This is a genomic window from Nonomuraea sp. NPDC050404 (genome assembly GCF_040655495.1).
Lineage (GTDB): Bacteria > Actinomycetota > Actinomycetes > Streptosporangiales > Streptosporangiaceae > Nonomuraea.
Genome location: NZ_JBFAKB010000040.1, coordinates 1 through 109,370, shown reverse-complemented (window position 1 = coordinate 109,370; position 109,370 = coordinate 1). Strand labels below are relative to the sequence as shown.

The following is a 109,370-nucleotide window of genomic DNA, read 5'->3' as shown; positions in this document are numbered from 1 at the left end:
ATCAAGCGGCGGCGCGGCGCGCCGCCGTACCCCCGGCCCTCCGCCCGCCCGCCGTCCGGGCGTGCGGCCTGGGGGCCGGTCCCGGACGGCGGCGGGACACCCGGGCCGGGCACCGCACGCTGGCCCCGCCGCACTTCCCGAACGCGCCGATCGAGGTTGCCACGCCGCCGCACAGATACAGCCCTACGATCGCCACTGCATGGCGGGTCGCCGTACTTGGTTGGGGGCGATCGAAGGTTCGGGACTTCGTTCCTCAGCCCCGACCCGCCGATTGACGTGGCTGAAGGTCTCTGTGTGTATTGGTATGCCCCTGGATGGCAGATCGACCGGACCAGCCAATAATGCCCGAGTCGATTGCGTTGGCTAGCGCAGCGAACTATCTGTTCTGCGCCTTAGGGAGGCAGTGAAAATTTTCGGTTACTAGTTTTCGGCGACTGCCGAAGTTTCCTCTCCGGCCGAGGATCACGGACGCATCTTGTGCATCAAATCCCGCATTGTGCAGCCAAGCCGATTCCAGCATATGTAGTGCAAGCTCGGTGCCCACCTGAAGCGCCCTGGAGTCGAAGACATAGTCACGAGCTTCTGGCAGGCCATGAGCAATTATATTGCGCAGCTTGGCTACGCGGCTCGGCCAATCGGCTTCGGAGCATAGATTGCCCATGGACGGTTCGAGAAGCTGCGTAAGGCGTCTCAATCTCGCTTCTAGAGAGGGGTCTGCTAGTCTCTGCAATCGAGAGCTGACCTTACTGCGCTTTTTGTTATTGAATCCCGCATCTCGCAATGCTCGAAGAACGCTATGCACGAAATCAATGCCCAGCTTGCCGCCGTCATACACATTGGGAGATAGCAGGCGATCGAGGGCCTCAACAGCTTGAATTGCGCTCATGAAACGAGCAAGCGGCCACTTGTTATCGGGATCTAGAAGTGTTGCCCAGAGTTCTACAGTGTATTCCCATTTGGCGACCGTCTGATAGATGAGTGGACACTGCGTCTCCCAATTCATCTCCCGGAGCGTGAAGAGCACCTCATGGCCGTGAAGAGGTCTGCGAGGCCCAGAACCTGCCTTTGAACCCGATCGAACCTTCAGCCAGCGCTCGCTAGGATGCCTGACGACTCCAAGGTCCCACTCGCGGTTGGTGATGGATAAGGACTTTATACCTCCAGGCCTCCCGGTGGCCATTGTTATCAATACTTCGAGGGGGAGTATCCAGTCCTTCATGAAGTTTTCGAAGGAGGCTGGCGTATGCAGGGCAATGTCAAAATAGCATCCAGAGTGAAGAATTATCTCACCTCCGTAACCATCTGACACGCCAGAGCGATCATTCACGCTAACCGTGCCGCCCGGCATGCTGGCCGATACCACTTCGCCCGGTGTATGGACGTAGTTCGTTGGAGGGTACGTCGGCTGAGACGGGTCCGGTGCGAAGCTAGTCCACCCTGACCAATCCTGTTGGCCATGAAATTCAACACGGGCATCACTGATCGAAAGCTGATCGCGAGACAGCCAGGCTCCTTCGATGGCTAGCCAAGTCGATAGCTCTGTAATCGATAGTGGGCCTATGCCATACCGTCCTTGCGAGCGCCGACTGCTATACAAAGTGATCCTGCTGCAATTGAATGCTCTACCATGCAGCAGTTCGAAGGACCGGTCTTCTTCCAAAAATGGTGTAGCAATAGCATTCAGGCTCTTGAACAAGGTTGCACGGCCAGCTCCAGAATCTAAAATCTCGTAGAGTCCTGGAACTTCGCGGGTGCCCGCCATCTCGGGTAGCCACCACTCTGCAGGTCGGCGATCACCAGGCTTGAGCTCTGACACGACTCACTCCATGTCGTTTGTACTGGTTAGTTTGGGGGTGGCGCTCACGTCGAGTAGTCCGAGAGAAGCACACACACTGTCTCGATCAATGCAGAGCGACACTCTACGATGCCCGGGGCCACTGGCGGTACGGGTCGGACCGGTGGACCAACCAGCCAAGACCAGCTATCTGGAGGCGGTCGATCTTGGCTGTATGGCCAAGACGGTCGATGACATACGGGATGATCAGCTACGGCGTGTGCGCGTCGCGCGAGAACACTGCGTCGTAGGCTGATCGCCGGGCCATTAGCGGGCCATTAAGAGGGGAGACAAGGGGTCAACCACGGTCACTGAGGACCGACCTTCCACCCAGCTCAGCGCCCCAGTGGGCCGTGATCGATGCAGTTCCCAAGCTGACAGCGCGGGTTCGATTCCCGTCACCCGCTCTCGAACGAACAGGCCAAGTCAGGGATGGTTCCCGACCGGATCTTGATCTTTCTAGGTCTGGTGTCGGTCTTCCGCGCAATTAGCCCACGGGGCCAGCACGCCCGCAGTGCCGTCGTCGCCCTTGTCGCGCTACTTGATTTGCTAATTAATGGCGTCTGCGATCGCCTTGTCGGCGCCGCTGACGGCGTGTTGCTAGACTGTCGCGGCTCTGACGTTAACCATTCCCCGTCCGCTTGAGGTGCCGGCACTTCGGCGTTGAGCCACGACGCAGCTACTGCATCCTCAAAGGTCCCCGAGGGAGCGTCTGGTGTTGTCGACGAGCTCCTTGTACGTGATGACCTCAACTCAGTTCACATGCATGTTGAACGTCCGAAGCGCTTCATTGATCTCCCGTTCCGGGTCGGCCGTCATGTGGCGGATGGACTTATACGGAGCCGACGGCACCCCCGCCCAAGCGCAGACTTGCCTCCAAGTGGGAGGCACTCCAGCACCGGGGTGATCACCGCGCGCCCGCGAGGTCTCCACCTCGTCCCATGGCCTCGGCCCGCTTCCCCTTCGGGCGGGACGACGGCGGACTGGTGATCAGATGGGAGAGAGTGCGCCACAAAACCCCAGCCCAAGGGCTGATCGTCGTGCAACTAGGCAGGGTAACGAGGGATTGATCACGGTTACTCGCGACCGGGTTTCCGCCCAGCTCACAGCCCTCACGTACGGTGCTCCGTGCAGTTCCCCAGATGACAGCGCGGGTTCGATTCCCGTAATCCGCTCCACCTTCGTCTGCCGCGACAGACTCAGCGTCTCAACTTTGCGTGAAGGATGTCGTCCTCCCTCTGTAGTCTCTGTGAGACAGGGAAGGGAGCTGGGCATGACCGCACAGCCGCAGGACTTCATCTCCGTTAGCACGCCTCTGCCCGAGAGGAACCTGCGCGCCATCCGTGCGGCGCTGATGGTTCCGGAAGATCGCGAAGCTTTTGACGCTGGTCTGAAGGCGGTGCTCGACGAGGTGCGAGTGAGCCTTGATCTTGGAGCGCTGAACACCTTCGTGCACCGCTGGTGGATCTCCGCATGCGACACCGCAAAGGATCCTGAGGGGCGCAGGCAGATGCACGTTCGGGCGGAGCAGGCTCTGGCCGGTGAGCCGACTCCACAGGGCAGGCCGTGGCGGGAAATCCTTGCGGCTCGTGGGATCGATGTCTAGGTGTTCAAGCTCATCATCGATCCCGTGGCCGAGGATCAAATCGCTGCGCTACCTGATCACGCGTTGCGTCCGCTCGCGGAGCTGTTCGCGCTCCTGGAAACCGCTCCTTGGAGCGGTGATCCGTACAACTCTGCCAATCCCAGAGCAAACATGCTTACGCATCCGTTCGGAGAGCGTGGTCTTGCCACGTATGTCGTCCTGGACCGGCAGCAAGAGATCTACCTTGTCCGCATTGAATGGCCGTAGGTCCGTGCCCGTTGAGTGCACGTTCTCGTGCTGGCCGGCGGGGAAGTTCGGGGACTCACGGTCACTCGACCAGCATATCCCCAGGTCAGTGTTTCCCCTGTGCGGAGGCCTTCACGCTGTCGAAGTTGCGGCTGAGCACCCAGTCGGCGTCCATTGGCATCCGGTGGACCAAGGCCAGGTAGGTGAGGTAAGAGCCCGCGTCGTAGGCGGGCCCGGTCCGCTTGCCTCCCGGGGAGAGGGACTGCGCGCCGTCCTGGCTGAGGTCGAGTCGAGCCAACAGCGGTGCCTCAAACCACTCCTCCAGGTCGGGCCAGTGCTTCACGAACCGGTCGTAGAAGTAGCGGCGCATCCGGAACGCGCCGCGCGAGCCCCCGAGAGCCTCTTGCAACCAGGCGAAGTACTCCTCTCGGGAGGCGTGCTGCCGCCGCGGCGAAGGCCCGGCAACGAGGCGCACCGCGCTCGCCGCTTGTTCTCCAGGGCCTGGGTGTACTCCGCCAGCACCGCCTCATCAGAGACCCGGGTGTAGACCTTCACCGACTCCGGCGAGGCGTGGCCGAGACGTTCTGCAGCGACAGCTCCCGCATGCCGCCTTCCCACATGGCCGTCGCATGCGTGTGACGTAGGGCATGCAGGGTCGTCTCGGGAGTACGTAGGCCCAGCGCGCTCATCTTCCGGGAGAACAATTTGACCAGCGCGTCGTAACTGAGCGGCTCGCACCTCTGCCGACCCCGACCGACCAGGAACACGAACGGGCTGGTCGCCTCCAGCGGCCGTCGATCTCGATCACGAGCCGCACACTGTCGAGTGCCACGGGACACCGCAACGGGAATGAGGTGCCCAGCAGATTTCCGGGGGCGTTCTCGACCTTCCGTGCACTTAGCGATGCAGCGTCGGCAGCCGGGAAGTGACTGCCGGCACTACTTTCGAACGAGATCAGCCGGCCTCGCGTAGCGGTTGGAACTCGACGCTGAGCCGCATTTCCAGAGCCTCTGCCAGGCGCTCCAACATGGGGATGGTCGGCATGGTGCCTCCTGCTTCGAACCGTGCAACCGCTGGCTGCTGCAGTCCAGTGCGCTCCGCTAGTTCAGCCTGTGTCAGTCCAAGTTGCTCACGCCGCAGTCGCACGTCCTCGCCCAGTTCGAACCGGATCTTGGCCGCCTCGTAGGCCGCTCCGGCACTGGGACGACTCATTATTTCGGACTTCCTGTCGGCCCAAGTCCTGCGCTCACTCCGCTCACTCCTCATCAGTGGTGTGCGCCTCAGTGATACACCGCTGTATGGCCCGCCACGCACGATCGATCTCAGTGGTCTCGCGCATCCGCTGCTTGCGGAACACCGTCAGCATGACGATCCGTCTCCCCGGAGCGATTTAATAGGTGATCCGCACAGCCTCTCGGTGGAGGTGAAACCGCAACTCCCGTAGCTTGCCACGGAGTTGTCGGGTGTAGGGCTCGTCGAGCAGGACACCACGCGCGGCCAGTAGGGTCGATGTAGAACGCCGCCGTTTCCTGGCCTTCCTGATCAAGAGTGTCGAACCATTGATCAACCTCTGGCTCTAGCTCCACCTTTCCCCAGCTCATAACACAAACGTTATAGTGCAAGCAAGAGTCGGGTCTTGGAGAAGTGAAATTGCCCTGTTACGTGCCTCGGCGCTCAGGCTGTGCCAGGTCGAAGGCTGGTCGTCGGGCCATTGGCGGGCCATTGAGAAGGGTGACGAGGGGTAATCACGGTCGCTCAGGACAGGCTCGCGGCCCAGCTCGGCGCCTTATCAGGCCATGATCGATGTAGTTCGCAAGGTGACAGCGCGGGTTCGATTCCGTCGCCAGCTCTCGATGTGAAAGCCCAGGTGGGCCCATGGATTTGGTGCCTGGGCTTTGATGTTTCCCGATGTCGTTGTTATACGCGTGCCATTGGGCCGTGATCATCCTGTCGGAACCAGTGGGTGAGGGCTTTGGCTCAAACCTTGATGACAGTGACGCTCGCACCGCACAGTGCGGCAAGGTCCTCGGGGTCGGAGGTAAGGACCGTGACGGGATCGGGGGCAGCGAGGGCGGTGGCGCTGAGCATGGCATCAATGGCGTACTTGTGCCCGTGCAGACCGGCATTGGACAAGAGTGCGGAGGCGTGGCGGGCGATTGGTTCGGTTACCGGCTCGATGACAAGGCGGGACAACGTCCACTCCAGAGCCGGCCGGTTGACGCGGGGGTGGACCACCTCGACGAGGGTGGCGGCAGAAGTGATGACGCGGAGATCGTCCGCACGGGCGAGAGCGAGCCACGCGGTGACCGTACGGTCGCGCAGGACGGCCTTGGCTAGTCCCTCACTGTCGAGGACAAGGGTCCCGCCGGGACGGGCGGGAGAACGGGTCACGTGGCCGCTCCACCATTGGCCTGTTCCCGTCGGGCCTGGTGGAGTTGGTCGCGCAGCGCCTGGATCTCGTCGTCGGTGACGGGGCCGTGTTCGGCCTCGGCGACCTGGATGAGTTCGCTGAGATTGTCACGCTCAATCTGGCGGGCGACGGCGGCGGCGACGTAGGCGGACAGGCCGGAAGGTCCGCTCCGGGACCGGGCAGCCTCGGCGACGTCGCGCGGCATGGTGATTGAATACTTGCCGGTAGGCTCGCTCATGCTCTCTATCCTACCTTTCATCCTCCTGGCTTGTCGGGCGGTGAGTTGTGTATTGGCGAGAGCTGATTGGTTTCCTTGCGTCCCGTTGGGGGTCACCTGGCAGGCGTGCCCGCTGCGTGCGCGATGGAACGCTGCACCAGGATGCCACCACAGGGGAAGGGATTCCCGGCAGTGTTGAGTTTCGCCGTCCGAGGGCTGTTCCAGCACGACGGCAGAGGCTTTCTCTGGCTGACCTCCGGCGAGCCCAGCGAGAGTGGCGACGGCGGCAACCGCTACAGCTACCTGAAGGGCCATTGGTACAGCTATAGGTGGGAGCCGGACTGGTAAGCGGCCAACCTCGCCGACTATGTCCGGCCGCCCTTTCCCTCGTGCGGGTGAACTGTTCGGGGTCATCTCTGCCCCGTGCCGCCGTACCGGGTGGCATGAGGGAGGCTTGTGGCGTAAAGGGGTGGCAGGTCCGCCTCGATGCTTGAGAGCATCCGACCATGTCGGATGACGGCACTTCAGGGCACTACCGAGTAGGCGAGACGGCCTTGCTGGCCGTGGTGAAGGAAGCTGAGCCGGTGGTCGGGCGGTGGCGGTGGAGGTTTGATTCGTCCGCCTCGGCTGGGGTTCCCGCGCACGTGACGGTGCTTGTGCCGTTTCTGGACATCGATCGCATCGACGCTGCGGTGATCGACGAACTCAGGGTGATGTTCGGCGGGCACAGCCCAGTGACCGTGCGGTTTGAGGAGTGCGGGCGGTTTCCCGATGTGCTCTACCTCGCGCCGACACCCGATCAGCCGTTTCGTGCCCTGACCGAGGCCGTCGCGGCACGGTGGCCCGAGGCGCCGCCCTACGGTGGACAGTTCGCGGAGGTCGTCCCGCACCTGACTGTCGCGCACCGTCAGCCGGCGCACGTGCTCGACGAGACGGAAGCCGCGCTGACCGTACGGTTGCCCATCATCGCTGATGTCGGGTCGGTCAGTCTCTACGTCAGCGACGGTTGCGGTTGGCGATCACGCGCCGAGTTCCCACTTGTCGGGTGAATTCTCCATCCGCCAAGCCAGCCGGGGAACGACTTTGGTCCAGGGCGTTATGCGTTCAGGAGGTTTCGTGGCAGAGAAGATCATCAGTGACAAAGTTCTCTGTTATATCGTTCGGGACGAGCGGCTTCTCGTCTTTCGTCATGTGGACTACAGCTACGAAGAGGTCGGTATACAAGTCCCTGCCGGCACGGTGAAGCAGGGAGAAGACCCCGCGAGCGCCGCGCTGCGGGAGGCTCGGGAGGAAACCGGCCTCAGCCAGTTCGCCATCGTTCGCGAGCTCGGCACAGTCGACTACGACACCACTCCCTACCGGCCCGAGATTCAACGCCGTCACGTTTTCCAGCTCTCGCTTGGTGAGGACACCCCTGACCGGTGGGCAAGCCAGGAAGACAATGACGGGACTGGGCAGCCGATCCGCTTTGAATGTTTCTGGATTCCGCTGGAGCACGGGCACGTGCTGCAGTCCGGCCAGGGCGCTCTGCTTTGGCGTCTCTTCGAGAAATAGCTGGTCAGCTTGATCGGGTTGCGGTGAGTACGGCGAGGTCGCGGTCGAAGCAGATGATGATGTGGCCTTGTGGGGTGGCGGCGACGGCGTTGACCGGGTCGGGGAATTCGAGGTCGGGGATGATTTTGTCGAAGGTGGTGAGGCTCCAGGTTGTCACCGTGCGGTAGCTGGCGGCGACGGCGATGGGGTGGCCGTTGATCGTGGTGGCGGCGAGGGCGGTTACGTTCAGGGTGGGGAGGCGGCCGAGTTGTTGAGCGGTGGCGACGTCCCATACCTCTAGCGGTGGCTCGCGCCAGTCGTCGTTTGTGGTGATGGCGATGGGTCGTTCGTCCGCGTTGGTGGTGGCCACGAGGCGGACCGGTTTGCCGTTTCGGCCGGTGGTTTGGAGTGTGGTGTCGCGGTTGGTGGCGAGGTCGCGGATTCGGAAGCCGCCGCCCCACCGTCCGAGTACGGCGACGGGCCGGCCGCTGAGGGTGGTGGTGGCGAGGGCGTGAATCCAGCGATGGTCGCTTTTGCGCGGGTTGCCGGTTTCTTCGCCGGTGCGGAGATCCCATACGCGGATGGTTTTGTCGTCGCCGGCGGTGATGGCCCGGGGTAGGCCACCTGTGTTGTCGGTCGCGATCGCGGTGATCGGGCGATGGTGGGTGGTCAGTGGTGGTCCGGCCGGCTTGCCCAGGGTGAGGTCCCAGAGGTGGACGGTGCCGTCCTCGCTGCCGGTGATCGCCAGCGTGCGGTCGTCCCCGTGGGTCGTGGCCACGGCGGTGACGGGGCCGGTGTGGTCGGTGAAGGGCGGGCACGTCTGGTCGCCGGTGTCCAGGTTCCATACTCGTACGGTCTTGTCGTCGCTGCCGGTGACCACCATCGGCTGGCCGGTGACTGAGGTGGTGGCGGTCACTGCCCTGATGGTGGCGTCGTGGCGGATCGGCTTGTTGGTCGGTTCGCCGACGACCAGGTCGGATACCCGGACCGAACCGCCGTCGCAACTCGACACCACCACCTGCCGGCCGTCCACCACTGCCGTCGCCACCGCGTGCAGCGTGCGGGGGTGTTGGGGGAACAGCTCACCGAGCGGCTCGGCCGTCTTCAGGTCCCACAGCTGGATGGTCGGTTCGTTGGAGTCGCAGGTGATCGCCACCGTTCGGCCGTTCACGATCGCGGTCGTCACGGCCTCCAGGTTCGCGGAGCGGGGGAGGGCGCCGACCGGCAGGCCGGTGGCCAGGTCCGACACGTGGGTGGTCGACTGGTAGCCGCCGGAGATGACCACCTGGTGGCCGGCGGTCAGCTCCGTGACCGCGAGCGCGCCCACATATCCGCTGTGGCCGGTGAACGGCTTGCCCACAGGGTCACCCGTGTCCAGGTCCCACACCCGGACCGTTCGGTCGCCGCCCGTGACGGCCACCCAGCGGCCGTCCAGCATCGTGGTCGCCACCGCGTACACCGGGCCGGTGTGGCCGTGGATCGGTGACATCACCTCTTGCCGTGTTTGCAGATCCCATACCCGTACGGTTGTGTCGTAGCAACCGGTGACCGCTACCGTGCGGCCGTGGCGTTCGCCGATCGCGAGGGCCTCGACGCTGTCCGCCTGGAGGTTGAATGGCTCGCCCATCGGCTTGCCGGAGGCGAGGTCCCACACCCGTATCGTGTTGTCGTCGCCGCCGCTGATCACAACAGGGCGATCGTCCAGTACGGACGTCGCCAGTGCCCGCACCGCGTTCGTGTGAGCGGCCCAAGGGGTGCCGACCCGCTCGCCGGTCAGCAGGTCCCATACCCGTACGGTGTTGTCGCCGCTTCCGGTGACCGCCACGGGACGGCCGTCGAAGACGGCGGTCGTCACCGACGCCACCCAGTTGTTGTGGCCGTCGGTGCTGCCCAACGGCGGGCATGACATCACGCCCTTCGGCAGGAGGCTGGTCCACCTCCGCCGCACACGCCAGGCGGTGGGAGGGACAACCGGGACCTCGGGGGAGGAAGGGGATGACATGCCGCGCATGGTAGCGGCCGGGGTCGGGGCGCGTCTCCAAGATCTCGTGTGACGGCAGGCTGTTCCGCCGGCACATGCTCTCTAAGATTCCGCACGATGGCAGGCCGTTCTGCCAGCACATGCGCTTGTCTGCAAGATCCCGCGCGACGGCAGGCCGTTCCGTAGGTGAATGCGTAGGTCCTCTTACAGGTTGTACGCGGCGGTGGCGATCCGTACGAACGACCGGATGAGTGGGTTGGTGTCGCCCTCTTTCCACGCTGCCACCGCCCGGCTCGGCGGCATGTCGATCACGGGCACCACGGCGAGCCCGGCCGGCGGCTCGTGGTCCAGGAGCGTCATGCCGACCGTGCCGTTCCAGAGGACGGCCTGCCGGCATTCCTGGACGGCGCGTACCACGGGGCCCTCGCGGGGTTCGCCGCCGTTCCAGTACGACTGCCAGAGGGGGTCGGTCCCCTCCGGGAAGACGAACCAGCGGCGGTCTGCCAGGTCGGCCAGCTTCAGGCTGTCGCGGCCGGCCAGCGGATCGTCGGCGCGCAGCAGTGCTCCCACCGGGTCGGCACGCAGCTCGTACACGGTCAGGCCGGTTTCGTCGAACGGTCTGCGGGTCAGGGCGACGTCGACCAGCCCGGCGTGCAGTCCGCAGGTGGGATCGGTCAGGTCGGTCTCGCGGATCCGGACCTCGACGTTCGGGTGCCGCCGGCGGTGGAGGTCGGCCAGCCGCCGGATGCCCGGGTCGGTGCTGTCGCCCAGGACGCCGATGGTGAGGGTCGCGGCGCCGGCCGCCGTGGCCACGCGCAGGCGTACCAGGTCGGCGTGGTCGAGGAGGCCGCGTGCCTCCTGGAGTAGTACGGTCCCGACCGGGGTGAGGGAGACGCCGGCGGGCGATCGGTCGAACAGCGTGGCGCCGAGTTCGGTCTCCAGTTGCTTGATCGCCCGGCTCAGTGGAGGCTGGCTCATGTGCAGCCGGGTGGCGGCCCGGCCGAAGTGGAGTTCCTCGGCGACCGTCACGAAATAGCGCAGCGTCCGTAGCTCCATGCTGCAACGATACCCGTACGGTATCGGCTTCGGAGGATGGGTCTTGGACAGGCGCGGTTCCCGGGCAGTGCAATCGGAGCATGACTGACGAGAACGGGATCGTCCCTGACCCCACCGTATCCGTGGTCGGTCCGGACGGCGGCGAGACGATCGTCCTGGGCACCACGCGCATGCGCATCCTGGAGGACGGCAGCAACACCGGGCACCGCCTCGGGATGGCCGAGTCCGTCCTCGCCCCGCACACCCCGGGGCCGCCGCAACACCGCCACGCCCGGCATGACGAGGGCTTTTACGTCATCTCCGGCTCGGTGCGGTTCACCGTGGGTGAGACCGAGCATGACGCGACGGCGGGCACGCTCGTGATGGTCCCGCCCGGGGTCCCGCACACGTTCGCCAATGTGACCGACCAACCGGCCGTGATGCTCAGCACTTTCACCCCTGACCTGTACGTGCAGTACTTCCGGGACCTGCAGGACCTGATCGCCGACGGCCGGGGCGGCCTGACCCCGCAGGCGAACATCCAAGCGATGAGCCGTTACGCCACGGAGCCCGCCACGGAGCCCGCCACCGACTTCGCCCCGAAGGCGGCCCGGTGAACGTCGTCCTCTATTGGATCGTCGCCGGCCTGCTCGCCCTCTTCTACCTCTACGGGGGTGGGTTGAAGCTGGTGCGGAGCCGTGATCGGCTTCGGCCGATGATGGCGTGGGTGGACAGTATGCCCATGGCGGCCGTCCGGGCCATCGGCGTGGTCGAGGTGCTCGGCGCCATCGGGCTGATCCTTCCGCCGCTGACCGGGATCGCGCCGTGGCTGGCCCTGGCGGCGGCCACCGGGTTCGTGGTGCTGCAGATCGCCGCGACCACGGTTCATCTGCGCCTCGGAGACCGGCGGATCGCCCTCAACCTCGTGCTCATCGCCGCTGCGGCCGTGACCGTCTGGCAGGCGATTGTCTGGCTGTGATCGGCAAGGGCAGGGCGATCGTGAGACGGGCTCGGAGGCCGGCGTCGCCGCGGTTGCCGGAAGACGAGAACGCACAGAGATCATGAGGTTTCTGCGAAGATCATGGACATGCGAGAGGAATGGCCGCCGAACCTTTGCGCAGAAAGGATTCGGCGGCCATTCAGCGGCCGGCGGTTTCTGCCGCGTACGCGAGAGGACGCGGACCGCCGCGACTACGGAAAACCGTAATCTTTAGTACGTGTTCCAGTACGCGTAGCACGTGTAGGCCCAGCCCCCGGTCACCCCAGCGGACGCCCACTTACCCTTGCCCGCGTAGTCCTTGGAGTGGACATCGGCCATGATCGCCGTCGCCGAGTGCTTCTTCTTCGGATGGGTGTACTTCGAGTAGCAGTGCTTCAGTCCGCCGGTGCCCACGCGAGTGCCGTACGACCAGGTCCCCCCGCCGACGTTCACGGTCTTCCTGGTGGTCGCCTTGCTCGACGGGTCGGCCGGGATGGCGACCCGCCCGCCGTCCTTGGGCTGATCGGCCGTGACCGCCGACACCGACGCCGACGCCGCTGTGTAGGCCGGACCTGCTGTCGCGGAAGCGGAGGTCGCGCTTATGGCGGTGAGGCCGGCGACAATCCCCGTGGCTGCCGCGACGCGACGGTTGATACGCATTCCGAATTTCCCCCTTGATTTGTGGAACAAAGAGCTCGTGAGTTGCTCTTGCGAAAGAGGTTAGGAAGCTGCGTTATAGAAACGGTATTGATCGCTTATATGCGAAAAATCGTTTGCGTCGGGATGTCTCGCCGATTAGGCTCGCGCCGTGATCACGGTAGTCGAGTACGACCCCGCGTGGCCCGACCGGTTCGAGGCGCTGCGCACGGAATATGCCAGGGCCCTGCACCTCGCCGGCGTGCCGGTGGTTTCCATCGAGCATGTCGGCAGCACGTCCGTTCCCGGACTGGCCGCCAAGCCCGTCATCGACTGCGACATCGTGGTGGCCGAGCCTGATGTCGAGGCCGCCGCGAACGTACTGGTCGGCCTCGGTTTCTCGCCGTTGGGTGAGTTGGGGATCCCGCAGCGGTGGGCGTTCAAGGAGCCCGCACGACTCACCGGGACCAACACCTACGTCATTGTCGAAGGATCGTTGTCGCTCCGGAATCACCTCGGCGTCAGGGACATCCTGCGAGCCGACCCGGAACTGCGTGAACGGTACGCCGAGGTGAAAAGGCGGGTGGGTGCGACGGCCGCCAACCGCGAGGACTACGGGCGCGGGAAGAACGCGATGGTGCAGGCCATTCTCGCCGCGGCCGGTCTGACCGAGGCCGAACGGGCGTCGATCGACGGCAACCAGGTGCCGTCACAGGACGAGGTCCCCAGGTGAACGATCACCGCCGGGTAGGGTGAGAGGCATGCTTTGACGCCTGCCCGGTAATCGGGCACCTCCATTGTCTCCTTCGTTTGTCGCAGTCACAGCAAGGACTCACACGAAGGAGATTTCCGCATGAACACGTCGCGTATCGACGTACCTGATCCGTTCGCCGCGTCTTATGGCGGGAACGGCCCCGAGGCGCGTGCCTGGCTCGCTGATCTGCCCCGTCTCGGGGGCGAGTTCCTGGACCGCTGGGAGCTGCGGCCCGACGGGCCGGCCGCGTACGGCATGGCCTCGCTGGTCCTGCCCGTGGTCCGGGGCGGCACGACCCCTGCCGTGCTCAAGCTTCAGCAGCTCAGGGAGGAGACCGCCGGGACCGCCACCGGCCTGCGGGCGTGGCGGGGCGAGGGTGTCGTGCGGCTGCTCGACTATGACGAGGAGAGCGGCACACAGTTGCTGGAACGGCTGGACGCGGCCCGGCCGCTGTCCTCGGTGGCCGACGATGACGCGGCGGTGCAAATCCTGGCCGAGTTGCTGGCCCGGCTGACCTCCGTACCCGCGCCGGGGGAGGTTCGGCGGTTGTCAGACATCGCCACGGCCATGCTCGATCAGGTTCCGCAGGCCGTGCCGGCGCTGCGGGACCCGGACGAGCGGCGGTTGGTGCGCACCTGCGCGGGTGCGGTGGCCGAGTTGGTCGGCGAGTCCGGTGACAGTCTGTTGCACTGGGACCTGCACTACGACAACGTGCTGGCGGGGGAGCGGGAGCCGTGGCTGGCCATCGACCCCGAGCCGCTGGCGGGCGACCCGGGGTTCGAGTTGTTGCCGGCGATGGACAACCGGTGGGCGCAGGTGGAGGCCGGCGGTGACGTGGCTCGCGCGGTGTTGCGCCGCTTCGACCTGCTGACCGAGGTGCTCGGCCTGGAGCGGGAGCGGGCCGTCGGATGGACTCTCGGCCGGGTGTTGCAGAACGCGCTGTGGGACGTCGAGGACGGCAAGGCCACGCTCGAACCCGCCCAGGTCGCCATCGCCACGACGCTGCTGAGCAGTCGGCGGTAATATCCCGTTCGTGGTGAAATGGGGGCTTCGGTCGGCCTCGGCGGTGGACGTCGAGGCGGTGGCGGAGTTGCGGGCCGTGGTGATGAGGCCGGATCTCCAGCGGCTCGGCCGCTACGACGAGCACCGGGTACGGCAGCGGCTGCGGGACGGCTTCATGCCCGCGCACACCTGGGTGATCGAGGTGGGCGGCGTCCTGGCCGGTTGTGTGGCGTTGCGACCGGCGGAGGAGGCGTACTGGCTGGAGCACTTCTACCTGGATCCGGGAACGCAGGGCAGGGGCGTCGGTTCCGCCGTGCTGGGCAGCTTGCTCGAACGGTGTGACCGCGAAGAGGCCGTGGTACGGCTCAACGTGTTGCAGGGCAGTGCGGCCCGGCGGCTGTACGAGCGGCACGGGTTCACCCTTGAGACCGAGGACGAAGTGGACGTCTACATGGTGCGCCACCCGGCCCAGGGCTGAAACTGAGCGCCCGGCTCAGGACTGGACGACCAGTAGGGCCGCCTGGACCCGGTTTGTGCAGTTCAGCTTGGCGAGGATGCGGCTGACGTAGGTCTTGACGCTGGCCTCGGTCATGTGCAGCCGCCTGGCGACCTCGGCGTTGGACAACCCCTGCGCCACCAGGGCGAGGATGTCGTTCTCGCGTGCGGTGAGGGTGGCCAGCCGCCGGGCGGCGTCGCGCCCGCGTTCGTCGTCGCCGGGCGGCGCCGCCATGTCGAGCACCTGCCGGGTCACGGCCGGTGAGAGGTACGCCTGCCCGGCGTGCGCGGCACGGACCGCGCCGATCAACTCGTCGGGGGTGCAGGTCTTCAGCACGAAACCGGACACCCCTCGCCGTACGGCGCCACGTACGTTGTCCTCGTCGCCGAAGGCGGTGAGCAGCACCACCCGCGGCCCCGTCAGCTCGGCCGCCGCGGCCAGGCCGTCCATGACCGGCATCGAGATGTCCAGCAGCGCGACGTCGACCCGGTGCCGTTGGGCGGCCCGCACCGCCTCGCGGCCGTCGCGCGCGACGGCCACCACCTCGATGTCCCCGGCCGACTCCAGGACGGTGCGGATGCCGGTGGTGATGAGCGGCTCGTCGTCGGCGATCAGGACCTTGATCACGTCGCCGCCCCGGCCAGAACGGGTACGAGCGGGAGCATCGCGACCAGCCGGAACTCCCTGGGGCCCGGGTGGATGCGCAGCAGGCCGCCGGCCTCGGCGACGCGTTCCGTGAGCCCCTGCAGGCCGCTGCCGCCGGGGGAGGAGGGCCGATGGCGGGGCAACGCGTTGGCCACCGAGACCAGAAGCGCGTCGGGCTGCCAGTCGAGCGACACGGCGACGGGTAGCCCGGAGGCGTGCTTGACCGCGTTCGTCAGCCCTTCCTGGACGACCCGATAGGCGGCGTGGGACGCGCGAGGGTCGGTGAGCGGCACGGCCTCGCCGGACGACTCGATCGTCACCGTGGCCCCCGCCGCCCGGGAGCGGGCGATCAGGTCGTCGATGTCGTCAAGCCCGGGGGCGTCGTGGCTGCGCAGCGCGTTGACGACGCTGTGCAGTTCGGCCGCGGCGGCGCGGGCGTTGCCCGCCAGACCGCCCACCGCCCGCTGCTGGGCGGGCGGCAGAGAGCCCACTTCCAGCGCGGCGGCCTGCACGGAGACCAGGCTGAGCAGGTGGCCGAGCGAGTCGTGCATGTCCTGGGCGATGCGCAGCCGCTCGCGCAGCCGCTCCTGCTCGGCGATGAGGGCCCGCTCCCTGCGCAGGTGCTCGCGCTCCTGGGCGAGGTACCGGCCGGCGAGCAGCGGCAGCGCGGTCAGTACGACGACGCGGGCCAGGGAGATCCACGGTTCGGCTTCGTCGGGGGAGCGCTGTATGGCCAGCAGGAGCACGCACACGTACACGCACAACGCGCCTGCCGTCAGCACGACGTCCCTGCGTGCGGAGATGCGGTGGCCGGCCTGGAAGCCGGTGCAGATCAGCAGGGCCAGCGAGCCGCCGGTGAACAGGGCGAGCGCCAGCGCCGCGAGGAAGGCCACGAACGGCAGGCGGTTCATCGCCGTCATGGTGATCGCCACGATCAGGGCGTACGCGGCGAGTGTCCAGCCCCTCGTCCCGTCCAACCACCACAGCGTCGTGTCGGCGGCCACGACCGCGACGACGAGCGCAAACCACCTGGGCATGCGCTCACCCTACTTCTGACCTCCCACGGCATTGGTAGTCAACTTTGGTGAACAGTCATCAATGACTTTCGGGGGCAGATCCGGGCCACACGCGGCTCCTAGGGTGCTGCGCATGCTCAACACCTTCCTCGCGCTGGCCGTCGTCGCGACACCGGTCAGCGTTCTGACGCCGGAGCCGTCCCTGCGGTGGAGCGCCTGCCCCATCGCGGACGCGCCCGAGTTGCAGTGCGCGGACCTGGCCGTCGCCCTGTCGCCCAAGGGTGACCGCAAGATCACACTCAAGGTGGCCCGGCTGCCCGCCACCGGTGCCAAGAAGGGCTCCGTGCTGGTCAACTTCGGCGGGCCGCAGGGGTACCAGATCGCGACGATGGGCTCGCGTACCAAGATCTTCGACAGGATCCGTACCTCGATGGACGTCGTGACCTGGGACCCGCGCGGCTACCCCGGACTCAGCGACGCGGTCCTGAAGTGCGACTTCGGCTACCTGCGCACCCCGGCGTTCCCCGCGGACCAGGCCGGCTTCGACCGGCTCGTCGCGGCGAACAAGGCCAGGGGCGACAAGTGCCGCGCCACCGACACCGAACTGTTCGACCACATGGACTCGGCCGCCGACGCCCGGGACGCCGACGCCGTGCGCGAAGCGCTCGGCGAGGACAAGATGAACTTCCTCGGCCTGTCGTACGGGGGAACGATCGCGCAGTCCTACGCCCGGCTGTTCCCGCACCGCGTGCGTACGATGTACATCGACGGCTCCAAGAGCCACAGCCTGCGCGACTGGGAACGGGAACTCGACATCATGGCCCGCGAGAACGAGGAGTTCGTCGGCCGGTTCTTCGCCTGGGCGCCCGCCGGGACGGAGAAGCGCTGGCGGGCGCTGATCGCCAAGGCCGCCCGCGAGCCCATCCCCGCCCCCAAGACCGGCGCCCGCTACGACGACACCCACCTGCGTACTCTCGGGTTCTACAAGATCCGCAGCGGCCCCGCGAGCTGGGACGGCTTCATGACGGCCCTGGCGGCGGCCGAGCGCGGCGACGCCTCCGGCTTCGTGCAGACGAGTCAGCCCTACCCCGGCCTGCCCGGCGGCGGGTACAAGGAATGCCTGGACTTCCCGCGCCCCACCGACCAGCGCTCAATCGCGCGTACGGTCAAGCGGCTGCGCGCCATCGCCCCCAACACCGGCGCCTTCTTCCCCCTCGCCGGGCACCTGCCGCTCACCTGCGCCGGCTGGCCGGCCCCGGTGAGCAACCCGCCCAAGCCGATGCCCCGCAAGCAACTGCCGCCGATGCTGGGCGCGGGCACCTGGCTGGACTACGACTCCAGCCGCCGGGTGGTCGAGCAGACCCCCGGCAGCCGCACGATCGAACACGACGGCCCGGGACACAACCTGTTCGGCGGCATGGCCAACGCCTGCGTCATCGACCACGTCAGCCGGTACGTCACCGAGCGCCGGCTGCCGCCCAAGGGAACCACGTGCCCCTGAGGCGCCGGTGGATCGCGGGCGCCGTCGCCGTGATCCTCCTGGCCGCCGTCGTGACGCTGACGGCGGTCGTGTTCCCGTCCGTCGCGGCCACCACCTGCCCCGGCTGCTACGGCCTGGAGCGGCTCGGGCCCGGCCTCTACGCCGAACCGGGGCTGCCGGCGTCCCAGCGGCGGCGCGTGACCGAGGTCGCCCGGCAGGCAGGCGAGCGGGTACGCGCCTTCTTCGCGGGACGCCGGAGCTCGCCGGACCTCCTCGTGTGCCTGACCGAGGACTGCTACCGCGGGATCGGCGGCGGCAGGGAACGCGGCGTCGCCGTACTGAACCGGTCGGTGATGTTGTCCCCGCGCGGCGTCGACGTCGTGATCGCCTCGCACGAGATGACCCACGTGGAACTGCACGCCCGCCTCGACGGCGCCGAGGTCCCGCAGTGGTTCGACGAAGGTCTGGCCGTCCTGGTCAGCGACGATCCCCGCTACCTCGCCCCGGCGGGCGAGGACCGTTGTCTCGCCGAACCCCGCCGGGACCTGCCCGTCACCCTCGACGACTGGCTGCGCGCGGCGTCGGCGGATGCCCGGGTGTACGCCGAAGCCGCCTGCCAGGTGAGTCGCTGGGCGGCGGCGAACGGTGGGGAACCGGCCGTACGGGGCCTCGTCGAACGGCTGGCGTCAGGACAGGACTTCCCCGCGGCGGTAGCGACCGGCCCCGTCAGGGATTGAGCGGCCGGCGCGGACGCTTACGGACGTTTTTCGGTTTCACCGGCTGTTCCTGGGGCGGTGTCCCGCCGGTCAAGGCCGTCAGCCGCTCCCAGACCTCCAGGCCGTGGGTGAGATCGGCCATGGGGTTCCTGAGCCGGTGGAACGCCTGGACGGGAGTGAACCGCAGGTAGTCTCCGTCGCCCCACACGACGGAGAGACCGTAGTCCTCCCAGAGGAAGCTCTCCAGTCTTTCGGTGGGAATCCGAATGGTCTCGAACGCGTTGACGATCACCACTGCTTCGGGATCGATGGTGATGCCCATCAAGGCGTTGCGCACGGCTACGGCACCGGCCAGGACGAACCCCAGTGCGATCACGAAGTACAGCAGCTCGCCGCTCAGGTCGATTTGCAATGAGCCCACCATGCCAAAAGCCAACGGCATGACGACGAAGGGGCCGACGCTTTGGACTATCCGCCGCCACAGCCGGGGCCGGAAGGCCACCCGCCGGCGTTCCGGGTCGTTGTTCATGCGCGTTCCGCACTCCCGTCATTATGGGTTTCAGTTCCGTGAACAAGACCTCTCAGATTGCGCTTTCATTGTGGTTGCAAAGCGCTGTCTTTTCGATTTTCGTCGAATTTATCGGTCCATCCCGGCCCGGTTCGCTAGCCTCATCGCCGTCGCTGGGGATTCATAGGAGAGGACATCGATATGACGATTCGCAGGGCGGCCGTTTCCGTCGTGGCCGGGTGCGCGGCTGGCATCGCGCTGGTCGCGGGCGGGGCGGGCGCGGCCCAGGCCGGGGCCGCGACGGAGGCGGCAGCCGCGCCGGGGATGCTCACGCTGACCAGGTACTACAACGGCGCCAAGCACTGGAGCACCACGGGTGAGGAGCCCGGCGGGGCGTACGAGAGTGAGCTCAAGGTGGCGATCCTGGCGGAGAAGGAGGCGGGCAGCGTCCCGCTTTACGCCTGCCTGGCCGGGCATGCGCCGATGGACCAGTTCCTGAGCCTGAACGCGGGTTGCGAGGGCGTCAAGAACGCCTCCCTGGGACTGCAGGGCTATGTTTACAGCAGCCCCGCTCCCGGCTTCACCCGCCCGATCTACCGCTGCCACTGGGCCAAGTCGCAGAGCCACTTCTTCTCTCTCAAGGCCGACTGCGAGAGCACCGGCGCCAACCCGGTCAAGAGCGACTTCAAGCTCGGATACGTCAAGGGCTAGCACGTTTCGATGAATTGCGAACTATTTAGCCGGCAGTGACGGGCCGGGTGCAGAACTCGACTGGCTACGATCGGTTTGAGTTCGAGGGAAGCTGCACCCGTTCGCGGGTGGCGGGGAGGTGATGTGATGCGCGGCAGGGACTACTGATTAACGCATGTGGATGATTGACCCACGCCGGCCTCGGATGAATTTCTGGGGCCGGCGCGTTGTTTCCCGGCTTGGATATGAAAGGTGAACGCGTGGGCGCAGAGCGGTCCGCCGTCCGGCGCGTGTTCGCCGTCAGGGAGTTCCGGGCGTTGTGGTTCGCCCACTCCCTCTCCCTGATCGGGGATCAGCTCGCGCGGGTCGCGCTGGCCATCCTGGTGTTCGACAGGACCGGTTCCGCCGGGGCCACCGCGGTGACGTACTCGCTGACGTACGTCCCGGCCGTGGTCGGCGGTCCGCTGCTCTCCGGGCTGGCCGACCGGTTTCCGCGCCGGACGGTCATGGTCGTGGCCGACGTGGTCAGGGCCGTCCTGGTCGCGGCCATGGCGTTGCCCGGCGTGCCGTTCCCCGTGTTGTGCGTGCTGCTGGTGCTGGTCGTGCTGGCCAACGCCCCGTTCAACGCCGCCCGGCTGGCGACGTTGCCGGACACCCTCGAAGGCGACGCCTACGAGGCGGGGCTGGCCGTCACGAGCATGACTCAGCAGAGCGTCCAACTGCTGGGCTTCGGCCTGGGCGGTGTGCTGGTCGCGGCCACCTCGGCGCAGGCGGCGCTGGCGATCAACGCGGGAACATTCGTGGTCTCGGCGCTGGTGATCGGGCTGGGGATGCGGCTGCGTCCCGTGCCGGCCGCGCCGGAGACGGGCTCCTCGCGCGGGTCCACATTCGCCACCATGCGGCTGGTCTGGGCCGATCGCAGGCTCAGGGCGTTGTTCGTGCTCGGCAGCGCGTGGGGGTTCTACGTCGTTCCCGAGGCGCTGGCGGCGCCGTACGCGGCGCAGATCGGGCAGGGGCCCGCGGTGGTGGGACTGCTCATGGCGGCCGACCCGTTGAGCGGCGCGGTCGGCGCGTGGCTGCTCGTCCGCTGGGTGCCCGCGTCCGTGCAGGCCCGGCTGATCGGGGTGTTGCCGGCGTTGTGCGGCCTGCCTCTCGTGGTCTTCGCGCTGAACCCGTCCATCGTCCCCGCGCTGGGGATGCTTCTGCTTTCCGGGCTGCTGTCCGCCTATCTGGTCAGTGTCCACGCCACTTACGTGCGGGCGGTGCCGGACGGTGCGCGTGGCGCGGCGGTGGGCCTGGCGTCCGCGGGACTGGTCGCCGCACAGGGGCTGGCGATCCTGCTCGCCGGGGGCGTCGCGGAGCTGCTGGATCCGGGCCCGACCATCGCGGTCTTCGCGGCCGCCGGTGTCACGGTCTCCGCCTTGATGGGGATGAGCTGGAGGGGTACGGCGGCCTAGATATTTGGACGATCGTACTAGTTGTACTATCGTCCAAGTATGGATGACAGAATCGCACAGACGCGCGCAGGGGCACGGGAGTGGCTCGGGCTGGGGCTGCTGGCGCTGCCGACCGTGCTGCTGGGGCTCGATGTGACCGTGTTGTACCTGGTGCTGCCGAGCATGGCCGCCGAGCTCGGCCCCACGGCCGCGCAGACGCTGTGGATCATGGACGCCTACGGCTTCTTCATCGCCGGGTTCCTCATCACGATGGGCACCCTGGGGGACCGGATCGGCCGGCGGCGCCTGCTGATGATCGGCGTCGCGGCGTTCGCGGTCGTCTCGGTCCTCGCCGCGTTCGCCCCGAGCGCGGGCCTGCTGATCCTGGCCCGGGCGCTGCTCGGCGTCGCGGGCGCCACGCTCATGCCCTCGACACTGTCCCTGATCAGCAACATGTTCACCGACGTGCGGCAGCGTGCCGTGGCCATCGGCGTGTGGGCGACCATGTTCGCCCTCGGCATGGCCGCCGGTCCCGTGCTGGGCGGCGCCCTGGTCGACCGGTTCTGGTGGGGGGCGGCGTTCCTGGTCGCGGTGCCGGTGGCGGTGGTCGTGCTGGCGGGCGCTCGTACGCTGCTGCCCGAGTACGCGGCGCCCGGGGAGGGCCGGTTCGATCTGACCAGCGTCGCCCTGTCACTGGTGGCCATCCTGCCGGTGGTCTACGCCGTGAAGCACCTGGCCACGTACGGGCCCGACGCGCTGACGTTGCTCCTCGTGCTGGTCGCGGCGGTCGCGGGGTACGTCTTCGTCCGCCGGCAACTTCGCCTCCCCGCCCCGCTGCTGGACGTGACGCTGTTCGCCGACCGGGCCTTCTCCGCCGCCCTGGCCGTCCTGCTGGTCGGACTCGTCGGCGTGGGCGGCGTGATGTACCTGGTCACCCAGTTCCTGCAACTGGTCGAAGGGCTCTCGCCCGCCGAGGCGGGACTGTGGATGGGCCCGCCGGCGCTGGCGATGTTCGCCGCCGCGATCGGCGCCCCGATCGTGGCGAGCCGCATCCGGCCGGGCGCGGTCATGACGGCGACCCTGGGGCTCTCCCTGATCGGGTACGCGCTCCTGGCCACGGCGGACACCGGCGGCAAGGTGAGCGTGGTGGCCGGATTCGCCTTCGTCTACCTCGGCCTCGGCGCCATCGCGGCGCTGGGCACCGACATGGTGGTGGGGGCCGCGCCGGCGGCGAAGTCCGGCTCGGCGGCGGCGATGTCGGAGACCGTACAGGAACTCGGCACCGCCGTGGGGGTCGCCCTGCTCGGCAGCCTCACCACGGTCGTCTACCGCTCCCAGGTCCAGGCGCCGGGCGTGGCGCCCGAGGTCGCCGGCCGCGTCACCGACAGCCTGAGCGGCGCCATGGCCGTCTCCGACCGGGTCCCGCCGGGGACGATGCGGGCGGCTCGGGAAGCGTTCACCGTCGGGCTGAACGTCGCCTCGCTCACCGCGGGCGTCGCGATCGTGGCGGTGACCGTGTTGTGCCTGATCGTGCTCAGGCACATCCGCCCCATCGGGGAGAGCCGGCCCTCCTGACCGTCTAACCTGATGGTCAGGAGGGGGCATGGGCGACGAGGACACGAGCACGGACGGGCGCAGGGCCAGGGGCCAGAAGCGCCGGGCCGAGATCATCGAGGCCACCTTGACGGTCGTGCAGCGTGACGGGGCGGCAGGCGTGACGCACCGTACCGTCGCCAAGGAGGCCGGCATCCCCGTCAGCCTCAGCACCTACTACTTCGCCACCCTGGACGACCTGCTCGTCGCGGCCCTGTCCAGCGTCGCCGAGGGCTACTCGGAGCGCGTCCGCCACATCATCGACCACCATGACGACAAGCTGCGCGGCCTGGCCGAGCTCATCGCCGAATCCGCCGGGCCGGGACGCGATCGTGCCCTGGCCGAGCGCGAACTGTCCACCATGGCCGCCCGGCGGCCGGCCCTGCGTCCCATCGCCCGCCGCTGGCGTGAGGACATCGCCGAACTCGCCCGGCACTGCACCGACTCTCCCGAGGCCGTGGTGGCCCTCGTCGCGGCATCCGACGGGCTCTGCGCCGCCCTCCTGATCGACAACGCGCCCGCCGACATCGCCTACGTGCACACCATCCTGCGGCAGGCCCTGGGTTTGCGGTCCGGCACCGTCAAGCGGTGACCGCCTCGTCCGGTGCCGGCCAGGTCCGCGCCACTGTGAAGTGGGTGACGGTCCGCTCGAAGTCCGTCAGGGCGGCCCGGGCGGCCGGCTCCACGACCGCGTGGCCGAGGTCGTCGCCCGCGAAGGCGCGGATCGTCTCCAGTGACTCCCAGTACGTGATGACCTCTATCGCCACCTGATCCCCCGACTCCCGTGTGAGGAGATGCGCCGCGCGGCAGCCGGGCAAGTCGCGCAGTTCCGGCAGTACGGCTCCGTCGAAGTGTTCGGCGTAGCGCCGGGCGCCGTCCGGAGTGGCGGTGGCCTTCCATACCCTGGCGATCATCGAATCCCCTTCAACGGTGAGTTCATTGGCGGCGCGCTTTCACGATCGCCATGACCGCGAAGAGCAGCAGGAAGGCGCCGCCCAGGAGGAGGAGGGCGAACCCGGCCAGCAGGTTCCAGTTACCCAACCCGCTGAGGACCGGGAGGGTTGGGTCCAGGTAGAACAGGACGATCCAGACAATGCCCAGGATCCACGAAGCGATCATCGCGCCGATCGGCCATCGCGGTGTGGCCCTGCGAGGTTGGGTAGATGACATCGGTCACTCTCCTCAACGGCCGTCAAGCCTCGGCGTGAACGGCGCCGGCGGGGGGAACGCGGAAAACGGTCGTGGCGGAACTCGACGGGCTCCGCCTCGACCGCTTTCCGCTGCCGTTTCTACCAGTTGTTCTCGTTCGGCGTCGCGCCGGTTACGCGGGTGCCGCCACCGATCGGGTCCGCGCCGGTGACGCGGGTGCCGCCACCGATCGGGTCCGCGACGGTGACGCGGGTGCCGTCACCAAGGGGGTCGGCGGCGGCGGGAAGACTCCACAGGGTGACAGACATCGCGCCCAGCAGAACCCCTGCGGCAATACGCTTGAGTTTCACCTTCTCGGCCTTTCCTTGTCGCCGTGCTATGTGAGGACCGGAAAAATGTTCGTGGCCCCGATTTCAAGTCTATGGCGGCGAGTTTCGGCGGGCGAATATTTCGGCGTAATTCGAAATGTTCAAACCAGGGTATCGGCATAGCTGAGCATCACCACGGTCAGCAGGCCGCCGAGCATGTACAGGACGAAGGAGAGTTTCCCGTGCACATGGCCCTCCTCCGCGAGCGACTGGGCGAGCAGGCCCAGGAGCAGGACGGCAGGACCGGCCAGCAACATGGCCAGCGCCCCCGGCGGGCCGTGCTGCTCGGCGAGGTCGTAGAACGTCCGCACGACTGCCCAGGCCGTCAACAGGGTGCCCCCGACGAACCACGGGACGATCGCGGCGGGGTTGTCGATGGGCTCGGCCTCCAGGGAGCCGACGGCCAGGAAGCCCAGGGCGTACGTGATCAGGGGACCGGCGATGAGCAGCGTGTCCTGGTTGAAGGTGACGACGCCGAAGAGGTCGAACGGCAACTCGTCGGCCGCCACGTAGAGCGAGGCCGCCAGGACGGTCACGAACAGGCCCGCGCCGGCGACGGCCCGCACGGCCCAGGACTCGACCTCGCGGAGCCGCATGACGGCCGCCGCGACCATCAGCGCCGGCCCCGCCAGGCCCAGCGCCGAGGCGAGCGCGAACCCGAACAGGTCCGCCATCGCCGGTAACCGTCCCCAATAGGCCGTGATCGAGACGATGGCTGCCGCGGCCGTCCCGGTCCCATAGATGATGGTGAGTATGCGGTCACGATCCATTGATCCCCCGGTGGCGCGATATGGGGCAGCGGGATGGCATCGCTTCGCAAATGCCCAAGAATTTGCGAAGCGACTTCCTTTTGCGCTGCAACCCTACGCCGCGGAATGCGCCTTTTTACGGCAGGTGTGTATTGTCTTTCTTCTCAGCGCGGCATCTCGTAGACGGCGGCCGTCAACAAGCCTGGGCGGTGGCGATAGTCGGAGACCTCCGTCACGAGCCGTACCTTGACGGTCGTCGTCGCCTTCCGGTCGCCGTCCAGCGTGGCGTACCCGTTCCGCGGACCGTCGTCCTGGATGATCCCCGGTTTCACGCAGCCGACCCTGTGGTTGGACAGGCGGCCGTTCACTCTGGTCTCCAGCATGAGGCGGCGGTTGATGTCGCCGCCGCAGTAGGTGACGAGAGCCATCGGGCGGCCGGTGTTCGGGACGGTGATGGTCACCTCACGGGTGGCCGGCCACGTGCCCTTCGCCTTGCCCAGCAGCCGCCACGTCCCGATGGTGGCGGGCGGCTCCGGCAATGGCCGCGGGCGCTTCGCCGTCGCGGGAGGCGTCCACTCGTAGACCCCGAAGCGCCAGCGCTCAGGACCCGCCTTGTTGTGCGCCTCGATCGTGACGGCGGCCCGGCGGGTGCCCTGGGGCAACGGCATCAGATCCACCGCGCGGTTCTCGTGGCAGTCCAGGAACGGAGTCGGCGTCAGCCGGTACTTTTTCGAAGACTCCGGCACCCGCACGGTGATCTGCGGCGGCCAGCGCTCGGCCGGGCACTCGGCGCGGATGGCCAGCGGCTTGCCCCGCACCGCCACGTCCAACGTCACCTCTCTGGTCGCGGCGTCGAGCGTCGCCTCGGCGACCAGGCGGTAGACCGTTCCATCCGATTCCGTGTACTCGGCGGGAAACGCGGCGGCCACGGTCACGCTCGTCTGGTCGCTCCCGCCGGGCCCGCGCAGGCCGAGCACTGTCCCCGAGGCAACGAGAGAGACGATGACGGCGCCCGCCCAGGCGGCGCGCCTGCGGCGGCGCGCCCGGTCGATCCGCCCGCGCAGTGACGTCAAGGGCGCCGGCCGCTCGATCGCGGGCCGGCTCCGCTCGTCCATCAGGTCCTGCAGGTCCAGCCGATCGATGGGCATCGCTCTAGCTCCTTCTCGCGATCATCGGGTCGAACGAGTCATCGACGCGCAGCTTGGCCAGCGCCCTGCTGGTCTGGCTCTTGACCGTGCCCACGCTGCACCCGAGGGTCTCGGCCGTCTGGGCCTCGGTCAGGTCCTCGAAGTACCGCAGCACCACGACGGCGCGCTGACGGGCGGGCAGCCGTCCCAGCGCCTGCCAGACCAGCTCGCGCTCGTCGGCCTGCCCCATGTGGTCGGCCACCTGCGACCGGTCGGGGAGTGATCCGCTGGTGACCTCGGCCCGCCGCCAGCGCCGCCGCCACCACGACACGTGCACGTTGACGATGATCTTGCGGACGTACGCTTCCCGCTCGTCCCCAAGGCGGGGCCAGGCCAGCCAGGCCTTCAACAGCGCGGTCTGCACAAGATCCTCGGCCGCGTCCCATTCCCTGGTGAGCAGGTAGGCGGTGCGGAGTAAGCGCGGCCACGCCCGCGTGACGAACGCGTCGTACTCCGATCGATCCGCCATCAAAATGGGCCTCCCCTCAAACGTTGGTCAACCCTTCTACGCCGCGAGAAGCGCGGAAGGTTGGCTTACGGTGGGGGCATGTTCTTCGAGCCCCTCCCGGAGCAGGACGATGCACCTGGCGCAGCGGAGCCGGAGCTTCCTGCCTGGACGGCGCCACCCACGGACGAGACGGGCGTCGTGGTGCCGACGGGTCTGATGCTGGCCCGTACCCCGCATGTCGCCATCGCCTTACCGATGGTCCGGTCGTTCCGTACCGGCTGTCTCATGGAGGTGGAGGTGATTCTCCGGCAGGGTGAGCTGTCCTCCGACGCCTTCTCCGATCTTCAGGCGGGCGTCTATCCCACCCCGTTCTCCCGCCGGTTCCCGCCGAACAGGATGTTGCGCATCGGCGTGCGTTACGCCGATGGCGGCAAGGCCGGCACTCTCATCCGCAACGGTGAGCGGGTGCGTATCGGGCCCGAGGGCCGGCCGGTGGGCCCGCTGCTCAGCTGGCAGCCCACCGGTGACCAACTGCACGGCGCCGCCCCCTACCTGGGCCACAACAGGTTGAAGTTGTGGTTGTGGCCGCTGCCGCCGGCGGAGACCTTTGAACTCGGCGTGGAGTGGCCCATCGGCGGCGTCGAGCCGAGCGTCGTCGAACTCGACGGGGCCGCCTTCGTGGCCGCCGCCCAGCGATCGGACCCCTACTGGCCCGCGCCCGGATAGCCGGGCTCAGGTCAGGGTGACGGGATTGGTGAGGGCGGCCATGTGGCCCGAGGGGTGGCGTACTTCGACGCGCACGAACGCCGACTCCCCCGCGCTGGTCACCCATTCGAGCACGCCGCCGGCGGGTAACGGCTCTCGTCGTGCCCTTCCCCGGTCGGTGTGGAAGGTGACGGTGCCGGCGGGCACACCTTGCACGGCCACCCGTACGGAGACCGGCTCGCCGCAGGTGTCCAGACGTTCCCCGATGCCGGCGCGGCGGGGGCCGGCGCACACCTCCAGCGACAGGTCGATCGCGGCCGACTCGGCGATCCAGGTGCGGCCGGCGCGGATGCCGGACAGGATCGCCTCGGTGCTCAGCTCGTCGGCCAGTACGACGGTGTGCGGGGTGCCGAGTTGCCCCTCCAGGTGGGCGTCGCTGTTGCCCATCGCCGGCCGCCACTGCCCGTCGTCGAGGCCGGTGGCCAGACTGCGGCCCCATTCGGCCAGGGCGGATTCGTTGTCCGCGTTCCAGGGCAGGTCGGAGCTCCACCGCCCGTTCCAGACCTCCACCACGTCGAAGTCCCGGTAGGGGTACATGAAGACGCCGGAGGGGTAGGGCGCGTGCGGGTGCGCCGCCACGCACAGCCCACCGGCCCGGCGGACCTGGGCCAGGTGGTCGCCGATGACGTTGTCGCGTACCCGGTAACGCCAGTCCACCACCTGCCCGGGGTCGATGCCGAGCGCCAGCCAGTGACCGGTCCCGGTGGTCACCTCCTGGCCGAGGATCACCAGCAGGTCGTCGCCGGCCTGCGGGCCCCAGGCGGCGTGCGTCTCGGCGGTGTTGTGCTCGGTGGTGGCGATGAAGTCCAGGCCCGTCGCGCGGGCGGCGGCTGCGAGTTGCTCCGGCGTCAGCTCGCCGCCGCTTGAGACGAGCGAGTGCACGTGGCAGTCACCCCGGTACCAGTCCCGCCCCCGCCCGGCCGCCCGCCTGGGTGGATATTTCGGCATACGGCCTTCTCTCCAGCGGTCAGGGGAGTTTCGAGTACACGTACGGCCCGGCCGGTGACGGTGTCCGCGATCGCGAAGGAGTATCCGGTCCTGTCCGTGCTCCTGCTCCACTGCCTGTGGATGAAGGCCACGCCCTCCTCTTCCGTGTACACCGGCGGCACGGTGGTGATCAACGGGATGTACGGGTCCGTGGACGCCTCTTTCACCACCACGACGTCCTCCAGCCGCCACGGGCGGAGCAGGAACCGGTCGCCTGCGGGGAGCTCGGGAACCAACAAGGGCTCGGTCATCTGCGCATCATCCCAGCCGAATCGCCATCGACGCGGCTGCGGGCGCTACGCCGGCGGCGGAAACAGCGGCGGTCAGGAGGGGCGGTCAGGAGGGGCGGTCCGCCTCGTCGGTGGTGATGCGGGTGCCGATGTCCTCGCCCAGGCAGATCGCCCGCATGACGCCCCTGGCCGCGACGTCGAACACGTGCATGAGCAGGTTCTGCTCGTTGGCCAGCACGAACGCGCTCTCGTCCATGACCCGTACGCCGGCCGCCAGCGCCTCCCGGTAGGTCAGGTTGGTGTAGCGCTTGGCGTCGGGGTTGAGGTTGGGGTCGTTGTCGTACACGCCGTCCACGCCGCGCTTGGCCACCAGCAGCGCGTCGGCGTCGAGCTCCAGGGACCGCTGGACGGCGGGGTAGTCGGTGGTGACGTAGGGCTGGCCGATGCCGCCGGCCAGGAGCACGATCAGGTTGCGGCGCAGGTGCCGGTCGGCGCGGAGCCGGATGAAGGGCTCGGCCACGCTCTGGATCGGGACCGCGGTCATCACCCGCACGTCGGTGTCGGAGCGGGCGGTCAGCACGCCACGCAACATCAGCGCGTTCATGACCGTGCCCAGCATGCCGATGTTGTCGGCCTCGGCCCGGCCGATGCCCCAGCCCTGCGCCATCTTCCCGCGGAAGTAGTTGCCGCCGCCGATGACCACGGCGATCTGCACGCCGAGTTCGTGCACCGAGAGGATCTCGTCCGCCAGTTGCGCCAGGGCGGCCGGTTCTGTGCCCCATCCGGTGTCGCCCGCGAGAGCCTCGCCGCTGAGCTTCACCACGACGCGTGAGTAACGACGCATGCCCGTTCCCTCCACGGCCGCGCCCTCGGCGACCCGACCAAGACTATGGGGAGGGTACGACAGAAGGAGCGGTGTCAGGCAGGCGTGCCGGAGTTTGTCAGATCCGGCACGCCGACCGTCTGGCCGCCGCCCGTCTCACCGGTGAGCCGGAAGCCGAACTCGCGGCCGGTCACGATCAGGGCAGCCACTGTATCCAGCCGCCGTGCATCGCGGAGAAGGCGAGCGGCCGGCCGTCCTGCGCGAGAACGTAGGTGATGGTGTCCGCCGGAGGCTGCCGGCGCAGGCGGGCGGCGATGCCGGGGAAGAACTCCGGCCCCTCCTGCGAGATCCAGCGGCAGTCGAGCCGCCCGACCTGATCTACGAACGCGGCCCGCTCCTCGTCCGGCACGTAACAGAGCACCGCGGTGTGGAAGACGACGAGCGTGGCGTGCGCGGGAGCCTGGGCGGCCAGCTCTCCGAGGCGGGCGTTCAGGTCGCCGCGCAGGAGGTGCGGCGGGTCGGCCTGAGCCAGGGCGATCGCGGTGTCCAGGCGTCGCAGCCGCTCGTCCTGCTCCGGCCAGACCAGCGTGCGCAGCCAGCGGACGTCGTCGGCGTTCCTGACGTCGAGGGGGTTGAGGTCGATGCCCGCCCGCCAGGCGACGGTCACCGGACCCGGTTCCGCGAGGTGCGGCGGCGGGCTGCCCTCGGTACGGCAGCTCAGCCGCAGCGGGCTGTCCACGGCACCAGCCGCCCGGCCGTCGTAGTCGTAGGCATAGCGGTCGGGGTACAGGCACAACCCGGCCGACGCGCCGACCTCCAGCAGTGCCACCGGTTGGGGGAGCGAGGCGAGCAGTGGGTACAGGGCGGCGCACCGGCCCGGCTCGTTGGTCTGCGTGTAACGGGCGAGCATCGTCGCCACGACGGCGTCACGGTTGTCGAGTACGGACCGGCGGAAGTCGTCGTAGCCGGACGCGGTGCCGGTGAGGTACCGGGTGGCGGCCAGGAGCAGGTTGGGCTGGCGCTTGGCGGGCGGCAGGGCGGTCAGCAGGTCGAGCAGTTCGCCGTCGGCCGCCACGCCGAGCGTGAGCTGCTCGTACAGGGGGGAGGCGCCGCGGGCCTGCCGGGCGGCGAAGTCCCGGTACTGCTCTGCCGTGGCGTCCATCTCCGTGAGGGTCATGGGTCCATATTTGAACAGAATGATCAGAGTCGGCAGTGTTCAAGACGTCCGGAGCAGCCCCCGGCAACACCAACCGCAGCGCCGACGGCTCGGTGCACGTGGAGGGCATAAAATGGGCGCCGCGCTTCCTTCCGGGGGCGCCGCGCAATCTCGCCGGCTGCTGCGCGCTCGCCGAGGTTCCGCTGGACGGACATCACGACGCGCTCGTCGACGCCAGGGCCGCCGCCGGCCTGCTCCGCCACTACCTCACGCTCGCGCGGGCGAGCGTCCCGTGGCAGGACCGGCTGGAGGCTTCCCGCACGGCCCGCTGGCCCGATCTCGCCGATCCGGCGCTGCCGGCGGTACGGCGCGGCGTCTCCGCGGAACGCGACACTCATCTGCCGGCCGGGCGCCGGAGCCAGGTGGCCCAGCGCCAGAGCCATTCGAGGGGGCCCTGGCGGTGGTGGCGCAACCAGAGCGTGGACAACAGCCACTGGGCCCCGAGTATGACGCCGGCGGTGGTGAACGCCGCCGCCGGGGATTGGCCGATCGGCAGGCCGAGCAGGTGCGTGGCCGCCAGGACGAGGACGGTGGCGGACAGGTAGTTGGTCAGCGCCATCCGGCCCAATGGCGCGAAGACGAACCGCAGCACCGGTCGCAGCGGCGTCCTGAGCAGGAGCAGCAGGGCGCAGACGTACACGCCTACCAGCAGCAGGTCGGCCAGGGCGGAGGCGACGGACGGCTGCGCCCCGGTCCGTGCCGACAGGGCGGCGGCCGTTCCCGCCGCGAAGAGCAGGCCCAGCAGGAGCGGGCCCCGGGTGGACCGCTCGATGCGCTCGACCACTCCGTAGCGGACCAGCGCCGAGCCCAGCAGGAACAGCCCGGCGATCATCAGCGGCCCGCCGCCCAGGCCGGTGATCAGCGCCGCCGCCAGGAACGCGGGGGCGAGGGCGGCCACGGCCCACCGTGGCAGCCAGGTCGAGGGGAGCAGCACCAGCAGGCCGACGATGGCGTACATGGTCAGGATCTCGCCCGGCCACAGCAGCGCGTGCACCAGGCCGAACGCCAGCAGGGCCAGCAGGCGGCGCAGCAGGGCGAGCCGTGGGCGGGGGGCGCGGTCCGCGGCGGAGTCCAGCAGCAGCGAGAAGCCGATGCCGAACAGCAGGGAGAAGGTCGGCAGGCCGAGCCAGGGGTCCCACTCGCCCATGGGCTGCGTGGTGACGGCTCTGCCGTGGGTGGCGATGAGCTGGATGTTGGCGAGGAGGATCTCGCACAGGGTGAGTCCGCGCAGGACGTCGAGCGCGGCGACCCGGGGGCGGCCGGGGCGGGGGGAGTCGGTGGTCGGTGCCGGGGCGGGGTCTGCGTAAGGCATGCGCCTCATCCTGCGGATGCGGCCCGTCGCGGACCTCGGCCACAAGTCGTGTCTCGCGGCCCGCAACGGTACTTTCGGCCAGGCCGTCAGGCGCTTTCGGCCGGGCCGTCAGGCGCTTCGGCCAGGCCGTCAGGCGCCTTCGGTCGGGCTGTCAGGCGCTTCGGCCGGGCTGTCAGGCGCTTTCGGCTGGGTCGTCAGGCGTACGGCGCGGTGATGCGGCTGCGTTCCTGCGCGATGATCGGCTCGATGGCCAGGTCGTAGTTGCACAGGACGACGGCGACCCAGTCGATGTCCAGGTAGAAGGTCCAGTTCGTGGAGCCGCCCGCGATGCCGCCGCCGTGGGAGATGTAGTGCTGGTTGTTGTAGATGGAGGAGGTCGGCCCGTAGGCGTGGAAGCCCTCGGTGCGGGCGGGGTCGTCGGGCCCTGACGTGCGCATGGGCGGCCCGGAGACCTTGGAGTTCACGTAGAGGCGGGTGAAGGCCGGGTTGAGCAGGTCGTTCTTCCGCAGGGCGGTGGCGAAGCGGACCAGGTCGGGGGCGGTGGAGAAGCCGTTGCCGCCGCCGGATCCGATGAAGCCGCGCGCCGAGTTGGTGCCGGGCACGTCACCGGCGGTGCCGTCCGCGTCCAGGTTGCGCACGCCGTCGATGCGGGAGCCGTCCTTCTGCAGCATGTACGGATGCGCGATGCGCTCGTTCGCCAGCCACTCGTCCCTGGTGTAGTAGGCCGAGTCGGCCATCTTGGCCGGGGTGAAGACGTGCTCCTTGACGTAGGTGTGGAAGTCCTGCCCGGAGACCTTCGCGACCAGTTCGCCGAGCACCTCGTACCCCATGCTCGAATACTCCTTCTTCGTGCCAGGGACGAAGCGGAGCGTCTGGGTCCGCGCCCGCCGCGCGATGTCCTCGTTGCGCTCGGCGATGCCGGTGAAGATGTGCGAGTCGGGCTGGGTGTTCCTCGGGTCGGTCATCCCGGCGGTGTGGGTGAGCATCTGGTGCACGGTGACGTGGTCCGCGATCGCCTCCGGGAAGCCGTCCAGGTAGGTGCCGACCGTCTCGTAGAACTTGATCTTCTTCTGCTGGGCGAGCTGGACGACAGCCAGCCCGGTGAACGGCTTCGACGCCGAGGCCAGGGCGTAGATGGTGTTGATCTGGTTGCGGATGCCCTTTTCCTTGTCGGCCATGCCGTAGGCGCGGGCCAGCACCTGCCTGCCCCGGTGGGCCAGCAGCACCGTGCCGGAGAACTGGTCCTTGTCGGCCATGTCCTTGATGTACAGGTCGAAGGCGCCGCCGGGACGCAGGTCACCGGGAATCCGCCCGGTGCGGGAGGATTCGGCGGCGGCCTCGGTGAAGCCGGAACTCGCCAGCACGCTGCCGGCCGCGAGCGGGACGGCACCAAGCATGCTTCGCCGGGACAGGCGCTGGGTCACGTGGGTCTCCTGGTCGTCGCCGATGCGGGCTCCCATGCAACGCCGCCGCCTGTTTCCTCAGCGTTTCCGCGGGGGGATGCCCTACCTCCAGGCCACCGGCCCGCGTGACTGACCTGGGCGGCCGCGTCCCGAAGAATCGGGGACAACCACTGAAGAACAGGAATCCCCAGGTGTTGAAGCGAACCCTTGCCGCCACTGCCGCCGCCGCCGTGATCATCTTTGGTACGGCCCCCGCGCTGGCCGCGGAGCAGACGGCCAAGCCGAAGATCGCCGTGATCGGCACCGGCGGCACGATCGCCGGCGCGGCCGGCAGCCGCGTGAGCTTCGAGGGCTACGAGCCCGGCCGGTTGCCCACCGCCGACCTGGTGAAGTTCCTGCAGCCCGAGGTGGGCAAGGTCGCCGAGGTGTCGGTACGTGAGTTCGGCGGCAAGGGCTCGACCGACTACACCCTGGCCGAGTACCACGACCTGTCCCGCCTGGTCGATCGGGAACTGGCCACCGCGGACGCCGTGGTGGTGGCCACCGGCACCCAGACGATGGAAGAGCTGGCCTACTGGCTCGACCTCACCGTACGCAGCCCCAAGCCGGTCGTGCTCACCGGAGCCATGCGCCCGTGGACCGCGATCGGCAGCGACGGCCCGCCCAACCTCTACAACGCGATCCGCCTGGCGGCGAGCGGCCGTACGCGCTGCTTCGGCACCGTGGTCTCGCTGAACGAGGAGATCTTCGCCGCCAGGGAGGTCACCAAGACCAGCACCCAGCGCCAGGACACCTTCGCCGCCCCCGAGACCGGCCGGCTGGGCACCATCGGCGACCGGGGCGTCACGCTGCTCCGCGCACCCGCCAGGACCTGCGTGAAGACCCCGTTCGACCTGTCGAGGATCGCGCGTGACAAGCTGCCGAAGACCGAGATCGTCTACACCTACGCGCAGGCCGGCGGGGAGCCGGTGAAGGCGTTCGCCGACGCGGGGGCCAAGGGGCTGGTGTTCGCGGGCACTCCCTCGCCGCAGCAGTTCGAGCAGGCGCAGGCCGCGGTCAAGCAGGGCGTGGTCCTGGTCGCCGCCAACCGCAACACCGCCGGCGCCGTCCACGCCGACGTGCCCGGCGTGATCTCCGCCCAGGACCTGCTCCCGCAGAAGGCGCGCCTCCTGCTGACCCTGTCGCTCGCCACCGCCGCCGACCCCCGCCAGGTGGGGGAACTGTTCGCGAAGTACGGCAGGCCCGAGGCGGCCTGACTCCGGCGGGTGAAGGCCCGGGGCGGCCTGACGTTGGCGGGTGAAGGTCCGAGGCGGCCTGACCGCCGAAGCGTGCAGGCCGCCGTCCGGCCCCGGCTATCCCTCGCGGCTCATGAACTCGTTCAGCAGCGCGAAGAAGGTGTCTCCCCGGACGATCTCGAAGGGCTCGCCGAGCAGCTCACCCAGCTCGGCGATGTCCGCGGGCGTCCAGTTCCAGGCGTTGACCGCCCCGGCGATGAACAGCGGCTTCCCGCCGTCCCACCCTTCGATGCTCTTGACCAGCGTGTCCCGGTACTCCTGCGCCTTGCCCTGCGGCGAGAAGTTCCCGATGATCGGCAGCCCGGCCAGCCGGACCTGAAGGTCGCCGCTCTCCCACGACTGGATGATGCCGCGCAACGGGGTGTTCTTCCTGTACGAGGCCGCGATCCGCTCGTCGAAGGCCACCCAGCCGTCACCCTCCGGCTTGCGATGGTTGTAGGCGTAGACCAGGTCCAGGCCCGTGCGGCGCAGGAACCGTCCGGTCAGCTTGGTGTAGGCGTCCACGTCCTGCTCCGGCCAGGAGCCCGGGTAGGTGTAGCCCGCGCCGGACGGGCCCGCGATCAGCAGGTCGTTGTCGGTGGCCGTGCGCTGGTAGTACGCCAGCAGCGCCGGGCCGATGTCGGCGAGCAGCGGGCTGACCGTCCAGTTCGTGGGCACCTTGCCCCGGGCGGGGTTGTCCCAGAGCTCGCGCATCTTGCGCTGGCAGTACTGGATGTTGTCGCCCTCGCCGACCGTCAGCGTCAGGTAGACCCGGTTCCGCAGGGTGGCGGGCGGCCTCGGGCGTACCCGGTCGGAGATCCTGGCGGGGACGCCCGCGTGCACGGTGCCGTTCATGTAGTAGTCGGCGGGCACCACCTCGACCGCGTGTTGCGAGGCCCGGTCCACCCCGCCCCACTCGCCGGCCACGTCGTTGGAGAACCAGCCCGCGTACGGCGTCGTGGGCTTGACCTTGTCCAAGATCTCGTCCAGCAACTCGCCCGTCTGGCCGGAGGGCGGCAGCCAGAACACCATGGCCTTCATGGCCACCGTGTAGTCGCGGAAGTAGGGGAACGGCTCGACCCGGGTGGGTGCGGTGGTGGTGGCGGTGACCAGGAACTGGTTCCACAGGTCCACCTCGGCGGTCAGCTGCTTGGCGCTCGCCGGTGCGGTGAAGCGGTAGATGAAGTAGTTGCCGCCGTCGGCGAAGCGGTTGGACTCCGCGCCGATGGCGGAGTTGAGGCCGTCGAAGAGGTACGGGGCCTCGGCGTCCGTGCCGGGGGTGAAGGAGGCGATCTGCGTCCCGTCGGCCTTGACCACGACCGAGCCGACCGAGGCGCCCCAGCCGTCGTCGCCGAAGGAGTCCTGGAAGCGCAGGTATACGCCGTCCTGGCCGGTCAGCTCCTGGCTGAGGTCGAAGGTGCGTACCTGCCGGTTGGAGGTGTCCCTGATGCGCTCGCTCTCCTTGGCCACCTCGCGCCACTGAACGCCGTCGACCTTGACCGTCCTGGTCGTCGGCAGGCCGCTGAGCAGGGCCTTCGTGCAGCGCGGGAACAGGTTGTCGAGCTGCCATCGGTAGGTGGCCAGCACGTCGTCGGCCTTGAAGCGGCCGCGCAGGTCGGTGATGACCTTGAGGCCGTGCTCGGCGGCCTGCTCGGCGGTGGCGGCGACGGCGTTCTCCAGGCCGGCCAGCGTGGTGGCGACGTTGATCGAGTCGGGGACGGCCGGGTCGTGCAGGATCGCGCCGCGGACCTCGCCCCGGTAGCGGGCGATCAGGCTGAGCGGGTCGTCGTGGCGGGTGACGCGGGCGCCGGTGCTCGATAACCAGGTGGTGTCGTAGTTCTCGGCGGTGTAGTTGAAGTACAGGCGCGGGTTACGCCGGTTGACGACGCCCTGGAGGGTGGTCAGGAGTAGCTGGTCGTTGCCGTGCACGGCGCTGAGGTCGGCGAAGTCCAGGCGGGTGGGGCGGCCGAAGCCGGGCAGGAGGGGGGTCGCGGCGGTCGCGGCGGTGGCGGCATTCGGCAGGCTGAGCCCGAGCCCGCCGGCCGCGAGAACCACGCCGTTCGCCCATAGGAAGGTACGTCGAGACACCATCAACGTTCACTGCTCCAGTTGGGGGAGACCGGAATGACAGCGTTGTCATCTCTCTCAGGAGTGAACGTAACAATGTGAAGGTTTGTTGTCTATGGTGTAAAACGAGCGATTTGTTAGGGCAGATCCTCTGTGTCGCCGACCCTGGCGGCCACGCTCGCCTCGCCGGCCTCCAGACCGGGGACCGCCTTGGCGATCAGGTCGTCGAGGTGCATGTACGCGATCAGGTTGCTCACCGCGTGCGCCGGATCCGCCTTGATCTTGTCGATCTCCTCCTGCTTCTGGGCCGGGGTCGCGCCGGGGCCGATGTGCCAGACGCCTTCCCGCTCGATCATCTCCACGGCCGTGTCCGTCAGGGCCCGGACGTCGGTGACCGACATGAGCATCTTCATCTCGACGCGGACGTCACGCTGATCTTCTGCCATGGCCCCAGCCTACGAACCCCGCCCGCGTGCTCGCCTCGTCCGAAAGCCGGACCCGGGACCGTACTTTCGGCCGGTGCCGCACCCGGGGCGCGCCTTCTAACGTGTCCGGTGTGCGTGTGTGGTGGCAGAGCGCCGCGCTCTGCGCCGCGGCCGTCGTGGTGCTCGCCTTCTGGGCCCAGGCGGTCGCGGCCAGCTGGGGCGGGAGCTACTGGGTCTTCGGCGGTGCGGCGGGTGCGGTGGTGTGCGCGCTGGCCCTGGTACGCCGCGTCGCCCGGTTCTGGACGGCCGTCGCGGGCCTGGTCGTCGCGGTGGCGGCGATCGTGGTCGCGCGGCTGGCCGGGCTGCCCGCGGAGCCGGGGCCCGGCATCGCCCTGGGCCTGGCGGTGCTGATCGGCTCCGCAGTCAGGTCGTTGCCGGTCGTCCCCGCCGCGGGCGTCGCGACCGCGGGGCTCGCGGTGGCCTTCGGCAGCTCCCTGTCCGGATCCACGCACAACTCCGTCGTGCTGCTGAACGGCGGCGCCTGGTTCGCCGCCGTCGCGGCCGGCCTGGGGCCCCGGCTGCTGGCCGCCCGCCGGCACGCCGCCGCCGAGCGCGTACGCCGCCACGAACGCCTGGAACTGGCCAGGGAGCTCCACGACGTCGTCGCACACCACGTCACCTGCGTCGTGCTCCAGGCCCAGGCCGCCCGGCTCGTCTCCGGCAAACATCCGGACAGGGTGCCGGGCTCGCTCGCCGACATCGAGGCGGCCGGCGCCGACGCCCTGGCCGCGACCCGCCGAGTCGTCGGCCTGCTGCGCGAACGCGGCGGCGCACCTCCCGGCATCGAACGGCTCGACGAACTGGTCGGCCGGTTCAACGGGCCTCCGGTGACGCTGCTGCTGCCCGACGGCGAGCCGGTGTGGCCGTCCGAGGTGGCCGGCACCGTCTACCGGATCGTCCAGGAGTCGCTGACCAACGTCGCCCGCCACGCCCCGCACGCCGGATCGGTCACCGTACGCGTCACCCAGGGGAACCGGGAGCTGTCGGTGGAGGTCACGGACGACGCCCGGCCGCTCCCCTCCGCGCCGCGCCGCCGCGCGCGGAAGGCTCGCGGATACGGCCTGGTCGGGATGCGGGAACGCGTCGAAGCCCTCGGCGGCACGCTGTCCGCCGGCCCGCGCGGGGAAGGCGGCTGGACCGTGCTCGCCGGCCTGCCCCTCATATGAGCATCACGGTGTTGCTGGCCGACGACCAGCCCATGATCCGCCAGTGCCTGCGCGTCATCCTGGAGGACCAGCCCGACCTCCGCGTGGTGGCCGAGGCCGCCGACGGGGAGGAGGCGGTCGCCCTGGCCCGCAGGCTGCGCCCGGACGTGTGCCTGGTGGACATCCAGATGCCCCGCATGGACGGCATCGAGGTCACCGCCGCCCTGGCGGGCCCCGCCGTCCGCGACCCGCTGCGGGTGATCGTGGTCACCACCTTCGACCTCGACGAGTACGTCTACGGCGCGCTGCGCGGCGGCGCGTCCGGCTTCGTGCTCAAGGACGTGGGCCCCGACCTGCTCCTGGAGGCGGTCAGGGCGGCACACGCCGGAGACGCGCTGATCTCCCCGTCGATCACCCTGCGCCTGCTGCGCCACGTGACGACCCGGAGGTCCGTCCGCGCCGCCAATCCGCTGTCGGACCGCGAGACCGAGATCGTCCGCGCGGTGGCCAGGGGCCGCACCAACCAGGAGATCGCCGCCGGGCTGTGCATCTCGGTGAGCACGGTCAAGGGCCACGTGTCGGCCGCCATGGTCAAACTCGGCATGCGCAACCGGGTCGAACTCGCGGCATGGGCATGGGAGAACCGCCTGGTGAGCGGCTGACCCGGGCTACGCCACGGGGAACGTGCGCAGCTCCTTGCGCGAAGGCAGGCCCAGTTTGCGCAGCACGCTCGCGACGTGACTCTCCACCGTGCGCCTGGACAGGAACAGCGCGTCGGCGATCTCCTGGTTCGTCTTCCCCGCCGCCGCCAGCAGCGCCACCTCGCGTTCCCGCGACGACAGCGTCTGCCCGTGTGAGGGACGGCCGCCCCGCCACGGGTACGGGATGGGCACGCCGCCGCGCCGCATGACCCGGCAGATCCGGGCGATGTCCCGATCCGCCCCCATCGCTCCGTACGCGCGCAGCGCCTCCTCCAGCGGCGGACCCCCGTCGGCCGCGCCGCGCTCGCACCGCCACCGGCCCAGCCGTTCGCCGGCCAGCGCCTCCTCGTACCGCAGCCCGGCCTCGCGCGACACCGCCCGCGCCCGGTCCAGCAGTAGCTCCGCCCGTACGGGATCGGCCGCCCGCGCCAGCACGGCCTCGGCGGTCAGCAACGCGGCCAGGGCGAGCGGCGCGTCGGCCCCTTCCACCCCGGCCCGCAACTCCGCCACCAGCTCTTCGTTCCCATCGCCACCTTCAAGCGCGTCCACCAGGCACAACACACTCTCGGCCGCCCACACCCAGTTCCCCTTGGCGCGGGCCCGGCCGAGTGCGGCCATGGCGTGTTCGGCGGCGCCCGCGGGGTCGTCCAGGGTCAGCAGCAGCCGGGACAACGTCATCCGGGCCGGGATGAGCGGCCAGACCGCCCCCACCCGCTCGGCGATCGCGATCACCTCGCGCAGGCACTCGACGGCCTGCTCGGCGGGCCCGGTCGCGGTCAGCAGGGCCCCGCGCAGCAGCCGCGAGTCCAGCGACGCGGCGGCGAAGGCGGCCGAGTCCGCGCCCAGCCGCCGTACGCGCGCCGCCAGCCCGTCCCACCGCCCGGCCGCCCGGTCCACGGAGGCGGAGACAAGCTCGACGACCTCCGCCACCCGCAGGTAACCGGCCTCGCCGGCCACCCGGCGGCCCTCCGCCAGCAGGGATTCGGCCCGGTCCAGCCGGCCGAGGTGCAGGGCGGCCTGCGCCCAGTTGAGGCAGGCGCGGGCGTGCTCCCTGGGTGCGGCGCGCAGCCGGTCGTCGGCCAGCAACCCGTCGATCAGCCGCCAGCTGTCCGGGTCGCCCTGCTCCAGCAGCAGGCAGGCGCGCGCGATGCGTACCGCGATGTCCACACCGGGGTCGCCGCTGCGGCGCGCGGCCCGCTCGGCCTCGTCGCAGCGGGCGGCGTGCTCGCTCATGTGCCGGTCCACCACGGTCTCCGGCGCGGCCAGCACCGCCAGCGCGCGGCCGAGCAGCTCCGGCCGCTCGCCGAGGTCGTCGATCGCGCGCTCGATCTGCAGGTAACCCGCCCGCGCCTGCCCCTGCTGGCGCAGCAGCCGGCCGAGCGCGAAGCGCAGTTCGCCGCGCAGCGGTGCGGGCAGGGGCTCGGTGGCCAGCAGGCGTTCGAGCAGCGGCACGGCCTCCGCGTGCGCCAGGCCGTCCACCGCCGCCCTGCCGAGCTTGACCGCCAGCCGTACGCGCACCTCAAGTGGCAATTCGCCGATCTCCAGCGCCTGGAGCAGGAACCGGGCGGCCGTGGCCTCGTTGCCGTGGGACAGGGCCGTGTCGGCGGCGGCCTCCGCGTTGCCCACGAAGTCGGCCGTGCGGCCCGCGTGCCGGAAGTGGTGCGCCAGCCGCGCCACGGGCCTGGGCTCCGCGCCGGACTCCAGGGCCCGCGCGGTACGCAGGTGCAGCCAGCGCCGCCCCGACACGGCCACGGACTCGTACACGATCTGCCTGGCCAGCGCGTGCCGGAACCTGCTGCGGCCGTCCTCCTCGTGCAGCAGCCCGACGGCCTGCGCCTTGGCCAGCGCCCTGGCGACCTCCGGCGGGCTGTGGTCGCTGACCTCCGCCAGCACCCGGTCGTCGGGGGTCATGCCGATGACGGCCGCGGCGCCGAGGATCTCCTGCGACGGGTCGTCGAGCGCGGACAGGCGCTGGAGCACCACGTCCCGCAGCACGGTCGGCACGGCCAGGTCGGCCAGCACGTCGGGGCGGCCGGGGATGTCGCCGGCGGGCAGCCGTTCCAGCAGCGTGCGCAGCACCTCCTCCACGACGAACGGGATGCCGCCGGTCTTCTCATACAGGGGAGCGGCGAAGGTTCTGGGGAGTTCGGCCCGCAGGATGCTCCGCGCGAGCTCCTCCACCTCGGGCAGGCTCAGCGGGGCCAGGGTGAGCGTGCGCGCGGGGCCCGAGGGGGACCTGGCGAACGCCTCGCGGATGGGCAGCAGGCCGGATCCGGTCCGTACGGTGCAGATCACCGCCACGTCGCGCGGCTGGTGCGCGGCCAGGAAGGCGAGGAAGTCGTGCGTGCCGCCGTCGGCCCAGTGCACGTCCTCCAGCACGAGCACCAGCGGGCTCAGGTGGTCGAGCAGGGCGAGCGCGGCGCGGAACACCCGGTGCCGCTCTGCCCGCTGGTCGGGCAGCGGTGGAAGGGGCGGCGGCAGGTACGCGGCGATCTCGGGCAGCAGCGGGGCCAGCGCCCCCACCACGGGGTTGTCCGGCCTGGAGGGGGTCAGTTCGTCGGCGGCCTGGCGGAAGGCGTCGAGCAGGGGTGAGAGCGGCAGCGGTTCCTGGAGTTGCTCGCACTGTCCGACGAGCCGGCGCGTCCCGGCCTGTTCCGGGGCCGCGAGCAGCTCCGCGACCAGGCGGCTCTTGCCGATGCCCGCCTCGCCTTCGACCAGGGCGAGCGAGGGCCGGTCCGCGATGACCGCGCGCAGCAGCGCCAGCTCGGAACGGCGGCCGATGAGCACGTCGGAGAGCGAGCCCGAGGGGGCCGGTCCCAGAGGCAAGCGGCCACCTCCTACCGGATATCAGCGGCAAACAGGCTATCGGATCACAAATTTCGGCTTATAGCCGCCATAAATCCGTATGCGGTACGGATGCCGGCCCGGCCCGTCCGTAATTAGCCTCGGCGATCATCCGCGTGACCCGCGGGACGCATGAAGGGGCGACGATGCAGCTGTCCACATCCCCCAGACGACTGGTGACGACCGCCGCGCTGACCGGGCTGACGATGGCCGGGCTCGCCTGGCCGAACGTACCGCCCGCGCAGGCGGCGGAGGAGCAGAAGACCTATATCGTGCGGCTGGCCGACGAGCCCGTGGCGACGTACGAGGGCGACCGGGCCGGTCTGTCGAAGACCAAGCCCGCCGAGGGCGAGAAGATCGAGACCCGCTCGGCCGAGGTGGGCGAGTACGTCGATCACCTGAAGGGCCGGCACGACGCCGCGCTGAAGAAGGCCGGCGGCAGCAAGGTCTACGAGTACCTCTACGCCTACGGCGGTTTCGCCGCCCGCCTGACCGCCGGCGAGGCGGCGAAGATGCGCGCGTTACCCGAGGTCGTCTCCGTGACCGAGGACAGGAAGGTATCGGTGGCGACGTCCTCCACGCCGGCCTTCCTCGGTCTCGACGAGCGCGGCGGCCTGTGGGACAAGCTCGGCGGCCCGACCGGCGGCTGGAGGGGCAAGGGCGCGGGCGACGGCCTGGTCATCGGCGTGATCGACAGTGGCATCTGGGCGGACAGCAAGAGCTTCGCCAGCCCCGACGGAAGCGGCAGGAAGTACGGCCCCCTGCGCGGCTTCAACGGCGCCTGCACGCAGAGCAGCCCGGACGCCTCCTGGACCGCGGCCCTGTGCAACGGCAAGATCATCTCGGCCAAGCACTTCAACGCGGGCTGGGGCGGCGACGCGGGCGTCAAGGAGCAACTCCCCTGGGAGTTCCAGTCGCCGCGCGACTACAACGGGCACGGCACGCACACGGCCTCCACGGCGGCGGGCAACCACGACGTGGCCGTGACGGGCCCGGCGGCGGCGTTCGGCAAGGTCAGCGGTATCGCGCCGCGCGCCAGGGTGGCCGCGTACAAGGCGTTGTGGTCCACCCAGGACGCCGCCACGGCCAACGGCTACTACTCCGACCTCGTCGCCGCGATCGACCAGGCGGTGGCAGACGGCGTGGACGTCATCAACTACTCGGTCTCCGGCACGAGCACGGACTTCTTGGACCCGGCCGAGGTGGCGTTCCTGGCCGCGGCGGAGGCGGGCGTGTTCGTGGCCGCCTCCGCCGGCAACAGCGGGCCCGCCGCCAGTACGGTGGCGCACCCGTCCCCGTGGGTGACCACGGTCGCGGCCGGCACGCACGACCGCGGCACGCGGGGGTCGGCGACGCTGGGCAACGGGACGGCCCTCAGCGGGGTCTCGGTGGCCGCCGCCAAGGCGGGTCCGGCGCCGCTCATCGACGCGGCGGCGGCCGGGGTGTCCGGCGCCGATCCGGCGAAGGCGGCGCAGTGCTGGGCCGCCAGGGACAACGGCGGCACGGCGGTGCTCGACCCGGCCAAGGTCAAGGGCAAGATCGTGCTCTGCGACCGGGGGGTGACGGCGCGGGTCAACAAGAGCGTCGCGGTCGCCGAGGCCGGCGGTCTGGGCGTGATCCTGGCCAACACCGACGAGAACTCGCTCAACGCCGACCTGCACACCATCCCGACCGTGCATCTGGCGGTCAAGGACCGGCAGGCCGTCAAGGACTACGCGGCCTCCGACGGCGCCACGGCGACGGTCGAGCAGGCGAAGATCACCAGCGACGCGCCGGCACCGTACCTGGCCGCGTTCTCCTCGCGCGGGCCGCTCGCCGCGGGCGGCGGCGACCTGCTCAAGCCCGACCTGATCGCCCCCGGGCAGGACATCCTGGCCGCGTACGCGCCGCCGGGCGCGGGCGGGCTCGACTTCAACTTCTCCAGCGGCACCTCCATGTCCGCCCCGCACGTCGCCGGGCTGGCCGCGCTGCTGAAGGACCTCAACCCGCGCTGGTCGCCGATGGCCATCAAGTCGGCGCTCATGACCAGCGGCTCCGACGTCAAGGACGGCCCGGCCGCCGACCCTTCGGTGATCTTCGGCCAGGGCGCGGGGCACGTCACCCCGAACAGCGCCGCCGATCCCGGCCTGGTCTACGACAGCGGGATCAAGGACTGGCTGGCGTTCCTGTGCGGCAGCACCAAGGGCGTCGAGCAGAAGGTCTGCGACGCGCTGGCCAAGAAGGGCCACTCCTTCGACGTCAGCGACCTGAACGTGCCCTCGATCGCGATCGGCAGGCTGCCCGGCACGCAGACGGTGACCAGGAAGGTGACCAACGTCGGTCGTTCGATCGCCACGTACACCGCCTCGGTCACCGGCCTGGACGGGATCAAGGCCAAGGTCTCGCCGAGCCGGCTGACGCTGCTGCCCGGGCAGACGAGGTCGTTCAAGGTCACCTTCACCAGGACCACCGCCGCGATGAACGCCTACGTGGGCGGGCACCTCACCTGGAAGGACCGCAGGCACTCCGTGCGCGTCCCCGTCATCCTGCGCCCGGCGGCCGAGAAGTGGACGGCCACGTACGGCGTCGCGGGCGGCGAGGACTCGGCCGAGTTCGTCGTCACCGACCCCAAGGGGCAGCGGGTCTACGTGACGGGCGCCAGCTACGGCAACAAGCCCGGCGTGCTGGCCCCGAGCATCGCCACCGTCGCCTACGACGCGGCCAGCGGCGCCGAGTTGTGGAGCAAGACCTACACCGGCCCGGCCGCCCGGTTCGACGAGCCGCACGCCATGCGGGTGAGCCCCGACGGCGGCAAGGTGTTCGTGGTCGGCCTGAGCGCGGGCACGGAGACCGGCAACGACGCCGTCACGCTCGCCTACGACCCCGCCACGGGCGAGCAACTCTGGGAGGCCCGGTACGCGGCGCCCGGAGCCGGCTCCGACTTCGCCAACGCGATCACGGTCTCGCCCGACGGGAAGAGCGTCTACGTCACGGGCATGACCACGGACGGCGGCTCCGACTACTTCACGGCCGCCTACGACACCGCCGACGGCAGCCAGAAGTGGGCGGCCCGCCACGACGGGCCGGGCAAGGGCACCGACGATGCCCGGGTGATCGAGTTGTCCCCGGACGGCTCCAAGATCATCATCAGCGGCCAGAGCAAGGGCGGGCCCGGCGCGGGCCTGTCCGACTGGGGCACGGTCGCCTACGACGCCGCCACCGGACAGCAGCTCTGGACGACACTCCACAACGGCCCCGCGAACGGCATCGATGTCCCCTCGGGCAGCGCCATCGACGACAAGGCCGTCTACCTCACCGGCACCAGCGCCACCCGCGACACGCAGAGCGACGTGATGACGATCGCCTACGACCTCGCGACAGGAAAGGAGTTGTGGGCCGACCGCTACGACGGCCCCGGGCACAAGAGCGACACCCCGCACGACATGACGCTCGCCCAGGGCAGGTTGTTCGTCACCGGCAACACCACAGGCGAGGGCACCGGCTCCGACTTCACCACGATCGCCTACGACCCGGCCACGGGGCAGCGCTCCTGGGCGCAGCGCCACGACGGCCAGGCCAAGAACGAGGACTACGCCTGGGCCGTCAAGACGACCCCCGACGGCACCAAGGTGGTCATCGTCGGCCAGAGCGCCGACAACCAGGCCCTGGGCACGGACTACGTGACCATCGCCTACGACGCCGCGACCGGCGAGCAGGTCTGGACGGGCCGCTACGACGGCGCGGTCGGCGCCGGCGACAACGCCCACGGCCTGGCCGTGGACGCCACGGACGCCGGGGTCCGCATCTTCGTGACGGGCGCCAGCGCGACCGGCGGCACCCCGCCGAACGCCCTGGAGATCGACTTCGCCACGGTGGCGTACTTCGAGCCGTGGAAGCAGTGACCCTCTGACAGCGACGCCCCCTGGAACTCCAGGGGGCGTTCGTGTTTTCCGGGCCCACTTGGGCTCGCGTAACGGCGGGTCACCACTGAAGGGTTCAGAGGGCGTTTCCTGGAGGGCCGTCAGCCGGAGTGCGGTGGGTGGGGAGCCACGGGTGACCGTAATGCAGCAAGCGCTTGTGTTTCGGCCTTGATCACGCCGGGTAAGGCAGATATAAATTTTCTGAGCTGCCTGTTCGTCAGGAGCCACAGATGCCCATCACGCTCACGCCCGCCGCCCGTGAAGCCCTGTCGCCCGATGAAGTGATCTTCTTCGACTGGCACGTCACCGGCCTGTGCTGCGCCGACGCGGGCGAGTTCTCGGTCAGGGCCCTGCGGCGCTCCCGGCTGCCTCGAAGGGCGCGCCAACTCGGGCCGGCCGTGTACGCGCATCCGACCGCCTGGGTGCATCTCGCCGAGCTTCCCGTCACGATCGACTGCCGCCCGCTCTGGCGCTGGCGGCGCTTCGTCTCCGATCTGCCGCCGGACGCCGGCCTGCGCTGCTGCCTGGGGCGCCCCATATATCACCAGGGAGGTTAGCGGTGAAGCTGCGTTCCATCATCATCTGGACGGCGGTGGCCGTCGTCGGCGCCGTGGGGTGGGCGGTGCTCGCCCTGTCCCGTGGCGAGAACGTCAACGCGGTGTGGCTCCTGTGCGCCGCGGTCGGTTCGTACGCCATCGCCTACCGCTTCTATGCCCGCTTCATCGTGCGCAAGGTGCTGCGCGCCGACGACCGCAGGGCCACGCCGGCCGAGCGGCTCGACAACGGCATCGACTACCAGCCGACCGACCGGCGCATCCTGTTCGGCCACCACTTCGCCGCCATCGCCGGGGCGGGGCCGCTGGTCGGCCCGGTGCTGGCCGCCCAGATGGGCTATCTGCCCGGCACCATCTGGATCGTCGCGGGGGTGATCTTCGCCGGCGCCGTGCAGGACATGGTGATCCTGTTCTTCTCCATGCGGCGCAACGGCAGGAGCCTCGGGCAGATGGCCCGCGAGGAGATCGGCCCGTTCGGCGGGGTGGCGGCGCTCGTCGCGGTCTTCGCCATCATGATCATCCTGCTCGCCGTGCTGGCGCTGGTCGTGGTCAATGCCCTGGCGCAGTCCCCGTGGGGTGTCTTCTCCATCGCGATGACCATCCCGATCGCCCTGTTCATGGGCTTCTACCTGCGGGTGATCCGGCCCGGCAAGGTCGTCGAGACCACGGTCATCGGGGTCGCGCTGCTGATGTTGTCGATCGTGGCCGGCGGCTGGGTGCAGGAGTCGAGCTGGGCGCCGTTCTTCACGCTCAGCCCGTCCGCGCTGTCGCTCTGGCTGATCGCGTACGGGTTCGTCGCCGCCGTGCTGCCGGTGTGGATGTTGCTCGCGCCGCGCGACTACCTGTCCACGTTCATGAAGATCGGCACCATCGTGCTGATCGCCATCGGCATCGCGGTCACCGCCCCGCCCCTGCAGACCACGGCCTTCACCGACTTCGCCTTCAACGGCGAGGGCCCGGTCTTCGCCGGGTCGTTGTTCCCGTTCGTGTTCATCATCATCGCCTGCGGGGCGCTGTCGGGCTTCCACTCGCTCATCTCCTCCGGCACGACGCCCAAGATGATCCAGAAGGAGTCCCAGGTACGGATGATCGGCTACGGCTCCATGCTCATGGAGTCGTTCGTGGCCGTCATGGCGATCACGGCGGCCTGCGTGCTGACCCCCGGCCTCTACTTCGCGATGAACTCCCCGGCCGGCGTCGTCGGGGCCACCGTGCAGACCGCCGCGGAGGCGGTCACCAACATGGGCTTCGTCATCACGCCCGAGCAACTGCAGGCCGCGGCGGCGGCCGTACAGGAGGAGACGCTGATCGCCAGGACGGGCGGCGCGCCCACGCTGGCCGTCGGCATCTCGCAGATCTTCTCCGGATTCCTCGGGGGTGCGGGGCTGCAGGCGTTCTGGTACCACTTCGCGATCATGTTCGAGGCGCTGTTCATCCTCACGACCGTGGACGCCGGAACCCGGGTCGGCCGGTTCATGCTCCAGGACACGCTCGGCAACCTGTGGAAGCCGATCTCCCGGGTGAGCTGGTGGCCGGGGCTGGTCATCACCAGCGGCGTGGTCGTCGCGGCCTGGGGATACTTCCTCTACCAGGGCGTCAACGACCCGCTCGGCGGCATCAACCAGCTCTTCCCGCTGTTCGGCATCGCCAACCAGCTCCTGGCGGCCGTGGCGCTCACCGTCGCCACGACCCTGCTGATCAAGAGCGGCCGGCTCAAGTGGGCCTGGGTGACCGGGGTGCCGCTGGCCTGGGACGCGGCGGTCACGCTGACCGCCAGCTACCAGAAGGTGTTCTCGCCCGACCCCACGCTCGGCTTCTTCGCCCAGCGCGACCGCTACCAGACGGCGCTGGACCAGGGACAACTGCTCGCGCCGGCCAAGACGACCGGCGCGATGCAGCAGATCGTGGTCAACTCCACCGTGGACGGCATCCTGGCGGCGCTGTTCGCGATCCTGATCATCGTGGTCATCCTCGACGCTGCCCGCGTGTGGATCAAGGCGATCAGGTCGCCGGAGCCGCTGCCCAGCACCGAGGCGCCGTTCGAGGAGTCCAAGATCTACGCGCCGGCCGGCCTCATCGCCACCCGCGAGGAGAAGGAGATGATGGCCTCCAAAGCCCCCTGACTCAGGGCGCGAGCCACTGCGCCGTGGGCCAGGTCTCGCGCCGCCACGCGCTGTCCCAGAACATCCACTCGTACGCCGCCGCCCTGCCGTACGCCCGGTCCATCGCCTCGCGGGTGTCCGGATCGGCGGTGGCGGCGAGCCGGTCGGCGATCGCCCTGGCCTGCTCGGCGGAGGCCGCGAAGGCCGGGTCGGAGTAGGTGGAGATCCACCTGCCGTAGGGGTGGTCGGACGTGTCCCCGGCCCGCTTGAGCAGCGCCGTACCGACGTCCTGGTAGATCCAGAAGCACGGCAGCACAGCCGCCGCGATCACCGGATAGGGCGCGGTGAGCGCCGTGGCCTGCAGGAACGACGAGTACGCCAGGCACGTCGGTGACGTGGCGAGGTCCGGGTCCTCGATGTAGGCGGCGTGCAGCAGGCGCTCGGCGGCCAGCGCGGTGTGCGCGCTCTGCGCCCAGAACGCGGCGTCGGCCGGGTCGGTGGCGCGGGCCGAGGCCGTGGCCAGCGCCTTGCTGTACGCCTCCAGGTAGCGGGCGTCCTGCACCATGTAGAACCCGAACCGGTCGCGGTCGAGGGTGCCGTCGCCCAGGGCGCGGATGAACGGGTGCTCGTGGATGGCGGTCATCAGGTCGGCTGTGCGCAGCCACATGTCTTCGCAGAACATCGTGCTCATTTCCAGATCGCGTGGAAGTGGTGGACGGGCCCGTGACCATGCCCGACGTCCAGGTCGTCGGCGGCGAGCAGCGCCCCCGTGAGGTACTGCTTGGCCGCCCGCACCGCGCCCGGCCAGTCGTCGTGACGCGGGCGCAGCGCCGCGATCGCCGAGGACAACGTGCAGCCGGTGCCGTGGGTGTTGCGGGTATCCACGCGCGGCGCGGCCAGCTCGACCGTGCCCTCGGGCGTCGCCAGCACGTCCACGCACGTGTCGCCGTCCAGATGACCACCCTTGAGCAGCACCTGCCGCGCCCCCAGCGCACGCAGCCGCCCGGCCTGCGCGCGCATCTCCGCCAGGCTCCCGGCCGGCGCCTCCCCGAGCAGGTCCGCCGCCTCGGGCAGGTTCGGGGTGATCAGGTCGGCGCGGGGCAACAACGTCTCACGCAACGCGGTCACGGCATCGGCGGGCAGCAGCCGGTCACCGCTCTTGGCCACCATGACGGGATCGAGCACCACGTACGCGGGCCCGTACACGTCCAGCGCCCCGGCCACCGCCTTGATCAGCTCGGCGTTGCCCAGCATGCCGATCTTCACGGCGTCCGCCGGCACGTCGGTCAGCAACGTGTCGAGCTGCTGGGCGACGAACTCGGCGGGCACCTCGTGGATGCCGGTCACGCCCGTGGTGGTCTGCGCCACCAGCGCGGTGACCACCGTCATGCCGTACGCGCCGAGCGCGGAGAAGGTCTTCAGGTCGGCCTGGATGCCGGCGCCGCCGCTGGGATCGGTGCCCGCGATGGACAGAACTCTGGGAACAGCGCTCAAGGCTGCGACGTCCCTTCGCTAGTGCGAACTAGATCAGGTTCGACGGGTGTGATCTCAGCCCGGCCGTCCGGGCACCCCGCGTCAGCGGCCCACTGTAACAGCCGCCGGTAGTTGACCACACGTTCGAGTGTCGGCATTGTGGGGCGGGTGGCCGCTGATGAGACGCGTGACGGTGTCGCCCTGAGCAATCTCGACCAGCCGCTGTTCGACGGTGCCGAGGCCACCAAGCGTGACCTGGTCGACTACCTCGACGCCGTGCACGATCGCATCATCCCCGCGCTGCGCGAGCGCCCGCTGTCGGTCATCCGGGTGCGGCCCGGGCAGCAGCCGTTCATGCAGAAGAACCTGCCCAAGTACGCCCCCGACTGGGTGAAGTCGGTGTCCCTGTGGGCGGAGGCGTCGCGCAGGCAGGTGACGTACGCGCTCTGCGAGGACAGGAAGACGCTGCTGTGGTTCGCCAACCAGCGGGCCGTCGAATACCACCCGGCGCTGTACGCCGGCGACAAGCCCACCCACCTCATCCTCGACCTTGACCCGCCCGAGCACGACGACTCCTTCTTGCTGGCGGTGCGCGGCGCGTTCCTGGTCAGGCAGGCGCTGGAGGAGGCCGGGCTGGCGGGCGCGGTGAAGACGAGCGGGGCCAAGGGCGTGCACGTGTTCGTGCCCGTCACCGGGGACACGGGCATGGAGGACCTGGCGGCGGCCACCCGCGCGGTGGCCGCGCGCGCCGAGCGCATCGATCCGGCGCTGGCCACCACGGCGTTCATCCGCGAGGACCGCGAGGGCAAGGTGTTCCTCGACTCCACCCGCGCCGGCGGCGCGACCGTGGTGGCCGCCTACAGTCCCCGCATCCGACCTGGGGTTCCCGTCTCCTTCCCGGTGGCCTGGGCGGACCTGGACCGGGTGGCGCCGAGGGACTTCACGTTGCGTACGGCGCCGGGGTTGCTGGGCGGGGCCGATCCCTGGGGTGAGCACATGCCCGCGCCGCAGCGGCTGCCCGCCGATCTGGTCGAGGAGGGGCACACGATTCCGGTCGCCCGCGTACAGGCGATGCATGAGGGGAAGAGGCGCGCCCGCGCTCGCCGCGAGAAGTGATCTATCCCCGGATGATGTCCGGAATTTGCCACAATAGTGGGTCTTCCCGCTGATTCCTTGGCGGGTTACTTTCGGGCAATCGGCGACTCGGGGGGTTGCACGCCGCGATTCCCATCGTCCTGGGGGGACCCGTATGCGAAGAATCGTCATCGCGCTGATCACAGCACTCGCCTTAGCAGTGGCCATGGCCGCGCCGGCCAACGCGGGCGGTCTCGACGACGTGTTCGCCAAGTTGCTCGTCAAGCAGGTCAAGGGAGCCAACGCCAAGAAGCACCTCGATGCCTTACAGGCCATAGCCACCGCCAACGGCGGCAACCGCGCGGCCGGCAGCCCCGGCTACGACGCCTCCGTCGACTACGTGGCCGGCAAACTGCGCAAGGCCGGATTCAAGGTCACGCTGAACCCGATCAACTTCGTCGAGAGCTGGTCGGAGAACTCTCCGCCGGTCCTCCAAATCACCGCACCCACCCCGAAGACGTACGTGCCGGGCACGGACTTCGTCACCTTCGAGCCCTCACCGGCCGGCGACGTGACCGCGCAGGTCCAGGGCGTGGACCTGACGCTGCCGCCCGCTCCGGTACCCAGCTCCACCAGCGGCTGTGAGGCGTCGGACTTCGCCGGCTTCGTGCCCGGCCGGATCGCGCTCATCCAGCGTGGCACCTGCCCCTTCGTACAGAAGGTGGACAATGCGGCCGCCGCCGGAGCCTCCGGGCTGATCGTCTTCAACGAGGGCCAGCCGGGACGCACCGACCCCTTCCCGCTGAACATCGGCGAGTGGCGGGCCGGCATCCCCATGGTGTTCGCCAGCTTCGCGGCGGGCAACGAACTGGCCACCGGCAGCCCCACCGTGCGCATCAAGGTGGACGCCAACCTGGTGCTCGGGACCAACAACAACGTGATCGCGGAGAGCCGCTTCGGCGACCCGCGCAACGTCGTCATGGTCGGCGCGCACCTCGACAGCGTCACCGCCGGGCCCGGCATCAACGACAACGGCTCGGGCACCGGGGCCATCCTGGAGGTGGCCGAGGAGATGGGCGGGTACTTCCCGGTCAAGAACAAGGTGCGCTTCGCCTTCTGGGCCGCCGAGGAGATCGGCCTGCTCGGCTCGGACCAGTACGTGGACGCCCTGTCGGAGGCGCAGCGGGACCGCATCAGGGTCTACCTGAACTTCGACATGGTCGCCTCGCCGAACTACGCCTACAAGTTGTATGACGGCGACGACTCCGACGGCGTCGGCTCGCCGGCGGGCCCGCCCGGATCGGCGCAGATCGAGGAGCAGTTCGAGGCGTTCTACGGCACCAGGTCCCTGCCGACCGTCGGCACGGACTTCGACGGCCGCTCGGACTACGGGCCGTTCATCGCCGTGGGCATCCCGTCCGGCGGCATCTTCACCGGCGCCGAGGGCATCAAGACGCCCGAGGAGGCGGCGCTGTTCGGCGGCACGGCGGGGGTGGCGTACGACGTCTGCTACCACCTGGCGTGCGACACGATCGCCAACGTCAACGACACGGCGCTCGACGTGGACGCGGACGCGATCGCGGACTCGGTCGCCCGCTACGCCTTCAACCTGCGCTCCATCCCACCCAGGTCACCCGCCCAGTCGGCGACGACCCTGTCGGAGGGCACCGGCTGACGGTTCTTGCGGCCGGGTGGACGTTCCACCCGGCCGCTCACCTGTCAGCTTGCCGGGGTCGGGTAGCTGGCCGGGCTGCGGTGGCCCTTGGTGTCCACTGCCCGCACCCCGAACTGGAAGTTGTCCTTGGACAAGCCCTCCACCGTGTACGAGGTCACGTTTCCGACGAAGCGGGAGTGCGTCCAGCTCGGTTCGGTTGTGTCCCGCCAGACCACTTCGTACCCGGAAATGTCGGGTTCGGGGTTGGCGTCCCAGCGCAGGTCGGTGTCGTTCGTGAGGCGGCTCGTCACGATGGCCGCCCGCCCGGGTGAGCGCGGCGCGCGGGCCAGGACGGCCAGGGCGGCCAGGTTCACCTGGGTCACTCGCGCCACGTAGTCGTTGTCGACGAACCGCAGCAGGTCCCCGTACTGCACCCCGTCCTCCACCCGCACGTCCTGGTGCTGGTGCCGGTAGTCCTCGTGCACCTCGGTGAAGCGCACGGCGGCGTAGCCCTGCTGCAGGAACGGGATCTGGTCGCCGCCCCGCAGGTAGCGGTCCCTGCGGTAGTACATGCGCGCGTCGAACCACGGCACGTACTGCTCGGCCGTCTCGTGGACGAAGCGGGCGAGTTGCCGCGAGACCCCGTCGTTCTCGCCGCCGACCGACTGGCGCACGGCGGCCTGGGCGGGGGTCTCCGAGGTGGGTACGCCTTCCGAGAACACCCGTACGGCCTTGGCGTCCCGGCCGTTCTCGCCGACCGAACTGCCCACGATGTCGTTGGTGAACATGCCCTGGATGTCGGCGTTGCTCTGCTTGGCCTGCTGGGCGTAGTACGCGGCCCCGTACAGGCCCTGCTCCTCGCCCGCGACCGCCATGAACACCACGGTCGCGTCGAACGTGCGGGTCGCCATGACGCGGGCGGCCTCGATGGCGGCGGCGACACCCGAGGCGTCGTCGTTCGCGCCGGGAGCGTCGCAGGTGGCGTTCATGACGTCGGTGCAGCGGGAGTCGTAGTGGCCGCTGACCACGTACGTACGGGCCGCCGAGGCGTCCTGCGAGCCGCGCAGCGTCGCGACCACGTTCGTGATCGTCGTGGGGGCGGGGATGCGCGGTGAGACGGGCTGGACGAACGACTGCTTCTCCACCGTCATGCGCCCGCCCGAGGTGGCGGCGATCCTTACGTACTCGTCGTAGATCCAGTCCCTGGCGGCGCCGATACCGCGTACCGGGTCGTCCTGGCTGGACAGCGTGTGCCGGGTGCCGAAGGAGGCCAGCTTGGCGATGATCCGGCCGAGGTTGCGCGCGTCCACCTGCCGGACCATCTTCTCGATCGCCGGATCGCGCGGCACGACCGCCTCGGCGGCCGGGGTCAGCACGCCGGCGAGCACGACGCCGGCCAATAACGGCAGAAATGATTTACGGATTCTTTTCCGGGCAAGGGGAGAGAGTGCCATGAGATGGCTCCAAGAGGGTGCTGGGAATTGCTCTCGGGCCGGTCCTTCTCCGTGGACCGGCCCGGGGGGACTGCGCATCTATCGGGTGATCGCCGGTTGCCTGCGACGAGCTGTCGGGTGACCTATCGGGTGATCGCCGGTTGCCGGCGAGCTGTCGGGTGACCTATTGGGGTGATTGCCGGTTGCCGGCGAGCTATCGGGTGATCGACACGTTGTCGACGCCCGCCTCGACCAGCGAGGCTCCGGATGCGTCGGCCGCGTCGATGAGGATGCGGACCGTCTGGCCCGCGAACGCGTTCAGGCTCGCCGTGGCGGTGGCCCAGGCGCCGTTGCGGTTGGTGGCCGCGCCCGCCTGGTTGAGCACCGTGGCCGTCGTGCCGCCGACGACACGCACCCGCAGGTAGTCGGCGCTGGAGGCGTTCGAGCCGTGCGCCAGATACCACGACAACGACAGGTTCAGCGCGCCCGTCGAAGGCAGCGTGATCGGCGGTGACTGGATCGAGGTGACGCCGCCGTCGATGTCGTACGCGCCCGCCGAGGAGCCCGCCAGAGCCCCGGTCACGAGGTCGTTCGTGCCGCTGACAGTGGTTCCGAGCTGCTTGGCGCCGCTGGACGTGGTGGCCGCGGGATCGCCCCGCTCCCACTGCCCCAGGGTGGCCGTGTCGGTGCCGGCCGGGTTGACCGTCCATCCGTTCGCGGTCTCGAACGTGTCCTGCCACACCACGACCGGCGGCACGGCGGTGGCGATGGTCCACACCGCGTACGCGATGGCGTCGGTGTTCCTGTCCAGCGCGGTGTCGTTGATGTTGGCGGTCGTGTCGCAGGCGCGGTGGTAGCAGACGTCGAACGCCTGCCCCGAGGTCCCGCCCCACAACCCGGCCTGAGTGGCGTTCTTGATGCCCTCCGCGCCGGTGAACGTGCCGCCCGCCGGGATGCCCACGGAGATGAACGGCCCGTAGTCCGAGCGCCCGTCGAAGTCGGTGCCGCGCGTCGGCACGCCGATCGAGGTGAAGTAGTCCTGGAGGGTACGCTCAAGCGCCGCCGACCCGGCCGGTCCCGGCCCCGAGCCGGTTCCGTCGGAGTTGTCGCCGTCGTACACGAAATATCCGGCGTTGGGGGAGCCGACCATGTCGAAGTTCAGGTACCCCTTGATCCGCGCCCGTTCGGCGGCCGGCAGGTTGCTGACATAGAACTGCGACCCGCGCAGCCCCAGCTCCTCCGCGCCCCACCAGGCGAAGCGCAGATGCTTGGCCGACTGCAGCGACTGCCTGGACACCTCCAGCGCGGTCTCCAGGATGGCCGCGCTGCCCGAGCCGTTGTCGTTGATGCCGGGCCCGGCCGTCACGCTGTCGAGGTGCGCCCCGACCATGAGCACGTCGTTCGGGTCACCGCCCGGCCAGTCGGCGATGACGTTGTAGCCGGTGGCGCCACCGTAGGTGAACGACTGCAGGGTGGTGGTGAACCCGGCGGCGTCGAGCCGGGATCTGACGTAGTTGGCCGAGGCCAGGTAACCGGGCCGCCCGTGCGCCCGGGTACCGCCGTTGGCGTTGGCGATGGACTGGAACTGGGTCAGGTGGGCCTTGACATTGGCCAGCGGGATGTCGGGGGCCGCGAGGGCGGCCTGGGAGTGGGCCGGTAAGCCGAGCAAGGGCAGGAAGAGTGTTGCGATCGCCGCGACGATGGTCGATCTCATGCCGATTTTCCAGGTCGAACGCCTGAATAAGAGCATGGCGGCGCCTCCATCCGAGGTCGAGGGTGGAAGATCCCGAGATGGTGCTCCCTGGAACTTAACCCCACAAACCGCCTTCGCCTAGAGGCCCCTCACGGGCTTGCCGTCCGTACGCCGTGTCATGGGCTTGCGGTGCGTTCGCCGTGTCATGGGCTTGCGGTGCGTTCGTCGCGCAGTGCCGCCAGAAGCGTCTCCGGCCGGTCGGCGAAGAACCGGATCGAGGTGATCTCCACCCGCTGCCCGAGCGGCCGCACGGCGGTGATCGGCTCGCTCAGCTCGACCGTCACGTTCGTCTGCGAGGACACCGCCAGGGCCAGCCGCTCGCCCTTGACCGAGACCATGCTGGTCTCGTTGTAGTTGCGGCTGGTGCGCACGGAGGTGATGAGCTCGCGGGGCACCCGCAGGTCGAAGTAGTGGCCGTACCGGATGCGCAGTTCATCGGCGGTGACGACGTGCGGCCTGGTGACGGAGCCGGCCGCCATCGTGGCCACGAAGAGCAGGCCGTACAGGTCCGCGACGAGCACCGCGTACCGCACCCAGCCGGTCACCCCGAACGAGACCAGCAGCAGATCCGCCACCACGGTCTCGACGGCGAACGCGAATGCGAACAACGTCAACGTGAACGTCTGCTCCTTCGAGTACGTCGCGACCGTCGAGCCCGGCGGCACCCCGTGCTTGCGCCGAAGCAGCCACATCCCGATGGCCGCCAGCCCCTGCCCCTCGAACTCCAGAACCCGCCGAACCGCGCCGACCATTGAACCCCCTTCGTTACCGTCTGCCCCCAATTAGAAACGTTGACGCCGCGTTAAGGTCAAGCTCGATGCCTTATGCGCGCAGTTCGGCGTCGGAAAGATTTTCGCGTATTCGGTTGAACCCGTTTCCGTCCCCAAGGCGTACAACCTGACGGAAAACGGTACGCGCCGACTTGGCCTGATGGGTGTACGTCGAGCGTGCCGCGCTGCGCTGACCGGTGCCATGGGGATGGCGATGGAATTTCAGGGATGGAGCGACGGCCTGGCCCTGCGGCCGCGCGATTACCTGGGAAAGGGCGAATCGCTCGCCGCTGTCGTCAGGGCGGGCGGGCCCTTCGCGGGAGAGTCGCTCTATCTGTTCGCCCTCGGTACCGCGGCCACGATGGCCAGGATGCACCTGGGTGGGATCGCGGGGCTGCGGCTCAGTCCGGCCGGCGTCCTGATCGGGCCGCGCGGCCAGGCGTTCTTCGCGCCGGGGCCGCGCGACAGCGAGTTTCCCGCCAGCGATGTCATGGACTGGGCGGATGTGGTGGTGTTCGCGGCGACCGGGACGGAGCCTGGGGAGCGCCGCGATGGGGTGGCCGAGCCTGATCTTGACCGGTTGTTGCCCGCGCTGCGGGCCGTGATCGAGGAGTGCCGGCGCTCCGATCCGGCCTCCCGGCCGTCGGCCGTCGATCTGGTACGTGTTCTGCTCGGCCACTCCGGTGCCGCCCGTGGCGCCACGGTGCACGAACTGTTGTGCGAGGCCGAGTGGCGGACCAGGCCCGAGGAGCCGCCGCCCGCGTACGAGGAGCGCGTCGTGGTCGTGCCGTTCTGGCGCAAGCCCGCCTACCTCGGCGGCATCGCCATCGGCGTGCTGATCGTGGCGACGGTGGCGGGTGCGGTGACCATGGTCTCCGGCCGGGCCGCCGGGCCGCCGCCGGACGCCGGTGCGGTGTATGGCGCGATCGGACGTCACACGGTCACGTTCCACCACGTGAGCGAGGTGGGGGTGGGGAAGGTCGTCGCCGATGGCAGGCTCAGTTTCGACGCGAACGCGGCCACGGCGTACGACATGAAGATCACTTGCGGGAACGCTCCAGATCCCGCGGGGGTGAGTCTTGTCGGGAACGCGGGGGTCGCGGACGGCGTGCGGTTCGACGCCGCGCAACCTCCGCCGCGACCGCCGACGGGGTCGTGTGCCCGCGACGGCACGCCGTTCGTGCGTGACTACAGCTCGCCGCACGCGATCAAAGCCCTCATCGACGCCGCCGGGCCGGACGTGACCAGCACGCCCGCCGCCGGGAACGGCCGCACGATCACGGGGACCGCCATGGCACATCGGATCAGGGGCGAGGAGGGTCTGGCCAGGTACTCGGGCGCGGGCATCGACGGGCCGGTGCGGTTCACGCTGCTGGTCGACGCCCGTGGCCTGCCGGCACGGCTGGAGCTGCGTACGGAGAGACGCGGGAACGCCGTCGGGATCAGCGCGACCACCTACCGGGACTGGCGCGCCTTCGAGGCCATCAAGGGGGAGACACCGAATGGCTGAGGAATTCACCGCCGACCGCCGGGAGGCCGCGAGCGTGTCGCGCGACCTCAAGGCGATCCGCTCGGCACTGGACGGCGGACAGGCCGGCGCGCAGGACGCGAAGACCGGCTCGGAGAAGGTCGATGACGCCGTACGGAGGTTCTTCGAGGAGTCCTCCGACAACCGGGAACGCATGAACCAGCTTCTGGAGCGTGCGGCCGGCATGCTCGACGCCCTGGTCGAGGGCACGGGCACACTCGACGGCTCGCTGGCCGAGTCGTTGTCGACCAGCACAGGGGGCTCGTGATGAAGGCACTCGGACTCGGCGTGCTGACCGGCGTGCTCGCCGCGACGATCGCGGCTTCGGTGGTGTTCTCGCTGACGGACAAGATCTCGCCCGCGAGTACCACGCGGACCGTGCAACAACCCGTGGACCTGGTGAATGAGGAGCTCGGTGATGGCTGATCTGCCGTTCGGGTTCACCGTGAGGGTGCCCGAATCCTGGTACGAGTTCGACGTCTGGCGGGCCGGCCGTACCGGCGACCTGGCCCGGCTGGTGGACGCCCGCGTGGCGGCCGCGCCGGAGCTGGGCCCGCACCGGGCGGTGCTGCTCAAGGTGCTGCGCGAGGTCGCCGAGCTGGCGGGGCGGCACGGGGCGGTGTTCGGCGCGGCGATGACCGACCACGTCGAGGACGTGGGCACGGTGCTGGCCACGCTCATGGTGCTGCACACGAAGGGCCGGCCAGAGCCGGAGGGCAACACGGTCGAGGCGATCGCGTCGGGCGTCGTCGCCGTACCGCCCAGGCCGGGCACCCCGGGGCGGCGCGACGTCGAGATCGTGGAGCTGGACGCGGGCCGCGCCGTACGCGTGAGCGGCGTCGAGACCGGCGAGCTCGACTCGGTCGTCATGCAGACCCTCATCCCCGTGCCCGGCGGGCACGGCGTGCTGGACCTGGTGCTCACCAGCCCGCACCTGAGCCTGGCCGAGCCGATGCTCGACCTGTTCGACGCGATCAGCGCCACCTTGGCCTGGTCCGACCCCCAAGGAGAGTGAACCGTCATGGCAGGTGGGACGCATCACCTGAGTTTCCCGCAGGTGGAGAACAGCGCGACTCGGCTGAACAAGGAGAAGGAGGACATCGAGAGCCGTCTGATCCAGCTCAAGTCGATGATCGACCAGCTCGTGGCCAGCGACTTCGTCACCGAGCGCGCCTCGGGCAAGTTCCAGCAGGACTACGACCAGTGGAACAACGGCGCCCGGCAGGTCATGCAGGGCCTGGAGGGCATGAGCCAGTTCCTCAAGACCGCCATCGCCAAGCACCGCGAGCTGGACGCCTCGCTCAGCGGCGGCGCGGGAGCGTGAGGACGTGCCGGGCGGATGGGACGTACTCGGGCTGGCCGGCGACCCGGTGCCCGGGGATCCGGGGCAGGTCCGGGGGCTCGCCGGCCGGCTGCTCGAACAGGCGCGCCTGGCCGAGGACAACACGGCCAGGCTGAGCGCCGTGTCGGGCGGCGGCTCCGCGCTGGTGACCGGCGGTGCGCCGCTGACGCGTGTGGATCACGCGACCCGCTGCACCGAGGCGCTGGGCGGGCTGCCCGGTGAGCTGGCCAAGCTGGGGCGGGCGTATCGGGGCGCGAGCAAGGCGCTGCTGACGTACGCCGGGAGCCTGGAACAGGCCAAGGCCCAGGCCGGTACGGCGTTGCGGGTGGCCGAGGTAGACCGGTCGCGGGCCCGGTTGATCGCCGATGAGGCGGCCCGGTTGCGCGGGGACGCCGAGACGCGGGCGACGCGGGAGATCGAGCAGGCGCTGGAAGGCAGCGGCGTCACGGACCGGGTGTGGTTGCGGCTGGCGTGGGAGACGATCTCCGCGCCGTTCCGCTTCTGGGACGACTTCGTGTCCTTCGCGGGCGGGGTGGCGATGGTGTCCGGCATGACGATGTTGCTGATCGGGGCAGGCGGTCCGACCAGGCCCAGCGGGGCGCTTCCGGCCGGGATGGGGGTGGTCGCGGGCGCGGTGGTGCTGGCCGACGCGATGGCCAGGTATCGGCGGCGCAAGGGCTCGCTCGGCATGGTGGCCCTGGCCGCGCTGAACGTCCTGACCATGCACGACACCGGAACCACCCCAAGCCCCCCGGCAGCCAGGAGCGGCGCGGCCCGGGCGGGGGCGGCGGAGGTCAGGGGCGGGGCGGTCCGGGTGGGGGCGGCGGCGGTCAGAGGTGGGGTGGGGCGTGCGGGGGCGGCGGCCGTCGCGTCCTGGCAGCGCGGGCGCCGGTTCTTCAGCCAGGACCCCGTGCACTTCCCGACCGGCGTCGTACTCCTGCCACAGACCGACCTGGACCTGCCGGGCGTGCTCCCGCTCCGCCTGACCCGCACCCACCTGTCCAGCTACCGCACCGGCCGCTGGTTCGGCCGTTCCTGGGCCTCCACGCTGGACCAGCGCCTGGAGGCGGACGCCGAAGGACTGTGCCTGGCCACCGAGACCGGCGCCCTGCTCGCCTTCCCCTACCCCGAGCCCGACCGCCCGGCCCACCCGGACGGCGGCCTTCGCCTGGCCCTGTACGAGACGGACACCGGCTACACGGTCACCGACCCGCTCACCGGCCTGTCCACCCACTTCGCCGAGACCGGCAGCACGGAACCCGGCGTGCTGCCGATCGCCGCGATCACCGACCGCAACGGCAACCGCATCGACGTCCGCTACCTCGACGGCCTGCCCACCGAGATCGTCCACTCCGGCGGCTACCACCTGGACGTCGAGACCTCCGGAGGCCGCGTCGTCGAGCTGCGGCTGCGCGGCGCGGGCCAGCGCCTGCTGTCCTACTCCTACGACGAGACGGGCGACCTGACCGGGGTGACCAACTCCTCCGGCCTGCCGATGCGCTTCGCCTACGACGACCACGGCCGGCTGACGCGCTGGCAGGACCGCATCGGCACCTGGTACGCCTACACCTACGACCTGGCCGGCCGCTGCGTGTACGGCACGGGCGAGGCGGGCGTGTTCAACACCGAGATCTCCTACGGCGACGGCGTCACCAGGGCCTACGACTCGCTCGGCCACCTCACCACGTACCACCACAACGACCTGCTCCAGGTCACGGCCGAGACGGACCCACTCGGCCACACCACCCGCTACCGCTGGGACGAGTGCGACCGCCTGCTCGCGCGCACCGACCCGCTGGGCCGTACCACCCGCTACACCTACGACGACGCCGGCGCGCCGCTGACGATCACACGCCCCGACGGCGCGACCCGCCGCCAGATCCTCGACAACCTGCACCTGCCGGTCGCGATCACCGACTACGACGGCACCATAAAGACACTGGGCCGCGACGAACGCGGCAACCTCACGGCGGACGGTGAGGAGACCCGCACCTACGACGAACGTGGCCGCCCGACCACGGTCACCAACGCCCTGGGCCACACCACGACCATCGACTGCGACCCCGCCGGCCTGCCGATCGCGATCACCGACCCGTCCGGTGCCGTCACGCGTTACGAACGCGACCCCTTCGGCCGCGTCACCGCCGTCACCGACCCGCTCGGCCACACCACCCGCCAGACCTGGACGGTCGAGGGCCTGCCCGCCACCCGCACCGCCCCCGGCGGCGCGACGGAGCGCCACCGCTACGACGCCCAGGACAACCTGATCGAACACGTGGACGCCATGGGCGAGTCCACCCGCTGGGAGATCGGCCCCTTCGGCGTGGCCACCGCCCGCACCACCCCCGACGGCGCCCGCCTGGAGTTCGCCCACGACACCGAGCTGCGCCTCGAAGCGGTCACCGACCCGCAGGGCCTGACCTGGCACTACGACTACGACCCGGCCGGCAACCTCATACGGGAGACGGACTTCAACCGCCGCGTGCTGACCTATGTGCGCAACCCGGCGGGCAACCTCACCGAGCGCGTCAACGGCGCCGGCCAGTCCACCAGCTACGTGTACGACGTCCTGGACCGGCTCATCGGCAGGCGCGCGGGCGACCGCCTGACCACGTTCGACTACGACGTGCTCGGCCGCCTGGTCCGCGCCGCGAACCCGGACGCCGACCTGCGCCTGACCCGCGACGCGGACGGCCGGGTGACCGGCGAGACCTGCAACGGCCGCACCCTGACCTCCGCCTACGACGCCCTGGGCCGCAGGGTGTTGCGACGTACCCCGTCGGGGGCCGAGAGCATCTGGGCCTACGACTCCCGCGACCTGCCCCTGACCGTCGAGACGGCCGGCCAGACCTTCCGCTTCACCCACGACGCGGCCGGGCGCGAGATCTCCAGGGACTTCGGCGCGGGCGTCCGGCTGACCCACGAGTGGGACGACGACTCGCATCCCCGCGCGCAGACCGTGGCGGCGGGCCGCCGGGTGGTGCAGCGCCGCACGTACGGCCACCGCAGGGACGGGCGGCTGACCGAGATCGACGACCTGCTCGCCGGCCGCCGCCGCTTCGACCTCGACCCGGTGGGCCGCGTCACCGCCGTGCACGGGACGGGCTGGTCGGAGAGCTGCACCTACAACGTCTCGGGCCAGATCACCGATGACGCCCAGGGGCCGCGCGCGTACACCGGGACCATGGTCCGCCAGGCGGGCCGCACCCGCTACGAGTACGACCGCCAGGGCCGCACGGTGCTGCGCCAGCGCACGGGCCTGTCCTCCACGCCCCTGACCTGGCACTATACGTGGGACGCCGACGACCGCCTGACCACCGTCACCACGCCGGACGGCACCCGCTGGCGTTACCTGTACGACCCGCTCGGCCGCCGCATCGCCAAGGAACGCGCCGACGGCTCGCAGCGCACCGACTTCGTCTGGGACGGTGACACCCTCGCGGAACAGTCCGGTGAGTCGCACACCACGGCCTGGGACTGGGAGCCGGGCACGTCCAGGCCGCTGAGCCAGACGGAGCGCCGGCCCGGCGCGCGGGAGCGCTGCTACGCCGTCGCCACGGACCCGGCGGGCGCCCCCGCCGAGCTGGTGGACGCCGAGGGCAACGTGGCCTGGCGCGCCCACGCGGAGGCGGCGGAGGCGGCCGACTGCCCGCTACGGCTGTCCGGACAGTACGAGGACGCCGAGTCCGGGCTGTACTACGACCATCCGCGCCACTACGACCCGGACGCCGGGCGCTACGCCACCGCGGACCCGATCGGCCTCAGAGGAGGGTGGGACCCGCACGCGTACGTGGTGAACCCGCACCTCAAAGCATGGCGAACTGCACCAGATCCAGCCGCCGGGCCGTCCCCAGATAAGCCCGCCCCACCGGCCCGGCAAAGAACTGGTCGGGCTCCAGGCTGACGCCGTGCTCCCGGGCGTTCACCCGCGAGGTGGGCGTCAGCAGGAACCGGCTCCCGGACCGCAGCACCTCAGTGACCTCGCCCGACAACGACCGCCGATGCCCTTCGAGCAGCGGCGTGGCGTCACCGGCCAGCACCAGCGCCCGCCGTCCCAGCTCGGCGGGCGCGAGGAGGTCCTGCAGCAGGGTGGGCAGAGTGTCGAAGCCCTGCTCCCTGGCCGTGATCGTGATCTGGTCGAAGTCGTCCACCACCACCGCGTACCGCTCGCCCTCGAAGGCGGCGACCGCCTCGCGCAGGTCGGCATCGGCGAACGACGTCCCCACCAGCGTGCGCGCCCCGGGCAACGACCGCACCAGCGGCGAACGCGGCGGCCCGACGGCCAGCACGTGCACCCCGGCCCGCAGCAGCACGGTCGCCATCACCAGCGCCGCGTTGCTGCGCCCGGAACCGGCGGGCCCGGACACCAGCACCAGGTGCGGGCCGAGGTCGAACAGGTCCAGCTCCACGGGCGCGACGCCGGGCCCGCCGACCCCGATGGCCGCGCCGTCCAGCCGGCTCAGCGGGACACTCACCGGCAGCGGCGGGAAGGCGCGCGCCTGACGGGCCGGTTCGCGGCTGTGCCGGGCGGGCGCGGGCGGCGCGGGAAGTTGGTCGGGCGGCAGGCAGATCTGCACGTGCAGCCCGCTGGCCGCCTCGATCGCCCGCCCCGCCAGCAAGGGCGGCGACACCATGCCGGACGACAGGTACGACCGCCGCGTCTCCTCCCTGGGGAACGCCAGGAACAGCCGCCGCGAGAACAGGTCGGGCGTCTTGCCCCGCAACATGTCGTGCCCGCCCACCGCCACGGTGTGCACGCCCACGGGCGGCCCGCCGGCCACGATCCCGCGCAGCGTGACCAGCAGCGGCGTCTCGAAGAAGTCCGGGCTGCCGCGATCCTCGAAGTACTCCCACCCGTCGATCACGAACACGATCACCGGCGCGGCCGGCTCGCCCGGCGACAGGCGCGCCAACCGCCGCCGCTCCACCTCGTCCGCCAGCCACGTCACGATCCGCCTGATCCGGTCCGGCTCCCCGGCCCCTGCCACGGCCCCGCAGTGCGGCAACGAGGCGTAGGCGGACAACCCGCCAGGATGGTTCTCCACCACGTACAACCACACCTGCGCGGGCGAGCAGCCCGCCGCCAGGCTGGTGATCAGCGTCCGGCAGAACGTCGTGCGCCCCGACTGCGGCCCGCCGGCCACCATGATCCGCTCGGTCCCGTCCAGCTCCAGCGCGGCGGCGGGCTGCGCCTGGTTGGCCGGATCGTCGATCAGCCCGAACGGGACCCCGCCCGCCCCCTCCACCGCCTCCAGCGGCAGCGCCGCGGGCAGCGGCGGCAGCAGCGGGCGGAACGGCGGCTCGGCGGCCAGGCGCGGCGCGGTCGCGAGCACCGCCGCGATGGCCAGGTCCTGGTCGGTACGGCCGGCCCGCGGCGCGTCCCCGGACTCGGGCCGCGGCAGCCCGAGAGTGCTCCAGGGCGCCAGCCGCGCGGAGGCCGTGGCCAGGCCGGTGGGCGGCGGGTCGCCCAGGTAGCCGGTCTGGAAGAGCTGGGGCGTGCGCTGCTCGCCGCCCACCCGCATGATCATGCCCCGCCCGCGCAGCCGCGACGGGATCGAGGCGGCGTCGGGCACGCCGAGCACTTCCGTGCTGTCGGACGGCTCGTTCTGGCGCAGCGTGATGCGCAGGGAGATGTTGTTCTTCAGCTCGGGGGAGAGCTTGCCCTGCAACGACTGCGTGGCCAGCACCAGGTGCATGCCGAGCGAGCGCCCCTTCGCCGCCACGTTCACCAGCTCGCGCAGGAAGTCGGGCGAGGTCTCCAGCACGCGGGCGAACTCGTCGAAGACCATGACCAGCCTGGGCAGCCGGCCGCCGGAGTTCCAGTAGACGTCGATCTCGCCGCCGTACCTGGCCAGGATCGCCTCCCGGCGCCGCACCTCCGCCCGTACCGAGGCCAGCACGCGTCGCGCCGCGCTCTCGTCGAACACGTCGGCCGCCGTGTCGCCGGTCGAGCGGATCAGCCCCACGACGTGCGGGCAGTGCTCGAACGGCAGGAACGCGCTGCCGCCCTTGAAGTCGACCAGCACCAGGTTCAGCTCGTCCGGCCGGTTGGCCAGCAGCAACGAGGTGACCAGGGTCTGCAGCAGGATGCTCTTGCCCGCCCCCGTCGCCCCGCCGAGCATCGTGTGCGGGCCGTCCGCCGCGAGGTCCACGGTGACGGGGCCGCCGCCGTCGGCGCCGACGCACACCTTCGTGGTCGGCCCGGGATCGGCGCCCCACCGGGCCAGCACGGCCTCCGGCGTGGGCTCAGGCAGGCCGAGGGCGTCCAGCAGGCGTACGGCGTCGGGGATGACGCTGTCCGCCCTGGCCAGCGTGAGCCGGTCGCGCATCGGCGCCACCGCGCGGGCGATGCGCTCGGCGGCCCGCTCGCCGAGGCTCTCCGGCTGCACCGCCACCGGCAGTCCCTGGCGGCCCCGGGTGAGCCGCATGCCGGCGCCGTCCAGCTCGCAGACGCCGCGGCACTCGTTGAGGCTGCGCTGGTCGGCGCAGATGACGTACACGCCGACCGAGGGGCCCTCCCTGAGCACCTCCTTCATGCCGGGGATGTCGCGCAGCGCCCGCGCGCCGTCGAGGACGACGACCACGTCCTCGCCGAAGGCGACGTGGCGCTCCCTGACCTTGAGCCGCTCGGTCACCAGCTCCTTGAGCTCCTCGATCCGTTCCGTCCTGGTCTCCCGCGTGTTGCCGACCAGGCACGGCACGGGCGCGCCGGCCACGTTCAGGTGCGGCAGCCAGCGCGTCCAGGCCAGGTGCTCGCCCCCGGACGCGGTGATCAGCACCAGCCGCAGCTCGTCGGGCGCGCGCAGCGTGCCGAGCTGCACCAGCAGCCAGCGCAGCAGCGCGTTGACGGGCTCGTGCGGGCCGATCACGCCCAGCACGCCGATCTCGCGCAGGTCCACCGTGACCGGCACCCCGCGCAGCGGCGGCGGGACGAACTCCGGCCACGGTTCGCCGTCGAACGTGATCGTGGCCGGCTCGTCGGCCACCCCCACGCGCAGGGTCAGCCCGTCGGGCGAGTCGGCGTTGCGCGGCCACAACCCGGGGCCCTCGTGGGTGGCGGCGAAGGTGAGGTCCACCTCGTCCGGCGCGACGACGTGCCGCAGCCACTGCTCGTGTACGACGTGCTGCCGGATACGTTCCATCGTGTCTCGTTTGCGCTGGTCGAACTCCAGCTCTTTCTTCTTCCGCTGCCGACCTTCCACCCATTGCGTGCCGAAGAACGTAATCGGCGTGAGTATTCCGAAAAGCAGAAAATACGGACTTTTCAACAAGATCGCCATTGCGATGGAAATGGGCAGCGGCAACAGCGACGAAAGCAGCGCCACGGCGATATTGCGCTGCGGCACCTCGTTCCTGGGCATGGTGATGCGCGTGCCGGTGACGGCGGGGGCGTGGGAGAAGGCCCGGTCGAAGTCGATGTGCCCGTCGGCGTTGCGTACGGTCCTGAGCCTGGCGGGCGGCAGCGGCGCCCATCGCAGCCGGTCGTCGCCCACCTGCAGCACGCCGTCCGGCCGCAGCGCCGTCGGCAGCCGCACGCCCACCTCGTTCACCAGTGTGCCGTTGCGCGAGCCGAGATCGGTGACCGTGGCCTCGCCGGTCCACGACACGTTCAGGAGGGCGTGCTGCCTGGAGGCCCGCTGGTCGCGTACCAGGCTGATGTCGGTCCGCTCGCGGCCGATCACGTGGCCGCCGGGGCTGAGCCAGACCACCCGGCCCGCGTCGGGGCCCGCGAACACCCGGATCGCGCCCGCCGCCGCCAGGGGCCGCCAGGGGTGTACGCGCTCGGGCTCGCCCACGCTGATCGTCGCGCCCGGCACCAGCGGGCCGTCCGCCACGCGCGTCTCGGGGTCGAGCTTGTCGGTGCCGACGTAGCACGGCCGGCCTTTGACGGGGAAGGGCAGCGCCCGCAGCAACGAGCCGATGAGGGTCTCCGGCTCCGCGGTCACCTCGACGTCCACCGCGGTGGCGGCCACCGGATCGCGGATCGTCAATCGAATGATCATAATCCCCTCTCCAGGGGACTGAAGCATGTTTTGCCGAATAAATCTAGCTTCATGGCATAACAGGCAAATGTCCTGCCGTGGCGGCTGCCGCTGGCTAGAGTGATAATTATCAATATCGGCGTACCGAGCGTGATATTTCATGCTATCCGCAGCGCGAGGAGCCCGCATCCTTGTGAATCACCGCGTAACGGACGAGGCCATGGTCCGGGCCCTCTACCGCGAATATGGCGCCCCCCTGATGGCCTTCGCCATCAGGCTGACGGGCGGCGACCGCCGCTGGGCCGAGGACGTCGTCCAGGAGACCTTCGTACGGGCCTGGCGCAACGTGCACGACCTGCGTACCGAGTCCGGTTCGCTGATGCCCTGGCTGGCCACCGTCGCGCGCCGCGTCGTCATCGACAACCGGCGCCGCTCGGGATCACGCCCACTCGACACCGTCGAGGACATCGCCGACCGCGCCCAGCCCGTGGCGGCCGAGGACGAGCGACTGCTACGGGAGATCGTCGTGACCGACGCGATGTTGTCGCTGTCCCCCGCGCACCGTCAGGTGCTCACCGAGACGTTCCTGCTGGACCGCACCGTCCAGCAGGCGGCGGAGACGATCGGCGTGCCCGTGGGCACGGTGAAGTCCCGCGTGTACTACGCCATGCGCGCGTTACGCGTCGCGCTGGACGAAAGGGGGGTGACGCTGCCGTGACCGAGGCGCGTCACGATGACAGGGGGGTGACGCCATGACAGAGGTACATCACGAGGACGTGGCCGCGTACGCGCTCGGCCTGCTCAGCGAGGAGGAGCAGGCCGCTTTCGAGCGCCATCTGGACGGTTGCGGGCTGTGCGCGGGGGAGGTCGGGTCGTTCGCCGCGATGGGCGAGCTGATCAAGGGTGTCCATCCCGACGACCTGCTGCCCCAGCCCGCCGACCCGCAGGTCGAATCCCTCCTGGTACGCCGCGCCGCCGCCGAGCGCCGGCGCCGGCGATTCCATCGTTCCTTCATGACCGCCGCCGCCTGCCTGGTGGTCGCGGCCGGCGTCTTCCTCGGCGTCAGCTCGCTGACCGGCGAACCCAACCCCGACAGCATCCACAGCCCGGCCCGCGACCTGCTCATGACCGGCCGCACCTACGCCATCACCGATCCCGCCACCGGCGTGGCCGGGGTCGTCGGCCTGGAGGACAAGGGCTGGGGCACCCACGTCGCGCTGGAGCTCAAGGGGGTCAAGGGTCCGCTGCAGTGCCGGCTCACGGCGTTCGGCGACGACGGCAGGTCCGAGGTCGTGGCCAGCTGGGGAGTGCCGGAGAAGGGGTACGGCGTGCCCGGTTCCCCCGACCCCCTCGTCCTGCACGGCGGCACCAGCCTGCCCCAGACCGAGCTGAACCACTTCACCATCCAGACCACCGACGGCAGGATCCTGGCCACCGTGGCAGTCTGACGCCATGCTCACAGACCGGCACCCGCGCATAGATCTGCACAGTCACAGCAGCGCGTCAGACGGCACGCAGCCCCCGGCCGACGTCGTGCGGCGCGCCCGCGACCGGGGCCTCGACGTGCTCGCCCTGACCGACCACGACACGGTGGCGGGACACGCCGCGGCGATCGAGGCGCTGCCGGCCGGGCTGACGCTCGTGCCGGGCATGGAGCTGTCGTGCAGGCGCGGCGGCCAGAGCATCCACCTGCTCGCCTACCTCTTCGACCCGCTCGAACCCGACCTGCTCGCCGAATGCGCACGCATCAGGCAGGCCCGCGTGGAGCGCGCCAAGGCGACCGTCGAGCGGCTGACCGAGCTGGGCGTGCCGCTCACCTGGGAGCAGGTCGCGGACCTGGCCGCCGGCGGACCGGTCGGCCGCCCGCACATCGCCCGCGCCATGGTCGCCGCGGGCGCCGTCGCCGAGCCCGCGCTGGCGTTCACCCCGGAGTGGATCGGCACGGGCGGGCGCGCGTACGTCTCCCGCTACGCCCTCGACCCCGAACGCGCGGTACGCCTGGTGCGCGCGGCGGGCGGGGCGGCGGTGCTGGCCCACCCGAAGGCGCACAAGCGCGGCAAGGTCGTGCCCGACGAGTGGATCGCCGAACTGGCCGGGGCCGGGCTCTTCGGCGTGGAGGCCGACCACCTCGACCACGACGCCGACGCCCGCCGTCATCTCCGCGCCCTGGCGAAGGAGCTCGGCCTGGCCGTGACGGGATCGAGCGACGACCACGGCGAGCTGACCGGCCACCGCCTGGGCTGCGAGACGACGGCCGCCGAGGTCTACGAACGCCTGACGGCCACGGCCACCGGCGCGCGCCCGATCACCGCGCGACCCCGGTAGCGGCAGGGCCGAAATGGGTCGTGAACCAGTCTCTGGCATGCCCGGCCACGGCCTCCAGCGCTCCGGGCTCCTCGAACAGGTGGGTGGCCCCGGGCACGACCGTGATCCGGCTGTCCGCGCGCAGGTGCCCCCGCGCCTCCTCGTTCAGCTCCGCCACCACCGGGTCCCGGCCGCCCACGATGAGCAGGGTCGGCGCGCGTACCGCGGCCAGCCGGGGGCCGGCCAGGTCGGGCCGCCCGCCGCGCGAGACGATCGCGGTGATCGTGTTGTCCGGCTCGGCCGCCGCCCACAACGCCGCCGCCGCGCCGGTGCTGGCGCCGAAGTAGCCGATCGGCAGGCCCGCCGACTCGCGAGCCTGCGCGGTACGCTCCAGCAGCCGCTCGGCCAGCAGCGGGATGTCGAAGACGTTCGCCCTGTCGGCCTCCTCCCCGGGAGTGAGCAGGTCGAACAGCAGCGTGCCCAGCCCGGCCTCGTTGAGCGCGCCGGCCACGTAGCGGTTGCGCGGGCTGTGCCGGCCGCTGCCGCTGCCGTGCGCGAACACCACCAGCCCCCGGGCGGCGTCAGGAACGATCAGATCGCCGGACATATGCCAGATCTACCCCGCAGCGGACGGCTCTATCAGACCCGCAAATGGGCAGGTCAATGGAGATAAGGGGGCATTTCGCGGGGGGCAGGGGCTATGGAGACCGAAAGCGGGCGATGGCGGGCGCTGGCCGGTTCCCCGCTCGAACGCGTCGTCTCAGGGGGGATGGCGGGGCTCGCGCGAGTACGCAGCCTGGGGTTCGGGCGCTGGTTGCGCATGGAGCGGGAGTCGCTGGCCCAGACGGTCAAGGTGACGGGGGCGTGCGCGGTGGGGTGGTGGCTGGCCGCGTACGTGCTCAAGGTGGACCTGCCGGTCCTCGTGCCCATCGGCGTGCTGCTGACGGTCTCCGCGACCGCGTACAGCACGCTGGTCAGGGGCGGCCAGCAGATCCTGGCGGTGGTCGTGGGCGTGGCGGCGGCCACGGCGCTGATCTGGCTGATCGGCGCGAACGCGGTCACGCTGGCCGTGCTGGTGGTGGCGGGCCTGGTCCTGACGCGCCTGCTGAACCTGCCCGCCCAGAACGTGCAGATCCCGATCACGGCGCTGCTGGTTTTCGCGCTCGGCAGCACGTACGGCTTCGCCCGCCTCTCGGACGTGCTCCTGGGCGCCGCCATCGGCATCGCGGCGAACCTGCTGGTCATGCCGCCGCGCTTCGTGGACAAGGCGGGCCGGGAGTTGTGCGGGCTCTGCTCCGAGCTGGCCGACCTGGCCGAGGACATGGCGGCAGGGCTGCGCGGGGAGTGGGACCGGGACCAGGCCGGGGAATGGCTGGACCGGGCGCGGGCACTGGCGCAGCGGCTGGAGGACACGGAGGAGGCCGCCGAGCAGGCGGCGGAGTCGGTGCGCCTGTCGCCGCGCCGCCGCAGCTACGACCGCCGCCTGCGCCAGGTGGCCGAGGCCGCCACCTGCCTCGACCATGCCTGCCAGCAGCTCAGAGGCATCGCCAGAGGTCTGGTGGATCTCATCGCCGGCGTACGCGGGCTGCCCGGCGAGCGCGGCGCCGACCTGCCGGAATCCCTGGCCGCCGAACTGGCGGCGCTGTCCCGCGTCTTCCGCGACTTCGGCATGTTGCAACTCGGCCACGGCCGCAGGGAGGACATGGAGGATCTGTGCGCCGCGCTGGACGACGGGGAACACCAGCAGCGCCGGCTGGCACGGGACTTCCGCCAGACCCTGCACACGGAGCTGCGGTCGTTGCAGGGTTCGCTGCTCGACTCGTGCGCGCGCATCCGCCACGAGTTCGACCCCGACACCGGCCCGCACCGCGCCGCCTTCCCGAGACAAGACTGAACGCGCCTGCAGCCTTCGTGAGGCAGGGTGAAACCTGTGCTGGAAGATCCTCAGCCAGACTGCTGGCTGCACCCGTCGCTCAAGGTAGGCCCCTCACCCATCGCCGGCGAGGGCCTGTTCGCCACCGCCGCCATCCCCGCCGGCACCGTCGTCTCCCGGCTGGGCGGGCGCCTGGTGACCCTGGACCACCTGCGGGACCTGTTCGCCGACCCCGACGTCCCCTACGTGGACACCATCACGGTGACCGCCGACCTCCACCTCGTCCTGCCGCCGGGCAACCGGATCGGCAAGAGCAACCACAGCTGCGACCCGAACCTGTGGTGGACCGGCCCGTACACCCTGGCCACCCGCCGCGACCTGCGGCCGGGCGAGGAGGCCACCAACGACTACGGCACCAGCACCACCGTCGCCGACTACACCCTGGACTGCCTGTGCGGCACGGCGCTCTGCCGGGGCCGGGTCACGGGCGAGGACTGGCGACGCCCGGAGCTCCAGGACCGCTACGGCGACCACTGGATCCCGGCACTACGCACCCTCATGGCCTGATCACGACGTCAGCCCAGGCCGGGCGGCGGTGGGGGCATACGATCGCCCGCCACCCGCGCCGCGATGGGTTCGAGCGCGTCCAGCTCCTCCCGGCTCAGCTCGACCTCCAGCGAGCCCGCGTTCTCCAGCAGCCGCGCCTGACTGCGCGTCCCGGGGATCGGTACGACCGGGACGCCGTGCACCCGCTGCCTGTGCAGCAACCAGGCCAGCGCGACCTGGGCCATCGTCGCCCCGTGCGCCTCGGCGACCTGCCTGACGGGGGCGAGCAGGGCGGCGTTGTGCGGCGCGTTCGCGGCGTCGAACCTCGGCAGCCCGCGCCGCAGGTCGTCCTCGGCCAGCCCGTCCGTCGAGACGTGCCGGCCGGTCAGGAAACCGCGGCTGAGGGGCGCGTACGCCACGTAACCGATGCCCAGCTCCGCGCAGACCGGCACGACCGACCCCTCGTCCTCCCGGCTGAACAGCGACCACTCGTTCTGCACGGCGGCGATCGTGTGCACGCGGTGACCGGCCCGGAGTTGCTCGGCGGTGACGTTCGACAGGCCGAGGTGGCCCACCTTTCCGGCCGCCACCAGCTCGGCCATGGCGCCGACGGACTCCTCGATGGGCGTGCGGTGGTCGGGGTGGTGCAGGTAGTACAGGTCGATGCGGTCCACGCCCAGGCGGCGCAGGCTCGCCTCGCAGGCGTTGCGCACATGCTCGGGATCCGTCCGTACGGCGATCAGCTCCCCGGTCCCCGGCGCCCGGACGGCGGCGAACTTCGTGGCGAGCACGGTCTCCTCCCGCCGCCCCCCGGCCAGGAACTCGCCGATCAGGTGTTCGTTGGCGAAGTCGACGCCGTAGTAGTCGGAGGTGTCGAGGAAGGTCATGCCGAGTTCGGCGGCCCGCCTGAGCGCGGCGAGCGATTCGTTCCTGTCCGTCGGGCCGAAGAACTCGCTCAGTCCCATGCATCCCAGGCCGAGCGCGGAGACCTCCAGGCCCCCGCCGAGTTTGACCATGCGCATAGCGTGTCCTAAGTCAGGAGAGATAGAATCGGGATGGCCGTCCCGGTTAGTCGAAAATATACGGGACGCCCATCCCGTTTGTCTACGGACTGGAGCGTGCCCCGGATGAGCAGGCCATTGCGTGCCGACGCCCAGCGCAACAGGGCGCGCGTCCTGGAGGTGGCGGCCGAGACGTTCGCCGCCGAAGGGCTGTCGGTGCCCGTGCACGAGATCGCCCGCCGCGCCGGCGTCGGCACCGGAACCGTCAGCCGCCACTTCCCCACCAAGGAGTCGTTGTTCCAGGCGATCCTGCTCGACCGGATGGAGCAGCTCGTACGGCAGGCCGCCGACCTGGCGGACCGCGAGGGCCCCGCGGAGGCGTTCTTCGCCTTCTTCGCCGCCCTGGTCGAGGAGGGCGCCGCCAACAAGGGCCTGGTGGACGCGCTGGCGGGGGCCGGGTTCGACTTCCGTGCGGTGGCCGAGCAGAGCAGGTACGACGTCATGGGAGCGTGGCGCGGCCTCCTGGAGGCGGCGCAACGGGCGGGCACGATCCGCGGCGACGCCGACCTGGCAGACGTGAAGGCGCTGCTGACGGCCTGCATGGACCGGGAACGGCACGGCCCCGACCGGGTGGCCAGGGCCCGCATGCTCACTATCGTCCGCGACGGCCTGCGCCCCTGATGATCATGGCATACTGCTCGAATGTCCGATTTCGCCGAGTTCAGAGCAAAGGGCCGGGCGGCTCTGCTGTCCGGCCGGGCCACCCATGACACCGTCATGGTGGAAGGCGCCGGCCGCTGGGGCACGACGGCCCTGCTGCGCCCCCAGGGCGAGATCGTGGACCGCATGACCGAGTTGGTGAGCACCCTCGACGCCCCCGGCCACTGGGTGCACCGCGGCCCGACCCTGCACATCACGCTCAGGACGCTGGAGGCGTACCGGAGCGACATCCCGCCCGACGACCCGCTGCGCCGCGCCTGCGCCGAGGCCCTGGCGCGGGCCGCCGACGGGCTGCCCCCGGCCAGGGCGCGCCTGACCGGGGTGAGCCCGCACGGCGGCGGGATCGTGCTGGGCGTGCGGCCGGACGACGACACCCTGGCCACGCTGCGCAAACGCTTCGCCCACGCGCTGGGGACGCGCGGCGTGCGCGACTACGAGCGCGGGCGCGTCCGCGACCGCTGGTACGTCAGCCTGGTGCACTTCGCGCGCCCGCTCACGAACCCCGGGGAGATCGTCGAGTGGTGCGACGCCCATGCCGACACCGACTTCGGCCCGGCCACGTTGCCCACGGCCGAGATCGTCCGGTACGCGCACACCGGCACGGGCATCCACGTGGACTCGCTGGAGCAGGTCCGCCTGACCGGCTGACGGCCCCTCAGCGCAGCACCAGCGCGGTGACGAACTGCAGCAGGTGCCAGGCCACGTAGGCGCCCAGCGAGCAGAACGCCCACTCCTTGCCCCTGCTGATCCGCGAGATCCAGCGCAGTTCCTCCACCGGCTCCCGCCGCGCCCGCAGGCTCCTGGTGACGAAGTACGCCGCCATCAGCCAGGCCGCCCCCGACGCCGCCAGGAGCCCGAGTGAGAGCGCCAGCAGCACCGGCGGGGCGACCGGCGCCTCATCGGGCTGGAGCTGGCGGATCCAGGCGGCCATGACGCCGGCGAGCAGGCCGACGGTGATCCGCCTGTCCTTGCGTGCCTGGCGCTTGAGCCACTGAAGGTCTCGACGTAGATGGTTCTTGAGCATCCGGATCACCTCCGCTGGGATTGGCTGGTGAGACCAGCTAACGAAAGTTTCCGGCGAAGATCTGCGACCTCAGATCCGGGAATTCACGACTTTTATCGGCGTTTCACGGAAATTCCCGGAGTTCCTCCGCCACCAGCCTGGCCTCGAAAACGTCCCCCACCTCTTCGAGGGTCCGCATGGCCTCCTTGAGATAGGCCCGCGCCGCTCCCTGACGCCCGAGCCTGGCCGAGATCTGCCCCAGGGCCCGCAGCGCGCACCCGAGGTCCCGCCGCGTCCCGCACTCCAGGTGCACGTCCCTGGCCTGGCGGGCGTACACCAGCGCCTCCTCGGCCCGGTCCAGGTCCAGCAGCACCATGGCCAGCGTGGTGAGCGCCGCCGCCCAGCGGTCCCGGGTGCCGGTCTCGTCCTGCAGTTCGACGGTCTCCCTGGCCGGTCCCAGCGCGTCGGCCGACCGGCCCGCGGTGTGCAGCGCCTGGGCCATCGACAGCAGCGCGCTGGCCCGGTTGTCGCGTAGTTCCTCCCTGATCGCCAGCGACGCCTTGGCCGCCCGCAGCGCCGGCTGGTGCTGCCCGAGCGACAGGTAGGTGTAGGCCAGCGTCTCCTGTACGTCCGCCTCCGCCCGCCGGCTTCCGCTGCCCTGCACGATGTCCAGGGCTTCGAGCGCGTACACGAAGGCCACCTGCGGTTGTCCCTGGCGGCGGCGCACCCTGGCCAGCCGGTTGAGCATGCGGGCCTCGACGGGCTCGTCGCGGATGACCCGGCTGATGGTCAGGGCCTGGCTCAGGTAGTCGTCGGCGCGCAGGTAGTCCGACAACCGCCAGTGCACCAGCCCGATGTCGCCGAGGGTCTCGGCCTTGCCCTGCTCGTGGTGGAGCTCGACCTGTACGGCCAGCGCCTGCTCGTAGTGGGCCAGCGCCTCGTCGTAGCGGGAGCCGTTGCGGGCGATCCGGCCCAGCGCGCACAGGGCACGGCCGCAGCCGTACTGGTCGCCGGTCGCGGTGTAGCCGGCCAGCGCCCGTTCGGCGTCCCGCTGCGCCTCGTGCTGCAGCCGCAGCAGGTCGTAGCTCTCGGCCAGGCACAACAACGTCTCGGCCTCGGCGTGCTCGTCGCCCAGCTCGTGGCAGATCGACAGCGCCTCCAGGCCCTCCGACAGCGCGGCGTTCGGCTCGCCCAGGTTGCGTTGCACGGTGGCCAGGATGATCAGGCTCTGCGCGGTGCCGCGCCGGTCGCCGAGCGTGCCGCGCACGTCCAGGGCCTGACCGGCGTACTGCAGGGCCAGCTCGTACCGCTCCTGGGACAGGTGCAGCCGCGAGATCGTGTGCAGGCAGCTCGCCACCCCGGCCAGGTCGCCGGTCTCCTTGTGGACGTCGAGCGCCTCGCTCGCGTACAGCAGCGCGTCCTCGCTGTTGCCGGCGATGCCGTGCACCTCGGCCAGGTCGTTCAGCGCCCGCGCCCGCCCCACGCGGTCGCCCAGCTCGGCGTGGTCGGCCAGCGCCTCGCCGATGAACCTGGCCGCCAGCGTCGATGGGCCGATGTCGCGGTGGATGGAGCCCAGGTTGCCGCGCATCAGCGCGATGGCCCGCCGGTTGCCCACCTGCATCGCCGAGGTCAGCCCGCCCTGCTGCACCTCCAGGTTGTTCTCGTAGTAGCGCAGCCGCCTGAACGGCTCGAACACCGCCTCCGCCAGCCGCCAGGCCATCCCGTGCGCGCCGGTCTCGCCCGCCATCCGCGCCGCCGAGACCAGCGAGCGCCGCTCGGCCTCGAACCATTCGCGCGGTGTTTCCGGCTCGGTCGCCACCGTCAGATAGTGGTCGAGCAGGCGCGCCCTGGCCTCCCGCACGCCCCCCTCCGCGTGCCTGCCCAGCTCCCTGGCCAGCCGCTTGACCAGGTCGTGCACCCGGTAACGCGGTCCGGGCAGCGGCTCGACCAGGTAGGCCCGGTGCAGCCCCTCCACCGCGACCACCGCCTCGCGGACCGGCACGCCGAGCGCGGCGGCCAGCACCTCGGGCGTGAAGTCCCGCCCCGGCAGCAGCCCGACGTGCCGGAACGCGCGCCGCTGCGCCGGGTTCAGTGACTCGTACGCCAGATCCAGCGCCGAGCTGAACGCCTCCTCCGGATCCCCCACCAGCAGCCGGTCGGGCCCGCGCAACTCCTGCACCCGCCGCTGCACGCTGAGCCCGGGGTCCTCGGCCAGCTTGGCCGCCGAGATGCGCAGCGCGAACGGATGGTAGGAGCACACCCGAGCCAGCTCGGCCAGCGCGTCCCGGTCGGCCGTCCGCGCGGAGCCCGCGCCGAGCACCGCCACCAGCAGCGCCACCGCGTTGCCCGGGTCGAGCACCGGCAGGTCCATCAGGTCGGCGTGCCCGGTGGCGCGCAGCGGCGCCATCCGCGTCCTGCTGGTGATCAGCACCACGCAGTCCTTGCTGCCGGGCAGCAACGTGCGCACCAGCGCGGGGTCGGCGGCGTTGTCGAGGAAGAGCAGCAGCCGGCGTCCGGCGATCCTGCTGCGGTAGAGCAGCGTCAGCTCGCCCTCGTCGGCGGCCGGCATGTGCTCGCCGACGCCGAGCGAGCGCAGGATCTGCCCGAGCGCCTCGGCGGAGGTCATCGGCGGCTGTCCCGGCGACTGGCCGCGCAGGTCGATCACGATCTGGCCGTCGGGGAAGCGGTCGGCGTGCTGGTGCGCCCAGTGCGTCACCAGCGCGGTCTTGCCCACGCCCGGCAGCCCCTGCACGACCATGGTGTTCGTCCGGCGGGGCCGTTCGAGCCAGGCGGTGAGCAGGTCCAGGCTGTGCTGGCGGCCGGTGAAGTCGGGCACGTCGGCGGGGAGCTGGCGCGGCCTGGGCAACTCGCCCACGGGCAGGGGCCCGGCGGGGTCGGCGGACCTGGTCAGGAACGGGGTCACCCGTCCCTGCCACGGCGCCGAAAGGTGTTCCCAGTTCTCGGCGGCGGCGCGCAGCCCGGACGGGTCGGTCACGCGCAGCCGCCGGTACCCGGTGCGTGCCAGCCAGCCGCGCTGCGTCCACTGCGTGAGCCGGCGCTGCACCACGTCGGGGGAGCTGCCCACCAGGTCGGCCAGCGTCTCCATGGTCAGCGGCGGCGCAGAATCCGAGGCGAGCCCGTAACGCTCGTCCAGGTGCAGCAGCCACACGGCCAGCCGGGCGGCGACGGGGGCGCGGGCCAGGGCCTCGTGCCTGCGGGCGGCCACGTTCCGCGCGAACAACTCCTGGACCAGCGCGGTCGCCACGGCCGTGCCGGTCGCGGCGTGCTCGCGCAGCCGCCGCAGGTCGATGGGCCAGGCGCGCACCTCGGTCAGCGCGTCCACCCTGACCCGGTCGGCGGGGCTCCAGAAGGCCAGCTCGCCCACCAGGTCGCCGGCTCCCCGCAGGTCGTGCAGCGCCTCGCGCTCGCCGGCGGGCGTGTACTCACGGGCGAAGCCCTGGTCGATCAGGTAGACGCTGTGGGCGGGCCGCAGCGGCGAGCACATCGTCTCGTTACGGTGGTAGACGCGCGGACGAGCGCCATCGTCCACCAGAGACCTGAACACAGCCACCTGACACCACCCATCTAGGACGGCGGTGTCCTCGACATGACAGACCCGAACCGGTCTGTACGACGACCTGTCACATCAGTGGACGCCAGCGGGGAGCCCGCTGTCAATCGTGCTCACATGTCGAAAAGTTCAGGCGTTGGCGGTCGCGGTGTCGGTGCGGTCGGGAACGAAGCGGTAGCCGACGTTGCGCACGGTGCCGATCAGCGACTCGTACTCGGTGCCCAGCTTGGCGCGCAGCCGCCGTACGTGCACGTCCACCGTCCTGGTGCCGCCGAAGTAGTCGTAGCCCCAGACCTCCTGCAGCAACTGGGCGCGGGTGAAGACCCTGCCGGGGTGCTGGGCGAGGTATTTGAGCAGCTCGAACTCCTTGAAGGTGAGGTCGAGCACCCGGCCGCGCAGCCGCGCGGTGTAGGTGGCCTCGTCGATCGACAGGTCACCGCTGCGGATCTCGTCGGGCACCTCCTCGGTGCCGGCCTGCGAGATGCGGCCCGTGGACATGCGCAGCCGAGCCTCCACCTCGGCCGGTCCCGCGCTGTCGAGCAGCACGTCGTCCACCCCCCACTCGGCGGTCATCGCGGCCAGTCCGCCCTCGGTCACGACCACCAGCAGCGGGCAGTCGATGCCGGTGGTGCGGATCAACCGGCACAGGCTCTTGGCCTGCACAAGCTCCTTGCGCGCATCGACCAGCACCGCGTCGGCGGGTGGTGCGTCGATGAGCGCGGACGCCTCAGCCGGGGCGACACGGACGGAGTGGAGCAGCAACCCCAACGCCGGCAGCACCTCGGCGGACGGCTCGAGGGCGTTGGTCAACAGCAGCAGGTTGCTCATTACGGCCTCCTCAAACACGCAAGGACCCGGGGGCGACGTCGCCCAGGTCCTGTGAGGGAGGATATCCCACGGGTAAGTCGCGTCCATTACGCGTCCACCAGGTGAACAGCGCGTCTCTTGGAACAACCCCGTTAAGGGCGGCGCACAATAGATCAAAACGGAATGTGAGGCAACGCATGGCCACGGGAAAGGTACGTTATTGGGCGGCGGCCAAGGAAGCGGCCGGTGTCGCCGAGGAAACGTTTGAGGCGGCCACTCTTGACGAACTCATGACCAAAGTCACACAAAATCGGGCAGAACTGGCGCGAGTCGTACGGCGTTGCTCGTTCCTCGTGGACGGTTCCCCCGTCGGCAAGCGTGACCACGGCGACGTGCTCCTCGGCGACGGCGCGACCGTGGAGGTGCTCCCTCCGTTCGCGGGCGGCTGACCGGGCACGTGAGCGGACGCTTTGTAGGGGAATGAGTCATGCCAAGTCGATAGAGTCTCTTGACTTCCGCTTGAGACAGGGAGCCCCATGCGCAAGCTGCTCATGTTCCTGATCGTGCTGGTCATTCTCCTGATCGCGGTCGATCGGGTCGCCGTGGCCGGCGTCGAACGGGATCTGGCGACCCGGATCGCGGCGACGTCCGACCTCTCGGGCACGCCGACCGTGACCATTGAGGGCATCCCATTTCTCACCCAGGCCATCTCGGGGCGGTATCCAGAGGTACGGTTCAATCTCGGCACGTTCACCTACGGGGACGTGCCGGTCAGGAACCTGCGGGGCGCCGCCTACGACGTGACGGCCCCCCTGGCCGACATCATCCAGAACAGAGCCAACATCCATGCCGGTCGCGTCGTCATCAGCGGCACCCTCACCAGGGCCACGATCGACAAGTACGCCCCAGACGGCGTCAAGATCGGCGCCAACGGGGAGCGGCTCACCGCGTCCGGCGAGGTCAAGCTGGGGGTGAACAGGGTGAAGTTCGACGCCGAGATGCGCATCGAGATCGCCGACGGGGGCATCAGGCTCCGGGCGGAGAAGATCAAGGGCGTGCCCGACCAGGTCGCCGGGCTGGTCTCCTACACCATCCCGTTCGAGGGGAAACTGCCCTTCGACGTGAAGATGACCAAGGTCAGGAGCGTGCCCGCGGGCATGGAGTTCACGGCCGAGGCGTCTGACGTGCCGCTTCGCGGATGATTACCCGTGGACGACGTTGAACCGCCACGCCCCGTCATACGTGATGAGGAGCGTGAGAGAGCGAGCCAACCGGCGAAGCGGCGCGGCGATCACAGGGGAGGCTCTGTGAGCGCTGCGGGCACCGCCGACGAGGAACTGGTGAAGACCCTCTTCGACGAGCACGCCGGGCCGCTCTACGGCTACGTTCTGCGATTGACCGGTGACTCGGGGAAGGCTGAGGACGTCGTGCAGGAGACGCTGCTGAGAGCCTGGCGGCATCCTGACGCGCTGTCCGGCAAGCCCATCCGCGCGTGGTTGTTCACCGTGGCCCGTAACCTCGTCGTGGACCAGCACCGCGCCAGGAAGGCCAGGCCGCCGGAGATCGGCGACGAGGCGCTGGCGGTCCTGCCGGCCGACGACGAGCTGGAGCGGGCGGTCGAGTCGTGGGCCGTGGCCGAGGCGCTGGCCGCGCTGCGGCCGGAGCACCGCGAGGTACTGCAGGAGGTCTACTACCGGGGGCGATCGGTGAAGGAGGCGTCGGCGACGCTGGGCATACCGCCGGGCACGGTCAAGTCCCGTACGTACTACGCGTTGCGCGCGCTCAAGCTCGCGCTCGAGGAGCGGGGGCTGGCGCCGTGATGACCTGCGAGGAGGTGCGGATCGCGCTGGGCGCGCACGCCCTGGGCGCGCTCGAACCGGAAGAGGCGCTGGAGGTCGACCACCACCTGGCGACCTGCGAGGCGTGCGGCGCGGAACTGCTCGAACTGGAGGGCGTGAGCTCGTTCCTGGGCAAGGTGTCGGAACGCGACGTCCAGCTGGTGGCCAGCCCGCCGCGCCAGGTGCTCGACCGGCTGCTGAACGACCGCGCGAAGCGGACCAGGCGCGGCCGCGTGCTGATGGCCGTGGCCTCCTCGGCGGCGGTCCTCGTGGTGGGCGGCACGGTGTGGACGGCGATCCAGACCTCCGGTTCCGAGAGCGGGTCGTCCGCCCAGGCTCCGGCGGCGGCGTCGTCACAGCAGGCGGACGCGCCCGCGCAGGATTACGACAGCTACGACTCCGCCGAACAGGCCCAGCCGCTGCGTACCGTCCCGGACGCCAGGAAGGCCGAGCCGTCGCAGTCGCCCACCCCGGCCAGCCCCAGGCAGCTCAAGACGGCCAACGGCCGCGAGTTCGACGGGGAGAACGAGGCCACCGACTTCTACGCCAAGGTGCTGGTCTGGCCCTCTGACTCGGGCACGGAGCTTGGCGTGCAGGTCAGGAGGATTCCGGTGGGCGAGACGTGCAACCTCGTGGTCGTCGGCGTGGACGGGCGGCGCGAGACCGCCGACACCTGGGTCATCAGCCGCGAGGACTACCGCGACAAGTCGCTGTTCCGCAGTCAGACGACGATGACCCTGCGGGAGATCGACAGGTTCGAGATCCTCGACCGGGCCGGGAAGACGCTCGTCGAGGTGGACGTTAAGAAGGGCAACTGACCGAGGGAGAAGAGATGACGGACATCGAGCGGCTGTCCGTCACCGATCTCGGCGCCGCCTTGGGGGAACGGGCCACGCTGGTGCAGTTCTCGACCGCGTTCTGCCAGCCGTGCCGGGCCACCCGCCGCGTCCTGGCCGACGTGAGCGCGCTCGTGCCGGGGGTCGTGCACATCGAGATAGACGCCGAGTCACGGCTCGATCTCATGCGCCGCCTGGAGATCACCGGCACGCCGACCGTGTTCGTGCTCGACCCGGCGGGCGCCGTGGTCAAGAGGGCCGCCGGCCTGCCACGGAAGGCCGAGGTCCTGGCGGCGCTGGCGGCGGCCGTACCGGCGGTCCGACTGTGAGCCGTCTCACAAGTCGTCTCAGTAGCCGGACGAGATGTGACAGATGCCGAGACGCCGATGTAGTGTCGTCGGCATGAACCCATCGACAGAGCTGCTCACAAAGCGGCGCGCGGTTGACTTCTGCCGCGTCGCGACAGCGCTCTGTCCCGCTGCCTGAGGACGATCTCGCGCGGACTTCAGATCCGCCCCAAATCGACCCCTTCAGGAGCATCCAGCGATGCGTGCCGACCTCAGAGTGCCGCGTTTCCGCGCGGCCACCACCACCCTGGCCCCAGTCTCCGTCCCGGTGACGGGGGACTTCCGGCTGCTCGCAGTCCGGGCTGTGGTCCGCGCGCTCGTGGCCGTCCGGCGCTCGACGTACGCGATGCTCTTCGAGGCGTTCGTCCCGGGTGATCGCAAGGAGCCCTCCGCCCTCCTCCAAGCAGCCTTCGGATTCTGCCATGGCTGCGCAACGTACCTGCTCATTCGCCGACTACAGCCCGCCGCCAACATGGAGGTATCCCAATGAGCCGCTCCGCCGCCCTGGTGGACGCCAACTGGGTCGAGGCCAACCTCGACACGCCCGGAGTCGTCCTCGTAGAGGTCGACGAGGATGTCAGCGCCTACGACAAGGGCCACATCCGTGGCGCCGTGAAGGTCGACTGGCGCCAGGACCTGCAGGACCCGGTGCGCCGCGACTTTGTGGACAAGACCGGTTTCGAGGCCCTGCTGTCCGACCGGGGCATTTCCAACGATGACACTGTCGTGCTCTACGGCGGCAACAACAACTGGTTCGCGGCCTACGCGTACTGGTACTTCAAGCTTTACGGCCACTCCAACGTGAAGCTGCTCGACGGTGGGCGCAAGAAGTGGGAGCTCGACTCGCGCGAGCTGGTGCGCGACGTGCCGCAGCGTGACAAGACCAGCTATGTCGCCCAGGAGCAGGACACCGCGATCCGCGCCTTCCGCGACGACGTGGTCAGCGCGATCGGCAAGCTCAACCTGGTCGACGTGCGCTCGCCCGACGAGTTCACCGGCAAGCTGCTGGCCCCGGCCCACCTCCCGCAGGAGCAGGCCCAGCGCGGCGGCCACGTGCCCACCGCCCGCAACATCCCGTGGTCCAAGGCGGCCAACGACGATGGCACGTTCAAGTCCGACGACGACCTGCGCACCCTCTACCAGGACGCCGGCGTCAACTTCGGCAAGGACACCATCGCCTACTGCCGCATCGGCGAGCGCTCCGCGCACACCTGGTTCGTGCTGCACGAGCTGCTTGAGCAGTCGAACGTGAAGAACTACGACGGTTCGTGGACCGAGTACGGCTCGCTCGTGGGCGTGCCGATCGAGCTGGGGGAGGCCCGCTGATGACCACCGCACAGGGTTGCGGAGCGCCGGAGCAGACCATCGCGCTGCCCGCCGGAATCGATCTGACCAACCAGGCCGTGATCCAGGGCGTCGTGACCGGCGCCGGCACGGCGTACGCGCGGCTGCTCGACAACTCCGGTGAGTTCACCGGTGAGGTCGTGGTGTCCGACGACGGCGTCTTCCGCTTCTTCGCCGCTCCCGGCGACTGGACCGTCCGCATCATCGCGGGCGGCGGCGTCACCAGGGACATCCAGGTGGAGGCCAAGCTGGGCGAGGTCGCCCAGCTCGCCGTGGCCGTCTGAGCCGCCACCGTCTGAGCATCGCACGAGCGTGGCCCGTATCCCTCCGGGGTACGGGCCTTTCGCGTTGGCCCGCTAACGCCGGCCCTTCGTGTTGGCCTGCGACGCGGGCTCTCCGCGTTGGCCTGCAACGCATTGCGACCTGGCGGTGTTTCCCCTACGTGAGCGAATTCGACTGTCCCGACCCGCTGCGCAAAGCGCTGCTCGACGACCTCGACCAGGGGTTCGCCGAGCTCTACGGCGCCTACCGCGGCCTGGTCTTCTCGGCCGCGCTGCGGCTGAGCGGGCGATGGGCCGACGCCGAGGACCTCACCGCGGAGGCGTTCCTGCGGGCTTACCGCGCGCTGGCCGGCTACGACCCCGGCCGCATCGCCGAACTCCGGCCCCGCGCCTGGCTGATGACGATCCTCATGAACATCTGGCGTAACTGCGCCCGCACCAAGTCCCGCAAGCCACCCCCCGACCTGCGCGAGGAGCCGATCGAGGAGATCGACCCCGGTCAGGACGTGGAGGGGACAGCGGTACGCCACGAGACCGGCCAGGAGCTGGCTGAGATGCTGGGCCTGCTGCCGGAGGAGCAGCGGGCGGCGGTCGTGCTGCGGCACGTCGTCGATCTGCCGGTCAGCGAGATCGCCACCGTGATGAAGATCCCCCAGGGCACGGTCAAGTCACACGTGTCGCGGGGGCTGAAGCGGCTACGCGCACTGGGAGGTGCCCGATGACACAGGATCCACTGCTCACCGGACTCGCGGCACTCGCCGCCGAGCCGCCGGAAGGGCTGCTGGACAGGATCGCGGCCCGATGGGTACGCGTGCCGGGGCCCATCGGCGAGCTCGCGGTCGCCTACACCGATCAGGGCGTGGCCTACGTGCACGCGGGCGAGGGCTTCACCGAGGCGTACAGGGAACGCTTCGGCCGCCCGCTCATGCCCGCCGCGCGCCCGCCCGCCGGCCTGCTGCCGGCCCTGCGCACCGGCCGCCTGGGCGCGCTGCGACTGGACCTGCGCGGGATGAGCGACTTCCAGCGCGAGGTGCTGGAGGTGGTGCGGACCATCCCGCGCGGCGAGGTGCGGCCCTACGCCTACATCGCGAGCCGGATCGGCCGGCCCACGGCCGTGCGCGCGGTGGGGACGGCGCTCGGCCGCAACCCGGTGCCGCTGCTCATCCCGTGCCACCGGGTCACCAGGTCGGACGGGGTGGTGGGCGAGTACGTGTTCGGCGCGGCCGCCAAGGAGCGGCTGCTGCTGGCCGAGGGCGTCGATCTGGACCGGGTCAGGACGCTGGCGGGGGAGCGGGTGTTCTACCTGGCCAGCGACACCACCGGCGTGGTCTGCTTCCCGACCTGCCACAACGCCCGGCGCATCACGCCCGCGCACCGGCACGGCTTCCGCAGCGTCGCCCAGGCCAGGGACGCCGGTTACCGCCCGTGCCGCACCTGCCGCCCGGCCTCCCAGGCCGGCGCGTGACGGAGGAGGTCAGTGGGGCTTGGTCGGGTAGCGCATGAGGAGGGTCGCGCGTACGACGTCGGGGCCGTGGGCGCGGTAGCCGTGCGGCACGTCCGAGATCCACGAGATGTGGTCGCCGGGCCCCGCGGTGAGCGGCTCCTTGATGGGACCGGCGCTGAGGGTGCCCGTGAAGACGGTGACGTGCTCGCTGACGCCCTCGTGGTGGGCCGGTGAGGTCTGGGTGAGGCCGGGCGGGACCCGTACGCGGTAGAGCTCGTAGGTGACCCGGTCGTCCTCGAACACTTCGAGCAGTTCGGCCTCGATCGCCGTGCCGCGCATGATCTGTGCCTCGGGCGGCGCGTCGAGTATGGCCCCGATCGGCACCCCGAGCTGGGCGGTGATCGCCCAGAGCGTCTCCAGCGTCGGGTTGCGGGTGCCGGTCTCCACGCCCGAGAGGGTGGCCTTGCCGATGCCGGCGCGCTTGGCGAGCTCGCTGAGCGAGACGCCGCGCGCCTGTCGCAACCGCCGCAGCCGATCTCCTACCACGCGAGGATCGGTGTCGACTGCGGGCTGCGGGTCCATGAATTCATGTTGCCGCATGTACCGCCTTTCGGCATGGCCAGGTCAGAAATATGTCGCCGATAATTCACGGCGGCCCGGCAGCCAAGATCGCCGCCTGTTCATGATCGCTCTGCGGAGAGTAGCGCTTTTGCGGTGTTGCGGCTGCGGCACAAGGGACAGACCGATACGATTCCACAGATGTCCGGATCGACTGGAGTGATGGTACCCCCGCGACCTGGGCCTACGCCGGCTCAGCGGATGCCGTCGCCGTACTCGTTGCCCCTGCACGCGCTGCGCCTGGCGGGGAAGTGCGCCCTGCCCCTGATCCTGTGGTTCTCGGTGGGCGAGCTGGCGCGCTGGGTGGTGCTCTACATCGCCACCGAGATCTCGCACGGCTCGTGGTGGCAGGCCCGGCTGGTCGTCACGCTGATGCTGGTCACCGTGGTGATCCTCATCTCCATGACCGTCGTCACCGGCATGTTCCTGTCGCTGCGCGAAGCCCTGTGGGAGACACAGGCCCGCAGACAGGGCCCGGACGGGCAGGACAAGGAGAAGTTCTGGGTCTCGCTCAACCGGGTGGCGCCCGCGTTCGCGGTCATCTACCTGGCCTGGGAGCTGTACCTCAAGGACGCCGGCGACTTCTACTCGATGGACAGGTTCCACAACCTGGACGACGACTTCTACACGACCATTCTCAACAACATCGCCAAGGGCACCAACGACGAGGTCACCTACGGGATGGGCCTGGTCGGCCTGGACTGGAAGGTCTCCCTGGGCGCGATGGCGGTGGTCTTCGGGCTCCGGATGCTCTTCTCCCGCATGGTCGAGAAGGGTTCGGGGAAGTTCGCGGGCGTCGCCTCCGCGTTCGCCGAGTTCGCCTTCGTCTTCTGCGGACTGAACGCCCTGTTCACCTTCACCGCGCTGCGCGGCGACTGGGCCTCGCACCGGGCCGTCGTCAGCGGCGCCACGGAGGCATGGTCGCACGCCAAGGAGACCGTGCCCGGGTGGGAGGCGTTCTGGAACTGGGTCGGGGACGCCTGGCCGCACGTCGTGGACGGGCTGGCCGTGCCGCTCACCTGGCTGGCGATCGCGGTGCTGGTCTTCGGCGCCTCCGTGGACGACACCCGCAGGGCCCTGCGCGGCACCCGGCTGGAGCAGGGGATGGACCGGCTGGAAGGCAGCCACGACGTCACCCAGCGCGCCGTTGACCGGGCGATCGGCGGCTTCATGGAGCGCTGGGTGCCCGTGGTCAACGCCTTCCGCATCACCTTCCGTGGCGGCATGGCGCTTTTCGGCCTGATGTGCCTGCTGTACGTGGGCATCCACGTGGGCGTCGAATACCTGGACAGGTCCGTACGCTGGCTGATCGGCTCCGAGATCGAGTACATGTGGCTGTTCGCGAGCAAGCCGGTCGTGTTCATCGGGGACCTGCTGACGACCTGCCTGTCCTACTGCGTGCTGGCCGCCGCGTTCGACATCGCGGCGACCAGGGCACGGCTGCGCGGCGAGGACATCACCGCCTGAACACCAGGACGTCCTTCCGCTTGCCCTTCTCGACCTCCGCCGGATCCGTCGGGACGATGAGGAGCTCGTCTACCGGCGTGTCGGAGCGGTAGGTGGTGTTCGGCCGCAGGCGCAGCTCGACCTTGTCGGCCACCGCCTTGGGCACCACCGTCGCCGCCTCGATGGTGTAGGGCTTGTTCACCTCGGCGTCGTCGGTCGCGACGTCGTGGTTGGTGATCTCCACCTTCCAGGAGCGGTCCTCGCCGTCCCGCATCTCCAGCTCGGGTATGCCGGTGAGCTTGATGCCCGTCTCGTCCACACCCTTCCTGACGATGGTGACCTTCAGCCACGCCTTGTCCGGCGTACTGGTCTCCGGAGCCTGCATGGGCGCGACGCCGGCCTTCCACGACACGTGCTCGAACGTCAGCTCCTTGCCCGCGGCCACGACGTGCTCGATGTCCGACGGCTGGCCGCTGCGGTAGAAGAGGATCGCGTCCACGGTCGGGGCGCCGATGCCGATGAGGAGCGCGGCGGCGACGCTCACACCGAGCAGGACCGTACGCGGCCTGCGGGGCGGCGGCGTGGCGGCCCGCTCCTCGTCCGTGCCGCCGGCCGGCGGGGACGGAGGCGCGTCGTGCGGCCCTTCGCCCTCTCCCCGGCCGCCGGGCGCGCCGCCCATGCCCGCGGAGGCACCCATGCCGAACGCGCTCAGGTCATGCCCACCCGTCCCGTGACCCATCACGGCACGCTCAGCTCCCTGCGCACCAGGGCCCGCCTGCGCACCAGGGCCCGCCTGCGCACCAGGGCCCGCCTGAGCGCCAGGGCCCGCCTGCGCGCCGGGGCTCGCCTGAGCGCCGGGTACGGCCGGGAGCGGCTGCGTGGCGCCGTTGCCCGGCTCGGGCAGCGCGGCGGGCGGCCAGACCTGCTGATCCAGGTGTGCGCCCGCGGCACGCCGAGGGATGAAGGGATCGCTCTGAGGCTGCTGTCGCCGCTGCCCCCGCCTGCGCCGCCCCCGCCCGCCGCCTTGCTCCGGCTGCTCATGAGAAGGCTGCTGGCCGGCCGGCGGCTGCCGGTCGAACTGCTGCTGCTGCTGCTGCTCGAACGAGGGTTGCTGCTCGAATGACGGCTGCTGGCCGAAGGGCGGCTGCTGGTCGTACGAGGGCTGCTGATCGAAGGGCGGCTGCTGGTCGTACGAGGGCTGCTGGCCGAAGGACGGTTGCTGGTGAGGCCGTGTGGGCTGCCCGTGTTGCGGCCGGTAGTGGGGCTGTGTCGGCTGCACGTGCTCGGGCATCTCGCCGTACTGCGGCTGCCGCAACGGCTGGGTGGGCGCGGCCGGTTGCGGCGCCCGATGCGGCTCGGTGGACTGGCCGTGCTGGGGCCGGTAATGGGCTTGTGTCGGCCCCTGGCCGGGGAAGGGCTCCTGGCCAGAGAAGGGCTCCTGGCCGGAGGGCGGCTGCTCGCGTGCCGGGATGGCCGGATGCGGCACGGTGTCGTCCGACAGGCCCGGCTGGTCGGAAGGCGGTGCGAACCAGTCGCGGTTCGATTCGTTCTGGCTCATGGCGCCTTACTTCTTCTTGTCCATGTCGTAGACCTCCGCGGGGGCGGAGCTGAGCTGCTTGGCGCCCGCCTCGTCGATGCCCAGGTCGATCTGCGCCTCAGGAGGCAGCGGCTCGGAGTAGAGCGCCGCGACCGGCAGCGTGAACACGGCCTGCGCCTCGGGCAACACCGAGGCCGGCACCTCGAACACGAACCTGCCCTTCGTCCACCACCCCGGCTGGATCCACGGATAGGACAGGACCTTCTCGTTGCCGGCCTTGTCGCTGGCGGCGAACTTCTTGCCGTCGGCGGTGAGCAGGAAGGGCTTGCCCAGGTGCACCGGCTTCGCCGGCACCGTGGCCGCGGCCTCGACCACCAGGAAGATCTGATCCGTCGCGATGGTCTCGTCCCCGTCCTTGAGCGTCTTCGCCGTGGACACGTTCTCCACCCGCACGGAGAAACGGTCCGCGTCGACGTTGTCGCCCTTGCCCCCCGTGTACGTGAGCGGCATGCCATGATCGTCGCCCGACAGGTCGAGCGACTGGATGCCCACCGCCCCGGCGGCCAGCACCAGCCCCACGATGACGTGGAGCATCCCGGCGCCGCGCCCGCGACGGGCCGCCTGCCTGCGCGAGCGTGCCCCGCGAGGCGCTACGGAACGCTGCTGTGTCGTGGTCATCACGCCCCCTGCGGCTGAACCGGCACGGAGATCTTGGCGACGACCTTGTCCGTGTTCTCCCCGCCGAACGCGTCCTGCTCGGTCTGGAGGAACCATTGGGTGGTGTCGTTCAGGCCCGAGGTCAGCTCCTCGTAGGCGCCGACGTCATAGGAGACCTGCTTGGGCGGCTGCGCCGTGCCCGTCAGTTCGTAACGCGCCACCACGGTCGCCGGGATCCCGGGATGGAGCTGGGAGGACTGGACGCCCTTGGAGTCGACGAACACCGAGCCGCCGAACTCCGACTTGATCTGCGGCGTCATCTTCAGCAGCGTGCCGCCGAAGCCGAAACCCCTGCTCTTGTCCGAACGCAGGCCGCCGACGTTGAGGGTCTCATCGGTCTTGTTCGTCACCGTGAAGATCACATCGAGGAAGCGCTTGTCCTTGGCGAACTCACTCTCCGCACGCTGTAATGTGATCTTGGATTCCACGAATTTGGTGTCGAACTGTCCCTGGTCCAGCACCTGGCCGGGCTTGAGCTGCGGCGGTGCCGGGTCCGGCCGCTCGTCGAGACCGCCGAGGAGAGCGGTGATGCCAACGGCCGTGAGCGCTACCAGGGCGAGCGCCGGCACCACTACCGGACGCTTCTGCCTGTCGGTGCTGCCGCCGGAGGGTTCCGTCATGGGTACGAATGGTAATAGGTCTCGCATGTCTCATCTGCCGCAATGCGCTCATCGGACCGGTCGAATTGCCGGGAACCCTGCCGCTACGGCGGTTGTAACTCATACGCTGTCACGGAGCGGAAAGGGCTGACCTCCACTCCTAATGGCACATCGGCGGCCGGAGGGTCACGTGACGGACGTGCATCCCGAGCATGCCCAGCTCCAGGCGGACCGCATCTACCTGGGCTGGCAGTACATCCTGCTGCACCCCGACCCAGGCCCCCCGCCCAAACGCCCCTCGCCCGTCGAGGAGCCGGTCCCCGGAGCGGAGCCCGGCCCCGCCGAGGCCGAGTTGTTGCGGCGCGAGCGCCTCCAGGAGGACCTGCTCAACCGCCCGGTCCGCGTCTTCCGCGTGTTCATGCTGGTCCTGACCGTGCTGATCCTCGCCGTCGCGCTGGCCGGCTACCTCGCCTGGTCCTTCGCGCTGGTCGGCCTCGTGGCCGCCGGAGGCGTGGCCGCCATCTGCAGCTACGCGCTGGTGCAGGGCGACCGTGCGGTCAGGTACCGGGTGCTGGAGCAGCGGGCCAAGGACGAGCACAAGCGCAGGGAACGTGACAGGGACCTGTTCCGCGCCCAGGAGGAGCACGCCGAGCGCTACCGCGAGTGGCAGGAGTCGAAGGAGCGGCATGACAGGCAGCTCAGCTGGTACGCCGTCGCCGTGCCCGACGAGATCGACCGCATCGACGTGGCGGGCGGCACCTTACCCGGCTGGTCCGCGCTGATCACGCTGCTCGGCGCCACGCGGCTGTACAGCGGCGGCCACCTGACCGTGCTCGACCTGTCCGAGGGCGCGATCGCCAAGGACCTCATCGAACTGGCCCGCAAGGGCGGCGACGACCCGCTGGTGTGGGTGCTGCCCGTGGACCTGCCCCGGCTCGACCTCGGGGCCACGCTCAAGCCTGAGGCGTTCGCGGACGTACTGGCGCACGTGGTGAGCGTCAGCGAGGAGCACCGCAGCACGCGCGACCTCAGCTTCGACAACGCGATCCTGGAGCGGGTGCTGGAGGTGCTCGGCGAGAACGCCACGATCAGCCAGGTCACCGCCGCGCTGCGGGCGCTGGCGCAGGTGGGAGACCCGCGCGACGACCTCAGGTTCGGGCTGATCACCGCGACCCAGCTGGAGCGCATCGGCACGCTGTTCGGGCGCGGGGTGAGCGACCGGGTGGTGATCGAGCGGGCCTGGGCGCTGGAGTCGCAGCTGCGCAAGCTGGAGACGCTGGGCACGCAGGCCGTACGGCTGCCGCCCGCGCGGCTGCGGGTGGTGAGCATGGACCGGCAGGCGGGCGTGTTCGGCAACCGGGTGCTCGGCACGTACGTGGCCACCGCCCTGACCCACATCCTGCGCCAGTCGCCCGCCTCCGACCGGCCCTGGTACCACACGATCATCGTGGCGGGGGCGGACAAGCTGCGGGCCGACGTGCTGGACCGGCTGATGGACGCCTGTGAGACCTCGCGTACCGGCCTCGTGCTGACCTACCGGTCCCTGACCCCGACCGTGCGCGAACGGCTCGGCAGGGGGCACGCGGCGGTCGCGTTCATGCGGCTCGGCAACGCCGAGGACGCGCGGGTCGCCAGCGAGCACGTCGGCACCGAGCACCGGCTGGAGCTGGCCCAGCTCACCGAGACGATCAGCGACTCGCTGCCGGGCCTGGACGGCGGCTACACCTCCACGATCGCCCAGCTCGACGACGAGCGGGAGGAGCACGGCGGCGACCACGCGGACCTGGCGGGCGACATCACCGAGTCCACCGAGTGGGGCAGGACCGCCGACAAGATCTCCGAGAAGGAGCGGGTGTTGCAGCGCTCGCGCGAGTTCCTCGTCGAGCCGCACCAGCTCCAGCAGCTCCCCACGACCTCCGTGATCGTCACGGACGCCACGGCGGACGGCAGGCGCGTGCGCCTGGCCGACGCGAACCCGGCCATCCTCACCTTCCCCAAGACCACCCTCGGCGAACTGGAGGACGTACGCGAGGCCGTCCTGGCGCTCGACCCCAACGGCAACGGCGAGGGCCAAGGCGACGGCGACGGCCACGCGGAGCCGCCACCGAACCTCGGGCCACCACCGCCACGCCTGGACTGGCGCAAGGGCAGGCAATGACATGGTCAATGTCAAGGTGACGAGCTGATGGTTGGCGGAATTTAACAAAGAACCGTCTGTGGGGGATTGAAATGCAGCCGAGTGCCACGCTGAGCGGGCCCTGGTATCGAATTCAGTCGATCGCAGCGCCTTCGCGTAGCTCGTCGGCGGAGTGGGATTTCGTCACTGTGCTTCCCGCGGTGCTGTCGGCGGCGCAGCGCGACCGTCCGTTCGTCATCGGATGGCTGTCGCGAGGCTCTGGGGCGCCGCTCGAACTCATCACCAACGCAGGACCGCTGTCGCCACCGCGCCAGCCGCGCCGGGCGACCGACGTGCCCGACGACTCGGGCGGGCCGCAACCGTTGTTGTTCCCCGGCGGGGCGCGCGGGGTGCGGCTCGGCGAGGGTTACCTGGCCGACCTGGCGGACCTGGTGTGGACGCCGTGCCCGGGGCGGCAGGCGCCGCCGCTGGGCAGCAGGGGCCGCGAGTTCGACCCTGACGAGCTGCGGCGGCCGACGCTGTTCGAGTCGACGCTCGTGACGCTGATGGCGCGGCCGTTCGCGTGGCTGGTGGTGGCCGAGCCGACCGATCTGCTCGACGCCGAGGTCGCGCATCTGCGTACGCAGCTCAACGTGTTGCGGCAGTACGGCGACGCCTCCGAGCGCTCCCGCTTCGACGCCGAGCGGGCCGAGCGCCGCATGCAGGAGCTGGACGCCTTCCGCGAGGCGGGGCTGTGGAACGTGCGCGTGCTGGCCGGCGGCGCCACGGCCGACGAGTTGCGGCAGATCGCGCCCGTGCTGGTCGGGTCCGTCGAGATGAGCCACCATCCGTACCGGCTGCGCAGCTCGCACGGCGCCGCCTACGCGCTCGGCGAGGCGCTGGCCATCACCATGCAGGACCCGGCGGACGGCGCCGCGGCCCCGTTCGCGGCGACCGCGGGGGCGCTGGCCGCGCTGGCCGGGCTGCCCAGGCGGGAGGTGCCGGGGCTGCGCGTGCTGGACTCCGGCTTCTTCGACGTGACCTCCGAGTCCGACGGGGGAGAGCTGGAGCTGGGCGACATCCTCGACGGGCAGGACAGGGGCGTCGGCTCCTTCCGGGTGCCGCTGGCCACGCTCAACCGGCACGCCTTCGTCACGGGCGCGACCGGTTCGGGCAAGTCCCAGACCGTGCGGCACCTGCTGGAGCAGCTCAGCAGGGCGCGCATCCCGTGGCTGGCCATCGAGCCGGCCAAGTCCGAGTACGCCGCCATGGCCGGCCGGGTGGACGACCCCGTCACCGTGATCAACCCGTCGGCCCCCGACGGCGTGCCGTTCAGCGTCAACCCGCTCGAACCCGAGCCCGGTTACCCCGTCCAGGCGCACATCGACATGGTCAGGGCGCTGTTCATGGCGGCCTTCGACGCCGAGGAGCCCTTCCCGCAGATCATGTCGCTGGCCCTGCAGCGCGTCTACGAGGCCACCGGCTGGGACGTGGTCACCGGCGGCGCGGTGCCCGGCTCGAACGTGCCGCCCAGCGTGCCCACCCTCGAACAACTCCAGCAGCACGCCATGGACGTGATCAAGGAGATCGGCTACGGCCGCGAGGTCCAGGCCGACGTCGAGGGCTTCATCTCGTTGCGGCTGCGCTCGCTGCGGGTGGGCTCGGCCGGGCGTTTCTTCGAGGGCGGCCATCCCGCCGACATCGGCGGCCTGCTGGAGCGCGACGTCGTGCTGGCGATCGAGGACGTGGCCAACGACGAGGACAAGGCGTTCCTCATGGGCACCCTGATCATCCGGATCGTGGAGCACCTGCGCATGCGGGCCAGGAAGGAGCGCTCGGCCGAGCTGCGCCACGTCATCGTGATCGAGGAGGCGCACCGGCTGCTGCGCGACCGCGGCCACGGCCGGGCCTCCACGCACGCCGTGGAGCTGCTGGCCGGGATGCTCGCCGAGGTCAGGGCGTACGGGGAGGGCATCGTGGTGGCCGAGCAGATCCCCACCAAGCTCGTCTCCGACGTGGTCAAGAACACCGCGCTGAAGGTCGTGCACCGGCTGCCCGCCGAGGACGACAGGAACCTCGTCGGCGCGGCCATGAACCTCAGCGACGAGCAGTCCCGCCACGTGGTCTCGCTGCAGCCGGGCTGCGCCGCCGTGTTCGCGGACGGCATGGACAGGCCGTTGCGGGTGCGCGTACCGCTCGGGGAGTCCAGGGAGAAGGCGCTGCCAGGGCCGCCGCCCCCGATCAGGGGGCGCAGGTCGGCGGCGTGCGGGGCGCAGTGCCGCAGCGGGCAGGCGTGCACGCTGATGGAGTTGCGCGAGGCCGACGTGCTCGCGGGCGCGTCCGAGTGGGCGTGGTTGCGCGTCTGGTGCGACACGGTGGTGCTGGCGTTCGTCGGCAACCGGCCGCTGCCCGGGGTGCCGCGTGCCCTGTCGGCCGCCTGGGCGGACCTGCCGGCGCGGCGCAGGGAGTGCCTGATCGCCACCCTGGTCGAACGCGCGGTGCAGCGGCGCGCCTGGGCGCTGCGCACGTGGTTCGACCCGGCCCTGCTGACGGAGAAGGCGGCCGAGACCGCCACCCGCCTGCTCGGCGGGCGCGACAGCGGCGGGGAGCGGCCAGGGGCGTCGTGGGTCATCCCGCAGGTGCGCTGGCTGCACGAGGTGGACCGGCTCTTCCCCTACGGCCGGCCGGCCCCGGACCTGCGCAGCCCCGCCCCGCCCATGGAGTACGCCCTCTTCCGCCAGCCGAACGGCAGCGCCCACGCCGAGGCGGAGCTGCTGGGCCACCGGGCCAAGGCGCTGCGTCACCATCCGCTGTCGATGGAGGTGGACCACAACCGGGCGCTGGCCTGGCGGGTGATCCTCGGCGACGACGAGCACGAGGGTGTGCAGCGGGACATCATGACGGTGGCGATCGGGGTGGAGTCGTCGGCCAGGATCAGGCACGTGGGGCAGACGATGGGGGCGGGCTGGCTGGAGAGCGTGTTGTCCTGGCCGCGCCGCTTCGTCCTGCCGTTCGAGCAGGGCGGCGCCCCGGAGATCGCCTTCGGCGAGCCGCCGGCCACCTGACGCGAAGGGCCGTTTCGAGCGGGCGGGTTCAAAGGGCCCCCCGCCTGACGCGAAGGGCCGGTTACGAGTGGTCGCCCGCGTGACGCGAAGGGCCGGTTACGAGCGGTCGCCCGCGTGAGGCGAATGGCCGGTTACGAGTGGTCGCCCGCGTGACGCGAACGGCCGGTTTTCGTGTGCATCTCCTGACTATGGGCCAACGCCGACTAGGATCCATGCACATGACCCAGCTTCCTCTGCGGGCCCAGCTCGCCAGTGCCCTGGGCCGCAGTGCCGCCACGCTGTCCAGAATGACCGGGCGTGGCGACGGCTCGGTGATCGGCGGACGGGTCGGCCTCATGCTTGAGCCCGACCTCCTGCGCCAGCTGGCTCAGGACCGCAAGCTGGCACTGGTGAGCGCGACCAACGGCAAGACCACCACGACGAGACTGATCACTTCGGCGCTGCTGGAGCTCGGCGAGGTGGCCACCAACGCCTTCGGCGCCAACATGCCCGCGGGCCACGTGTCCGCGCTCTCCCAGCACAAGAGCGCCCCCTACGGCGTGCTGGAGGTGGATGAGAAATACCTGCCAGAGGTGCTCAACACCACCGGCGCCGGCGTCGTGTGCCTGATGAACCTCAGCCGCGACCAGATGGACCGCGCCGCCGAGATCTGGCTGCTGGCCCAGAAGTGGCGCAAGGCCCTGTCCGGCAAACCCACCCATGTCATCGCCAACTGCGACGACCCGCTCGTCACCTGGGGCGCCTCCACGGCCGCCAAGGTGACCTGGGTCGCCGGCGGACAGCGGTGGAAGGAAGACTCCTGGTGCTGCCCCGAGTGCGGCGGCCCGCTCGACCGCAAGGACGCCGACTGGGCGTGCCGCGAGTGCACCTTCCACCGGCCCGAGCCGCAGTGGGCGGTCGACGACGACTCGGCGATCGACCCGCGCGGGCAGCGGTGGGTGCTCGACATCCAGCTTCCGGGACAGGCCAACCGCTCCAACGCGGTGATGGCGCTGGCGGTGGCCGACGCGTTCGGGCTGCCGGTGGAGCGGGCGCTGCCCAGGCTGCGCGAGGTCACCTCCGTCGCGGGCCGCTACACCACGGTCGAGCGGGACGGCCGGTACGCGCGGCTGCTGCTGTCGAAGAACCCGGCGGGCTGGCTGGAGGCGTTCGACGTGGCCGACCCGCAACTGCCGATCATCCTGTCGGTCAACGCGCAGGGCCCCGACGGCCGTGACACCTCGTGGTTGTGGGACGTCGACTACCGCATCCTGCGCGGGCGGCCCGTCTTCGTCACCGGCGAGCGCCGGCTCGACCTGGCGCTCCGGCTCGACGTGGCCGAGGTGCCGTTCACGTTGTGCGCGACGTTCAACGAGGCGCTGGCCATGCAGCCGCAGGGACGGCTCGACGTGATCGCCAACTACACCGCCTTCCAGCAGATCCGATCGGAGTTCGGCCGTGCCGTCTGACAGTGCCCTTCGCATCGTCTGGATCTACCCCGACCTGCTGAGCACGTACGGCGACCAGGGCAACGTGCTCGTCCTGGAGCAGCGCGCGCGAGGCCGGGGGATCGAGACGGAGACGATCCACGTACGCTCGGCCGACCCGGTCCCCGAGACCGGCGACATCTACCTGATCGGCGGCGGCGAGGACCGCCCGCAGATCCTGGCCGCCGAGCGCCTGCGCAGGGACGGCGGCCTGCACCGCGCCATCGCGCGCGGTGCGGCGATGCTGGCGGTGTGCGCCGGATACCAGATCATGGGCAGCTCGTTCGGCGGTGACGAGGGTCAGCCGGTGGACGGCATCGGCCTGCTCGACCTCTACAGCGTGCGCGGGCCCGCGCGGGCGGTGGGCGAACTGGTGGCCGAGGTGGACGCCGCGCTCGGCCTGCCCACGCTGACCGGCTTCGAGAACCACATGGGCGTCACCCACCTGGGTCCCGGCGTCAAGCCGCTGTCGAAGACGGTCGCGGGCGTGGGCAACGGCGACGGCTTCGAGGGCTGCTACGCCGGGCAGGTCGTGGGGACGTACCTGCACGGGCCCGCGCTGGCGCGCAACCCGGCGCTGGCCGACCTGCTGCTGTCCTGGCGGGTGGGGGCGCTGGCGCCGCTCGACGACTCCCGCTACGAGGCCCTGCGCCAGGAACGCCTGACCACGGTGCTGCAACAGCAGAACTGACGTCAGTAGACCAACGCTTGCACGCCCTCGGTGGTCACCTCTTCGACGAACGCCGGCGCGCCCGCGATGCGGACACCCTCGATGACGTCGTCCACGGTGATCTCCCTGCGGGCCGCGCACTGCGTGCAGAGCGTCACCCGGCCGGCCGTGAGCACGACGTCGAGCAGGTCGGTCAGCGGCGCGGCGTGCGGCAGGCCGAACTCCTTGGCCCTGCCCGGCAGCGCGAACCACGAGGACTCGCCGGTCAGCCAGAGGGAGACGGATACACCGCTCGCGAGCGCGGCGGCCGCGACCGTGAACGCCTGGTTGCAGCGTTCGGGGGCGTCGGCCCCCGCGGTCACCTTGATCACCAGTGATCGTGCCATGTCCGTCACCCTAGTCCCGCGGGCGGCCGGCATGCCTGGCACTACGCTTGGGACGCATGGAAGAACCTGAGGTCCATTCCGCTCTGGAACACATCGCGTTCCTGCTGGGACGGTGGGAAGGCGCCGGCGTGGGCGGGTATCCCACGATCGAGAGCTTCAACTTCGGCCAGGAGATCGAGTTCGGGCACAACGGCAAGCCGTTCCTGACCTACGTGAGCCGCACCTGGCTGCTCGACGACGACGGCAACCGGGTCAGGCCGCTGGCGACGGAGTCCGGCTACTGGCGGGCGCTGCCCGAGCGGCAGGTCGAGGTGCTGCTCGCGCACCCGACCGGGATCGTCGAGATCTACGTCGGCGAGGTCGTCTTCCACAAGGTCGAACTGCGCACCGACGTGGTGGCGCGCACCGTCTCGGCCAAGGAGTACACCGCGGGCCACCGCCTGTACGGCCTGGTCAACGGCAACCTGATGTGGGCCTACGAGATGGCCGCCGTCGGCCATCCGCTGCGGGACCACATGTCGGCAGAGCTGAAGAAGGTGTCCTGATGAGCACGCCGTTCACCGCCGATGCCATCGAGGCGATCAAGCGCCACATGAACGACGACCACGCCGAGGACGGGCTGATCATCGTACGGGGGCTCGGCGGCCGGCCCGAGGCCACGACCGCGCTGACGAGCGACGTGGACGCCGAGGCGATCACGTTCACGATCGACGGCGGGGAGCGGGTGCGCGTGCCCTGGGGGGAGACGCTGACCGAACGGGCCCAGGTACGCAAGGCCGTCGTGATGCTCTACCGGGAGGCGTGCGCCAAGCTCGGCCTGTCCGCCCGCGGCGAACACTGATCCTCCGGGAAATGAAGAAGGGCCCCGGGCAACACTCCGCCTGCGGTGCAGGTGGGCCGGATGGACCAAAGGCAAGGACCAGGTGTCCCGCCCTCCGGCTGCCAGGGGCCCCGGTGGTTGCCTCGTATTCGCGTGTACGTGCACGAGACAACAGCCCGCGACGTTAGCGGGCAACCACCTCGCTAGCCCGACTATGACTATCCATTATTCGGACCACCTCCTTTCCGCGTACCCATGAAGCTATGCGGTTCTCCGCAAAAGGGGCAAGTGAATATCAGGAAGGGCTCTAGCGACCTTCTCGGGCAGCGGATTTCAGCGCCTACGGTGGGTCGCGTTCAGCGGCCCTCCGCAGGCAGCGGATTTCAGCGCCTAGACTCTGGACATGACCGAGACGCAGTGGCATGAGGAACTTCGCGCCAAGGGCTACCGGGTCACCCCCCAGCGCCAGCTCGTCCTCGAAGCGGTCAAGGAACTGGAGCACGCCACCCCCGAGGAGATCTGCTCGAAGGTCCGCCAGACCGCCCGGGGTGTGAACATCTCGACCGTCTACCGCACGCTGGAACTGCTCGAAGAGCTCGGCATGGTGACGCACACCCACCTCTCGCACGGCGCGCCGACCTACCACCTGGCCACCGAGGCCGACCACGTGCACCTGGTGTGCAGGGGTTGCGGCGAGGTGTCGGAGGTGCGGCCGGAGATGGCAGAAGGTCTGGTCAGAGGGCTGGACGAGGAGCTGGGCTTCGTCGCGGACGTACACCACCTGACGGTCTTCGGCCGGTGCCGCGGCTGCCGGTGACCGGGCGCGGTCGCGGCGGGGATAGCCTGGATGGCATGCGTAGCCCTCTGCTCGACCTCCCCGGAGCCGTCCAGGCGGACGCCCCGGACTCCGACGTAGCCGCGCACTACGGCGACCTGTTCGCCGAGCAGCGCGCGCTGGCCAAGGGAGAGGCGGTCGTCGACCGCAGCAACCGCGAGGTGGTCCGCATCGCCGGGGCGGACCGGCTGAAATGGCTCAACGACCTGACCTCGCAGAAGCTCGACTCGTTGCGGCCGGGCGAGTGGACCCAGACGCTCGACCTCGACTTGCAGGGCCGCGTGTTGCACCACCTGACGCTGGTCGACGACGGCGAGAGCGTGCTGGCCCACGTCGAGCCGGGCACCGCGCAGAGCCTGATCGACTATCTCGACCGCATGCGGTTCATGATGCGCGTGGAGGTGACGCGGGCCGACGACCTGGCCGTGTTGTCCACGTCCTCGGAAGACCTGCTGGTGCCGCGGGCCGAGCTGGGCGGGCACCTGGACCGGCCGGTGGCGGGGCTGTGGGCGTACGAGGCGCTGCGGATCGAGGCGCACCGGCCGCGGCTCGGCTTCGAGACCGACCACAAGACGATCCCGCACGAACTGGGCTGGATCGGCACGGCCGTGCACCTCAGCAAGGGCTGCTACCGGGGGCAGGAGACGGTCGCCCGGGTGCACAACCTGGGGCATCCGCCGCGCCGCCTGGTGTTCCTGCACCTCGACGGCAGCGTTGACACGCTGCCCCCGCACGGCGCTCCGGTGATCTTCGAGAGCCAGGAGGTCGGCGTGGTCGGCTCGGCCGCCCGGCACCACGAGCTGGGGCCGATCGCGCTGGCGGTGGTCAAGCGCACGGTGCCGGTGGACGCGCCGCTCCTGGCCGGCGGGGTGGCCGCCGCCCAGGAGGTCATCGTGCCGCCGGACGCGGGCCGCAACGTCACGATCGACCCGGCGATGCGCCGCCGCATCCGCTGACCGGACCCAAGGACCGATCTCGGATGCGGGACCCTAGGGGCCGATCTCGGGTGCGCCGCCGTATCCGCTGACCGGAACCCTAAGGGCCGACCTCCAGGACGAGCGTGATCGGGCCGTCGTTGAGCAGCGACACCTTCATGTCGGCCCCGAAGACGCCCGTCTCCACGTGCGCGCCCAGCGCCCTCAGCTCCGCCACCACGGCCTCCACCAGCGGCTCGGCGACCGGGCCAGGGGCCGCCGCCTGCCAGGTGGGCCGGCGGCCCTTGCGCGCGTCGCCGTACAGGGTGAACTGGCTGATCACCAGCAGCGGCGCGGACACGTCCGAGCAGGACTTCTCGCCGTGCAGGATGCGCAGGCCCCACAGCTTGGCGGCGAGTTTGGCGGCCTCGGCCCGCGTGTCCGTGTGCGTGACGCCCACCAGGACGAGCAGGCCGGGCTCGCTGATCGCCCCGGCCGTGCGTCCTTCGACCTCGACGGAGGCGGAACTGACTCGTTGTACGACTGCTCGCATGGGACCCCATTCTGGACCAGGACAAACCCTCCATACACTCATGGCGAAAGGGGATGTGAGATGTCGGTGATTGTGGAAGTCGTCCGGTCCGGGTTCGTGGAGTCCACGCATCAGGCCCGCATGTTGACCGTGGACGCGCAGGGGCGCCCGGTCGAGACCAGAGGCGCGGTGCACGTGCCGGCCTCGCCACGGTCGTCGATGAAGCCGCTGCAGGCCCTCGGCATGCTCAGGGCCGGGCTGCGCCTGGAGGGTGAGCTGCTCGCGCTGGCCTGCGCCTCGCACTCAGGCGAGCCCTTCCACGTGGACGGGGTCAGGAAGATCCTGGCGGGCGCGGGGCTGGAGGAGTCGGCGCTGCGGTGCCCCGAGGACTATCCGTTCGACCGTGCGGTGACCGAGCGGGGGCGGGTCTACATGAACTGCTCGGGCAAGCACGCCGCCATGCTGGCCACCTGCGTGGCCAACGACTGGCCGGTGGAGACGTACCTGGAGCCCATGCATCCGCTGCAGCGCGCGATCCGCGAGACGGTGGAGGAGCTGACCGGGGAGCGGGTGGCCGCCTCCGGGGTGGACGGGTGCGGGGCGCCGCTGTTCTTCGTCTCGATGCTCGGGGTGACCAAGGCGTTCAGGGCGTTCCCGATGTCGTCGGAGGACTCCTTCGAGCGCAGGATCTTCGACGCCATGCGCGCCTACCCGGAGATGACCTCGGGCACCGACCGGCCCGAGGCCAAGCTCATGCGGGCGCTGCCCGGGCTGATGGTGAAGGCCGGGGCGGAGGCGTTCGACGCGTTCGTGTTCGAGGACGGGCGCGCCGGCACCATCAAGATCGAGGACGGTTTCCAGCGCGCCCGCGTGCCCGTCACCGTGGCGGCGCTGCGCTCGCTGGGCCTGGACGCGCCCGAGCTGGCCGAACTCGGCGCGCCCCCGGTGCTGGGCGGCGGCCGGCCCGTCGGCGAGCTCAGAATCCGCTGACGGCCTCCGGCCGCGAGGATCAGACGACCATGACCCGGCGCCCGCGGGTGTGACCGGCTTGGCTGTCGGCGTGCGCGGCGGCGGCCTCGCCGAGCGTGTACGACTTCTCGACCGGGATGTGCAGCCTTCCCCGCGAGATGAGGTCGATCGCCTCGGCGAGCGCGTCCGGCACGCTCCCGGCCACGCCGGAGAATCGCACACCGAACTCCGGCGCGCTGAGATCGGCGATGGAGATCACCTTGCGCGGATCCCCGGTCAGCTCGACGAGCTCGCGGATCACGCCAGAGCCGGCCAGATCGAGGGCCGCGTCGACCCGGCCGAGCCGACGTACCCGTTCGACCCAGCCCTCGCCGTACGTCGTGGCGACGGCGCCCAGGCCACGCAGGTAGTCCTGGTTCGCGGCCCCGGCCGTACCGATCACCGTGATGCCGCGGTCGCGGGCGATCTGCAACACCGCCGATCCGACTCCCCCTGACGCGCCGCTGACCAGCAGCCGCTGTCCGGGCCGCACGCCGACCTCGCCGATGATGCGCAGGGCGGTCTCCACCACGGAGGGGTACCCGGCCGCCTCCTCGAACGACAGGCCCTCCGGCATCCGGGCCCAGGCCGACAACACGGCGAACTCGGCGTAGGTGCACGAACCTTCGCCGAACACGTGGTCGCCGGCCTTGACCCCTTCGACGTCCGCACCGACCTCGTCCACCACCCCGGCGGCGTCCAGCCCGACTCCGGCCGGCAACTCGGTCGGATGGGCCTTCAGCACCTGGCCTTCACGGACCCTCCAGTCGGCGGGGTTCACGCCCGCCGCCCGCACGGCGATGCGTATCTCACCGGGGCCGGCGTGCGGCTCCTCGGCATCGATGACCTGCAGAACTTCGGGACCGCCGAACTCGGCGAAGCTAACTTTCCTCATGCGGCCGACCGTAGCACTAACGGTTAGTGTTTTGAAACAGCTCCGTTTTTGTATCTGATAGCATCAAGGCATGACCGAGCCGCCAGGCCGCCGTGAGCGCAAGAAGGCCGCGACCCGCCAGAAGATCGCCGAAACCGCCCTGCGGCTCTTCCTGGAGCGCGGCTACGACGCGGTGGGCATCAGGGACGTGGCGGCGGAGGCCGACGTGGCCGTCACCACGCTGTTCTCGCACTTCGCCGCGAAAGAGGCCCTGGTGTTCGAGCAGGACCACGACTTCGAGCAACGCCTCACGGGGGCGGTCACCGGCCGCGCGCCGGACGAGCCGCTCATGCCCGCGCTGCGCCGCGAGATGCAGGTCATGGTGCGCCATTGCGCGGCCGACAGCGCCGCCCCGATCTGGCGCCTGATCGATGGATCGCCCGCCCTGCGGGCTTATGAGGAGTCGATGAGGCTGCGCCACGCGGAGTCGCTGGCGGCGGCCATCGCCGCCGATCCCGGCCTGTCACAGAGCATGACAGCCTGCCGGACGATCGCCAGGTTCGTGGTCGACGCCCATGCGCTGGCCCGCGAGGCGGACGATCCGGACGCCGCGGTGGCGGAGATCTTCGCGATGATCGAGGCGGCCTGGGAGATCACCGGCCGCTGACTACAGGGAACGGAACTGGCGGCTGGCGGAGATGGCGCCCGAGGTCGTCGTGGTGAACGTGCGCATCGAGCCGGCGAACTTGGACAGGTCCCACTCCGCGGGCCCGTGGTACCAGTACAGGTTGTCGGTCCTGCCGCCGTTGCCGGTGACCGAGGCCACCACCCGCGACCAGTGCTCCACCCCGTCGAAGATCACGGCGTAGGGCAGGTAGCGGGAGAACAGCTCCACCCGCTGCTGCTCGGGCACCTCACCCAGTTCGCCGGAGAACAGGTACTGACGGAAGCCCATCGTGTGCGCCAGCGCCGCCGAGCCCTTGGCGGTCTTGGCCGGCATGTACTGGCCGCCGACGCTCAGCGCGCCGCCCGCGATGACCAGCGCCAGGCCGAGCAGCCCGTACGTGGTGAACCAGGCCAGCCCCACCGTGGCCAGCAGCCCGACGCCGATGAGGATGACGCCGATCGTGGTCCACCTGGTGCGCTCGGTGTCCGGGCGGCGGGCGAACCAGCCCTGCCTGACCACGTCGGCGTAGAGCGCGTCGCGCACCTTGCCCAGATGGGCCGCGAACGAGCCGGACAACTGCGACAGCAGCACCGCGTCCCGGCCGTCGAAGATGGCCTCGTAGAGCGCCCGCTCGTACGGCAGGAGCGTGTTGACCGGCGCGTTCATCAGCTTGACCAGCATCCAGTCGGGCGCGTCGTAGGTCTGGCGGGGCTGCTCGTCGATGCGCAGGAAGCCGCGCACCGCGAGGTCCACGATGGTGGCGGTCACATCCACCACGTCGGCCTGCTCGTCCACGAGCGTGCCGATCTGGCCGGGCCGCACGCCGTCGGGCGGCGAGAAGTGGCCGTTCTGCACCGGGTCCACGGCGCCGCTCTCGTGCCCGGCGATCCTGGCGTCGCGCCCGCGCGTCCAGTAGAGCAGGCCCAGGCCGCCGAGCAGCAGCAACAGCAGCGCGGCCAGCGCGCCGCCGGTGACGCCGTCCAGGGTGAACGCGGCCGCCAGCGAGAAACGCTTCTCCAGGATGGGCTTGCCGTTGCTGGTGCCCTTCGGGTATCCGACGACGACGGTGAGCGCCTGGCCGGCGGCGATGTTCTCCTGCTCGAAGTCGGCCTGGCTGGCCGAGTGGTCCATGGAGGCGGAGGTGCAGCCGATGGCCGAGCTGAGCTCCCCGGCGAAGCAGGACAGGTTCTGCACCTGGCCGGGGCCTGCGACCTTGACCGTGGCCTTGGCGACCGGCTGGTTCCAGCCGTTCACCGCGAACCAGCGCAGCTCCTCCGCGCCGCCCGTGGTCGTCACCGCGCCCTTGACGTCGTACTCGACGGTCTGTCCCGTGACCGTGAGCACGTCGCCCGCGAGGGTGCCGCCCTTGACGTTCGAGATCTGGTAGAGGCGGTCGTTGCCGTCGTCGTACCGGGTTCTGGTGACGAACGTGCGCTTGAGCGCTCCCGACGCCCCGCTGATCTTCTCGACCACGTGCAGGGTGCCGTCCTTGCCGAGGGTCATCGTCACCTCGTCCGTGATTCCTGCCTGCGCTGCCAGGGCGGCGGGGGCGGCGGTCAACGTGACTGCGGTGGCTGCCAGGGCGGCCATCGTGGATCTGATACCCATGGCCGGAAATCGTAGCGGTTCGTGGTGGTCAGTCCAGTGTGATGTTGTTCGCCGCACGCTGCACGTTCTCGGGATCGGCGCCCCGGCCGGGGTTTTCGAAGGCGAGCGCCTGGTTGGCGGCGACGAACGGGCGCATGCGCCGCTCGTACCGCTCGAAGGCGTCAACGCCGCCCGCGCCGAGCTCCTCGGCCAGCACGTACGCCCCCACCATGGCCAGACTCGTGCCCTGCCCCGACAGTGGCGAGGCGCAGTAGCCCGCGTCGCCCACCAGCGCGACCCGCCCCTTCGACCAGCGCTCCATCTTCACCTGCGCCATCGAGTCGAAGTAGAAGTCGTTGGAGCTCCACATCGCCTCCAGCAGCCTGGGCCCCTCCCAGACCCCGGCGCAGTGCTCCTGGACGAGCCGCTTCTGCTGGTTGAGGTCGCGGTGGTCGTAGTCGATCGCATCTGACCTGAAGCCCAGGTTGACCCGCATCACGCTGGCGTCGCGGTCGCTGAAGACCGCGCCGCCCGCGTCGCCCTCGTTGAACCAGGTCTGCCAGTGGTCCAGGCCCGCGAAGTTCTCGGCGGTGAAGATGGACACGTACGTGCCGAGGTGGTGCAGGAACTCGGACTCCGGCCCGAAGGCCAGCCTGCGCACGTTGGAGTGCAGGCCGTCGGCGCCGATGACGTAGTCGTAGCGGCCCGTGCGCCCGCTCTCGAACGTGACCTGCCCGTCCTCGGTGAGCGTGGCGATCGAGTCGTCGTAGACGTACTCGGCCTCGCCCGCCGCGATGAGGACGGCGTTGAGGTCGTCCCGCATGATCTCGACGTCGGGGCTGTCGTGCCGGCCGCCGCTGAGCGTGGCCTCCTCGTCGCGCATCAGCTCGTTGCCCGCCGTGTCCACCATGGACATGCCGCGCATGGTCGTGCGCAGCTCCCTGACCTGCTCCAGCACGCCCATCCTGGCGGCCACGGTCAGCGCCGCGCCCCTGATGTCGATGGCCTGGCCGCCCTTGCGCGGCGCGGGCGCCCGCTCGACCACCGTGACCTCGAACCCGTGCCGCCCCAGCCAGTACGCCAGCACCGGACCGCCGACGCTCGCCCCGGAAACCAGAACCTTCCGCATGACCATCTCCCTGCTTGTTGACGTTGTACGTGAATGTACGAGGTACATACAGCAGGTCGCAAGGGTAGAATGGAAGGATCTGTACTAGTACAGGAGGTCAGATGACGCCCGCACAGCAGCCCCCGCCGCACGCCCGCATCGCCGCCGACATCCAGCGGCGCATCGCCGACGGCAAGCTCCGCCCCGGCGAGCGCGTGCCCTCCACCAGGCAACTCGCCAGAGACTGGAACGTCGCCCTGGCCACCGCAGCCAAGGCGCTGACCCTGCTCGCGCGGGAGGGCGTCGTGGTCGCCGAGCCGCGCGTCGGGACCGTGGTCGCCCAGGGACAGCGGGCGGCGAAGGCCAGGTCCGCCACCTCCGACGTCGCACGCGAACGCGTCGTACGGGCGGCCATCGAGATCGCCGACGCGGAAGGGTTGTCAGAGCTGACCATGCGGGCGGTCGCGGAGCGGCTCGGCGTGGCCACCATGTCCCTCTACCGCCATGTGGAGAGCAAGGACAACCTGCTCGTCCTCATGGTCGACGCCGCCTACGCGGAGTTCCCGCTGCCCGCCGAGCAGCCCGCGGGCTGGCGGCCCAGGCTGGAGATGTCGGCGCGCCTGCAGTGGGCCGCCTACCGCGCCCACCCCTGGATGGCCGGCGCCGTCCCCCTGACCAGGCCGGTGGCCTCGGCCGCGCTGCTCGCGCACTCGGAGTCGGTCATCGACGCGCTCCAGCGGACCGGCCTGGACCCCACTACCAGGATGTACGTACAGATCCTCACCTACAGCTACGTACAGGGCATCGCCGCCCACATCGAGCTGGAGCAGCGCGCCAGGACGGCCACCGGGCTCACCCACGAGGAGTGGATGAGCGGGCAGGAGGAGTTCCTGCGTGCCGTCGCGACCTCCAGCCCGGCCTTCCTGCGGCACCTCGACGAGCTGGGCGATTTCGACATGGACCTCGACCGGCTCTTCGAGTTCGGCCTTGGCCCGCTGCTCGACGGCCTGGCCAAGGTGATCGACTAGCTGGAGATCTGGATGCGCAGACGGCGGAAACCGCGCCCCTTGCTCTCGATCTTGGCGACCTTGATGTGGCCGATCTGCTTGGTGGAGGCCACGTGGGTGCCGCCGTCCGCCTGGGTGTCCAGGCCGAGGATGTCGACGATGCGCACGTCCTGCACGGCCTCCGGCACCAGGTTCGTGGCCGTGCGGATGATGTCCGGGATCTCGAACGCCTCCGCGCGCGGCAACACCCGCACGTCGATGCGCCGGTCGGCGATGATCTCGGCGTTGCAGGCGTCCTCCACCGCCTCCTTGAACCCCGCGGGCACCTCGGGCAGGTTGAAGTCCATGCGCGCGCTGAGCTCGTCCATGTTGCCGCCGGTGACCAGGCAGCCGTAGTCCCTGAACACCACGCCGCACAACACGTGCAGGCCCGAGTGCGTACGCATGAGGGCCGAGCGCCGCTCGTCGGCCACCGCGCCCCTGACCACGGTGCCCACCGGCGGAATCGGGTCGCCTTCCACCGGGATCAGGTAGAGGTCGTCGCCCTTGCGCACCCCCGCGATGCGGGTTTCCACGCCTTGCCAGATCAGAACTCCGTGATCCGCCGGCTGACCGCCTCCGCCCGGATAGAATGCCGACCTGCTCAGCACGATCCCCTCGGGCGTGGCATCCAGGACGACGGCTTCGAAGTCGCGTAGGGTCTGGTCGGACAATTCCAGCCGTTGCGTACGCCCATGGAGATCGGTGCTCATATCGGCAGCCTATTGCCCTGAGGTGGTCATGCGTGGCCTGACGCATCGGATCGTGCTGGTCGTCGCGGTGCTGGTGGTTCCGGCGTGCACGGCGCCGGTGAAGCCCGTGCCCGGCAAGCCGGTGGCGCCGGTGATGATGTTCGTGGGGGACAGCTTCACCGTCGGGTCGGGGCCGGTGCCGCGCTGGGAGTCCTATGCCTCGCAGACCGCCCGGCTGCTGGGCTGGCAGCCGATCATCGCGGGCGCGGGCGGCACCGGCTACTGCAACGAGGGGCGGGCGGGCCGGACGTTCCAGCGCTCCTTCGAGGTGGAGCTGGCCTGGCGGCCGGCCCCCGACGTGCTGGTCATCTCGGGCGGGCACAACGATCGGCGGTGGAGCCCCGTACAGGTGCGTCAGGCTGCCGAGGGCCTGCTGGCGAAGGTGCGCGCGCACTGGCCGGGGACCAGGACCGTCATGATCGGCCCCATCTGGCTGGGTGAGGCGCCCAGCAGGGCGTACGGGGTGCGCGACGCCCTGGCGGAGGCCGCGAAGGCGGGGAAGGTGCCGTTCTTCGACCCGATGCGCGAGCGCTGGCCACAGGGGGCGATCCTGCCCGACGGCGTGCATCCCACGCTCGCCGGGCACGAGAGCATCGCCGGCTGGCTGGCGGCCAGGCTGGCGTGATCTACCAGGGGCCGTAGGGGCCGCTGCTGCCCCTGCCGCCGCCCATGCCCTTGACGGCGGGCTTGACGTCCACGATGTAGATGGTGGCCGCGATCACCGCCGCGATCGAGAACAGTCCGAGGCCGATCCCGATGAACTGGGCGCCGCCGACCAGCATGAAGGTCTGGAAATAGGTCAGGGCTCCCGCGGCCGAGAACAGCGTGGCCAGGCCGAGGATGAGCAGCCACAGGTTCTTCTTCAGCTTGCCCGCCGAGATGAACGCGTTGGCGTGCACCCGCAGGGCGTGCACGAGCGCGTAGATCGACATGCCCAGGATGGCCACGGCGACCACCAGGAACAAGAAGTTGAAAACCAGGTAGATCATGTCCATGTAGTCGTCTCCGCCCAACGCCGCGATGAATCGGCTTCAGCCTAATAGGCGCCCCCGACACGCGGGCACCCCTCAACGGAAAGGCCCGCCTCCCCGCTTGTCTTCTAGTGGTCGTCGCAACACCCCAGTTGAGGGGATGCGATGGACTTCGAGATCCGGGAGGGTCGGGAACGCAGTCAAGGCCGCAG

The 109,370-nt window shown here is 70.2% G+C and carries 111 protein-coding genes and 1 riboswitch; of the genes, 63 read left to right on the top strand and 48 right to left on the bottom strand.

Annotated features, from left to right (window positions below; translation table 11 throughout):
• Positions 1 to 376: 376 nt before the first annotated feature.
• Positions 377 to 1,816 carry a HEPN domain-containing protein gene (locus AB0I81_RS57520; RefSeq protein WP_360677725.1) on the bottom strand — a complete coding sequence of 480 codons (1,440 nt, stop codon included), beginning with the start codon at positions 1,814 to 1,816 and terminating at the stop codon, positions 377 to 379.
• A gap of 1,291 nt (positions 1,817 to 3,107) precedes the next feature.
• Between AB0I81_RS57520 and AB0I81_RS57515 the strand changes: the two genes are divergently transcribed.
• Both AB0I81_RS57515 and AB0I81_RS57510 read left to right on the top strand, forming a co-directional pair.
• On the top strand, positions 3,108 to 3,440 hold the full coding sequence (locus AB0I81_RS57515) for a DUF6247 family protein (RefSeq protein WP_360677723.1): 333 nt from the start codon (positions 3,108 to 3,110) through the stop codon (positions 3,438 to 3,440).
• Positions 3,441 to 3,686: a hypothetical protein gene (locus AB0I81_RS57510; RefSeq protein ID WP_360677721.1), complete on the top strand. Its 246-nt coding sequence runs from the start codon at positions 3,441 to 3,443 to the stop codon at positions 3,684 to 3,686.
• Positions 3,687 to 3,771: 85 nt separating this feature from the next.
• Here AB0I81_RS57510 and AB0I81_RS57505 read toward each other — a convergent pair whose 3' ends face one another.
• The 4 genes from AB0I81_RS57505 to AB0I81_RS57490 all read right to left on the bottom strand — a co-directional run bounded on the left by AB0I81_RS57505 (position 3,772) and on the right by AB0I81_RS57490 (position 6,313).
• Positions 3,772 to 4,074 (bottom strand): hypothetical protein, encoded by a 303-nt coding sequence (locus tag AB0I81_RS57505; protein WP_360677719.1) that lies wholly within the window; start codon positions 4,072 to 4,074, stop codon positions 3,772 to 3,774.
• A 545-nt stretch (positions 4,075 to 4,619) separates the two neighbouring features.
• Positions 4,620 to 4,877: a helix-turn-helix transcriptional regulator gene (locus AB0I81_RS57500; RefSeq protein WP_360677717.1), complete on the bottom strand. Its 258-nt coding sequence runs from the start codon at positions 4,875 to 4,877 to the stop codon at positions 4,620 to 4,622.
• Between the two features lie 765 nt (positions 4,878 to 5,642).
• Complete coding sequence (locus AB0I81_RS57495) at positions 5,643 to 6,056, bottom strand: PIN domain-containing protein (protein WP_360677715.1); 414 nt, start codon at positions 6,054 to 6,056, stop codon at positions 5,643 to 5,645.
• Positions 6,053 to 6,313: a CopG family transcriptional regulator gene (locus AB0I81_RS57490; protein WP_360677713.1), complete on the bottom strand. Its 261-nt coding sequence runs from the start codon at positions 6,311 to 6,313 to the stop codon at positions 6,053 to 6,055. Before AB0I81_RS57490 ends, AB0I81_RS57495 begins: the two co-directional genes overlap by 4 nt.
• 171 nt (positions 6,314 to 6,484) lie before the next feature.
• Here AB0I81_RS57490 and AB0I81_RS57485 point away from each other — a divergent pair, with 171 nt between their 5' ends.
• The 3 genes from AB0I81_RS57485 (at position 6,485) to AB0I81_RS57475 (ending at position 7,846) form a co-directional block, all read left to right on the top strand.
• Complete coding sequence (locus tag AB0I81_RS57485; protein ID WP_360677712.1) at positions 6,485 to 6,640, top strand: hypothetical protein; 156 nt, start codon at positions 6,485 to 6,487, stop codon at positions 6,638 to 6,640.
• 158 nt (positions 6,641 to 6,798) lie between these two features.
• Positions 6,799 to 7,341 (top strand): 2'-5' RNA ligase family protein, encoded by a 543-nt coding sequence (locus tag AB0I81_RS57480; protein WP_360677710.1) that lies wholly within the window; start codon positions 6,799 to 6,801, stop codon positions 7,339 to 7,341.
• A 67-nt stretch (positions 7,342 to 7,408) separates the two neighbouring features.
• Positions 7,409 to 7,846, top strand: coding sequence for an NUDIX domain-containing protein (locus AB0I81_RS57475; RefSeq protein ID WP_360677708.1), 438 nt, complete (start codon positions 7,409 to 7,411; stop codon positions 7,844 to 7,846).
• A gap of 4 nt (positions 7,847 to 7,850) precedes the next feature.
• On the opposite strand, the gene AB0I81_RS57470 is transcribed toward AB0I81_RS57475, so the two are convergent.
• Positions 7,851 to 9,719, bottom strand: a complete 1,869-nt coding sequence (locus AB0I81_RS57470) for a hypothetical protein (protein WP_360677706.1) — start codon at positions 9,717 to 9,719, stop codon at positions 7,851 to 7,853.
• 291 nt (positions 9,720 to 10,010) lie between these two features.
• Positions 10,011 to 10,862, bottom strand: coding sequence for a LysR substrate-binding domain-containing protein (locus AB0I81_RS57465; RefSeq protein ID WP_360677704.1), 852 nt, complete (start codon positions 10,860 to 10,862; stop codon positions 10,011 to 10,013).
• Between the two features lie 80 nt (positions 10,863 to 10,942).
• Here AB0I81_RS57465 and AB0I81_RS57460 point away from each other — a divergent pair, with 80 nt between their 5' ends.
• Entirely contained in the window at positions 10,943 to 11,458 is a 516-nt protein-coding gene (locus AB0I81_RS57460) for a cupin domain-containing protein (RefSeq protein ID WP_360677702.1), read from the top strand.
• Positions 11,455 to 11,820, top strand: a complete 366-nt coding sequence (locus AB0I81_RS57455) for a DoxX family protein (protein ID WP_360677700.1) — start codon at positions 11,455 to 11,457, stop codon at positions 11,818 to 11,820. Before AB0I81_RS57460 ends, AB0I81_RS57455 begins: the two co-directional genes overlap by 4 nt.
• Positions 11,821 to 12,051: 231 nt before the next feature.
• On the opposite strand, the gene AB0I81_RS57450 is transcribed toward AB0I81_RS57455, so the two are convergent.
• Positions 12,052 to 12,480, bottom strand: a complete 429-nt coding sequence (locus AB0I81_RS57450; RefSeq protein ID WP_360677698.1) for a lactococcin 972 family bacteriocin — start codon at positions 12,478 to 12,480, stop codon at positions 12,052 to 12,054.
• Between the two features lie 148 nt (positions 12,481 to 12,628).
• Here AB0I81_RS57450 and AB0I81_RS57445 point away from each other — a divergent pair, with 148 nt between their 5' ends.
• From AB0I81_RS57445 to AB0I81_RS57435, 3 genes are all read left to right on the top strand, one after another.
• A complete protein-coding gene (locus AB0I81_RS57445; protein WP_360677697.1) occupies positions 12,629 to 13,189 on the top strand; it encodes a GrpB family protein in 561 nt (186 codons plus the stop codon).
• Positions 13,190 to 13,309: 120 nt separating this feature from the next.
• The gene (locus tag AB0I81_RS57440; protein ID WP_360677695.1) at positions 13,310 to 14,233 is read left to right on the top strand and encodes an aminoglycoside phosphotransferase family protein; all 924 of its coding nucleotides are present in this window, start codon (positions 13,310 to 13,312) and stop codon (positions 14,231 to 14,233) included.
• 10 nt (positions 14,234 to 14,243) lie between these two features.
• Positions 14,244 to 14,690 carry a GNAT family N-acetyltransferase gene (locus AB0I81_RS57435; RefSeq protein ID WP_360677693.1) on the top strand — a complete coding sequence of 149 codons (447 nt, stop codon included), beginning with the start codon at positions 14,244 to 14,246 and terminating at the stop codon, positions 14,688 to 14,690.
• A gap of 15 nt (positions 14,691 to 14,705) precedes the next feature.
• On the opposite strand, the gene AB0I81_RS57430 is transcribed toward AB0I81_RS57435, so the two are convergent.
• Together AB0I81_RS57430 and AB0I81_RS57425 are read right to left on the bottom strand one after the other, a co-directional pair.
• Positions 14,706 to 15,335: a response regulator transcription factor gene (locus AB0I81_RS57430; protein WP_360677691.1), complete on the bottom strand. Its 630-nt coding sequence runs from the start codon at positions 15,333 to 15,335 to the stop codon at positions 14,706 to 14,708.
• Positions 15,332 to 16,390 (bottom strand): histidine kinase, encoded by a 1,059-nt coding sequence (locus AB0I81_RS57425; RefSeq protein ID WP_360677689.1) that lies wholly within the window; start codon positions 16,388 to 16,390, stop codon positions 15,332 to 15,334. Before AB0I81_RS57425 ends, AB0I81_RS57430 begins: the two co-directional genes overlap by 4 nt.
• Positions 16,391 to 16,502: 112 nt before the next feature.
• Here AB0I81_RS57425 and AB0I81_RS57420 point away from each other — a divergent pair, with 112 nt between their 5' ends.
• Positions 16,503 to 17,870, top strand: coding sequence for an alpha/beta hydrolase (locus tag AB0I81_RS57420; RefSeq protein ID WP_360677687.1), 1,368 nt, complete (start codon positions 16,503 to 16,505; stop codon positions 17,868 to 17,870).
• The gene (locus AB0I81_RS57415; protein WP_360677685.1) at positions 17,861 to 18,586 is read left to right on the top strand and encodes a hypothetical protein; all 726 of its coding nucleotides are present in this window, start codon (positions 17,861 to 17,863) and stop codon (positions 18,584 to 18,586) included. The genes AB0I81_RS57420 and AB0I81_RS57415 overlap by 10 nt, the downstream gene beginning before the upstream one ends.
• On the opposite strand, the gene AB0I81_RS57410 is transcribed toward AB0I81_RS57415, so the two are convergent.
• On the bottom strand, positions 18,576 to 19,094 hold the full coding sequence (locus AB0I81_RS57410) for a hypothetical protein (protein ID WP_360677683.1): 519 nt from the start codon (positions 19,092 to 19,094) through the stop codon (positions 18,576 to 18,578). The genes AB0I81_RS57415 and AB0I81_RS57410 overlap by 11 nt on opposite strands.
• A 180-nt stretch (positions 19,095 to 19,274) precedes the next feature.
• Between AB0I81_RS57410 and AB0I81_RS57405 the strand changes: the two genes are divergently transcribed.
• The 4 genes from AB0I81_RS57405 (at position 19,275) to AB0I81_RS57390 (ending at position 23,384) form a co-directional block, all read left to right on the top strand.
• On the top strand, positions 19,275 to 19,784 hold the full coding sequence (locus AB0I81_RS57405) for a hypothetical protein (protein ID WP_360677681.1): 510 nt from the start codon (positions 19,275 to 19,277) through the stop codon (positions 19,782 to 19,784).
• Positions 19,785 to 20,023: 239 nt separating this feature from the next.
• Entirely contained in the window at positions 20,024 to 21,220 is a 1,197-nt protein-coding gene (locus AB0I81_RS57400; RefSeq protein ID WP_360677679.1) for an MFS transporter, read from the top strand.
• 39 nt (positions 21,221 to 21,259) lie between these two features.
• Positions 21,260 to 22,774: an MFS transporter gene (locus AB0I81_RS57395; protein ID WP_360677677.1), complete on the top strand. Its 1,515-nt coding sequence runs from the start codon at positions 21,260 to 21,262 to the stop codon at positions 22,772 to 22,774.
• Between the two features lie 28 nt (positions 22,775 to 22,802).
• Positions 22,803 to 23,384 carry a TetR family transcriptional regulator gene (locus tag AB0I81_RS57390; RefSeq protein WP_360677675.1) on the top strand — a complete coding sequence of 194 codons (582 nt, stop codon included), beginning with the start codon at positions 22,803 to 22,805 and terminating at the stop codon, positions 23,382 to 23,384.
• On the opposite strand, the gene AB0I81_RS57385 is transcribed toward AB0I81_RS57390, so the two are convergent.
• The 6 genes from AB0I81_RS57385 to AB0I81_RS57360 form a co-directional block, all read right to left on the bottom strand.
• Complete coding sequence (locus AB0I81_RS57385; RefSeq protein ID WP_360677673.1) at positions 23,374 to 23,706, bottom strand: antibiotic biosynthesis monooxygenase; 333 nt, start codon at positions 23,704 to 23,706, stop codon at positions 23,374 to 23,376. The genes AB0I81_RS57390 and AB0I81_RS57385 overlap by 11 nt on opposite strands.
• A gap of 22 nt (positions 23,707 to 23,728) precedes the next feature.
• A complete protein-coding gene (locus AB0I81_RS57380; protein WP_360677671.1) occupies positions 23,729 to 23,962 on the bottom strand; it encodes a cell division protein CrgA in 234 nt (77 codons plus the stop codon).
• 119 nt (positions 23,963 to 24,081) lie between these two features.
• A complete protein-coding gene (locus AB0I81_RS57375; protein ID WP_360677669.1) occupies positions 24,082 to 24,249 on the bottom strand; it encodes a hypothetical protein in 168 nt (55 codons plus the stop codon).
• Between the two features lie 161 nt (positions 24,250 to 24,410).
• Positions 24,411 to 25,079 carry a hypothetical protein gene (locus AB0I81_RS57370; protein WP_360677667.1) on the bottom strand — a complete coding sequence of 223 codons (669 nt, stop codon included), beginning with the start codon at positions 25,077 to 25,079 and terminating at the stop codon, positions 24,411 to 24,413.
• Positions 25,080 to 25,222: 143 nt separating this feature from the next.
• Entirely contained in the window at positions 25,223 to 26,206 is a 984-nt protein-coding gene (locus AB0I81_RS57365; protein ID WP_360677665.1) for a hypothetical protein, read from the bottom strand.
• 4 nt (positions 26,207 to 26,210) lie between these two features.
• On the bottom strand, positions 26,211 to 26,714 hold the full coding sequence (locus AB0I81_RS57360; RefSeq protein WP_360677663.1) for a SigE family RNA polymerase sigma factor: 504 nt from the start codon (positions 26,712 to 26,714) through the stop codon (positions 26,211 to 26,213).
• 78 nt (positions 26,715 to 26,792) lie between these two features.
• Between AB0I81_RS57360 and AB0I81_RS57355 the strand changes: the two genes are divergently transcribed.
• Positions 26,793 to 27,419, top strand: a complete 627-nt coding sequence (locus AB0I81_RS57355) for a hypothetical protein (protein WP_360677661.1) — start codon at positions 26,793 to 26,795, stop codon at positions 27,417 to 27,419.
• A 6-nt stretch (positions 27,420 to 27,425) separates the two neighbouring features.
• Here AB0I81_RS57355 and AB0I81_RS57350 read toward each other — a convergent pair whose 3' ends face one another.
• From AB0I81_RS57350 to AB0I81_RS57325, 6 genes are all read right to left on the bottom strand, one after another.
• Positions 27,426 to 28,340, bottom strand: coding sequence for a CehA/McbA family metallohydrolase (locus AB0I81_RS57350; RefSeq protein ID WP_360677659.1), 915 nt, complete (start codon positions 28,338 to 28,340; stop codon positions 27,426 to 27,428).
• The gene (locus AB0I81_RS57345) at positions 28,307 to 28,696 is read right to left on the bottom strand and encodes a GNAT family N-acetyltransferase (protein WP_360677657.1); all 390 of its coding nucleotides are present in this window, start codon (positions 28,694 to 28,696) and stop codon (positions 28,307 to 28,309) included. Before AB0I81_RS57345 ends, AB0I81_RS57350 begins: the two co-directional genes overlap by 34 nt.
• An 85-nt stretch (positions 28,697 to 28,781) precedes the next feature.
• A complete protein-coding gene (gene pyrH, locus AB0I81_RS57340; protein ID WP_360677655.1) occupies positions 28,782 to 29,519 on the bottom strand; it encodes a UMP kinase in 738 nt (245 codons plus the stop codon).
• A gap of 175 nt (positions 29,520 to 29,694) precedes the next feature.
• On the bottom strand, positions 29,695 to 30,675 hold the full coding sequence (locus AB0I81_RS57335) for a DUF2332 domain-containing protein (RefSeq protein ID WP_360677653.1): 981 nt from the start codon (positions 30,673 to 30,675) through the stop codon (positions 29,695 to 29,697).
• Between the two features lie 373 nt (positions 30,676 to 31,048).
• Positions 31,049 to 32,026: a DUF418 domain-containing protein gene (locus tag AB0I81_RS57330; RefSeq protein WP_360677651.1), complete on the bottom strand. Its 978-nt coding sequence runs from the start codon at positions 32,024 to 32,026 to the stop codon at positions 31,049 to 31,051.
• A 194-nt stretch (positions 32,027 to 32,220) separates the two neighbouring features.
• Entirely contained in the window at positions 32,221 to 33,486 is a 1,266-nt protein-coding gene (locus tag AB0I81_RS57325; protein ID WP_360677649.1) for a serine hydrolase domain-containing protein, read from the bottom strand.
• Between the two features lie 134 nt (positions 33,487 to 33,620).
• Between AB0I81_RS57325 and AB0I81_RS57320 the strand changes: the two genes are divergently transcribed.
• On the top strand, positions 33,621 to 34,685 hold the full coding sequence (locus AB0I81_RS57320) for an asparaginase (RefSeq protein ID WP_360677647.1): 1,065 nt from the start codon (positions 33,621 to 33,623) through the stop codon (positions 34,683 to 34,685).
• A gap of 96 nt (positions 34,686 to 34,781) precedes the next feature.
• Here the strand turns inward: AB0I81_RS57320 and AB0I81_RS57315 are convergent, their stop codons facing one another.
• Positions 34,782 to 36,758, bottom strand: coding sequence for a GxGYxYP domain-containing protein (locus AB0I81_RS57315; protein WP_360677645.1), 1,977 nt, complete (start codon positions 36,756 to 36,758; stop codon positions 34,782 to 34,784).
• A 149-nt stretch (positions 36,759 to 36,907) separates the two neighbouring features.
• Complete coding sequence (locus AB0I81_RS57310; RefSeq protein WP_360677643.1) at positions 36,908 to 37,216, bottom strand: hypothetical protein; 309 nt, start codon at positions 37,214 to 37,216, stop codon at positions 36,908 to 36,910.
• Positions 37,217 to 37,326: 110 nt separating this feature from the next.
• On the opposite strand from AB0I81_RS57310, the gene AB0I81_RS57305 reads away from it, so the two are divergent.
• Positions 37,327 to 38,421, top strand: a complete 1,095-nt coding sequence (locus tag AB0I81_RS57305) for a histidine kinase (RefSeq protein WP_360677641.1) — start codon at positions 37,327 to 37,329, stop codon at positions 38,419 to 38,421.
• Positions 38,418 to 39,062: a response regulator transcription factor gene (locus AB0I81_RS57300; RefSeq protein ID WP_360677639.1), complete on the top strand. Its 645-nt coding sequence runs from the start codon at positions 38,418 to 38,420 to the stop codon at positions 39,060 to 39,062. The genes AB0I81_RS57305 and AB0I81_RS57300 overlap by 4 nt, the downstream gene beginning before the upstream one ends.
• Positions 39,063 to 39,068: 6 nt before the next feature.
• Here the strand turns inward: AB0I81_RS57300 and AB0I81_RS57295 are convergent, their stop codons facing one another.
• The gene (locus AB0I81_RS57295) at positions 39,069 to 41,927 is read right to left on the bottom strand and encodes an AAA family ATPase (protein WP_360677637.1); all 2,859 of its coding nucleotides are present in this window, start codon (positions 41,925 to 41,927) and stop codon (positions 39,069 to 39,071) included.
• A 164-nt stretch (positions 41,928 to 42,091) separates the two neighbouring features.
• Between AB0I81_RS57295 and AB0I81_RS57290 the strand changes: the two genes are divergently transcribed.
• From AB0I81_RS57290 to AB0I81_RS57280, 3 genes are all read left to right on the top strand, one after another.
• Entirely contained in the window at positions 42,092 to 45,826 is a 3,735-nt protein-coding gene (locus tag AB0I81_RS57290; RefSeq protein ID WP_360677635.1) for a S8 family serine peptidase, read from the top strand.
• 248 nt (positions 45,827 to 46,074) lie between these two features.
• Positions 46,075 to 46,401 (top strand): hypothetical protein, encoded by a 327-nt coding sequence (locus AB0I81_RS57285; protein WP_360677633.1) that lies wholly within the window; start codon positions 46,075 to 46,077, stop codon positions 46,399 to 46,401.
• A 2-nt stretch (positions 46,402 to 46,403) separates the two neighbouring features.
• Positions 46,404 to 48,521, top strand: a complete 2,118-nt coding sequence (locus AB0I81_RS57280; RefSeq protein ID WP_360677631.1) for a carbon starvation CstA family protein — start codon at positions 46,404 to 46,406, stop codon at positions 48,519 to 48,521.
• A gap of 1 nt (position 48,522) precedes the next feature.
• Here AB0I81_RS57280 and AB0I81_RS57275 read toward each other — a convergent pair whose 3' ends face one another.
• On the bottom strand, positions 48,523 to 49,182 hold the full coding sequence (locus AB0I81_RS57275) for a TenA family protein (RefSeq protein WP_360677629.1): 660 nt from the start codon (positions 49,180 to 49,182) through the stop codon (positions 48,523 to 48,525).
• 5 nt (positions 49,183 to 49,187) lie between these two features.
• Positions 49,188 to 49,994 carry a bifunctional hydroxymethylpyrimidine kinase/phosphomethylpyrimidine kinase gene (gene thiD / locus AB0I81_RS57270; RefSeq protein ID WP_360677627.1) on the bottom strand — a complete coding sequence of 269 codons (807 nt, stop codon included), beginning with the start codon at positions 49,992 to 49,994 and terminating at the stop codon, positions 49,188 to 49,190.
• Positions 49,988 to 50,083, bottom strand: a riboswitch (TPP riboswitch). (Overlaps the previous gene by 7 nt.)
• Positions 50,084 to 50,141: 58 nt before the next feature.
• Here thiD and AB0I81_RS57265 point away from each other — a divergent pair.
• Both AB0I81_RS57265 and AB0I81_RS57260 read left to right on the top strand, forming a co-directional pair.
• Positions 50,142 to 51,089: an ATP-dependent DNA ligase gene (locus AB0I81_RS57265; RefSeq protein WP_360677625.1), complete on the top strand. Its 948-nt coding sequence runs from the start codon at positions 50,142 to 50,144 to the stop codon at positions 51,087 to 51,089.
• Between the two features lie 133 nt (positions 51,090 to 51,222).
• On the top strand, positions 51,223 to 52,722 hold the full coding sequence (locus AB0I81_RS57260; protein ID WP_360677623.1) for a M28 family metallopeptidase: 1,500 nt from the start codon (positions 51,223 to 51,225) through the stop codon (positions 52,720 to 52,722).
• Positions 52,723 to 52,766: 44 nt separating this feature from the next.
• On the opposite strand, the gene AB0I81_RS57255 is transcribed toward AB0I81_RS57260, so the two are convergent.
• The 3 genes from AB0I81_RS57255 to AB0I81_RS57245 all read right to left on the bottom strand — a co-directional run bounded on the left by AB0I81_RS57255 (position 52,767) and on the right by AB0I81_RS57245 (position 56,639).
• The gene (locus tag AB0I81_RS57255; protein WP_360677621.1) at positions 52,767 to 54,089 is read right to left on the bottom strand and encodes a M28 family metallopeptidase; all 1,323 of its coding nucleotides are present in this window, start codon (positions 54,087 to 54,089) and stop codon (positions 52,767 to 52,769) included.
• 259 nt (positions 54,090 to 54,348) lie between these two features.
• Entirely contained in the window at positions 54,349 to 55,848 is a 1,500-nt protein-coding gene (locus tag AB0I81_RS57250; RefSeq protein ID WP_360677619.1) for a M28 family peptidase, read from the bottom strand.
• A gap of 182 nt (positions 55,849 to 56,030) precedes the next feature.
• Positions 56,031 to 56,639: a hypothetical protein gene (locus AB0I81_RS57245; protein ID WP_360677617.1), complete on the bottom strand. Its 609-nt coding sequence runs from the start codon at positions 56,637 to 56,639 to the stop codon at positions 56,031 to 56,033.
• Between the two features lie 232 nt (positions 56,640 to 56,871).
• Here AB0I81_RS57245 and AB0I81_RS57240 point away from each other — a divergent pair, with 232 nt between their 5' ends.
• Genes AB0I81_RS57240 through AB0I81_RS57215 form a run of 6 tightly spaced genes read left to right on the top strand, consistent with a single transcriptional unit; the run spans position 56,872 to position 63,431 of the window.
• Positions 56,872 to 58,167, top strand: a complete 1,296-nt coding sequence (locus AB0I81_RS57240; protein WP_360677615.1) for a hypothetical protein — start codon at positions 56,872 to 56,874, stop codon at positions 58,165 to 58,167.
• Complete coding sequence (locus AB0I81_RS57235; RefSeq protein WP_360677613.1) at positions 58,160 to 58,453, top strand: hypothetical protein; 294 nt, start codon at positions 58,160 to 58,162, stop codon at positions 58,451 to 58,453. The genes AB0I81_RS57240 and AB0I81_RS57235 overlap by 8 nt, the downstream gene beginning before the upstream one ends.
• Positions 58,453 to 58,611, top strand: a complete 159-nt coding sequence (locus AB0I81_RS57230) for a hypothetical protein (protein WP_360677611.1) — start codon at positions 58,453 to 58,455, stop codon at positions 58,609 to 58,611. Before AB0I81_RS57235 ends, AB0I81_RS57230 begins: the two co-directional genes overlap by 1 nt.
• Complete coding sequence (locus tag AB0I81_RS57225) at positions 58,604 to 59,200, top strand: hypothetical protein (RefSeq protein WP_360677609.1); 597 nt, start codon at positions 58,604 to 58,606, stop codon at positions 59,198 to 59,200. The genes AB0I81_RS57230 and AB0I81_RS57225 overlap by 8 nt, the downstream gene beginning before the upstream one ends.
• Before the next feature lie 6 nt (positions 59,201 to 59,206).
• Positions 59,207 to 59,509, top strand: a complete 303-nt coding sequence (locus AB0I81_RS57220) for a WXG100 family type VII secretion target (RefSeq protein WP_360677607.1) — start codon at positions 59,207 to 59,209, stop codon at positions 59,507 to 59,509.
• 4 nt (positions 59,510 to 59,513) lie between these two features.
• Positions 59,514 to 63,431 (top strand): DUF6531 domain-containing protein, encoded by a 3,918-nt coding sequence (locus tag AB0I81_RS57215; RefSeq protein ID WP_360677605.1) that lies wholly within the window; start codon positions 59,514 to 59,516, stop codon positions 63,429 to 63,431.
• Here AB0I81_RS57215 and AB0I81_RS57210 read toward each other — a convergent pair.
• Complete coding sequence (locus tag AB0I81_RS57210) at positions 63,334 to 67,530, bottom strand: FtsK/SpoIIIE domain-containing protein (protein ID WP_360677603.1); 4,197 nt, start codon at positions 67,528 to 67,530, stop codon at positions 63,334 to 63,336. The two genes, AB0I81_RS57215 and AB0I81_RS57210, sit on opposite strands and share 98 nt — an antisense overlap.
• A gap of 172 nt (positions 67,531 to 67,702) precedes the next feature.
• Here AB0I81_RS57210 and AB0I81_RS57205 point away from each other — a divergent pair, with 172 nt between their 5' ends.
• Genes AB0I81_RS57205 through AB0I81_RS57195 form a run of 3 tightly spaced genes read left to right on the top strand, consistent with a single transcriptional unit; the run spans position 67,703 to position 69,834 of the window.
• Positions 67,703 to 68,227 (top strand): sigma-70 family RNA polymerase sigma factor, encoded by a 525-nt coding sequence (locus AB0I81_RS57205; RefSeq protein WP_360677601.1) that lies wholly within the window; start codon positions 67,703 to 67,705, stop codon positions 68,225 to 68,227.
• 34 nt (positions 68,228 to 68,261) lie between these two features.
• Complete coding sequence (locus tag AB0I81_RS57200; RefSeq protein WP_360677599.1) at positions 68,262 to 68,957, top strand: zf-HC2 domain-containing protein; 696 nt, start codon at positions 68,262 to 68,264, stop codon at positions 68,955 to 68,957.
• A gap of 4 nt (positions 68,958 to 68,961) precedes the next feature.
• On the top strand, positions 68,962 to 69,834 hold the full coding sequence (locus AB0I81_RS57195) for a PHP domain-containing protein (protein WP_360677597.1): 873 nt from the start codon (positions 68,962 to 68,964) through the stop codon (positions 69,832 to 69,834).
• Here the strand turns inward: AB0I81_RS57195 and AB0I81_RS57190 are convergent.
• Positions 69,815 to 70,420 (bottom strand): alpha/beta hydrolase, encoded by a 606-nt coding sequence (locus AB0I81_RS57190; RefSeq protein WP_360677596.1) that lies wholly within the window; start codon positions 70,418 to 70,420, stop codon positions 69,815 to 69,817. The two genes, AB0I81_RS57195 and AB0I81_RS57190, sit on opposite strands and share 20 nt — an antisense overlap.
• Positions 70,421 to 70,513: 93 nt before the next feature.
• Here AB0I81_RS57190 and AB0I81_RS57185 point away from each other — a divergent pair, with 93 nt between their 5' ends.
• Entirely contained in the window at positions 70,514 to 71,707 is a 1,194-nt protein-coding gene (locus AB0I81_RS57185) for an FUSC family protein (protein WP_360677594.1), read from the top strand.
• A 36-nt stretch (positions 71,708 to 71,743) separates the two neighbouring features.
• Complete coding sequence (locus AB0I81_RS57180) at positions 71,744 to 72,253, top strand: SET domain-containing protein (RefSeq protein ID WP_360677592.1); 510 nt, start codon at positions 71,744 to 71,746, stop codon at positions 72,251 to 72,253.
• Between the two features lie 8 nt (positions 72,254 to 72,261).
• On the opposite strand, the gene AB0I81_RS57175 is transcribed toward AB0I81_RS57180, so the two are convergent.
• Positions 72,262 to 73,254 (bottom strand): aldo/keto reductase, encoded by a 993-nt coding sequence (locus AB0I81_RS57175; RefSeq protein ID WP_360677590.1) that lies wholly within the window; start codon positions 73,252 to 73,254, stop codon positions 72,262 to 72,264.
• A 105-nt stretch (positions 73,255 to 73,359) separates the two neighbouring features.
• Here AB0I81_RS57175 and AB0I81_RS57170 point away from each other — a divergent pair, with 105 nt between their 5' ends.
• Positions 73,360 to 73,914, top strand: coding sequence for a helix-turn-helix domain-containing protein (locus AB0I81_RS57170; protein ID WP_360677588.1), 555 nt, complete (start codon positions 73,360 to 73,362; stop codon positions 73,912 to 73,914).
• A 21-nt stretch (positions 73,915 to 73,935) separates the two neighbouring features.
• The gene (locus tag AB0I81_RS57165; protein WP_360677586.1) at positions 73,936 to 74,601 is read left to right on the top strand and encodes a hypothetical protein; all 666 of its coding nucleotides are present in this window, start codon (positions 73,936 to 73,938) and stop codon (positions 74,599 to 74,601) included.
• Positions 74,602 to 74,608: 7 nt separating this feature from the next.
• Here the strand turns inward: AB0I81_RS57165 and AB0I81_RS57160 are convergent, their stop codons facing one another.
• The 3 genes from AB0I81_RS57160 to AB0I81_RS57150 all read right to left on the bottom strand — a co-directional run bounded on the left by AB0I81_RS57160 (position 74,609) and on the right by AB0I81_RS57150 (position 79,355).
• A complete protein-coding gene (locus AB0I81_RS57160; protein ID WP_360677584.1) occupies positions 74,609 to 74,977 on the bottom strand; it encodes a hypothetical protein in 369 nt (122 codons plus the stop codon).
• A 103-nt stretch (positions 74,978 to 75,080) separates the two neighbouring features.
• Positions 75,081 to 78,521 (bottom strand): tetratricopeptide repeat protein, encoded by a 3,441-nt coding sequence (locus AB0I81_RS57155; RefSeq protein WP_360677582.1) that lies wholly within the window; start codon positions 78,519 to 78,521, stop codon positions 75,081 to 75,083.
• A 135-nt stretch (positions 78,522 to 78,656) separates the two neighbouring features.
• The gene (locus tag AB0I81_RS57150) at positions 78,657 to 79,355 is read right to left on the bottom strand and encodes a response regulator transcription factor (protein WP_360677580.1); all 699 of its coding nucleotides are present in this window, start codon (positions 79,353 to 79,355) and stop codon (positions 78,657 to 78,659) included.
• 176 nt (positions 79,356 to 79,531) lie between these two features.
• Between AB0I81_RS57150 and AB0I81_RS57145 the strand changes: the two genes are divergently transcribed.
• The 11 genes from AB0I81_RS57145 to AB0I81_RS57095 all read left to right on the top strand — a co-directional run bounded on the left by AB0I81_RS57145 (position 79,532) and on the right by AB0I81_RS57095 (position 85,445).
• Positions 79,532 to 79,783 (top strand): MoaD/ThiS family protein, encoded by a 252-nt coding sequence (locus tag AB0I81_RS57145; RefSeq protein ID WP_360677578.1) that lies wholly within the window; start codon positions 79,532 to 79,534, stop codon positions 79,781 to 79,783.
• Between the two features lie 87 nt (positions 79,784 to 79,870).
• Positions 79,871 to 80,536: a DUF2993 domain-containing protein gene (locus AB0I81_RS57140; RefSeq protein ID WP_360677577.1), complete on the top strand. Its 666-nt coding sequence runs from the start codon at positions 79,871 to 79,873 to the stop codon at positions 80,534 to 80,536.
• 105 nt (positions 80,537 to 80,641) lie between these two features.
• Entirely contained in the window at positions 80,642 to 81,154 is a 513-nt protein-coding gene (locus AB0I81_RS57135) for a sigma-70 family RNA polymerase sigma factor (RefSeq protein ID WP_360677575.1), read from the top strand.
• A complete protein-coding gene (locus tag AB0I81_RS57130; protein WP_360677727.1) occupies positions 81,154 to 81,990 on the top strand; it encodes a zf-HC2 domain-containing protein in 837 nt (278 codons plus the stop codon). Before AB0I81_RS57135 ends, AB0I81_RS57130 begins: the two co-directional genes overlap by 1 nt.
• A gap of 14 nt (positions 81,991 to 82,004) precedes the next feature.
• Positions 82,005 to 82,337, top strand: a complete 333-nt coding sequence (locus AB0I81_RS57125) for a thioredoxin family protein (RefSeq protein WP_360677573.1) — start codon at positions 82,005 to 82,007, stop codon at positions 82,335 to 82,337.
• A gap of 43 nt (positions 82,338 to 82,380) precedes the next feature.
• Positions 82,381 to 82,494 carry a putative leader peptide gene (locus AB0I81_RS57120; RefSeq protein WP_360677571.1) on the top strand — a complete coding sequence of 38 codons (114 nt, stop codon included), beginning with the start codon at positions 82,381 to 82,383 and terminating at the stop codon, positions 82,492 to 82,494.
• Between the two features lie 60 nt (positions 82,495 to 82,554).
• Positions 82,555 to 82,845 carry a hypothetical protein gene (locus tag AB0I81_RS57115; RefSeq protein WP_360677569.1) on the top strand — a complete coding sequence of 97 codons (291 nt, stop codon included), beginning with the start codon at positions 82,555 to 82,557 and terminating at the stop codon, positions 82,843 to 82,845.
• On the top strand, positions 82,842 to 83,681 hold the full coding sequence (locus tag AB0I81_RS57110) for a sulfurtransferase (protein ID WP_360677567.1): 840 nt from the start codon (positions 82,842 to 82,844) through the stop codon (positions 83,679 to 83,681). Before AB0I81_RS57115 ends, AB0I81_RS57110 begins: the two co-directional genes overlap by 4 nt.
• Entirely contained in the window at positions 83,681 to 83,983 is a 303-nt protein-coding gene (locus AB0I81_RS57105) for a DUF1416 domain-containing protein (protein WP_360677565.1), read from the top strand. Before AB0I81_RS57110 ends, AB0I81_RS57105 begins: the two co-directional genes overlap by 1 nt.
• Before the next feature lie 158 nt (positions 83,984 to 84,141).
• Complete coding sequence (locus tag AB0I81_RS57100; protein WP_360677563.1) at positions 84,142 to 84,702, top strand: RNA polymerase sigma factor; 561 nt, start codon at positions 84,142 to 84,144, stop codon at positions 84,700 to 84,702.
• Positions 84,699 to 85,445: a methylated-DNA--[protein]-cysteine S-methyltransferase gene (locus AB0I81_RS57095; RefSeq protein ID WP_360677561.1), complete on the top strand. Its 747-nt coding sequence runs from the start codon at positions 84,699 to 84,701 to the stop codon at positions 85,443 to 85,445. Before AB0I81_RS57100 ends, AB0I81_RS57095 begins: the two co-directional genes overlap by 4 nt.
• Before the next feature lie 9 nt (positions 85,446 to 85,454).
• Here the strand turns inward: AB0I81_RS57095 and AB0I81_RS57090 are convergent, their stop codons facing one another.
• A complete protein-coding gene (locus tag AB0I81_RS57090; protein ID WP_360677559.1) occupies positions 85,455 to 86,006 on the bottom strand; it encodes an XRE family transcriptional regulator in 552 nt (183 codons plus the stop codon).
• 237 nt (positions 86,007 to 86,243) lie between these two features.
• Here AB0I81_RS57090 and AB0I81_RS57085 point away from each other — a divergent pair, with 237 nt between their 5' ends.
• Entirely contained in the window at positions 86,244 to 87,509 is a 1,266-nt protein-coding gene (locus tag AB0I81_RS57085; RefSeq protein WP_360677557.1) for a hypothetical protein, read from the top strand.
• Here AB0I81_RS57085 and AB0I81_RS57080 read toward each other — a convergent pair.
• A complete protein-coding gene (locus tag AB0I81_RS57080) occupies positions 87,499 to 88,185 on the bottom strand; it encodes a hypothetical protein (protein ID WP_360677555.1) in 687 nt (228 codons plus the stop codon). The genes AB0I81_RS57085 and AB0I81_RS57080 overlap by 11 nt on opposite strands.
• Positions 88,186 to 88,203: 18 nt before the next feature.
• Here AB0I81_RS57080 and AB0I81_RS57075 point away from each other — a divergent pair, with 18 nt between their 5' ends.
• Positions 88,204 to 88,611, top strand: a complete 408-nt coding sequence (locus tag AB0I81_RS57075) for a hypothetical protein (RefSeq protein WP_360677553.1) — start codon at positions 88,204 to 88,206, stop codon at positions 88,609 to 88,611.
• Between the two features lie 441 nt (positions 88,612 to 89,052).
• Here the strand turns inward: AB0I81_RS57075 and AB0I81_RS57070 are convergent, their stop codons facing one another.
• On the bottom strand, positions 89,053 to 89,703 hold the full coding sequence (locus AB0I81_RS57070) for a hypothetical protein (RefSeq protein WP_360677551.1): 651 nt from the start codon (positions 89,701 to 89,703) through the stop codon (positions 89,053 to 89,055).
• Positions 89,703 to 90,362, bottom strand: a complete 660-nt coding sequence (locus tag AB0I81_RS57065; protein ID WP_360677549.1) for a hypothetical protein — start codon at positions 90,360 to 90,362, stop codon at positions 89,703 to 89,705. The genes AB0I81_RS57070 and AB0I81_RS57065 overlap by 1 nt, the downstream gene beginning before the upstream one ends.
• A 169-nt stretch (positions 90,363 to 90,531) precedes the next feature.
• Between AB0I81_RS57065 and AB0I81_RS57060 the strand changes: the two genes are divergently transcribed.
• The 4 genes from AB0I81_RS57060 (at position 90,532) to AB0I81_RS57045 (ending at position 97,679) form a co-directional block, all read left to right on the top strand.
• On the top strand, positions 90,532 to 92,499 hold the full coding sequence (locus tag AB0I81_RS57060) for a hypothetical protein (protein ID WP_360677547.1): 1,968 nt from the start codon (positions 90,532 to 90,534) through the stop codon (positions 92,497 to 92,499).
• A 167-nt stretch (positions 92,500 to 92,666) separates the two neighbouring features.
• A complete protein-coding gene (locus AB0I81_RS57055; RefSeq protein ID WP_360677545.1) occupies positions 92,667 to 95,522 on the top strand; it encodes an ATP-binding protein in 2,856 nt (951 codons plus the stop codon).
• Positions 95,523 to 95,740: 218 nt separating this feature from the next.
• Positions 95,741 to 96,970, top strand: a complete 1,230-nt coding sequence (locus tag AB0I81_RS57050) for a MurT ligase domain-containing protein (protein ID WP_360677543.1) — start codon at positions 95,741 to 95,743, stop codon at positions 96,968 to 96,970.
• Positions 96,960 to 97,679 (top strand): glutamine amidotransferase, encoded by a 720-nt coding sequence (locus AB0I81_RS57045; RefSeq protein WP_360677541.1) that lies wholly within the window; start codon positions 96,960 to 96,962, stop codon positions 97,677 to 97,679. Before AB0I81_RS57050 ends, AB0I81_RS57045 begins: the two co-directional genes overlap by 11 nt.
• A gap of 2 nt (positions 97,680 to 97,681) precedes the next feature.
• On the opposite strand, the gene AB0I81_RS57040 is transcribed toward AB0I81_RS57045, so the two are convergent.
• Positions 97,682 to 98,044, bottom strand: a complete 363-nt coding sequence (locus tag AB0I81_RS57040; protein ID WP_360677539.1) for a DsrE family protein — start codon at positions 98,042 to 98,044, stop codon at positions 97,682 to 97,684.
• A 56-nt stretch (positions 98,045 to 98,100) separates the two neighbouring features.
• On the opposite strand from AB0I81_RS57040, the gene AB0I81_RS57035 reads away from it, so the two are divergent.
• The 4 genes from AB0I81_RS57035 (at position 98,101) to AB0I81_RS57020 (ending at position 100,655) form a co-directional block, all read left to right on the top strand.
• Positions 98,101 to 98,589, top strand: a complete 489-nt coding sequence (locus tag AB0I81_RS57035) for an FABP family protein (protein WP_360677537.1) — start codon at positions 98,101 to 98,103, stop codon at positions 98,587 to 98,589.
• Positions 98,589 to 98,885, top strand: a complete 297-nt coding sequence (locus AB0I81_RS57030) for a DUF2470 domain-containing protein (protein WP_360677535.1) — start codon at positions 98,589 to 98,591, stop codon at positions 98,883 to 98,885. The genes AB0I81_RS57035 and AB0I81_RS57030 overlap by 1 nt, the downstream gene beginning before the upstream one ends.
• Positions 98,886 to 99,267: 382 nt before the next feature.
• Positions 99,268 to 99,681 (top strand): Fur family transcriptional regulator, encoded by a 414-nt coding sequence (locus tag AB0I81_RS57025; protein WP_360677533.1) that lies wholly within the window; start codon positions 99,268 to 99,270, stop codon positions 99,679 to 99,681.
• A gap of 35 nt (positions 99,682 to 99,716) precedes the next feature.
• A complete protein-coding gene (locus AB0I81_RS57020; RefSeq protein ID WP_360677531.1) occupies positions 99,717 to 100,655 on the top strand; it encodes a glycine cleavage T C-terminal barrel domain-containing protein in 939 nt (312 codons plus the stop codon).
• 79 nt (positions 100,656 to 100,734) lie between these two features.
• On the opposite strand, the gene dtd is transcribed toward AB0I81_RS57020, so the two are convergent.
• Positions 100,735 to 101,166, bottom strand: coding sequence for a D-aminoacyl-tRNA deacylase (gene dtd / locus AB0I81_RS57015; protein ID WP_360677529.1), 432 nt, complete (start codon positions 101,164 to 101,166; stop codon positions 100,735 to 100,737).
• Between the two features lie 60 nt (positions 101,167 to 101,226).
• Here dtd and AB0I81_RS57010 point away from each other — a divergent pair, with 60 nt between their 5' ends.
• Entirely contained in the window at positions 101,227 to 102,135 is a 909-nt protein-coding gene (locus AB0I81_RS57010) for an asparaginase (RefSeq protein WP_360677527.1), read from the top strand.
• Between the two features lie 19 nt (positions 102,136 to 102,154).
• Here the strand turns inward: AB0I81_RS57010 and AB0I81_RS57005 are convergent, their stop codons facing one another.
• Entirely contained in the window at positions 102,155 to 103,048 is an 894-nt protein-coding gene (locus AB0I81_RS57005) for an NADP-dependent oxidoreductase (RefSeq protein ID WP_360677525.1), read from the bottom strand.
• Between the two features lie 70 nt (positions 103,049 to 103,118).
• Here AB0I81_RS57005 and AB0I81_RS57000 point away from each other — a divergent pair, with 70 nt between their 5' ends.
• A complete protein-coding gene (locus AB0I81_RS57000; protein ID WP_360677523.1) occupies positions 103,119 to 103,694 on the top strand; it encodes a helix-turn-helix domain-containing protein in 576 nt (191 codons plus the stop codon).
• Here the strand turns inward: AB0I81_RS57000 and AB0I81_RS56995 are convergent, their stop codons facing one another.
• Together AB0I81_RS56995 and AB0I81_RS56990 are read right to left on the bottom strand one after the other, a co-directional pair.
• On the bottom strand, positions 103,695 to 105,302 hold the full coding sequence (locus AB0I81_RS56995) for a DUF2207 domain-containing protein (protein WP_360677521.1): 1,608 nt from the start codon (positions 105,300 to 105,302) through the stop codon (positions 103,695 to 103,697).
• A gap of 28 nt (positions 105,303 to 105,330) precedes the next feature.
• The gene (locus AB0I81_RS56990; RefSeq protein WP_360677519.1) at positions 105,331 to 106,410 is read right to left on the bottom strand and encodes an FAD-dependent monooxygenase; all 1,080 of its coding nucleotides are present in this window, start codon (positions 106,408 to 106,410) and stop codon (positions 105,331 to 105,333) included.
• A gap of 101 nt (positions 106,411 to 106,511) precedes the next feature.
• Here AB0I81_RS56990 and AB0I81_RS56985 point away from each other — a divergent pair, with 101 nt between their 5' ends.
• Entirely contained in the window at positions 106,512 to 107,417 is a 906-nt protein-coding gene (locus AB0I81_RS56985) for a TetR/AcrR family transcriptional regulator C-terminal domain-containing protein (RefSeq protein WP_360677518.1), read from the top strand.
• Here AB0I81_RS56985 and AB0I81_RS56980 read toward each other — a convergent pair.
• A complete protein-coding gene (locus tag AB0I81_RS56980; RefSeq protein ID WP_360677516.1) occupies positions 107,414 to 108,148 on the bottom strand; it encodes an alanyl-tRNA editing protein in 735 nt (244 codons plus the stop codon). The genes AB0I81_RS56985 and AB0I81_RS56980 overlap by 4 nt on opposite strands.
• Before the next feature lie 28 nt (positions 108,149 to 108,176).
• Here AB0I81_RS56980 and AB0I81_RS56975 point away from each other — a divergent pair, with 28 nt between their 5' ends.
• Positions 108,177 to 108,812, top strand: a complete 636-nt coding sequence (locus AB0I81_RS56975) for an SGNH/GDSL hydrolase family protein (protein ID WP_360677514.1) — start codon at positions 108,177 to 108,179, stop codon at positions 108,810 to 108,812.
• Between the two features lies 1 nt (position 108,813).
• Here AB0I81_RS56975 and AB0I81_RS56970 read toward each other — a convergent pair whose 3' ends face one another.
• Positions 108,814 to 109,182 (bottom strand): DUF2516 family protein, encoded by a 369-nt coding sequence (locus AB0I81_RS56970; RefSeq protein ID WP_360677512.1) that lies wholly within the window; start codon positions 109,180 to 109,182, stop codon positions 108,814 to 108,816.
• Positions 109,183 to 109,370 lie beyond the last annotated feature (188 nt).

Coding starts and splice junctions, on each gene's coding strand:
- AB0I81_RS57150 (WP_360677580.1), bottom strand. CDS start 79,355: ATGAGCAACCTGCTGCTGTTGACCAACGCCCTCGAGCCGTCCGCCGAG.
- AB0I81_RS57405 (WP_360677681.1), top strand. CDS start 19,275: ATGACGATTCGCAGGGCGGCCGTTTCCGTCGTGGCCGGGTGCGCGGCT.
- AB0I81_RS57170 (WP_360677588.1), top strand. CDS start 73,360: ATGAGCAGGCCATTGCGTGCCGACGCCCAGCGCAACAGGGCGCGCGTC.
- AB0I81_RS57110 (WP_360677567.1), top strand. CDS start 82,842: ATGAGCCGCTCCGCCGCCCTGGTGGACGCCAACTGGGTCGAGGCCAAC.
- AB0I81_RS57420 (WP_360677687.1), top strand. CDS start 16,503: ATGCTCAACACCTTCCTCGCGCTGGCCGTCGTCGCGACACCGGTCAGC.
- AB0I81_RS57465 (WP_360677704.1), bottom strand. CDS start 10,862: ATGGAGCTACGGACGCTGCGCTATTTCGTGACGGTCGCCGAGGAACTC.
- AB0I81_RS57040 (WP_360677539.1), bottom strand. CDS start 98,044: ATGGCACGATCACTGGTGATCAAGGTGACCGCGGGGGCCGACGCCCCC.
- AB0I81_RS57360 (WP_360677663.1), bottom strand. CDS start 26,714: ATGGCGGATCGATCGGAGTACGACGCGTTCGTCACGCGGGCGTGGCCG.
- pyrH (WP_360677655.1), bottom strand. CDS start 29,519: ATGCGTCGTTACTCACGCGTCGTGGTGAAGCTCAGCGGCGAGGCTCTC.
- AB0I81_RS57130 (WP_360677727.1), top strand. CDS start 81,154: ATGACCTGCGAGGAGGTGCGGATCGCGCTGGGCGCGCACGCCCTGGGC.
- AB0I81_RS57300 (WP_360677639.1), top strand. CDS start 38,418: ATGAGCATCACGGTGTTGCTGGCCGACGACCAGCCCATGATCCGCCAG.
- AB0I81_RS57330 (WP_360677651.1), bottom strand. CDS start 32,026: ATGCCTTACGCAGACCCCGCCCCGGCACCGACCACCGACTCCCCCCGC.
- AB0I81_RS57365 (WP_360677665.1), bottom strand. CDS start 26,206: ATGCCCATCGATCGGCTGGACCTGCAGGACCTGATGGACGAGCGGAGC.
- AB0I81_RS57290 (WP_360677635.1), top strand. CDS start 42,092: ATGCAGCTGTCCACATCCCCCAGACGACTGGTGACGACCGCCGCGCTG.
- AB0I81_RS56985 (WP_360677518.1), top strand. CDS start 106,512: ATGACGCCCGCACAGCAGCCCCCGCCGCACGCCCGCATCGCCGCCGAC.
- AB0I81_RS57355 (WP_360677661.1), top strand. CDS start 26,793: ATGTTCTTCGAGCCCCTCCCGGAGCAGGACGATGCACCTGGCGCAGCG.
- dtd (WP_360677529.1), bottom strand. CDS start 101,166: ATGCGAGCAGTCGTACAACGAGTCAGTTCCGCCTCCGTCGAGGTCGAA.
- AB0I81_RS57335 (WP_360677653.1), bottom strand. CDS start 30,675: ATGACCCTCACGGAGATGGACGCCACGGCAGAGCAGTACCGGGACTTC.
- AB0I81_RS57000 (WP_360677523.1), top strand. CDS start 103,119: ATGACCGAGCCGCCAGGCCGCCGTGAGCGCAAGAAGGCCGCGACCCGC.
- AB0I81_RS57245 (WP_360677617.1), bottom strand. CDS start 56,639: ATGGTCGGCGCGGTTCGGCGGGTTCTGGAGTTCGAGGGGCAGGGGCTG.
- AB0I81_RS57175 (WP_360677590.1), bottom strand. CDS start 73,254: ATGCGCATGGTCAAACTCGGCGGGGGCCTGGAGGTCTCCGCGCTCGGC.
- AB0I81_RS57005 (WP_360677525.1), bottom strand. CDS start 103,048: ATGAGGAAAGTTAGCTTCGCCGAGTTCGGCGGTCCCGAAGTTCTGCAG.
- AB0I81_RS56990 (WP_360677519.1), bottom strand. CDS start 106,410: ATGCGGAAGGTTCTGGTTTCCGGGGCGAGCGTCGGCGGTCCGGTGCTG.
- AB0I81_RS57020 (WP_360677531.1), top strand. CDS start 99,717: ATGCGTAGCCCTCTGCTCGACCTCCCCGGAGCCGTCCAGGCGGACGCC.
- AB0I81_RS57395 (WP_360677677.1), top strand. CDS start 21,260: ATGGATGACAGAATCGCACAGACGCGCGCAGGGGCACGGGAGTGGCTC.
- AB0I81_RS57165 (WP_360677586.1), top strand. CDS start 73,936: ATGTCCGATTTCGCCGAGTTCAGAGCAAAGGGCCGGGCGGCTCTGCTG.
- AB0I81_RS57220 (WP_360677607.1), top strand. CDS start 59,207: ATGGCAGGTGGGACGCATCACCTGAGTTTCCCGCAGGTGGAGAACAGC.
- AB0I81_RS57370 (WP_360677667.1), bottom strand. CDS start 25,079: ATGGATCGTGACCGCATACTCACCATCATCTATGGGACCGGGACGGCC.
- AB0I81_RS57380 (WP_360677671.1), bottom strand. CDS start 23,962: ATGTCATCTACCCAACCTCGCAGGGCCACACCGCGATGGCCGATCGGC.
- AB0I81_RS57390 (WP_360677675.1), top strand. CDS start 22,803: ATGGGCGACGAGGACACGAGCACGGACGGGCGCAGGGCCAGGGGCCAG.
- AB0I81_RS57075 (WP_360677553.1), top strand. CDS start 88,204: ATGCCCACCCGTCCCGTGACCCATCACGGCACGCTCAGCTCCCTGCGC.
- AB0I81_RS57345 (WP_360677657.1), bottom strand. CDS start 28,696: ATGACCGAGCCCTTGTTGGTTCCCGAGCTCCCCGCAGGCGACCGGTTC.
- AB0I81_RS57500 (WP_360677717.1), bottom strand. CDS start 4,877: ATGAGTCGTCCCAGTGCCGGAGCGGCCTACGAGGCGGCCAAGATCCGG.
- AB0I81_RS57035 (WP_360677537.1), top strand. CDS start 98,101: ATGGAAGAACCTGAGGTCCATTCCGCTCTGGAACACATCGCGTTCCTG.
- AB0I81_RS56970 (WP_360677512.1), bottom strand. CDS start 109,182: ATGGACATGATCTACCTGGTTTTCAACTTCTTGTTCCTGGTGGTCGCC.
- AB0I81_RS57225 (WP_360677609.1), top strand. CDS start 58,604: ATGGCTGATCTGCCGTTCGGGTTCACCGTGAGGGTGCCCGAATCCTGG.
- AB0I81_RS56995 (WP_360677521.1), bottom strand. CDS start 105,302: ATGGGTATCAGATCCACGATGGCCGCCCTGGCAGCCACCGCAGTCACG.
- AB0I81_RS57030 (WP_360677535.1), top strand. CDS start 98,589: ATGAGCACGCCGTTCACCGCCGATGCCATCGAGGCGATCAAGCGCCAC.
- AB0I81_RS57010 (WP_360677527.1), top strand. CDS start 101,227: ATGTCGGTGATTGTGGAAGTCGTCCGGTCCGGGTTCGTGGAGTCCACG.
- AB0I81_RS57185 (WP_360677594.1), top strand. CDS start 70,514: ATGGAGACCGAAAGCGGGCGATGGCGGGCGCTGGCCGGTTCCCCGCTC.
- AB0I81_RS57310 (WP_360677643.1), bottom strand. CDS start 37,216: ATGGCAGAAGATCAGCGTGACGTCCGCGTCGAGATGAAGATGCTCATG.
- AB0I81_RS57460 (WP_360677702.1), top strand. CDS start 10,943: ATGACTGACGAGAACGGGATCGTCCCTGACCCCACCGTATCCGTGGTC.
- AB0I81_RS57065 (WP_360677549.1), bottom strand. CDS start 90,362: ATGACGGAACCCTCCGGCGGCAGCACCGACAGGCAGAAGCGTCCGGTA.
- AB0I81_RS57145 (WP_360677578.1), top strand. CDS start 79,532: ATGGCCACGGGAAAGGTACGTTATTGGGCGGCGGCCAAGGAAGCGGCC.
- AB0I81_RS57095 (WP_360677561.1), top strand. CDS start 84,699: ATGACACAGGATCCACTGCTCACCGGACTCGCGGCACTCGCCGCCGAG.
- AB0I81_RS57450 (WP_360677698.1), bottom strand. CDS start 12,480: ATGCGTATCAACCGTCGCGTCGCGGCAGCCACGGGGATTGTCGCCGGC.
- AB0I81_RS57090 (WP_360677559.1), bottom strand. CDS start 86,006: ATGGACCCGCAGCCCGCAGTCGACACCGATCCTCGCGTGGTAGGAGAT.
- AB0I81_RS57085 (WP_360677557.1), top strand. CDS start 86,244: ATGCCGTCGCCGTACTCGTTGCCCCTGCACGCGCTGCGCCTGGCGGGG.
- AB0I81_RS57120 (WP_360677571.1), top strand. CDS start 82,381: ATGCCGAGACGCCGATGTAGTGTCGTCGGCATGAACCCATCGACAGAG.
- AB0I81_RS57375 (WP_360677669.1), bottom strand. CDS start 24,249: ATGTCTGTCACCCTGTGGAGTCTTCCCGCCGCCGCCGACCCCCTTGGT.
- AB0I81_RS57210 (WP_360677603.1), bottom strand. CDS start 67,530: ATGATCATTCGATTGACGATCCGCGATCCGGTGGCCGCCACCGCGGTG.
- AB0I81_RS57425 (WP_360677689.1), bottom strand. CDS start 16,390: ATGCCCAGGTGGTTTGCGCTCGTCGTCGCGGTCGTGGCCGCCGACACG.
- AB0I81_RS57070 (WP_360677551.1), bottom strand. CDS start 89,703: ATGACCACGACACAGCAGCGTTCCGTAGCGCCTCGCGGGGCACGCTCG.
- AB0I81_RS57490 (WP_360677713.1), bottom strand. CDS start 6,313: ATGAGCGAGCCTACCGGCAAGTATTCAATCACCATGCCGCGCGACGTC.
- AB0I81_RS57410 (WP_360677683.1), bottom strand. CDS start 19,094: ATGAACAACGACCCGGAACGCCGGCGGGTGGCCTTCCGGCCCCGGCTG.
- AB0I81_RS57190 (WP_360677596.1), bottom strand. CDS start 70,420: ATGTCCGGCGATCTGATCGTTCCTGACGCCGCCCGGGGGCTGGTGGTG.
- AB0I81_RS57050 (WP_360677543.1), top strand. CDS start 95,741: ATGACCCAGCTTCCTCTGCGGGCCCAGCTCGCCAGTGCCCTGGGCCGC.
- AB0I81_RS57515 (WP_360677723.1), top strand. CDS start 3,108: ATGACCGCACAGCCGCAGGACTTCATCTCCGTTAGCACGCCTCTGCCC.
- AB0I81_RS57275 (WP_360677629.1), bottom strand. CDS start 49,182: ATGTTCTGCGAAGACATGTGGCTGCGCACAGCCGACCTGATGACCGCC.
- AB0I81_RS57440 (WP_360677695.1), top strand. CDS start 13,310: ATGAACACGTCGCGTATCGACGTACCTGATCCGTTCGCCGCGTCTTAT.
- AB0I81_RS57240 (WP_360677615.1), top strand. CDS start 56,872: ATGGAATTTCAGGGATGGAGCGACGGCCTGGCCCTGCGGCCGCGCGAT.
- AB0I81_RS57385 (WP_360677673.1), bottom strand. CDS start 23,706: ATGATCGCCAGGGTATGGAAGGCCACCGCCACTCCGGACGGCGCCCGG.
- AB0I81_RS57195 (WP_360677597.1), top strand. CDS start 68,962: ATGCTCACAGACCGGCACCCGCGCATAGATCTGCACAGTCACAGCAGC.
- AB0I81_RS57025 (WP_360677533.1), top strand. CDS start 99,268: ATGACCGAGACGCAGTGGCATGAGGAACTTCGCGCCAAGGGCTACCGG.
- AB0I81_RS57140 (WP_360677577.1), top strand. CDS start 79,871: ATGCGCAAGCTGCTCATGTTCCTGATCGTGCTGGTCATTCTCCTGATC.
- AB0I81_RS57125 (WP_360677573.1), top strand. CDS start 82,005: ATGACGGACATCGAGCGGCTGTCCGTCACCGATCTCGGCGCCGCCTTG.
- AB0I81_RS57235 (WP_360677613.1), top strand. CDS start 58,160: ATGGCTGAGGAATTCACCGCCGACCGCCGGGAGGCCGCGAGCGTGTCG.
- AB0I81_RS57230 (WP_360677611.1), top strand. CDS start 58,453: ATGAAGGCACTCGGACTCGGCGTGCTGACCGGCGTGCTCGCCGCGACG.
- AB0I81_RS57160 (WP_360677584.1), bottom strand. CDS start 74,977: ATGCTCAAGAACCATCTACGTCGAGACCTTCAGTGGCTCAAGCGCCAG.
- AB0I81_RS56980 (WP_360677516.1), bottom strand. CDS start 108,148: ATGAGCACCGATCTCCATGGGCGTACGCAACGGCTGGAATTGTCCGAC.
- AB0I81_RS56975 (WP_360677514.1), top strand. CDS start 108,177: ATGCGTGGCCTGACGCATCGGATCGTGCTGGTCGTCGCGGTGCTGGTG.
- AB0I81_RS57105 (WP_360677565.1), top strand. CDS start 83,681: ATGACCACCGCACAGGGTTGCGGAGCGCCGGAGCAGACCATCGCGCTG.
- AB0I81_RS57115 (WP_360677569.1), top strand. CDS start 82,555: ATGCGTGCCGACCTCAGAGTGCCGCGTTTCCGCGCGGCCACCACCACC.
- AB0I81_RS57480 (WP_360677710.1), top strand. CDS start 6,799: ATGTCGGATGACGGCACTTCAGGGCACTACCGAGTAGGCGAGACGGCC.
- AB0I81_RS57285 (WP_360677633.1), top strand. CDS start 46,075: ATGCCCATCACGCTCACGCCCGCCGCCCGTGAAGCCCTGTCGCCCGAT.
- AB0I81_RS57080 (WP_360677555.1), bottom strand. CDS start 88,185: ATGGGTGCCTCCGCGGGCATGGGCGGCGCGCCCGGCGGCCGGGGAGAG.
- AB0I81_RS57260 (WP_360677623.1), top strand. CDS start 51,223: ATGCGAAGAATCGTCATCGCGCTGATCACAGCACTCGCCTTAGCAGTG.
- AB0I81_RS57200 (WP_360677599.1), top strand. CDS start 68,262: ATGACAGAGGTACATCACGAGGACGTGGCCGCGTACGCGCTCGGCCTG.
- AB0I81_RS57325 (WP_360677649.1), bottom strand. CDS start 33,486: ATGGGAGCCCGCATCGGCGACGACCAGGAGACCCACGTGACCCAGCGC.
- AB0I81_RS57250 (WP_360677619.1), bottom strand. CDS start 55,848: ATGAGATCGACCATCGTCGCGGCGATCGCAACACTCTTCCTGCCCTTG.